Annotated in this window: 118 protein-coding genes (2 of these 118 cut by a window edge); 49 read left to right on the top strand and 69 right to left on the bottom strand. The window is 64.4% G+C overall.

Going from position 1 to position 112356, the window contains the following annotated elements; all coding sequences use genetic code 11:
• Positions 1-1770, top strand: partial view of a SurA N-terminal domain-containing protein gene (locus H6935_04440; GenBank protein MCP5277596.1) — the 3' portion only. The gene continues 96 nt to the left of window position 1, outside the view; the window shows 1770 of its 1866 coding nt (coding positions 97-1866); the start codon falls outside the window, past its left edge; it ends in the stop codon at positions 1768-1770.
• 60 nt (positions 1771-1830) lie between these two features.
• On the opposite strand, the gene H6935_04435 is transcribed toward H6935_04440, so the two are convergent.
• Entirely contained in the window at positions 1831-2622 is a 792-nt protein-coding gene (locus H6935_04435) for an SDR family oxidoreductase (GenBank protein ID MCP5277595.1), read from the bottom strand.
• Between the two features lie 113 nt (positions 2623-2735).
• Between H6935_04435 and H6935_04430 the strand changes: the two genes are divergently transcribed.
• Positions 2736-3359 (top strand): histidine phosphatase family protein, encoded by a 624-nt coding sequence (locus H6935_04430; protein ID MCP5277594.1) that lies wholly within the window; start codon positions 2736-2738, stop codon positions 3357-3359.
• 112 nt (positions 3360-3471) lie between these two features.
• On the top strand, positions 3472-4395 hold the full coding sequence (locus H6935_04425; protein ID MCP5277593.1) for an MBL fold metallo-hydrolase: 924 nt from the start codon (positions 3472-3474) through the stop codon (positions 4393-4395).
• Positions 4396-4417: 22 nt separating this feature from the next.
• Here H6935_04425 and H6935_04420 read toward each other — a convergent pair whose 3' ends face one another.
• From H6935_04420 to H6935_04315, 22 genes are all read right to left on the bottom strand, one after another.
• On the bottom strand, positions 4418-4669 hold the full coding sequence (locus H6935_04420; GenBank protein ID MCP5277592.1) for a hypothetical protein: 252 nt from the start codon (positions 4667-4669) through the stop codon (positions 4418-4420).
• Between the two features lie 60 nt (positions 4670-4729).
• Positions 4730-5419: a hypothetical protein gene (locus H6935_04415; protein ID MCP5277591.1), complete on the bottom strand. Its 690-nt coding sequence runs from the start codon at positions 5417-5419 to the stop codon at positions 4730-4732.
• Positions 5420-5515: 96 nt separating this feature from the next.
• On the bottom strand, positions 5516-7975 hold the full coding sequence (locus tag H6935_04410) for a cob(I)yrinic acid a,c-diamide adenosyltransferase (protein ID MCP5277590.1): 2460 nt from the start codon (positions 7973-7975) through the stop codon (positions 5516-5518).
• Complete coding sequence (locus H6935_04405) at positions 7963-8394, bottom strand: DUF1841 family protein (protein MCP5277589.1); 432 nt, start codon at positions 8392-8394, stop codon at positions 7963-7965. The genes H6935_04410 and H6935_04405 overlap by 13 nt, the downstream gene beginning before the upstream one ends.
• On the bottom strand, positions 8395-9570 hold the full coding sequence (locus H6935_04400; GenBank protein ID MCP5277588.1) for an FIST C-terminal domain-containing protein: 1176 nt from the start codon (positions 9568-9570) through the stop codon (positions 8395-8397).
• Complete coding sequence (nth, locus tag H6935_04395; protein MCP5277587.1) at positions 9567-10199, bottom strand: endonuclease III; 633 nt, start codon at positions 10197-10199, stop codon at positions 9567-9569. The genes H6935_04400 and nth overlap by 4 nt, the downstream gene beginning before the upstream one ends.
• A 91-nt stretch (positions 10200-10290) precedes the next feature.
• Entirely contained in the window at positions 10291-11190 is a 900-nt protein-coding gene (locus tag H6935_04390) for a PEP-CTERM sorting domain-containing protein (protein ID MCP5277586.1), read from the bottom strand.
• Between the two features lie 140 nt (positions 11191-11330).
• On the bottom strand, positions 11331-11978 hold the full coding sequence (locus H6935_04385; GenBank protein ID MCP5277585.1) for an electron transport complex subunit E: 648 nt from the start codon (positions 11976-11978) through the stop codon (positions 11331-11333).
• Positions 11975-12622, bottom strand: coding sequence for an electron transport complex subunit RsxG (rsxG, locus tag H6935_04380; protein ID MCP5277584.1), 648 nt, complete (start codon positions 12620-12622; stop codon positions 11975-11977). Before rsxG ends, H6935_04385 begins: the two co-directional genes overlap by 4 nt.
• Entirely contained in the window at positions 12619-13668 is a 1050-nt protein-coding gene (locus H6935_04375) for an RnfABCDGE type electron transport complex subunit D (protein ID MCP5277583.1), read from the bottom strand. Before H6935_04375 ends, rsxG begins: the two co-directional genes overlap by 4 nt.
• A complete protein-coding gene (gene rsxC, locus H6935_04370; protein ID MCP5277582.1) occupies positions 13665-15362 on the bottom strand; it encodes an electron transport complex subunit RsxC in 1698 nt (565 codons plus the stop codon). Before rsxC ends, H6935_04375 begins: the two co-directional genes overlap by 4 nt.
• Position 15363: 1 nt before the next feature.
• Positions 15364-15912, bottom strand: coding sequence for an electron transport complex subunit RsxB (rsxB, locus tag H6935_04365; protein MCP5277581.1), 549 nt, complete (start codon positions 15910-15912; stop codon positions 15364-15366).
• A 100-nt stretch (positions 15913-16012) separates the two neighbouring features.
• Positions 16013-16588, bottom strand: coding sequence for an electron transport complex subunit RsxA (rsxA, locus tag H6935_04360; GenBank protein ID MCP5277580.1), 576 nt, complete (start codon positions 16586-16588; stop codon positions 16013-16015).
• Between the two features lie 107 nt (positions 16589-16695).
• Positions 16696-16938 (bottom strand): CDGSH iron-sulfur domain-containing protein, encoded by a 243-nt coding sequence (locus tag H6935_04355; protein MCP5277579.1) that lies wholly within the window; start codon positions 16936-16938, stop codon positions 16696-16698.
• Positions 16939-16985: 47 nt separating this feature from the next.
• On the bottom strand, positions 16986-18461 hold the full coding sequence (gene pap, locus H6935_04350; GenBank protein MCP5277578.1) for a polyphosphate:AMP phosphotransferase: 1476 nt from the start codon (positions 18459-18461) through the stop codon (positions 16986-16988).
• A 42-nt stretch (positions 18462-18503) separates the two neighbouring features.
• Positions 18504-18908 (bottom strand): GFA family protein, encoded by a 405-nt coding sequence (locus H6935_04345; protein ID MCP5277577.1) that lies wholly within the window; start codon positions 18906-18908, stop codon positions 18504-18506.
• Between the two features lie 32 nt (positions 18909-18940).
• On the bottom strand, positions 18941-19222 hold the full coding sequence (locus H6935_04340; protein MCP5277576.1) for a DUF3175 domain-containing protein: 282 nt from the start codon (positions 19220-19222) through the stop codon (positions 18941-18943).
• Complete coding sequence (locus H6935_04335; GenBank protein MCP5277575.1) at positions 19212-19631, bottom strand: hypothetical protein; 420 nt, start codon at positions 19629-19631, stop codon at positions 19212-19214. The genes H6935_04340 and H6935_04335 overlap by 11 nt, the downstream gene beginning before the upstream one ends.
• Positions 19632-19807: 176 nt before the next feature.
• Entirely contained in the window at positions 19808-21112 is a 1305-nt protein-coding gene (locus tag H6935_04330; protein ID MCP5277574.1) for a diguanylate cyclase, read from the bottom strand.
• A 114-nt stretch (positions 21113-21226) separates the two neighbouring features.
• Positions 21227-22306, bottom strand: a complete 1080-nt coding sequence (ald, locus tag H6935_04325; protein ID MCP5277573.1) for an alanine dehydrogenase — start codon at positions 22304-22306, stop codon at positions 21227-21229.
• A gap of 20 nt (positions 22307-22326) precedes the next feature.
• Positions 22327-23583 (bottom strand): U32 family peptidase, encoded by a 1257-nt coding sequence (locus tag H6935_04320; GenBank protein ID MCP5277572.1) that lies wholly within the window; start codon positions 23581-23583, stop codon positions 22327-22329.
• A gap of 10 nt (positions 23584-23593) precedes the next feature.
• Positions 23594-24133, bottom strand: a complete 540-nt coding sequence (locus H6935_04315) for an NUDIX hydrolase (protein MCP5277571.1) — start codon at positions 24131-24133, stop codon at positions 23594-23596.
• A gap of 117 nt (positions 24134-24250) precedes the next feature.
• Here H6935_04315 and H6935_04310 point away from each other — a divergent pair, with 117 nt between their 5' ends.
• The 5 genes from H6935_04310 (at position 24251) to soxZ (ending at position 28575) form a co-directional block, all read left to right on the top strand.
• On the top strand, positions 24251-25144 hold the full coding sequence (locus H6935_04310) for a hypothetical protein (GenBank protein ID MCP5277570.1): 894 nt from the start codon (positions 24251-24253) through the stop codon (positions 25142-25144).
• On the top strand, positions 25144-26235 hold the full coding sequence (locus H6935_04305) for a MoxR family ATPase (GenBank protein MCP5277569.1): 1092 nt from the start codon (positions 25144-25146) through the stop codon (positions 26233-26235). The genes H6935_04310 and H6935_04305 overlap by 1 nt, the downstream gene beginning before the upstream one ends.
• The gene (locus H6935_04300; protein MCP5277568.1) at positions 26236-27501 is read left to right on the top strand and encodes a hypothetical protein; all 1266 of its coding nucleotides are present in this window, start codon (positions 26236-26238) and stop codon (positions 27499-27501) included.
• A gap of 239 nt (positions 27502-27740) precedes the next feature.
• The gene (gene soxY, locus H6935_04295; GenBank protein MCP5277567.1) at positions 27741-28208 is read left to right on the top strand and encodes a thiosulfate oxidation carrier protein SoxY; all 468 of its coding nucleotides are present in this window, start codon (positions 27741-27743) and stop codon (positions 28206-28208) included.
• Between the two features lie 52 nt (positions 28209-28260).
• Positions 28261-28575, top strand: coding sequence for a thiosulfate oxidation carrier complex protein SoxZ (gene soxZ, locus H6935_04290; GenBank protein MCP5277566.1), 315 nt, complete (start codon positions 28261-28263; stop codon positions 28573-28575).
• A 49-nt stretch (positions 28576-28624) separates the two neighbouring features.
• Here soxZ and H6935_04285 read toward each other — a convergent pair whose 3' ends face one another.
• On the bottom strand, positions 28625-29266 hold the full coding sequence (locus H6935_04285; GenBank protein ID MCP5277565.1) for an MBL fold metallo-hydrolase: 642 nt from the start codon (positions 29264-29266) through the stop codon (positions 28625-28627).
• A gap of 194 nt (positions 29267-29460) precedes the next feature.
• On the opposite strand from H6935_04285, the gene H6935_04280 reads away from it, so the two are divergent.
• The 3 genes from H6935_04280 to H6935_04270 are packed head-to-tail and all read left to right on the top strand — an operon-like array spanning position 29461 to position 31017.
• Complete coding sequence (locus H6935_04280) at positions 29461-29835, top strand: cytochrome c (GenBank protein ID MCP5277564.1); 375 nt, start codon at positions 29461-29463, stop codon at positions 29833-29835.
• A gap of 8 nt (positions 29836-29843) precedes the next feature.
• On the top strand, positions 29844-30461 hold the full coding sequence (locus H6935_04275) for a cytochrome b/b6 domain-containing protein (protein ID MCP5277563.1): 618 nt from the start codon (positions 29844-29846) through the stop codon (positions 30459-30461).
• 4 nt (positions 30462-30465) lie between these two features.
• Entirely contained in the window at positions 30466-31017 is a 552-nt protein-coding gene (locus H6935_04270) for a diheme cytochrome c (protein MCP5277562.1), read from the top strand.
• Between the two features lie 9 nt (positions 31018-31026).
• Here H6935_04270 and H6935_04265 read toward each other — a convergent pair whose 3' ends face one another.
• Positions 31027-31398, bottom strand: a complete 372-nt coding sequence (locus H6935_04265; GenBank protein ID MCP5277561.1) for a hypothetical protein — start codon at positions 31396-31398, stop codon at positions 31027-31029.
• Between the two features lie 64 nt (positions 31399-31462).
• Positions 31463-31654 (bottom strand): DUF2892 domain-containing protein, encoded by a 192-nt coding sequence (locus H6935_04260; GenBank protein ID MCP5277560.1) that lies wholly within the window; start codon positions 31652-31654, stop codon positions 31463-31465.
• A gap of 301 nt (positions 31655-31955) precedes the next feature.
• Between H6935_04260 and H6935_04255 the strand changes: the two genes are divergently transcribed.
• Positions 31956-32600 (top strand): PAS domain-containing protein, encoded by a 645-nt coding sequence (locus tag H6935_04255; protein ID MCP5277559.1) that lies wholly within the window; start codon positions 31956-31958, stop codon positions 32598-32600.
• Here H6935_04255 and H6935_04250 read toward each other — a convergent pair.
• From H6935_04250 to H6935_04225, 6 genes are all read right to left on the bottom strand, one after another.
• Positions 32597-33259, bottom strand: coding sequence for a Crp/Fnr family transcriptional regulator (locus H6935_04250; GenBank protein MCP5277558.1), 663 nt, complete (start codon positions 33257-33259; stop codon positions 32597-32599). The genes H6935_04255 and H6935_04250 overlap by 4 nt on opposite strands.
• The gene (locus H6935_04245; protein MCP5277557.1) at positions 33252-34484 is read right to left on the bottom strand and encodes a multifunctional CCA addition/repair protein; all 1233 of its coding nucleotides are present in this window, start codon (positions 34482-34484) and stop codon (positions 33252-33254) included. The genes H6935_04250 and H6935_04245 overlap by 8 nt, the downstream gene beginning before the upstream one ends.
• 21 nt (positions 34485-34505) lie before the next feature.
• On the bottom strand, positions 34506-35489 hold the full coding sequence (locus H6935_04240) for a complex I NDUFA9 subunit family protein (protein MCP5277556.1): 984 nt from the start codon (positions 35487-35489) through the stop codon (positions 34506-34508).
• A 78-nt stretch (positions 35490-35567) separates the two neighbouring features.
• On the bottom strand, positions 35568-37397 hold the full coding sequence (locus H6935_04235) for a lytic transglycosylase domain-containing protein (protein MCP5277555.1): 1830 nt from the start codon (positions 37395-37397) through the stop codon (positions 35568-35570).
• A gap of 180 nt (positions 37398-37577) precedes the next feature.
• A complete protein-coding gene (locus tag H6935_04230) occupies positions 37578-38069 on the bottom strand; it encodes a glycine zipper 2TM domain-containing protein (GenBank protein MCP5277554.1) in 492 nt (163 codons plus the stop codon).
• Positions 38070-38144: 75 nt separating this feature from the next.
• Positions 38145-38540, bottom strand: a complete 396-nt coding sequence (locus tag H6935_04225) for a hypothetical protein (protein ID MCP5277553.1) — start codon at positions 38538-38540, stop codon at positions 38145-38147.
• A 180-nt stretch (positions 38541-38720) separates the two neighbouring features.
• On the opposite strand from H6935_04225, the gene H6935_04220 reads away from it, so the two are divergent.
• Entirely contained in the window at positions 38721-39431 is a 711-nt protein-coding gene (locus H6935_04220) for a response regulator (GenBank protein ID MCP5277552.1), read from the top strand.
• Between the two features lie 16 nt (positions 39432-39447).
• Positions 39448-40752, top strand: a complete 1305-nt coding sequence (locus tag H6935_04215; protein ID MCP5277551.1) for a HAMP domain-containing protein — start codon at positions 39448-39450, stop codon at positions 40750-40752.
• Here the strand turns inward: H6935_04215 and H6935_04210 are convergent.
• Positions 40733-40888, bottom strand: coding sequence for a hypothetical protein (locus H6935_04210; protein ID MCP5277550.1), 156 nt, complete (start codon positions 40886-40888; stop codon positions 40733-40735). The two genes, H6935_04215 and H6935_04210, sit on opposite strands and share 20 nt — an antisense overlap.
• 272 nt (positions 40889-41160) lie before the next feature.
• On the opposite strand from H6935_04210, the gene glyQ reads away from it, so the two are divergent.
• The 18 genes from glyQ to H6935_04120 all read left to right on the top strand — a co-directional run bounded on the left by glyQ (position 41161) and on the right by H6935_04120 (position 59110).
• Positions 41161-42075 (top strand): glycine--tRNA ligase subunit alpha, encoded by a 915-nt coding sequence (gene glyQ / locus H6935_04205; GenBank protein MCP5277549.1) that lies wholly within the window; start codon positions 41161-41163, stop codon positions 42073-42075.
• A 2-nt stretch (positions 42076-42077) separates the two neighbouring features.
• Positions 42078-44249 (top strand): glycine--tRNA ligase subunit beta, encoded by a 2172-nt coding sequence (locus H6935_04200; GenBank protein ID MCP5277548.1) that lies wholly within the window; start codon positions 42078-42080, stop codon positions 44247-44249.
• A 19-nt stretch (positions 44250-44268) separates the two neighbouring features.
• Positions 44269-45516, top strand: coding sequence for a GGDEF domain-containing protein (locus H6935_04195; protein MCP5277547.1), 1248 nt, complete (start codon positions 44269-44271; stop codon positions 45514-45516).
• Between the two features lie 41 nt (positions 45517-45557).
• Positions 45558-46100, top strand: coding sequence for a D-glycero-beta-D-manno-heptose 1,7-bisphosphate 7-phosphatase (gmhB, locus tag H6935_04190; GenBank protein ID MCP5277546.1), 543 nt, complete (start codon positions 45558-45560; stop codon positions 46098-46100).
• 12 nt (positions 46101-46112) lie between these two features.
• Positions 46113-46814 (top strand): 1-acyl-sn-glycerol-3-phosphate acyltransferase, encoded by a 702-nt coding sequence (locus H6935_04185; GenBank protein MCP5277545.1) that lies wholly within the window; start codon positions 46113-46115, stop codon positions 46812-46814.
• A gap of 67 nt (positions 46815-46881) precedes the next feature.
• A complete protein-coding gene (locus H6935_04180) occupies positions 46882-47655 on the top strand; it encodes a fumarate reductase cytochrome b subunit (protein ID MCP5277544.1) in 774 nt (257 codons plus the stop codon).
• A complete protein-coding gene (locus H6935_04175) occupies positions 47652-49625 on the top strand; it encodes a fumarate reductase flavoprotein subunit (protein ID MCP5277543.1) in 1974 nt (657 codons plus the stop codon). The genes H6935_04180 and H6935_04175 overlap by 4 nt, the downstream gene beginning before the upstream one ends.
• Entirely contained in the window at positions 49622-50341 is a 720-nt protein-coding gene (locus H6935_04170) for a fumarate reductase iron-sulfur subunit (GenBank protein ID MCP5277542.1), read from the top strand. Before H6935_04175 ends, H6935_04170 begins: the two co-directional genes overlap by 4 nt.
• Positions 50342-50348: 7 nt before the next feature.
• Complete coding sequence (locus tag H6935_04165) at positions 50349-51056, top strand: M48 family metallopeptidase (protein ID MCP5277541.1); 708 nt, start codon at positions 50349-50351, stop codon at positions 51054-51056.
• Between the two features lie 17 nt (positions 51057-51073).
• Entirely contained in the window at positions 51074-51472 is a 399-nt protein-coding gene (gene gloA / locus H6935_04160; protein MCP5277540.1) for a lactoylglutathione lyase, read from the top strand.
• The gene (locus tag H6935_04155) at positions 51469-52182 is read left to right on the top strand and encodes a leucyl/phenylalanyl-tRNA--protein transferase (protein MCP5277539.1); all 714 of its coding nucleotides are present in this window, start codon (positions 51469-51471) and stop codon (positions 52180-52182) included. The genes gloA and H6935_04155 overlap by 4 nt, the downstream gene beginning before the upstream one ends.
• A complete protein-coding gene (locus H6935_04150) occupies positions 52179-52922 on the top strand; it encodes an arginyltransferase (GenBank protein MCP5277538.1) in 744 nt (247 codons plus the stop codon). The genes H6935_04155 and H6935_04150 overlap by 4 nt, the downstream gene beginning before the upstream one ends.
• Positions 52915-53469, top strand: coding sequence for a hypothetical protein (locus H6935_04145; protein MCP5277537.1), 555 nt, complete (start codon positions 52915-52917; stop codon positions 53467-53469). The genes H6935_04150 and H6935_04145 overlap by 8 nt, the downstream gene beginning before the upstream one ends.
• A 127-nt stretch (positions 53470-53596) precedes the next feature.
• On the top strand, positions 53597-54532 hold the full coding sequence (locus H6935_04140; GenBank protein ID MCP5277536.1) for a flagellar brake protein: 936 nt from the start codon (positions 53597-53599) through the stop codon (positions 54530-54532).
• 22 nt (positions 54533-54554) lie between these two features.
• The gene (locus H6935_04135) at positions 54555-55349 is read left to right on the top strand and encodes a thymidylate synthase (protein ID MCP5277535.1); all 795 of its coding nucleotides are present in this window, start codon (positions 54555-54557) and stop codon (positions 55347-55349) included.
• Positions 55350-55390: 41 nt separating this feature from the next.
• The gene (locus H6935_04130) at positions 55391-57103 is read left to right on the top strand and encodes a GGDEF domain-containing protein (GenBank protein MCP5277534.1); all 1713 of its coding nucleotides are present in this window, start codon (positions 55391-55393) and stop codon (positions 57101-57103) included.
• On the top strand, positions 57100-58557 hold the full coding sequence (locus tag H6935_04125; protein ID MCP5277533.1) for an HDOD domain-containing protein: 1458 nt from the start codon (positions 57100-57102) through the stop codon (positions 58555-58557). The genes H6935_04130 and H6935_04125 overlap by 4 nt, the downstream gene beginning before the upstream one ends.
• 178 nt (positions 58558-58735) lie before the next feature.
• Positions 58736-59110, top strand: coding sequence for a pentapeptide repeat-containing protein (locus tag H6935_04120; GenBank protein MCP5277532.1), 375 nt, complete (start codon positions 58736-58738; stop codon positions 59108-59110).
• Between the two features lie 37 nt (positions 59111-59147).
• On the opposite strand, the gene H6935_04115 is transcribed toward H6935_04120, so the two are convergent.
• Positions 59148-60260 carry a polysaccharide pyruvyl transferase family protein gene (locus H6935_04115; GenBank protein ID MCP5277531.1) on the bottom strand — a complete coding sequence of 371 codons (1113 nt, stop codon included), beginning with the start codon at positions 60258-60260 and terminating at the stop codon, positions 59148-59150.
• Positions 60261-60418: 158 nt separating this feature from the next.
• Between H6935_04115 and H6935_04110 the strand changes: the two genes are divergently transcribed.
• Together H6935_04110 and H6935_04105 are read left to right on the top strand one after the other, a co-directional pair.
• On the top strand, positions 60419-61861 hold the full coding sequence (locus H6935_04110) for a phosphomannomutase (protein ID MCP5277530.1): 1443 nt from the start codon (positions 60419-60421) through the stop codon (positions 61859-61861).
• Between the two features lie 17 nt (positions 61862-61878).
• Positions 61879-62124, top strand: a complete 246-nt coding sequence (locus H6935_04105; GenBank protein ID MCP5277529.1) for a GIY-YIG nuclease family protein — start codon at positions 61879-61881, stop codon at positions 62122-62124.
• Positions 62125-62319: 195 nt separating this feature from the next.
• On the opposite strand, the gene H6935_04100 is transcribed toward H6935_04105, so the two are convergent.
• The 13 genes from H6935_04100 to H6935_04040 form a co-directional block, all read right to left on the bottom strand.
• Positions 62320-62655, bottom strand: a complete 336-nt coding sequence (locus H6935_04100; GenBank protein MCP5277528.1) for a M48 family metallopeptidase — start codon at positions 62653-62655, stop codon at positions 62320-62322.
• 158 nt (positions 62656-62813) lie between these two features.
• Positions 62814-65732 (bottom strand): HsdR family type I site-specific deoxyribonuclease, encoded by a 2919-nt coding sequence (locus H6935_04095; GenBank protein ID MCP5277527.1) that lies wholly within the window; start codon positions 65730-65732, stop codon positions 62814-62816.
• A gap of 10 nt (positions 65733-65742) precedes the next feature.
• Entirely contained in the window at positions 65743-67050 is a 1308-nt protein-coding gene (locus tag H6935_04090) for a type II toxin-antitoxin system HipA family toxin (protein ID MCP5277526.1), read from the bottom strand.
• Positions 67047-67397, bottom strand: a complete 351-nt coding sequence (locus tag H6935_04085; protein MCP5277525.1) for a helix-turn-helix domain-containing protein — start codon at positions 67395-67397, stop codon at positions 67047-67049. The genes H6935_04090 and H6935_04085 overlap by 4 nt, the downstream gene beginning before the upstream one ends.
• Before the next feature lie 79 nt (positions 67398-67476).
• The gene (locus tag H6935_04080; protein MCP5277524.1) at positions 67477-67842 is read right to left on the bottom strand and encodes a hypothetical protein; all 366 of its coding nucleotides are present in this window, start codon (positions 67840-67842) and stop codon (positions 67477-67479) included.
• Positions 67843-67852: 10 nt separating this feature from the next.
• Positions 67853-69589, bottom strand: a complete 1737-nt coding sequence (locus H6935_04075; protein MCP5277523.1) for an ATP-dependent helicase — start codon at positions 69587-69589, stop codon at positions 67853-67855.
• A complete protein-coding gene (locus tag H6935_04070) occupies positions 69582-71615 on the bottom strand; it encodes an ATP-dependent endonuclease (protein MCP5277522.1) in 2034 nt (677 codons plus the stop codon). Before H6935_04070 ends, H6935_04075 begins: the two co-directional genes overlap by 8 nt.
• Positions 71612-72889: a restriction endonuclease subunit S gene (locus H6935_04065; GenBank protein MCP5277521.1), complete on the bottom strand. Its 1278-nt coding sequence runs from the start codon at positions 72887-72889 to the stop codon at positions 71612-71614. The genes H6935_04070 and H6935_04065 overlap by 4 nt, the downstream gene beginning before the upstream one ends.
• Entirely contained in the window at positions 72886-73950 is a 1065-nt protein-coding gene (locus H6935_04060; GenBank protein ID MCP5277520.1) for a virulence RhuM family protein, read from the bottom strand. The genes H6935_04065 and H6935_04060 overlap by 4 nt, the downstream gene beginning before the upstream one ends.
• Positions 73947-74789, bottom strand: coding sequence for a KilA-N domain-containing protein (locus tag H6935_04055; GenBank protein ID MCP5277519.1), 843 nt, complete (start codon positions 74787-74789; stop codon positions 73947-73949). Before H6935_04055 ends, H6935_04060 begins: the two co-directional genes overlap by 4 nt.
• Complete coding sequence (locus tag H6935_04050; protein MCP5277518.1) at positions 74786-76348, bottom strand: SAM-dependent DNA methyltransferase; 1563 nt, start codon at positions 76346-76348, stop codon at positions 74786-74788. Before H6935_04050 ends, H6935_04055 begins: the two co-directional genes overlap by 4 nt.
• Before the next feature lie 315 nt (positions 76349-76663).
• A complete protein-coding gene (locus H6935_04045) occupies positions 76664-77428 on the bottom strand; it encodes a competence/damage-inducible protein A (protein ID MCP5277517.1) in 765 nt (254 codons plus the stop codon).
• 27 nt (positions 77429-77455) lie between these two features.
• Positions 77456-78769: an MFS transporter gene (locus H6935_04040; protein ID MCP5277516.1), complete on the bottom strand. Its 1314-nt coding sequence runs from the start codon at positions 78767-78769 to the stop codon at positions 77456-77458.
• Positions 78770-78826: 57 nt separating this feature from the next.
• Between H6935_04040 and H6935_04035 the strand changes: the two genes are divergently transcribed.
• The 6 genes from H6935_04035 (at position 78827) to H6935_04010 (ending at position 85950) form a co-directional block, all read left to right on the top strand.
• Positions 78827-79858, top strand: coding sequence for a serine/threonine protein kinase (locus tag H6935_04035; protein MCP5277515.1), 1032 nt, complete (start codon positions 78827-78829; stop codon positions 79856-79858).
• A 172-nt stretch (positions 79859-80030) separates the two neighbouring features.
• Positions 80031-80747 (top strand): ABC transporter ATP-binding protein, encoded by a 717-nt coding sequence (locus H6935_04030; protein ID MCP5277514.1) that lies wholly within the window; start codon positions 80031-80033, stop codon positions 80745-80747.
• A gap of 17 nt (positions 80748-80764) precedes the next feature.
• Complete coding sequence (locus H6935_04025; protein MCP5277513.1) at positions 80765-83131, top strand: ABC transporter permease; 2367 nt, start codon at positions 80765-80767, stop codon at positions 83129-83131.
• Positions 83132-83137: 6 nt separating this feature from the next.
• Positions 83138-84349, top strand: a complete 1212-nt coding sequence (locus H6935_04020) for an efflux RND transporter periplasmic adaptor subunit (protein ID MCP5277512.1) — start codon at positions 83138-83140, stop codon at positions 84347-84349.
• 152 nt (positions 84350-84501) lie between these two features.
• Positions 84502-84999 (top strand): dihydrofolate reductase, encoded by a 498-nt coding sequence (locus tag H6935_04015; protein ID MCP5277511.1) that lies wholly within the window; start codon positions 84502-84504, stop codon positions 84997-84999.
• A gap of 105 nt (positions 85000-85104) precedes the next feature.
• Positions 85105-85950 carry an HDOD domain-containing protein gene (locus H6935_04010; GenBank protein MCP5277510.1) on the top strand — a complete coding sequence of 282 codons (846 nt, stop codon included), beginning with the start codon at positions 85105-85107 and terminating at the stop codon, positions 85948-85950.
• Positions 85951-86036: 86 nt separating this feature from the next.
• Here the strand turns inward: H6935_04010 and H6935_04005 are convergent, their stop codons facing one another.
• The 22 genes from H6935_04005 to H6935_03900 all read right to left on the bottom strand — a co-directional run bounded on the left by H6935_04005 (position 86037) and on the right by H6935_03900 (position 104265).
• The gene (locus H6935_04005; protein ID MCP5277509.1) at positions 86037-86411 is read right to left on the bottom strand and encodes an HNH nuclease family protein; all 375 of its coding nucleotides are present in this window, start codon (positions 86409-86411) and stop codon (positions 86037-86039) included.
• Between the two features lie 136 nt (positions 86412-86547).
• Entirely contained in the window at positions 86548-86796 is a 249-nt protein-coding gene (locus H6935_04000) for an ArsR family transcriptional regulator (GenBank protein ID MCP5277508.1), read from the bottom strand.
• 202 nt (positions 86797-86998) lie between these two features.
• The gene (locus H6935_03995; protein MCP5277507.1) at positions 86999-88321 is read right to left on the bottom strand and encodes an ArsB/NhaD family transporter; all 1323 of its coding nucleotides are present in this window, start codon (positions 88319-88321) and stop codon (positions 86999-87001) included.
• Positions 88322-88331: 10 nt separating this feature from the next.
• Positions 88332-88787, bottom strand: a complete 456-nt coding sequence (locus tag H6935_03990; GenBank protein ID MCP5277506.1) for a CBS domain-containing protein — start codon at positions 88785-88787, stop codon at positions 88332-88334.
• A gap of 52 nt (positions 88788-88839) precedes the next feature.
• On the bottom strand, positions 88840-89367 hold the full coding sequence (locus H6935_03985) for a ferritin family protein (GenBank protein MCP5277505.1): 528 nt from the start codon (positions 89365-89367) through the stop codon (positions 88840-88842).
• The gene (locus tag H6935_03980) at positions 89364-91175 is read right to left on the bottom strand and encodes an FAD-dependent oxidoreductase (protein MCP5277504.1); all 1812 of its coding nucleotides are present in this window, start codon (positions 91173-91175) and stop codon (positions 89364-89366) included. Before H6935_03980 ends, H6935_03985 begins: the two co-directional genes overlap by 4 nt.
• A gap of 87 nt (positions 91176-91262) precedes the next feature.
• Positions 91263-92438, bottom strand: coding sequence for an NADH-quinone oxidoreductase subunit D (locus tag H6935_03975; protein ID MCP5277503.1), 1176 nt, complete (start codon positions 92436-92438; stop codon positions 91263-91265).
• A gap of 146 nt (positions 92439-92584) precedes the next feature.
• A complete protein-coding gene (locus tag H6935_03970; protein MCP5277502.1) occupies positions 92585-93127 on the bottom strand; it encodes an NADH-quinone oxidoreductase subunit C in 543 nt (180 codons plus the stop codon).
• A 35-nt stretch (positions 93128-93162) separates the two neighbouring features.
• Complete coding sequence (gene nuoB / locus H6935_03965; protein ID MCP5277501.1) at positions 93163-93789, bottom strand: NADH-quinone oxidoreductase subunit NuoB; 627 nt, start codon at positions 93787-93789, stop codon at positions 93163-93165.
• A gap of 135 nt (positions 93790-93924) precedes the next feature.
• Entirely contained in the window at positions 93925-94830 is a 906-nt protein-coding gene (locus H6935_03960) for an NADH-quinone oxidoreductase subunit H (protein MCP5277500.1), read from the bottom strand.
• A 131-nt stretch (positions 94831-94961) separates the two neighbouring features.
• Positions 94962-98129, bottom strand: coding sequence for an NADH-quinone oxidoreductase subunit F (locus H6935_03955; GenBank protein MCP5277499.1), 3168 nt, complete (start codon positions 98127-98129; stop codon positions 94962-94964).
• A 17-nt stretch (positions 98130-98146) separates the two neighbouring features.
• On the bottom strand, positions 98147-98515 hold the full coding sequence (locus H6935_03950) for an NADH-quinone oxidoreductase subunit K (GenBank protein ID MCP5277498.1): 369 nt from the start codon (positions 98513-98515) through the stop codon (positions 98147-98149).
• A complete protein-coding gene (locus H6935_03945) occupies positions 98512-99210 on the bottom strand; it encodes a sodium:proton antiporter (protein MCP5277497.1) in 699 nt (232 codons plus the stop codon). The genes H6935_03950 and H6935_03945 overlap by 4 nt, the downstream gene beginning before the upstream one ends.
• Positions 99203-99562 (bottom strand): DUF4040 domain-containing protein, encoded by a 360-nt coding sequence (locus H6935_03940; protein ID MCP5277496.1) that lies wholly within the window; start codon positions 99560-99562, stop codon positions 99203-99205. Before H6935_03940 ends, H6935_03945 begins: the two co-directional genes overlap by 8 nt.
• On the bottom strand, positions 99562-99885 hold the full coding sequence (locus H6935_03935) for a Na+/H+ antiporter subunit G (protein MCP5277495.1): 324 nt from the start codon (positions 99883-99885) through the stop codon (positions 99562-99564). The genes H6935_03940 and H6935_03935 overlap by 1 nt, the downstream gene beginning before the upstream one ends.
• A gap of 23 nt (positions 99886-99908) precedes the next feature.
• Entirely contained in the window at positions 99909-100169 is a 261-nt protein-coding gene (locus tag H6935_03930; GenBank protein MCP5277494.1) for a cation:proton antiporter, read from the bottom strand.
• Positions 100162-100662, bottom strand: a complete 501-nt coding sequence (locus tag H6935_03925) for a Na+/H+ antiporter subunit E (GenBank protein ID MCP5277493.1) — start codon at positions 100660-100662, stop codon at positions 100162-100164. Before H6935_03925 ends, H6935_03930 begins: the two co-directional genes overlap by 8 nt.
• 371 nt (positions 100663-101033) lie before the next feature.
• Complete coding sequence (locus H6935_03920) at positions 101034-101999, bottom strand: SLAC1 anion channel family protein (GenBank protein MCP5277492.1); 966 nt, start codon at positions 101997-101999, stop codon at positions 101034-101036.
• A 72-nt stretch (positions 102000-102071) separates the two neighbouring features.
• On the bottom strand, positions 102072-102662 hold the full coding sequence (locus H6935_03915) for a DUF3365 domain-containing protein (GenBank protein MCP5277491.1): 591 nt from the start codon (positions 102660-102662) through the stop codon (positions 102072-102074).
• 18 nt (positions 102663-102680) lie between these two features.
• A complete protein-coding gene (locus H6935_03910; GenBank protein MCP5277490.1) occupies positions 102681-103280 on the bottom strand; it encodes a sulfurtransferase in 600 nt (199 codons plus the stop codon).
• A 137-nt stretch (positions 103281-103417) separates the two neighbouring features.
• Complete coding sequence (locus tag H6935_03905; protein MCP5277489.1) at positions 103418-103807, bottom strand: DUF302 domain-containing protein; 390 nt, start codon at positions 103805-103807, stop codon at positions 103418-103420.
• 35 nt (positions 103808-103842) lie between these two features.
• Entirely contained in the window at positions 103843-104265 is a 423-nt protein-coding gene (locus tag H6935_03900; GenBank protein MCP5277488.1) for a group II truncated hemoglobin, read from the bottom strand.
• Between the two features lie 146 nt (positions 104266-104411).
• On the opposite strand from H6935_03900, the gene H6935_03895 reads away from it, so the two are divergent.
• The 9 genes from H6935_03895 to H6935_03855 all read left to right on the top strand — a co-directional run.
• The gene (locus H6935_03895; GenBank protein MCP5277487.1) at positions 104412-105527 is read left to right on the top strand and encodes an anthranilate phosphoribosyltransferase; all 1116 of its coding nucleotides are present in this window, start codon (positions 104412-104414) and stop codon (positions 105525-105527) included.
• The gene (locus tag H6935_03890; GenBank protein MCP5277486.1) at positions 105524-105835 is read left to right on the top strand and encodes a non-heme iron oxygenase ferredoxin subunit; all 312 of its coding nucleotides are present in this window, start codon (positions 105524-105526) and stop codon (positions 105833-105835) included. The genes H6935_03895 and H6935_03890 overlap by 4 nt, the downstream gene beginning before the upstream one ends.
• A 218-nt stretch (positions 105836-106053) precedes the next feature.
• Entirely contained in the window at positions 106054-106662 is a 609-nt protein-coding gene (locus H6935_03885) for a c-type cytochrome (GenBank protein MCP5277485.1), read from the top strand.
• A gap of 46 nt (positions 106663-106708) precedes the next feature.
• The gene (locus H6935_03880) at positions 106709-109390 is read left to right on the top strand and encodes a molybdopterin-dependent oxidoreductase (protein ID MCP5277484.1); all 2682 of its coding nucleotides are present in this window, start codon (positions 106709-106711) and stop codon (positions 109388-109390) included.
• A 36-nt stretch (positions 109391-109426) separates the two neighbouring features.
• Complete coding sequence (locus H6935_03875; GenBank protein MCP5277483.1) at positions 109427-110020, top strand: 4Fe-4S dicluster domain-containing protein; 594 nt, start codon at positions 109427-109429, stop codon at positions 110018-110020.
• Between the two features lie 9 nt (positions 110021-110029).
• Positions 110030-111037 carry a 4Fe-4S binding protein gene (locus H6935_03870; GenBank protein ID MCP5277482.1) on the top strand — a complete coding sequence of 336 codons (1008 nt, stop codon included), beginning with the start codon at positions 110030-110032 and terminating at the stop codon, positions 111035-111037.
• Complete coding sequence (locus H6935_03865) at positions 111037-111675, top strand: 4Fe-4S dicluster domain-containing protein (protein ID MCP5277481.1); 639 nt, start codon at positions 111037-111039, stop codon at positions 111673-111675. The genes H6935_03870 and H6935_03865 overlap by 1 nt, the downstream gene beginning before the upstream one ends.
• A 10-nt stretch (positions 111676-111685) precedes the next feature.
• A complete protein-coding gene (locus tag H6935_03860; protein MCP5277480.1) occupies positions 111686-112276 on the top strand; it encodes a hypothetical protein in 591 nt (196 codons plus the stop codon).
• A 23-nt stretch (positions 112277-112299) separates the two neighbouring features.
• Positions 112300-112356 carry the 5' end (the start) of a 4Fe-4S binding protein gene (locus H6935_03855; GenBank protein ID MCP5277479.1) on the top strand. It continues 1470 nt past the right edge of the window, so 57 of the gene's 1527 nt are visible here — the first part of the coding sequence; it begins with the start codon at positions 112300-112302; its stop codon lies off the right edge, out of view.

Genomic DNA, 112356 nt, shown 5'->3' with positions numbered 1-112356 from the left:
TACTTCTCCGGCGGGGGCAAGGAAAAGCCCGCGGCCACGGTGGAGGGCGAAGACATCTCCCAGCGGGATTTCCTCAAGGCCTTGCGTGACCAGCAGGAAGCCATGGGCGCTCAGGTGGAGGACAAGGCCCTGCGCCAGCTGGTGATGGATCAGTTGGTCCACACCACGTTGTTGACCCAGGCGGCGTTCAAGTCGGGTTTCACCATCCTGGAACCGCAAATCCTGTCCATGCTGTCCAGCCTTGAGGCTTTCCAGGAAAACGGCCAGTTCTCCCAGGCCCGCCTGGATACCTGGCTGCGCAGCCGCGGCATGAGCCAGGGCGAGCTCATGGGCATGCTGCAGCAGGACCAGTTGCTGCGCCAGATCCAGGTGGGGCTGGGGGAGGGTGCATTGGTACCCCGTCCCAGCGTCGTCCAGATGGCGGGACTCATAGGCCAGCAGCGGGAAGTGAACGAGATCGGCTTCGAGGCCCAGGACTATACCGCCCAGATCAAGTTGGACGACAAGGCTGTGCAGGCCGAATACGAGGCCAACAAGGACAAGTACGCCACGCCGCGCCAGGCGAAGTTCCAGTACGCCGTGCTGTCCCAGACCCTCCTGGAACAGGGCATCCAGGTGTCCGACGAGGAAGCGAAGAAGTATTACGAGGCCAACCAGGCCCGCTACCAGGAGCCCGAGCGCCGCCGTGCCAGCCACATCCTCATCCAGGCGCCCGAAGGGGGCGATGCAGCCACCAAGGCTGCCGCCAAGGCCAAGGCGGAGCAGGTCCTGGCCGAGGTGCGCAAGACCCCCGGGAAATTTGCCGACCTGGCCCGCCAGCACTCCCAGGACCCGGGCTCGGGCCAGAACGGTGGCGACCTGGGGGCCTTCACCCGGGACATGATGGTGAAGCCCTTCTCCGACGCCGCCTGGTCCATGAAGCCCGGCGAAATCAGCGGCCTGGTGGAATCCCAGTTCGGCTTCCACATCATCCGCCTGGACGGAGTTCTTCCCGGGGCCAAGATGGGCTTCGACGTGGTCAAGGGTGAGATCCAGCAGGCCCTGCGCCAGCAGGAAGCCCAGCGTCGCTTCGCCGAGGCGGCGGAGCGCTTCAGCAACATGGTGTACGAGCAGCCTGAAAGCCTGGAGCCCGTGGCCAAGGAATTCGGTCTGAAGCTGGAGACCACGGACTGGGTCCACGAGCGCAGCACCAGCCCTGCGTTTCTCGCCAACAAGCGACTGATGGAGTCATTGTTTTCAGAGGACAGCCTGAACAAGCACCACAACGTGGAGGCGGTGGAGGTGGCCCCCAACACCCTGGTGTCCGCCCGGGTGCTGGAGTTCCGGCCCGCGGGCCTTTTGCCCCTGGCCGCCGTGGCCCAGGATATCCGGGCCAGCCTGACCAAGGCCCAGGCCGGAAAATTGGCCACGGAGGCTGGCCAGAAGGCCCTGGCGGCTGCCCAGGCCGGCAAGGACATCAGCGGCTGGTCCGCCCCCATGACCCTTTCCCGTGCCCAGCCCCTCAACGTGCCCAGGGAAGCCCTGAAGGCGGTGTTCCGCGCCAACGTCACCAAGCTGCCTGCCTACGTAGGGACGGAAACGGCCGAGGGCTATCGCCTCTATCGCATCAACAAGGTGGTGAACGTGGATGCCGCCGCCCAGATGGAACGGATGCGCGCCGACATGCGCCGCCTCGTTGCCCAGGAGGAAGTCCGCGCCTATCTGGAAAACCTCAAGGCCAAGGCGGACATCCACATCGAACCTTCCTCCCTGGAGGCCGCCCCCGAATAAAGTGGGATGAGGATAGAAAAAAGGCCGGCGCCAAGCCGGCCTTTATTTTTTGGATTGGACTTACTCGTCCACCGCCAGGCCTGCGGTGCTGTTGAAGCCCGCATCCACGTAGGTTATCTCGCCGGTGATGCCGGAGGCCAGGTCGGAAAGCAGGAAAGCGGCGGCGTTGCCCACTTCCTCGATGGTGACGTTGCGGCGCAGGGGGGAGTGCTGTTCGCCCCAGGCCAGGAGCTTGTTGAAATCGGAGATGCCGGCGGCAGCCAGGGTCTTGATGGGGCCGGCGGAGATGCCGTTTACGCGGATGCCCTTGGGTCCCAGGCTGGCGGCCATGTAGTAGACCCCGGTCTCCAGGCTGGCCTTGGCCAGGCCCATGACGTTGTAGTGGGGCACGTAGCGCACGGCGCCCAGGTAGGACAGGGTCAGCATGGCGGCGGGGCGGCCTTCCATCAGGGGCAGGGCGGCCTTGGCCAGGGCGGTGAAGGAGTAGCTGGAGATCTCGTGGGCGATGCGGAAATTATCCCGGTTCACATGCTCCAGGTAGTTTCCCGCCAGGGCTTCCTTGGGGGAGAAGGCGATGGAATGCACCAAGCCGTCCAGTATGCCCCAGCGCTTGCCGAGTTCCTCGAACAACGCACTGATTTCTTCATCGCTGGCCACGTCGCAGGGCAGGACGGGGCAGGCCTCGCCAAAGTCCCTGGCCAGGCCTTCCACGCGTTCCTTCACCTTGTCGTTCTGGTAGGTGAAGGCCAGTTCGGCACCTTGCCGGTGGCAGGACTTGGCGATGCCGTAGGCGATGGAGCGGTTGCTGATGACCCCGGTGACGAGGATTTTCTTGCCGGCAAGAAAGCCCATGTTGCGGATCCCTGAATTGGAAGATGCAAAATTATACCCATGCGAAAACCTCAGTCGGTCATGTAGGTTGGCGCGAACCCCGATTACTTGTTAATGGACCTGAACCGCTGCACATGAACAACACCACTAGCTACACCCACCTTGATTTCCTGCGTCATGGCGAACCCCTGGGAGGGCGCAAGTACCGGGGCCAGACCGATGATCCCCTGTCGGAAAAGGGCTGGACCGAGATGCGTTCGGCCGTGGGCGAAGCCCGGCCCTGGCAGGCCATCGTCAGTTCGCCCCTTAGCCGTTGCCGCGCCTTCGCCGAGGCCCTGGCGGCGGAGCTAACCGTGCCCCTGGCCATGGAAGACCGGCTCAAGGAAGTGGCCTTCGGCGACTGGGAAGGCCGCACGCCCTCGGAATTGAAGGCGGAGGACCCGGACGTACTCTTCAACTTCAAGCGGGATCCCCTCGGCGCCCGACCGGCTGGTGCCGAGGACCTCCATGCTTTCCAGTCCCGGGTAGCCCAGGCTTTCGACGCCATGGCCGAGGCCTATCGGGGCCGCCAGGTCCTGGTGGTGGCCCACGCGGGCGTGATCCGCATGGCCATCTGCCACGTCCTGGGCATTCCCGTGGGCCACGCCTATCGCCTGCAGGTGGGCTCGGCCGCCATGGCCAGGTTCAGGGTGGAGGAGAAGCCGGCCGGGCGACTGGCGCAACTGCTCTGGCTGACGCCGGGCCAGGGCAGGGATTAGTCCGGGCCCCGGCCCTGGGAACGGGCTGGGGTGGTACGGATATCGGCTTGAGTTCAGCCGGGGGCCATGGTCAAAATGCGACCTCCAACAACAACGATCCTAGAGGAACGACATGAAACGCTTGCTGACGCTCGCCTGGGGCCTGCTGCTGGCCACGCAGGCCATCGCGGCCCCGATCCCCCCCACCAAAGTGGTGAAGGTCAACGACCGTATCTATGCCCTGTTGGGCCCCATGGACCTGCCCAACAAGGAAAACCAGGGCTACATGGTGAACAGCACCCTGATCATCGGAGACAGCGGTGCCATCGTCATCGATACCGGCTTCACCGACGAGATCGGTGCCCACCTGCGCAAGGAAGTGGCCAAGCTCACCCGGAAGCCCGTCAAGGTCGTAATCAACACCCACCATCACGGTGACCATACCTTCGGCAACGTGGCTTTCCCCGAGGCCAGGGTGATCAGTTCCGAGATGTGCCGCAAGCTGCTGCTGGAAGGGGAGGCGGAGTGGCTGGCTCTTGTCGAGGGCGCGGTGGGGCGCAAATTCCCCAATACCAGGGCGGTGCCCGCCACCGAGGTCTACGCCAGGAACTCCAGGACCGATATCGTCATCGACGGCGTGAAGTTGACCCTATGGATACCCGATGCGGCCCACACCCTGGGTGATCTGATGATCTGGCTGCCGCAGGACAAGGTGCTCATCGGCGGGGACATCCTGGTGAACCGGATTACTCCCAACTTCCGCGATGCACTGGTGAAGAAGTGGGTGGAGACCCTGGCCGAGGTGCAGACCCTGCCTGCCCGCACCATCATCCCGGGTCATGGCCCCCTAATGACCCTCAAGGATGCGGCCGCCATGCACGACCGCATGGCCAAGCTCTATGCGGGGGTTGAGGCAGGCTACAAGGCCGGCCTGACCGACTCGGAAATCCGCGCCAAGCTGGACCTGAAGGAATGGAAGGCCCTGAAGGAATTCGATGTGCAGATGGGCGGCAACATCAACAAGACCTACCTGGAGGTGGAAGCCAGCGCTTTCTGATGCGGTGGCTTGGGTCAGCCTCTCAGCTGACCCATTTGATGTCGTCGTGGATTTCGCGCTCGTTCACGGGATCTTCCTCAGTCGGGTAGGCCCGCTTGTGCAGGGCCTCGAGGAAGGACAGTTCCTCCCAGGCTTCTTCGGGCCACCCGGTACGGCCCCCGCGGGTATCGAAGATCAGGGTGAAAAAGAATGCCTTGAAGGCTTGCCGGTTGCCCCAGTGCTCCGTCAACCCTGGAATGAGATGGGGGAACCGATCTTCGAGGTAACTGCGCATGCCACGGTCTCCTGCGTGAACGATGGGTAAAGCTGACCGCCCCAAGGGGGCGGCCGGGCTTCACTTGACCGGCACGATTCCCGGCATCAGCACGGGAGCGGGCACTGTGCCATAGGGCGTTGCCATCCAGCCGCCCCAGGTGGGGCCGTAGGTCTGGGGGCTGGCCATGGTGCCGGCCCAACCCGTTAACCAGTTGGGATTCATGGGCGCCATCATGGTGTTCCACAACTTGGGGTCGAAGCCCGCCGTGCCCCACTGGGCATAGACATTGGGGTTCATGGCATTGAGGGCGGCGCTGGTGACCTTGGGGTCCATGGGCAACATCATCCAGCGCATGAGCTTGCCCGGATCGGTCAGGGTGTAGGTGACCGCATTCATGAACTGTGGGTCCAGCAGGGTCATCATCCAGGTGGTGGCCACGCTGGGGTCCATGAGCCGCGCATAGTTGGAGTAGGCCCGGGGATCCATGGCGCTGGCCAGGGACTGGTTATACAGCTTGGGATCCATCATGGCGTTCATGGCCGCCACCAGGAATCCGGGCTCGCTCACCTGGCTCAGGGCCGCCACGAACTTCTTGGGGTCCACCAGCATGTCGGCGTTGCGGGTGAAGTCAGAAAGGTAGCGCACCCATTCATCGGCATTGGCTGGCACCGCGGCCTGTCCGGTGGCAGGCGCGGCGTCCTCGGCGGCCAGGGTGGTTGAGGCTGAAGCGGCAAGGGCTAGGGCCAGCAGCAAGGGGGTTGACTTCATGGTGGTATCTCCTCTCATTGTGTAGGTTGCCTGCAAATAGGCAACCACCTACATTCTGCCCCGTTTTTTTCCGAAGCTGAAAGCACGACTTGGAAATCACCCCTGACGGTTGCCAGGACCCCGCCACGTGGGCTCGGCCTGCCCTGCCGCCCGGTTGATCTGGCGGGAGAGGACGAACAGCAGGTCGGACAGCCTGTTCAGGTACTGCACCAGCCTGGTGGAAATCAGGTCTGCCTCCCCCAGGCGGATCATGCTGCGCTCTGCCCGGCGGCATACGGTGCGGCATACGTGGGCCTGGGCCGCGGCCCGGGTGCCGCCGGGCAGCACGAATTCGGTCAAGGGCGGCAACTGGGCGTTCATCCGGGCCAGGGCCTGGTCCAGCACCAGCACGTGATCCTGGGTGATCTGGGTCTGGTCTGGCCACGCCAGTTCCGCGCCCACGTTGAACAGGTCGTGCTGGATGTCACCCAGCAGGCCGCGAATCTCGTTGCCCAGGGGCTCGGCCATGAGAGTGCCGATCTGGCTGTTGAGCTCGTCAACCTGGCCGATGGCCTCGATGCGGGGGTCGCTCTTGGGCAGGCGGGTGCCGTCGGCCAGGCCCGTGGTGCCGTCGTCGCCGGTGCGGGTGACGATCTCGGTGAGCCGCTTGAACCCCGAGCCTTCCGGGGCTGCGGCGGACGGGGCGGCGGACGGTGCCGGGGCCTGGATATCCGTGCGGGTTTCGCCGTTGGGCAACTGGACTTGGCACTCCCGGAAGATGCGGGCTGTACAGTTGCGGCAGAGCTCCGAGCTGAGGCGGGGGTAGATGCCGGCAATGGCGTCCGGCTTGTGGGAGAAGACATTGCCTTCGCCGATGTCTACCTGGTAGCCCCCCTTCTTCAGCATGTTGCACGCCGCGTCCCGCACGCCGCAGAGGTAGAGGGCGCCACCCAGCTTGCGCCGGCGCTTGGCCTCCCCCGCCAGCAGTTCCGCGCCGGCCAGGTCGATGGTGTTGATGCCCTTGGAGAACACCAGCAGGTGACGCTGGGTGGGCACGTGCTCGTCCACGGCGGTGAAGGCATGCTGGATATGGTCCACGGCGCCGAAGAAGATGGAACCCTCGATTCGCAGCATCTTCAATTGCGGGCAGGCCGGTTCGGCGCCGGTCTCCACCACGAACTTGCGGCGGGGGTTGTCGGTGTCGCCAGCCTCCGGTACCACCGGGCGGATGGCGGGCCGGGAGGTTTTGGCCAGGTAGAAGATCAGGGACACCAGGATGCCGAAGAAGATGCCCTTCTCCAGGTCGATGACGGTGCCGAAGAAGCTCACCCCCAGCACCACCGCCTCTTCCCGGTGGGCCTTTAGAATGGCGCCGATGTGGTGAAAATCGATGAGGTTCCAGGCTACCAGGAACAACACTGCGGCCATGGCGGGGATAGGCAGGTAGGCGGCCAGGGGGGCCACCAGGAACAGGATCAGCAATAGGAAGCCCGCGGAAAACATGGCCGCCAGGGGCGTGCGGGCTCCGGATTCGTAGTTCACGCCGCTGCGGTTGAAGGAACCGGAGGAGGCGTAGCCCGAGAAGAAGCTGCCGGCGATGTTGGACAGGCCCTGGCCGATGAATTCCTGGTTGCCATTGATGTGCTGTTCCGACTTGACTGCGATGGAGCGGGAGATGGATACCGCTTCGGTCAAAGCCAGGACGGTGACTGCCAGCGCGGAGAAAAGGGTGTTTTTCAACGCCGCCACGGAAAAGTCCGGGGCGGAAAGGGGTGGCAGGCTGGCCACCAGAGCGCCCACGGTCCTGATGCCAGTGACCTCCTGGCCAAAGCTGTTGTTGAGCCAGGTGGCGACGATGCCGCCCACCACCATGGCGACGATCATGTAGGGCACCCTCTTCAGGTACCTGCGCGCCAGGATGCCGGCGATGAGGGACACCACCGCCACGCCGGTGATGTAGGGGTTGAGGTCGTGCAGGTGGGTGAGCAGCATGCCCGCCACCTCGTAGGCCGGCGTGCCCCGGGGGATGTCAAGGCCGAAGAAGTTCTTCACCTGGCTGGCGGCGATGAGCAGGGCCGCACCAGCGGTAAAGCCGATCACCACCGTGTGGGAGATGAAGTTGATGAGGGCCCCCATCTTGGCCAGGCCCATGATGAGTTGGAACAGGCCCGTGAGGAAGGTCAGGGTCAGCACCATCCCCACGTATTGGGTCGTGCCCGGCTCAGCGTAGGGCGAGACGGAGGCGAACACCACAATGGAGATGGCCGTGGTGGGGCCGGACACCAGGTGCCAGGAGGAGCCGAACAGGGCGGCGATGATGGCCGGCACCATGGCGGCGTAGAGGCCGTATTCCGGCGGCAGGCCGGCGATGGTGGCGAAGGCCACGGCCTGGGGCAGGACGATGAGGGCGCCGGTGAAGCCGGCGATGCCGTCCTGCCGCAGGGTGTTGCGGGTGACCATGTGCTGCCACTTCAGGAAGGGCAGGAACTGGTAGACCCAAAGGTTGCAGGCCAGGAACTCGCCGAAGCGGTCCTTGGCCATCAGGTCACTGATACGTGGAATTTTCAACCAGGACATTTCATTTCCAGACATTCTATATAGGCCGCACCATCCGGCGGCTGGCGGTCGCGCTGGGCGCGCCAGATCATTTCCCCCAGGCAGTCCATGACCGCGTGCTGAGCGTCGTGCTCATCCCCCATCCGGAGCACCAGCTTGTCGTAGCGCGCCTTGATTCCGGGCGGCTGGTCGATGGAGAGCTGCTCGCCAATGGAAACGTGCATGGACAGGTGCAGGAAGGGGTTGGTCTCCCCCAGTTCCGGCGGCCATTCCCGGTCGCGGTGGCGCTCGGGCTGGTCCAGGATTACGTGGTATTCCGGGTGGCGGGTGATGTGCTCCACCGCCATTGTCTCAAGATCGGTGAGGGGCTGGCCAGCCTTGAAACGGCTCCAGGCGGAGAAGAAGAAGTCCCGTACCTGGTCGCGGGTGGGATTGAACATTCAGGGATTGCCTTCGTAGCCCAGGGCCAGGACCACGCTGTATTGCAGCAGGCGGTTGGCGCCGTCCAGATGGGCGATTTCGCCGTTGCCGTAGAAACCGATGAGGGGCATGTCGGGGAAACGGCTGGTGAGGGCCTGGATGTCACGGTCCTCGCCGCCGTAGAACCAGGGCCCCCGGCCCAGGCAGGGAAACATCAGGCCGAAGGCAGGCGCAGCGGGTCGTGCCCCCGGTTCGGTACACTGGGCTGAACCTTCCCCCGATGGGGCCAAGTCGGTTTTGGGGTGGTCCGGCAATTGGCTCGGGCAGGTGTCGTCGCTCAGGCGGCGGACCATGGTCCTCATGTCGTGCTCGGCTGCCTGGGGCTGGCGCAGAGCCCAGAACAGGTCCAGGCCCGGGCTGAGTTCCCCCGCCACGGTGACGGACTTGTCGTCCGTGTTCACGCCCACCACGGGCAGCAGGTGGAAGCGGCCTTCCTCCAGGGCATGTTCCGGCTCGCCGTAGGTCACGCCCGCCATGAGCAGGTGGGTGGGGATGCGTTCCGGCGCCCGCACCGACAGGGGCAGTTCCTTGACCAGGGTGGCCAGGGCGGTGTCTCCCCCCACCACGCACACGTCGTGACCGTCCACCCGCTCCAGGACGGCGGGGCGGGAGAGGGGGCGGATGCCTTGGGACACCCCCACCCGCAGGTTGGCGCCCCGAATGTCCATCTCGCAGCGCCCGGCATCCTGCACCCGTCCACCCATCCATACCGAATAGGGTCCCCGGCCCGTGGCGTCGCCGGAAACACCGCCATAACGGGCGCCGCCACCACCCAGCCAGAGCAGGTCCAGAGCGTTGGGGGCGGAGTAGGTGAGGGTCTGCCGTCTCTCGCCGTGGGAGGGATGCAGGCTGACGCCGTCGCCGAATACCATGACCGCAGCGGCGGGAGCGTCCAGCACCCAGTCCTCCTCGGTGAAAACGCCGGCCGCGGCACAGCCTGTCACCTGCAGGCAGCCGGCGGCCCGGGCGGCGGCGGCGATGGCGGCCTGGGGTTCCTGGGCGAAGTCCGAGGTGAGGTAGAGCACCACGGCCTGGGGGTGGTCCAGCCCCGCCCGTTCCATGGCGGCCTTCACCGCCCGGGCGGCCAGGGCGGGGTCTGCGGTGCGGCCCTGGGCCAGGCCCGTGGCCACCCTCATGGGGTCTTCTCCCCGAAGTCACACAGGTCGCGGATGACGCAGGCGCCGCAGTCTGGCTTGCGGGCCTTGCACACGTAGCGACCATGGAGGATGAGCCAGTGGTGGGCGTCCTGCCGGAACTCGGCAGGCACGTGTCTGAGCAGTTTCTTCTCCACCTCCAGCACGGTCTTGCCCGGAGCCAGGCCGGTGCGGTTGGCGACGCGGAAAATGTGGGTGTCCACGGCGATGGTGGGTTCGCCGAAGGCGGTGTTGAGCACCACGTTGGCGGTCTTGCGTCCCACGCCGGGCAGCGCCTCCAGGGCCGTCCGGTCCCGGGGCACCTCGCCGCCGTGCTTGTCCAGCAGGATCTGGCAGGTGGCCATGACGTTCCTGGCCTTTGTCTGGTACAGGCCGATGCGCTTGATATGGGACTTCAGGCCGTTCTCTCCCAGGGACAACATGGCCTCGGGGGTGGGAGCGGCGGGGAACAGCGCGGCCGTGGCCAGGTTCACGCTCTTGTCCGTGGCCTGGGCAGAGAGGATCACCGCTACCAGGAGCTGGAAGGGCGTCCGATATTCCAACTCGGTGGTGGGCTTGGGATTGCTGGCCTTGAGTCGTTCGAAGATGCGGCAGCGGCGGGCGGCGTTCATGGGCCACAATGATAGTGGAAGTGTCCCCTTCTAAGAGACCAAAAGGGGTGCCCGGCGCCCCTTCTTGTAGGGTGGATCAGCGGGGGAGGACTCAGACGCGGCGACTCCTGATGCTCCCGGAAACGAGGGTCAGGCCCGCCAGAAGCATGGCCCAGCTCCCGGGCTCGGGCACGGCGGCTACTTGCCAGCCGATGTCCCGCAGGGCGTTCCAGTCCAGGTCGGTGAATACCTTGCGGGTGCCCAGGAACAGGGTGGGATCCATGGCGGCCTCGAAGCTGCCAACCCCGTTGATGGGGCTGTTCAGCCCTTCATTCCAATGGGCATTGTCGGCATGCAGCAATTGGGGCCCGGTGAAGTTGCCGTTGAAGGTATGGGTGGCGGTGTCCACCAGGCGATACCAGGATGGGGCGGTCCCGATGCCCAGGAGGTGGCCGATCTCATGAAGAGCCACGGAATAGAAGTCGGCCTTGCCGGCGAAGTTCTCCAGGGTGGCGATGTCGCTGTCGAAATACCAGTTGGCATAGGCTTGGTTGAAAGCCAGGGCGCCCCCCCAGGGGGCGAAGTCGGTATCGGTGGCCACACCTGCCTGGCCCCGGTCGATAGTATCGAAGAAGTTGGAGAAGCCGCTGGCGTTGAAGCCGCCTGGGCCGCCGATGCCCAGGGTGCCGCTGCCAAGGTCGTCGGCGCCAACATAGATACGAAGCACGTCAGCGGCAATGGATTGATATTCCAGGGCTATGTCCGTACCGCTGATGTCGCTGGGGTTGAAGAAGATGGTCGTGAAGTTGTTGTGGGTGGTGCTGCTGATCTCGCCCAGGCTGTCTGTGATCCGGGACTCGAACACGCTGGCGGCGGATTCCAGGATGCTTTTATGGGTGGCGCCGAAAAAGCCGTTGGTGTCGTAAGAGTAGTCGAAGACGATATCGATGTTGGCGGAGGCCAGGGCAGGCGCCAGGGCCAGGGCCGCGGCAAGTGAAAGGCGCGAATTCATATGGTTTGTCCCCAATGGTTTGTGCATTGATGCTTCCGGCAAGCAATTGTGAAGCCAAATCATACCCTATTGATTTGGTGGGGTTTTTTTACAGCTTCCCTGATCAGTGTAAAAAAAACCGGCATTTCCGCTACTGGGCATCAGTGGTCGAGGCGCCTATTCTCAATCAAATTGCGTGCGGCGATGAGCAAGCCCAGTCCGATGAAGGCGCCGGGGGGCAGCACGGCCAGGAGGAAGCCCTGGTAGTCCGGGACGACGTGAACCACCCAGGCCTGGGCCTGGGGGCCCAGGACCAGGTCCAGGCCTGAGAGCAGGGTGCCCTTGCCGAAGATTTCCCGCATGCCGCCCAGCACCACCAGCACGGCGGTGAGGCCCAGGCCCATCATGGTGCCGTCCAGCACGGAGTGGGCGGTGGAGCGCTTGGAGGCGAAGGCCTCCACCCGGGCCAGGACGATGCAGTTGGTGGTAATGAGGGGGATGAACACCCCTAGCACCAGGTACAGGGGATGGACCCAGGCATTCATGGCAAGCTGCACCACGGTCACCAGGGCGGCGATGATGAGCACGAACACGGGGATGCGGATCTCGTGGGGGATGAAGTTGCGCACCAGGGCCACGGCCACGTTGGCCACCGCCATCACCAGGGTGGTGGCCAGGCCCAGGGACAGGGCGTTCACCACGTTGTTGCTGATGGCCAGCAGGGGGCACAGGCCCAGCAGCTGGATGATGCCCGGGTTCTGCTTCCACAGGCCGTTGGCGATGATGTCCCGGGTTTCGGCGGAGATCATGGCGTCCCTCCGGGTGGTGATTCAGGCAGGCGCAGCAGCGACTCCCTGTGTTCTTCAAAATAGCGCAGGGCCTTGTGCACCGCCTTCACCACGGCCCGGGGGGTGATGGTGGCGCCGGCCATGTAGTCGAACTGTCCGCCATCCTTGCGCACCTTCCACGCGGCCTCGGGCGGGGTGGACAAGCCCTTGCCTTCGAACTGGTGTGTCCAGTTGCTCTTGGCTGCCTCGATGTAGTCCCCCAGGCCCGGGGTTTCCTTGTGGGCCGTGACACGCACGCCGGCGATGCTTCCGTCGGCGCGGATGCCTATCAGCAGCTTGATCTCACCCGCATAGCCGTCCGGGGCGATGACTTCCAGCACCACGGCCACCGGCGTGCCTGTCCTTGAGGCCACATAGGCCTGGCCGGCATGCTTAAGTCCCAGAAGCGGGTCCACAGGCAAAGGCCGGGCGTCGTGGATGGGGTCGTTGTCGAAGCTTGCCGGGGGCAAGGCCTGGGCCACCAGGCGCATCTTTTCCTCCTGTTCGCTGCGCTCGATGTTGGGCCGGGTGGCGAAGTAGGCCCCCGCCAGCAGGCTGGCGCAGACCACGGAAAATACCAGCAGGGTGAGAGAGGTGGAGAAGGTCTCGCGCAGGGCCGGGGTCATGCCGTGTCCTTCCGACCACCAGCCTGGTCACTGGTCTTATGGCCGAATACCCGGGGCTGGGTGTAGGTGTCGATGAAGGGCGCGGCCACGTTCATGAGCAGGATGGAGAAGGCCACTCCGTCCGGGTAGCCGCCGAAATTGCGGATCAGCACGGTGATGAGGCCTGCCATGCCGGCGTAGATGAGTTTGCCCCGGGGGGTGGAGGCGGCGGTGACCGGGTCCGTGGCGATGAAGAAGGCCCCCAGCATGACTCCTCCGGACAGTAGGTGGAACAGGGGACCGGCATGCTGGCCGGGGTCCAGCAGGTGCAGGCCCCAGGCGGTGAAGGCCACGCCGCCCAGGAAGGCGGCGGGGATATGCCAGGTGATGAGGCGGTTGCCCAGCAGCAGCAGGCCCCCCAGCAGATACATGAGGGACACCAGTTCCTGGCCCCGGCCACCGGCCCAGCCGAAGGCGGGCATGACCAGGATGTCGGCCACGGGTTTGCCCAGGCGGGCCTGGGTCTTCCAGGTGTCCAGGGCGGTGGCGGATGTAAAGGCGTCCACGCTGACCGAGCCCTGGCCGGCGAACACCAGGTCGAAAGCCTCTCCCAGGTTGATGCTCTGCACCGCCACGCCGATGGGCCCGGGCCATTGGGTCATGTACATGGGGAAGCTGACGATGAGGGCCGCGTAGCCCACCATGGCCGGGTTGAACAGGTTCTGGCCCAGTCCGCCGTAGAGGTGCTTGGCCACCACCACGGAGAAGATCATGCCCACGGCATACAGCCACCAGGGGGCCAGGGTGGGCAGGGACAGGGCCAGGAGCCAGGCCGTCACCAGCACGGAACCGTCCTTGAGGAACGGGCCCAGGGGCCGGCCTCGCATGAGCAGCATGAGGGTTTCCAGGCCGATGGCGAACACGCTGCATACCAACAGGCTGACCCAGATGCCAGGGCCGAAGAACCAGGCGTGGGCGATGATGGCGGGGATCAGGGCCGCCATGACCTTGAGCATGACGACGGAGACCGAGTTGCGCTCCAGGAGGGTGAAGGGGGAGCCGTTCATTGGTCCACCTTGGGCATTTCTGCTTCCGTGTCAGCGACGGCCGTGCCCCGGCGGGCTTCTATCTCAGCAATTTCCTGTTCCACCCGTGGCGGCAGGTTTTCCACGTTCCTGGGCTTCAAGCCGGCGGCGGTCATTTCTTCCTTGGCCTTGGCGGCCCGGGCCAGGGCCGCCTCCAGGATGGCCTTCTTCTTCGCGGCCTCCGGGTCGTCGCCGGTTTCGGCGGTACTGGCCTTGGCCTTGGTCTCCGCAGCGGCCTTGGCGAACTTGTCCGCCTTCTCCTGCTTCTCCCGCTCCAGTCGGTAGGTCTTGAATTCGTGCCGGGTCCGCGCCTGGTCGGAGGACTGTTTTTCCCGTTCCCGTTCCCAGATCTCGCTCTTGGCGAAACGGTAGTAGTCCACCAGGGGGATGTGGCTCGGGCAGACGAAGGAACAGCAGCCACACTCGATGCAGTCGAACAGGTTGTAGCCCTGGGCCTTGCCGAAGTCCCGGGCGCGGCTGAACCAGTACATCTCGAAGGGTTGTAGTTCCACGGGGCAGGCCCGGGCGCAGGCGCCGCATCGGATGCAGGGCAGGGCCTCGGGCTTGGGCGGGAACAGGGCAGGGGATTTGACCAGGACGCAGTTCACCGCCTTGGTGACGGGGGCCGCCAGGTCCATGAGGTCGAAGCCCATCATGGGGCCGCCGATAATCTCGCCGCTGGCGCCTTCCAGGCTGCCCCCCGCCGCCGCCAGCAGGTCGCTGATGGGGGTGCCCACCCGCGCTTCGAAGTTGCCGGGCGTGCCCACGTGGCCGGTGACGGTGACCACCCGGCTGATCAGGGGCTCGCCGTGCATCACCGCCTGATAGAGGCTGAAGGCGGTGCCCACGTTGAACACCTGGATGCCCACGTCGGTGGACAGGCCGCCGGTGGGCACCTCCACGCCTGTGAGGGTGTAGGCCAGTTGCTTGCCGCCGCCGCCGGGATAGCAGGTGGGCACGGTCACGATCTCGATGTCGTCGGCCTCGGCCTCTGAGAGGGCCTTGGTGAGGGCGGCGATGGCTTCCGGCTTGTTGTCCTCGACACCCACTATGACGGTGCGGGCCCCCAGCATGTGGCCCATGATGCGTGCCCCCTCCAGCATTTGCGTGGCCCGCTCCCGCATGAGGCGGTCGTCGCAGGTGATCCAGGGCTCGCACTCCGCGCCGTTGAGGATGAGGGTGTGGATGGGGCTGGCTCCGTTCCTGGACGCGCCCGGGTTGAGCTTGATGTAGCTGGGGAATACCGCGCCCCCCAGGCCCGCCAGGCCCATCTCGCGGATGCGGTTGCGCAGGGCGCTGGGGTCCAGGGTGCGCCAGTCCAGCGGCTGCATGCCGATGCTCCGGTCCTCACCGTCCGCCTCGATGACGATGGCCTCGTCGAACAGGCCCGAGGGGTGGGGAACGGCCCGGGGCTCGATGGCTGTTACCTTTCCCGACGTGGGGGCGTGCACGGCAGTGGAGACATAGCCTTCGGCGGCGCCGATCATCTGGCCCTTCAATACCCGGTCACCCACCTGTACCAGGGGCCGGGCCGGCGTGCCGATGTGCTGGCGCAGGGGCACCACGTAGCGGGGCAGCAGGGGCATGGGGCGGATGGGCGAGGCGTTGGATTCCGCCTTGTGGCCCGCCGGATGCACGCCGCCCGGGAAGTTGTGAAGCTTGCGGGGTTGGCTCATTTCAAGCCACCTGCTTCATGCGGAAGATGGGATAGCGCCACTTCCAGGTGCTGAGGTCCTCCGTCACCACTTCCATGCTGATGCAGTCAACGGGACAGGGGGGCAGGCACAGCTCGCATCCGGTGCACTGGTCGGCGACGATGACGTGCATCTGCTTGGCGGCACCGACGATGGCGTCCACCGGGCAGGCCTGGATGCAAAGGGTACAGCCGATACAGGTGTTCTCGTCGATGACGGCCACGGACTTGGGCTTGGGCTCCAGCCCCTCCCCCAGGGGTTTGGGGTCAACGCCCAGCAGTTCCGCCAGGCGCTTGATGCCGTCGTCACCACCGGGCGGGCATTTGTTGATGTCCGCGTCCCCCTTGGCGATGGCCTCGGCGTAGGGCTTGCAGCCCGGGTAGCCGCACTGACCGCACTGGGTCTGGGGCAGGATGGCGTCGATCTTGTCCACCAGGGGATCTTCCTGGACCCGGAACCGGATGGAGGCCCAGCCAAGGACACCGCCCAGCACCAGGCCGATGCCGGCCATGACTAGGATGGCCGCTAGCATGCGGCCATCCTGGGGAGTGGGGAATGGAAAGTGGAAGGCGGGTAAAGCATAAACCCCCGTGGAGTATTCCTACTCCCCCCTTGCCATTTCCTACTCCCCATCATTTGATCAGCCCCGCAAAGCCCATGAAGGCCAGACTCATGAGGCCGGCGGTAATCATGGCGATGCTGGTGCCCTTGAAGGGCAAGGGCACGTCGGCGGCCTCCAGGCGCTCTCGCATGGCGGCGAACAGGATCAGCACCAGGGTGAAGCCCAGGGCACCCCCAAGGCCGAAGAACAGGGATTCCACGAAGTTGTGCTGCTCCTGCACGTTGAGCAGGGGAATGCCCAGCACGGCGCAGTTGGTGGTGATGAGGGGCAGGTAGATGCCCAGCACGCGGAACAGGACCGGGGAGGTCTTCTTGATGAACATTTCGGTGAAGCCGACGATGCCGGCGATCACCACGATGAAGGACAGGGTGCGCAGATAGGCCAGGTCCTGGCCCAGCAGATAGGTGTCGATAAGGTAGGAAAGGCCCGAGGCCAGGGTGAGCACGAAAGTGGTGGCGGCCCCCATGCCGATGGCGGTTTCCAGTTTCCGTGACACGCCCATGAAGGGGCACAGACCCAGGATCTTGGACATCACGATGTTGTTCACGAACACCGTGCCGACGAGGATGAGGAGGTAGTTTTCCATGTAAAGGCGTGCTCAGCGCCCGCAATTATCGCTTTCCATCCCTGGGGGTCACAACCTGTAAAGCGTCCCGGGAGGGGGGTGCTCCCCTCCGGGCGGCGGCGAGAGGTTCAGTCCAGCAATTCGTGGGCGCCGTCGCAGAAGGGGGCGTTGGCCGTGTGCTTGCATGCGCAAAGCCAGTGCTTGCCGGCGCTGGCGACCTGGAATTCATGGGGTTTGAAGTCCGTTCCGGCATGGGAGCCGTCGCACCAGGGCTGGTTCCTGGAGCGGCCGCATGCGCACCACCAGTAGCTCTTGCCTGCCTCCAGTTCCACTTCAATGGGATCTTTTCCTGCAACCACGGGTTCGCTCATCGCCAAGTCCTCTCGTTAATAGCCGACAAAAAACGTCGACTATTATGTCACAGAGCGTCCTCGATGCGATCACACAAGGTTTGTAGCACTTTCAGGCGGGCGTAGTGCTTATCCTCCGCTTCCACCAACACCCAAGGCGCGATCTCTGTGCTGGTGCGGTCCACCATATCGCAGATGGCCTGCTCGTACTGGTCCCACTTCTCCCGGTTGCGCCAGTCCTCCTCGGTGATCTTGAAGTGCTTGAAGGCGATCTTCTCCCGGGCCTGGAAGCGCTTCAGTTGTTCCTCCTGGCTGATGGACAGCCAGAATTTGGCGACGATGAAACCATGTTGCTGAAGCTGGGCCTCGAAGTCGTTGATCTCGTTGTAGGCCCGCATCCAGTCGTATTCAGTGCAGTAGCCCTCCACCCGTTCCACCAGCACCCGGCCGTACCAGGAACGGTCGAAGATGGCCAGGCGGCCCCGGCGGGGAATCTGGCGCCAGAAGCGCCACAAGTAGGGCTGGGCCCGGGCTTCTTCCGTGGGGGCGGCAATGGGAATGACCTGGTAATGGCGGGCATCCAGAGCACCGGTGACGCGGCGGATGGCGCCGCCTTTTCCGGCGGCATCATGTCCCTCGAACACGGCCACCATGCCATGTTTCTGAAAGCGGGGTTCCCGCACCAGGGTAGCCAGACGGCCCTGGAGGGCCTCCAGCTTCTTGTTGTATTCCTGCTTGCTTACCGTGAGGCCCAGGTCCAGGGAACGCAGGATATTGGTCTCGTCCACCCGGGGCAGGGAAGGAAGACCCGGGATGGAATGCACCGGGGGCGGGTTATCCAGGCGTTGGCGCAGGGCTTCCAGGACGATCTTGCCCATGGTCAGGCCGCGGTAGCGTTCGTCCGTGCCGTCGATGATGTACCAGGGGGCCTGGGCGGTGCTGGTCATGCGCAGGACCTTGTCCGCGGTCGTCTGGAACTTGTCGTAGAGCTTGAAGTGGCGCCAGTCCCGCTCCGTCACCCGCCAGCGGGTGCTGGGGTCCTTTTCCAGGGCCTTCAGGCGCTTTTCCTGGCGGTCCTTTGAGAGATGAAACCAGAACTTGAGGATGAGGGCGCCTTCGTCGGACAGCATTTTCTCGAAGCGCACGTTGCGATCCATGGCCTCCTCCAGGGCGGCGTTCTTGATCTCGCCGTAGACCTTGCGGATGAAGGGGTCGCTGTACCAGGAGCCCTGGAAGATGCCGATCTTGCCTTTGGAGGGCAGGGCGCGCCAGAAACGCCACATGTGGGGCCGGTCCCGTTCTTCGTCAGAGGGGGCGCCCATGCCGTGGGTCTCGATGTGGCGGGGGTCCAGCCACTCGTTCAGCTTGTGTACGGTTTCCCGCCGTCCGCCGCCGTCCACGCCGCTGACGATAAGGATGACCTGGAAGCCCCGCTTCTCCACCAGCTCGTATTGGGCGTCCAGCAGGGCGGCGCGCAGGCCGGGCAGTTCCTTGTCGAAGGACTTCTTGTCCAGGGTGTGGCCGAGTTCGGCGGATTCGAACATGGTGGACTCCGTGCAGGGATTGATGTGGTGGGATGGAAGGAATCAGCGACCGGGTTCGTAGGCCTCGTATTGGGGCAGGTCGCCGCGGATGTCATCCCAGTTGGCCTTGGAGGTGACGAAGATGTGGGCCATGGGTCGTTCCCCGATGTCGGATTCGATGGTGCCCAGGCGTATCCGCACCTGGTTGGGCCTGGCCGTGTTGCGGCTCATGATGGGGGAGCCGCAATGCCTGCAGAAATATTTGCTCTGGCCCGGGGAGGATTCGTAGCCGGTCAGTTCCCCCTCACCAGCCATGATCTGGAAGTGCACCGTCGCGACGAAGCCATTGGTGGCGAATGCACTGCCCTGGGCCTTGCGGCAACGGGAACAGTGGCAGTGGACGATGTTGCGTATGGGGCCGGTGATGCGAAAGCGCACGCGGCCGCAGAGACATCCCCCTTCATACATGGCCATTCCCCTTCATGCCCAATGCCGCCCTTTCACAGTCTTCCATATGCGCGGCGCAGTTCTTTCTTGGCCTGCTCCAGAATGCGGCGCCGTTCCTCGTCCAGGTTCCGCCCGGCCCGGTTGATATAGAACACAAGCATGTACATGGCGGAGCGGAAGGGCTCTGCCTTGCGCCGGCCGCTGGTGTCGGCGGAATGCTTCAAGGATAGGGCAATCCGCCGGGGATCGTCCCAGGTGAATACACCCTGCTCCAGGTCCAGGGCATTGCTCTCCCGGGTAACCCGGTCAGACCATTTGCCGGGGTCAGTCGGCAATGTCGTTCAGCAGGTCAAGCACCACCCGGGTCCGGACTTCCAAGATGCCGACGGAGGTGCCTACCACGACCCGCACATAGCCTTCGGGCAGTCGCGACAGCCGACCTTCCAGATCCCTGGGCAGGGGGCGCCACATGTAGCCGTCGGGGACCGGGTCGCCCCGGCGCAGTTTCATGGCGTGGCCGGGGGGCACCTTGCCTTTCTTCGCCAGGCCCGGAGGCAGGCCTCGATGGTGTGGGCCGTAGTAGTCACGGATGATGGCCCGGTCCCGGTCGCTGAACACGACCCGGACCTTGTAGTCCCGGCTGTGAGCGCCTGCCTCGCCGTACCTGGGGTAGGTTTCGCATCCGGCAAGAGTGGTGGTCAGGGTCACGCACAAGGCCAGCAGCAGCTTGGTGGCAGGGGACATGGCTTTCCTTTCGCTGGGAATGAAAGAATGCACTGATCCCAGTCTAGACCGGATAGCCCAATGACGTGGGATGCCCCTGTTCATGCACATTCCCATCGAACTCAGGGCTGGCCTGGTGGAATGCCCGGGCTCGGCCACTGCTTGCGGGAGCCGTCTTGGGCTGGTGCCCGTTCCAGTCAGTTCGGGGCGAGGGTGTCAGCAGGCTTGGCAGCGGTGCACGGGCCAGGGGCTGGACCTGCCTGGCCGGTTTTGCCCGTGAAACGTCGCACCTGGTTCTTGCCCGCCTGCTTGGCGGCGTACATGGCGAAATCGGCGCATTTCAGCAGGCTCTTGGCGTCCAGTCCGTCGTCGGGAAAGACGCACATGCCCACGCTGGCAGAGAGGGCCAGTTCCCGGCCAGCCAGCTGGCAAGGCTGGGCGATGGCACTCAGCAGCTTATGCGAGACGTGCTCGATGTGTTCCCGATGGGTTGCGTCCAGCAGGCCCACAATGAATTCGTCGCCCCCCAGGCGGGCGACGATGTCGCCCGCCCGGATCTCCTGCTGGAGCCGCTGGGCGATGATCTTCAGCAATTCGTCGCCCGCACCGTGGCCCAGGGTGTCGTTCACCGCCTTGAAACCATCCAGATCTATGAACAGCAGGCCCACGTGGGTATGCTGGCGCCGGGCCCGCAGGATGGCCTGCTCGAAGCGGTCCAGAAGTAGCGTGCGGTTGGGCAGGCCCGTGAGGGGATCGTGGGAGGCCAGGCGCTCCCGCTCCAGGTTCGCCCGGTGGATGTTGCGCACCACCACGCTGGCGATGAGCATGCCCAGCAACAGGGCGGAGCCGGAGAGCAGCAACATCCAGCGGCGTGCCTCCTGGTGGGCATGGGTGGCTTCCTGGAGGGCTGCATGGGCCCCGTCCCTGATCACGTCATCCAGCTGGGAAAGCGTCTTCATCACCGCGTCCTGGGCGGGAATGGCCTCCCTGGCCAGGACCTGTTGCGCTTCCTGGTAACGTCCTTCCAGGCTAAGGTCGATGACCCGGTTATGCAGGGGCAAGGCCCGGAGGGTCAGCTGCCATTGAAGGTCCAGCAGGGCACGTTCCTCCTGGGATAGGGGCAGGTTCAGGAGTTGCCGGCGGGCGGTGATGAAGTGTTCCGCCTGGCGCCAGAAACGCTGCTGTTCCTCGTCCTGGGCGAAAAGGTCGGGGAGCGTGATCATGCGCGCCAAACTTACGGTGCGTTCTCGCACCGCCACCTGCATGGCCTTGGTCAGCCGCAGGCTCGTCATGTGCTGATCCACCAGGGTACGCAGGCGGGCGTCTGTGGCCGCCAGTTCGCCCAGGCCCTCGCTGGTGACAAAGAAGATCAGCATCAGTTGGGCGATGAACCCGGCCACCAGGGCCCAGGGCCAGGATGAGCCAGTCCGCCTGAGGGATGTCAGGCGGTCCAGGCTCCAACGTCCGGTGGGGTGATGGGGATGGGCGGCGGCGGATTCCACGTCTGGAGTGGGCTGTGAGGAAACTCACTACCCCTTATACGCGCCCCTGCCTCAGGGGGGCCATATTTCAAATGGTATAGGGCACGGATGATTGCTTATGAATCAATGGGTTGCTCATTCATGGGCCAGGTCATTGGCCAGCCCTGGGTGGGCGATGCGGCCCTCTGCCACGTTCAGGCCGGCGGCAAAGCCCGGGTCTTCTTCCAGGGCCAGCTGGGGGTCATAGGCCAGGCGCAGGATGTAGGGCAGGGAGACCTCCGCCAGGGCCAGGGTGCTGGTGCGGGCCACGGCGCCGGGCATGTTGGCCACGCAGTAATGCACCACGCCCTCTTCCACGAAGAAGGGGGCGGAATGGGTGGTGGGGCGGGAGGTCTCGGCGATGCCGCCCTGGTCGATGGCCACGTCCACCAGGGCGGAGCCCTTGGGCATGGCGCGGAGCAGTTCCCGTGAAATCAGGCGGGGCGCACGCCGGCCGTGGACGTAGGCGGCACCCACCACCAGGTCGGCATGGCGCACCAGTTCCTCGATGCTTCCGGTATTCGAGTAGCGGGTCTTCAGGCGGCCGCCATACTGGTCGTCGAAGGCCCGCAGGCGATCCGGATCTCGGTCCAGCAAGGTCACGTCCGTGCCCAGGCCCACGGCGATGCGGGCCGCGTTGGCCCCCACCACCCCGCCGCCGATGATCACCACCCGGGCAGGGGGTACCCCGGGCACGCCGGAGAGCAGCACCCCCCGGCCGCCGTTCTTCATCTCCAGGGCCTGCATGCCCATCTGCAGGGCCAGCCGTCCTGCGATCTGGGACATGGGGGCCAGCAGGGGGGTGTGGCCTCCCTGGTCCAGGACGGTTTCGAAGGCGATGGCGGTGACGCCCTTGTCCATCAGCGCTTGCGCCAGTTCCGGCGCGGCCGCCAGGTGCAGGTAGCAGAACAGGATCTGCCCGGCCCCCAGGCGGGCCAGTTCCAACGGCTGGGGTTCCTTCACCTTGAAGACGATGTCGGCCGCATAAACGCCGCTGGCGTCGGTCATTTCCGCGCCGGCGGCCTGGTAGTCACCATCCTCCAGGCCCACGGCCAGGCCGGCATTGTGTTCCACCAGCACTTTGTGGCCCGCCTGGACCAGGGCCTGCACACCGGCGGGGGTGATGGCCACACGGTATTCGTGGTCCTTGATTTCCTTGGGAATACCGATGCGCATGGGAGCTCCAGTCGTTCTGATCAATTCACGAAGCGGGCGATGAAGGCGCCATCGCAGCCGGCAGGCAGGGGGACTCGTACCCGATGGCCGCTGCCGGGGGCCACTTCCATGCTGTGGCCGTCCAGGTTGCGCATGGATTCCACCTGTACTTCCCGATTGCCGCTGGGATGGATGACCTCGATGCGGTCCCCCACTGCGAACCGGTTCTTCACCTCGACCTCCGCCAGGCCATCCGGGGCGTATCCCGTCAGGTCGCCCACATACAGGCTACGTCCGGATTCCGAATGGCCCCGTAGGTAGTTCTGGTACTCCCGGTCCGGGTGGCGCTCGAAGAAACCTCCCGTGTAGCCCCGGTTGGCCAGACCGTCCAGCTCGCCCACCAGTCGGGCATCCAGTGGGCGGCCGGCCAGGGCGTCGTCGGTGGCCTGGCGATAGGTCTGGCAGGTGCGGGCCACGTAGTAGGGGGACTTGGTGCGGCCTTCGATCTTGAGGGAGTCCACGCCCATTTCCACCAGGCGCTGCACGTGCTCGATGGCGCGCAGGTCCTTGGCGTTGAGGATGTAGGTGCCGTGCTCGTCCTCCTCCACGGGCATATAGCTGCCCTGGCGTTTCTCCCGCTCCTCCAGCAGGTAGATGTCGCCGCCGGGTTCCACCTGGGCGTTCTTCACGTTGAAGTCCCAGCGGCAGGAGTTGGTGCAGGTACCCTGGTTGCCATCCCGGTGGTTGAAGTAGCCGGACAGCAGGCAACGGCCGGAATAGGCGATGCACAGGGCGCCGTGGACGAAGACCTCCAGTTCCATGTCCGGGCATGCCTGGCGTATCTCCGCCACCTGGTCCAGGGAGAGCTCCCGGGACAGGATCACCCGGGAGATACCCAGTTTTTGCCAGAAGCGCACGGCGGCGTAGTTGACGGTGTTGGCCTGGACCGAAAGATGGATGGGCATGTGCGGCCAGGTCTCCCGGACCAGGTCGATGAGGCCCGGGTCCGCCATGATGAGGGCATCCGGCTTCTGGGCGATGACCGGGGCCATGTCCGCCAGGTAGGTGTTCACCTTGGCGTTGTGGGGGTAGATGTTGCTCACCACGTAGAACTGCTTGCCCCGGGCATGGGCGTAGTCGATGCCCGCGCCCAGGGCGTGCTCATCCCGGAAGCTGTTGTTGCGCACCCGCAGGCTGTAGCGGGGCTGGCCGGCATAGACCGCGTCGGCGCCAAAGGCCAGGGCTGTTTCCAGCATGGCCTGGGAGCCGGCGGGGGCCAGGAGTTCGGGGGGGGTCATGGCATTGAAGTCAGCGGGGCCTGTGGTAGATATTGCCCTCGAAAAGGGCAAAGGTACCGGCCCTGCGGTCAGCGAAGTAGCGCTCCAGGGTGTGCTGGACGGTGCGGAAGGCCATCTGTTCCCATGGAATGTCCTGTTCCGAGAACAATCGTGCTTCAAGACTTTCCTCGCCGTGGACGAAATCCAGGTGCAGCAGCCTGGCGCGGAACACCAGGTAGACCTGGTTGATATCCGGCAGGCTGATCATGGAATACAGGCCCAGCACGTCCACCCGGGCGCCTGCCTCCTCCAGGGTTTCCCGGGCGGCACCTTCCGCCGTGGTCTCGCCGTTCTCCATGAAACCCGCCGGCAGGGTCCAGAGGCCGTACTTGGGTTCGATGGCCCGGCGGCAGAGCAGAATCTTGTCTTCCCATTCCGGGATGCAGCCCACCACCATCTTGGGGTTCTGGTAGTGGATGGCGCCGCAGGACGGGCACACGTGGCGGAGTCGGTTATCGCCGGAGGGAACTTCAATGCTTAGCGGGCTGCCGCATTGGGAACAGAATTTCATGTTTGACGGCCAAGGCAGTTTGGGCGAAGTTTGCAGCAACTCCACTTTGCGGCATAGAAAAAGTGGTGAGTACCGGCCTGGCCGGTATTTCCTCTCTCTTAGTCAAGGCTTACGACGATGTATCCACGCTATTACGCCCTGCGCCGGGTCAACCCCTATCGGGGCGTGGTGGCAGTGGTGGACACGGGCGAAGCCACCGCCCACAGCTTCGATGGTGTGAGGTGGCAGCTGCGGGCAGACGACGGCTTCGGCCTGATGCGCCCCGTGGGGGTGTGGGAGGAAGGCGTCGGCCTCAGGGCCGGCCAGCCCGGCGCGGCGCCGGACCTCATGGCCGCCCTGGAGACCCACCCGCCACTTCCTTTTCCCATCTTCGACACCTGGGAACTCTGGCTGCTGCACCGGGAGACGGGTCAGCCCCTGGCCCTGGTGGGAACCGCGCGGGAGGCGGAGCCACGTCCGGAAAGCCGGGAGGTGCAGTGGTTGCCCTTCGTGCCCACCTATACCGGGTTTCATTCCCCTGCCTTGGCCGAGCGCGAAAGACGGGCCACCACGGCTGCGGGCGACCATGCTTCCCATCGCGAAATGCTGGCTCGCATTGTCAACCATGCCGCACGGCCACATGCCATGACGCAATGGTTCAAGCGGGATCAGGCGGGCGTGGGGCAGGGGACAGGAGGGGCACGGCTGCCCCACGAATGGCGCGGCCGGCAATTGCCGGCCCGGGACTTTCCCGAACTGCTGGTGCAGGAATCCTGGAATAGTCGACTGGAACAGTCGGTTATTGCCGATTATCATGCATGGCTGGCGCCCTTGCTCCTGCTCTGGCCCCGGCTGACCATGGAAAGCCGGGACCGGCTGGAAGCGCTGGCCTGTGAAAGACCCCGATGGCTCTTCCGCGTGCACCGCCTGCTGCCCCGGGTGGCGGACCCGGCCCGGCTCAACGCCGCCCTGGTGGCGGCCAGGCTGGAACTTGCCCAGGGTGAAATTGATGACAACTGGATAGAAAACTGATGCGTCCCTCCCATATCGAAACCATCCTCGACCGCGAGTTCCTGAGTTGCACCGAAGGCCACCATACGCCCGTCATGCTCTGGGGCCCTCCCGGGGTAGGCAAATCCCAGATCATCGCAGGCATCGCCAGGAAGCATGGCGTTCGCCTCATAGACATCCGCCTGTCCCAGATGGAACCCACGGATTTGCGCGGCATTCCATTCCGCACGACGGGTGAAAACGGCAAGGAGGTCGTGAAATGGTCGGTGCCGGACATGCTGCCAGATCCCGACAGCAAGGTGCCAGGCATCCTGTTCCTGGACGAGATCAATGCCGCTCCACCCACCGTGTCCGCCGCCGCCTACCAGCTCATCCTGGATCGCAAGCTGGGCGAGTACGAGATTCCCAAGGGCTGGGCTATCTTCGCCGCCGGCAACCGCCAGGGGGACCGGGGCGTCACCTACGCCATGCCCGCGCCCCTGGCCAACCGCTTCACACACTACGACGTGGAGGCCCATCTGGACGACTGGATAGGCTGGGCCCTGAACCACGGCATCGACGAGCGGGTGCTGGGCTTCCTGCGCTTCCGTCCCGACCTGCTGTTCAACTACGACGCCGCCCACAACCCCGTGGCCTTCCCCAGCCCCCGTTCCTGGGAATACGCCCACCGCGCCCTGCAGAAGTTCGGCGACCGCACGGACCTGCTGGGCGACGCGCTCCAGGCCTGCGTGGGCCAGGCCTGCGGCGTGGAACTGAAGGCCTTCATAGACAACCTGGAGAACCTGCCCGACATCGACGGCATCCTGGCGGGCACGGTGATGGACGTGCCCCGGGGCATCGACCTGCAATACGGCGTGGCCGCCGCCCTGGTGCGCCGGGCCCGGGAAAGCGCCGGCGACCCCGGCAAGCTGTCCAACATCCTGCGCTACGCCCGACACTACCCCCAGCGGGAGATGGGCGTGATGCTGGTCACTGACCTGCACCGGGCGGTGGGGCAGCCCCTGTTCAAGGTGCCGGAATTCGTGGAGTGGGCCAACAGCGTGGCGGAGTTGATGCTGTACGACTTCAAGCCACAAACGGGAGAAGGGGGAAGGGGGAAGGGGAAAGGGTAAATGGTGCCGGACATCGCCCAACTGGAAACCAAGCTGGCGGCCGCCCGTACCCGGCTGATCCTGGAAAAGCCTTTTCTCGGCGCCCTGGTGATGCACCTGCCTCTCAAGGCCGCGGACCCCAAGTGGTGCGAGACCACGGCCACGGACGCCAAGGCCTTCTACTACAACCCGGGTTACATCGCCCGCCTGTCCCTGGAGCAGACCCAGTTCGCCCTGGCCCACGAGGCCATGCACTGCGCCCTGTCCCATTTCAATCGGCGGTGCCATCGCGTTCGGCACCGCTGGGACGTGGCCTGCGACTACGCCGTGAACATGATCCTGGACGAGGAGCGCATGCAGCCTCCGGACGAGGCCCTAATGAACGCCTCCTACCGGGGCCTCACCGCCGAGGAGATCTACCCGCTCCTGCACGAGGATCCGCTGGAGAAGACCCAGGACATGCATCTGTTCGACAACGACACTTCCGACGGACAGGAGGGAGAGCCCCAGGAACAGGACATGGGCCAGGGCCAGGGGGAACAGCAGAGCGAGGACTCCGCGGACGGCGGCGGGGGCAAGCCCGAGGAACAGCAGGACACAGGCAATGACCCCCAGCAGGCCGGCGAAGCCCAGGATGCGCCGCCCCCGCCCCCCACGGACCCTGACAAGCTGGACGAACAATGGAAGAGTCGCCTGGCCGCCGCCGCCCAGGCCGCCCGCCAGGCCGGCAAGCTGTCCCAGTCCATGATGCGCCTGGTGGATGACCTGCTTTCGCCCCAGTTGCCCTGGCGCGCACTGCTGGCCCGCTACATGATGAATGCCGCCCGGGACGACTACAGCTTCCAGCGCACCTCCCGGCGGGAGGGGGAAGCCCTCATGCCCCGCCTATACAGCCAGAGCGTCAAGGCCGTGGTGGTCCTGGACACCAGCGGCTCCGTGACCCAGGAAGAATTGCAGGAGTTTCTCACGGAGATCGACGTGCTCAAGGCCCAGGTGCGGGCCGATGTCACCCTCCACGCCTGCGACGACAAGCTGGACCCCAGCGGCCCCTGGCGTTATGCCATGTGGGAGGCCATGACCCTGCCCGGGGAGATTTCCGGCGGCGGCGGTACCGATTTCCGGCCCGTGTTCGACTGGCTGGCGGCGGAACAGCTGAGTCCGGACCTGCTGGTCTATTTCACCGACGCCCAGGGCCGGTTCCCGGAAGCGGAGCCCCACTATCCCGTGATCTGGCTGGTGAAGGGCAAGTCCTCGGTGCCTTTCGGCACACGAATCCAGCTGAATTGACGATACGCAACTCCCGTTTTTTTTCATGGAAAATCGGCATGTTTCGTGTCAATGTTGCGTCCGCTCGTTCAGGTTCATTTGTACGGCAGCACGATAGGCTGAATATTCCAGGCTCTTTGTGCACCGGCGGATCCGTAACGGCGTTCTAGGGATTGCTCGTTGGCAGTTCCCGTCGCCATTCGGTGCAAGCCGAGGCGGGCATTTATGTAGATGGACCATTCATTATATGGAGAGAGTGCATGAACAACCTGCGTAGGAACGTACTGAAGGGCGCTGGCTCTGCTGGTGTGGTGGGCGTTGCCGTGATGGCTGGCCTGCTGAAGCCCGGCATGGCCTTCGCTGCCTGGAACAAGGCTGGGTTTGAAGCCAAGGACATGGGCGGAGCCATGGGCGCCATTGGTGGAGGCGGAGCTGCTGCCAGCGGCGACATCCAGGTGAAGGCCCCTGACATTGCCGAGAACGGTGCGGTGGTGCCGGTGGAGATCACCAGCAAGATTGCCGGGACCGATGGCATTGCCATTCTGGCGGAGAAGAACGGCTTCCCCCTGATTGCCGACTTCAAGCTGATGAACGGTGCGGAAGGGTACGTCTCCACCCGCGTCAAGATGGGTGCCACGTCCAACGTGGTGGCGGTGGTCACTGCGGGCGGCAAGACCTACAAGGCCCACAAGGAAGTCAAGGTCACCATTGGCGGCTGCGGCGGCTAAAAGCCCTGAACCCCTGAGACCTAGACCTTGAACTGAACACAGGAGAAACAACATGGCAGAACCCATGAAGATCCGCGCCTCCCTGAAGGGCGATGTAGCCGAAGTGAAGTGCCTGATGAACCACGTGATGGAGACCGGCCTGCGCAAGGACGCGAAGACGGGCCAGATGGTGCCTGCGCACCACATCACCAACGTGACGTGCACGGTGGGCGGCAAGCAGGTGATGGACGCCCAGTGGGGCGGCGGCATCAGCAAGAACCCCTACCTGGCGATCCGCGTGAAGGGTGCCAAGGCGGGTGACAAGGTGGTGGTGTCCTGGACCGACAACAAGGGCGACTCCAACACCGCCGACGCCACTATCGGCTAAGCATTGTCGTCACCTCGAAAAAGCCGGGCCTTGGTCCGGCTTTTTTATTTCATGGCGAGTGGTCACCCACGAAGGGATTGGTCCTGCGTTCCTGGCCGAAACTGCTCATGGGCCCGTGGCCGGGCACGAACCGCACATCATCCCCCAGGGGGAACAATTTGCCGCGTATGGCCTGGATCAGGGCACCATGGTTGCCCCGGGGGAAGTCGGTGCGGCCGATGCTGCCCTGGAACAAAACGTCCCCGACAAAGGCGAGCCGATCTGGATCGCTGAAGAACACCACGTGGCCGGGGGTATGGCCGGGGCAGTGGAGCACGTCCAGCATGAGGTCGCCCACCCTGACCCGGTCGCCATCATGGAGCCATTGGCTGGGCTGGAACGGGGCAATGGAGGGGAAACCGAACATCTGGGCCTGGCTGGAGAGCCCTTCGAACAGGAAGGCGTCTTCGATCTGGGGGCCCAGCACCGGCACCCCGGTCAGGGTGGAAATGGCGCCAGCGCCCCCCACGTGGTCAAGGTGGCCATGGGTGAGAAGGATCCTTTCCAGTCTGACGCCCTCTCGATCCACGGCCCGGAGCAGTATTTCCACGTCTCCACCGGGGTCGATGAGGGCTGCCTGGCCGGTGTTTTCGCACCAGATGAGGGAGCAGTTCTGCTGGTAGGGCGTGACTGGGACGATGAGGTGTTTCACGGTTGAACGACCTGGAGGCAGGATGGGACGCGGACGGTGGGGGGCTATGGCAGGCCCGCCAAATTATGTCTGCAACTTCGTCGGAATACGCGCCACAAATTGACAACGGCACGCGAGTGATGAGAGTCTGATGACCGAATAAGCGATAGTTATCAATGAGTTGTATTCGATTGAATTTTTCTCTGGAGACTGCCATGAAAGTCCTGATACCTGCCCTTGTAACCATCCTCACAGCCCTTTCCCTGCCGGCCCTGGCAGGCGATGCCACTGCCGGAAAGCAGAAGGCGGTTGGGTGCGTGGCCTGCCATGGCAACGATACCTTCGGGGGCGTTTTCTTCACCCTGCAACTGGCCGGCCGTGACGCGGACAAACTGCTGGTCAAGAGCAACAAATACAAGACTGGAAAGATCCTCCACCCCGTGATGAACCTAGCCACTGCCTTCTACACCGAGAAGGACCTGGAAGACATTTCCGCCTACTACCAATCCCTGGGCAAACCCGCCCTGAACCTGCCTTACATGCAGATCAAGGGGGATGACGAGGCCGCCCCCGCCGGCGCGGCAAAGTAACTCACCCCATGGCGCGGCTGAGCCTCATCCGGGAAAAGATCTATGACCCCGTGCTCAGGCTCATCCATCTCTGGATCGGCCTGTCGATCCTGCTGCTGCTGCTTGGCAGCCAGATCGCAAAGTGGATTGCCTTCACGCCGGAGGCGGTCATGCTCTGGCGTTTCCACGTCTGGTTGGGCTATGGCCTTTTGTTGGGATTGGTTGCGCGCATCGTATGGGCCGTCTACGGACCCAAGCATGCCAACTGGCGGCAGTTGTGGACATGGCGGGCCTGGCTGGCGGCTCTGCGCAACCGTACCTTCTTCACCGCGCCGTCCCGCTTCGGCCACCACCCCCTGGCCACGGCGGCCTATCTGGCTTTTTATGTCATGGCCATGGCCATGGTCGTTTCGGGACTTGCCCTGGCCGCGATAGATCAGGGCCAGGGGCCCTTGGTTACCTGGCTCGGACACCAGGTGTTGCTGAAGCCCTGGTTCCGTCTGCCCCACGATGTCCTGGAGGACTTGATCCTGGCCTTCGTACTGGTCCACGTTGCCGCCCTGATATTGCATGAGGCACGCCATCGCGTGCCGCTGGCCCAGGCCATGGTGAGCGGCTACCAGTATCGGGAAGACGATCAGCCATGACTGCATGGCTGGCAATGCCTCATCCCTGGAGGGCGACGTGGGTATGACGTGGCGGCACCTGTTCGTCCTCGTACTGGTACTGGTCGCCGCGGGCTTATGGATCAGCCACTCGCCCCAGGGGGATGAGGCCAGATTTCCCATGCCCGCCGGCAAGACTTACCTGGCGGAGTGCGGTAGCTGTCACACGGCCTTCGCGCCGGGGCTGTTGCCGGTGCGCTCCTGGCACAGGATGATGGACGAACTGGAGGAGCATTTCGGGGAGGACGCCACCCTGGATGAGCCCCAGCACCTCGCCATCCTCAAGGAATTGGAAACCCTGGCCGCCGATGGCAGCTACGCAGACCAGCGCATGCGCCGCATCAGCGAGGCCATCAAACCAGCCGCCCAGCCCCAGCGCATTTCCGAAACGCCTTATTTCAAGTACACCCACGACGAGGTGCCCCAGGGATTCTGGAAGCGCAAGCGGGTCGGGACGCCTTCCAATTGCCTGGCCTGCCACCCCCGCGCCAACGAGGGGCGTTACGACGAACGGGAAGTGCGGATACCGAAGGAATAGGTCAGTGGGTTAGTCGCCAAAAAGACGATCCAGGTCCGAGCGTGGATTGCCTTTATCTGTGCCTGAGTTCGAATCCATGCCGGCACCCCCCCCAAACAGGGCGTCCAGGGCGTGGCGGGAGTCCTTCTTGGGCGGGCTGGCGGGCGAGCACTTGGCAGCCAGGGCCTGGAACCATTCGCAGAAATTGGCCCGGGACTTGTCCTTCACTTCCTCGGCCATGGTTTCCCGGCACTGCTTCGCCTTGCCAGGGTCGTAATGACGGCACATGCGGCAGACATGCAATTCGGCATGGCAGGCATCGCACTCTGCGCGCCTTCCCAGGGGCTGGGGCAGGCGGCTGACATCGGCTCCGCATTTCCAGCACACCAACTGGCCTGTCATGGCATCTCCCGGTGGAAATCTTCCTTTCCTGGCGGACCTGGGGTCCGCCCAGGAAAAGGGGAACTCAGTTCTTGGTGCCGCAAGTGTTCATGCCCAGGATGGGATAGACGGGACAGAACTTGACCAGGCCCGTGGCCAGGGGCACCACGCCGATCCACGCCCAGACCGGACCGCCCAACAGCGCCGCCCATAGGATCAGGGCCGCGCCCACCAAGATGCGTAGCACACGATCGATACCGCCAACATTTGCTTTCATGCCATTCCTCCTACGATCCGTTGCGAAATTGCTCCCAGGGAAGCGAGGCAAAGTTACTGGTATTTAGACCGTGATTATGTGACTTAGGTTACATGACTAAAAAAATCGGGTTTTATGGCTTACAACTAAGAAAACCAGCTAGAAAAATAGGGATTTCCCTGATGATGCGAGTCATTCATTACGGATAACCTTATCTATGTAGCTGATTACATGGAAGAAGGAGAACAGGTCGATGTCTCACGGCGCCTCTAGCGCGTTTCTCTCCCCGGAAATGGTCCAGGCCCTGGATTGGGTACCGGCCATGATTTGGGTGTCAGACCTGTCCGGCGCATGCTGCCATGTCAATCTGGCGTGGCAGGAATTCACTGCGCGGGGCATCGAGGAAAGCCAGGGGGACGGTTGGCTGTCGGCCATGCATCCGGAGGATGCGGAAGCCTGGCCGAAGATGATCCGCCAGGCCATCCAGGCCCGGGAGCCCTTCGTGCTGGAATGTCGCCTGCGGCGCCGTGACGGGCGCTATCGCTGGTTGATGAAGTCTGGCCAGCCCATTTATGGCGACAAGGGCAAGATGCTGGGGTTCATCGGCTGCTGCAGTGACGTCACGGGCCAGAAGCAGGCGCTTGATGCACTGCGCCAGGCTACGGACAAACACCGATCCGTGCTGACCAACCTGCGGGACGCGGTGGGCATCATCGAGAATTTCCTGCGCACGGAAGAGCCAGTCACGCCGGTCAAGCAGGATGACCGCCTTACACCCAGGCAGCGGGAGATCCTGCATCTCATCGCCCGGGGCTTTGCCACGCGGGAGATCGCCACCCAGCTGCATGTCAGCACGAAGACCGTTGAGAGCCACCGGGCCCAACTCATGCAGCGGTTGAATATCCACGACGTGGCGGGCCTGACCCGCTACGCGATCCGCACCGGCCTGGTTCAGCCTGACTTTTAAGCCGGGCCAGCCAGGCTTCTCAGCCTGGCCGCATCCAGGACCTCGATACGTTCCCGTCCCAGGGCGACCATGCCCTGGTCCTCGAACTGCCGCAGCAGGCGGGAGATGATCTCGCGCACGCTGCCCAGTTCGTCCGCGATGGCCTGGTGGGAGGCCCCCGCACGGGGTGCGTGGTCCACTAGCCAGGCTGCCAGGCGCTGGTCCAGCTTGTGGAAGGCCACTTCTTCCACCAGTTGCATGAGTCCGGCGATGCGCTCCGTGAACAGTTGGAAGACCCATTCCCGGAAGGGAGGATGTTCGTTCAACAGGCGCATGAACAGGGGCCTGGGCAGGGCCAGGGCCTGGAGGTCGCTTTCCGCGACCCCCGTGGCGGAATAGGCGGCGCCCCCCAGCAGGCAGCCCACGGTGACGATGCAAAGCTCGCCGGGATGCACATGGTAGAGGCGGATTTCCCTGCCGTTCTCCGCCCGCTTGATGACCTTGACGCGGCCATCCAGGACCAGGGGCAGGGCCTGACAGGCGCTGCCGATGTCGAAAAGGGTGGTGCCGTTGGCGATGGACAGGGGCAACAGCTGCGCTTCCACCTCCTGTGCCAGGGTCGGAGGCAGGTCAGCCAGGGCGGGAAAGCGGCTCAGTAGCAGGGTCTCGACTTCAGCCATGGCCGGACAGGGATCCTTCCCGGGCGGGTTTCAGGGCGGCCAGGCGGGCGGCCCGCACGGCCGCGGGCACTTCTGCCTTGTCGCCGGCCCGCGCCGCCACGGCGCCGGCATCCACGGACCGCACCACCTCCAGGGCATGGAGCAGGAAGTCCGCCTGGGGGAAAGGCTGGTTTTCATGGCCAGGCCTGCCATGGAAGTCCGCTGCGCAGGCCTGCAGCATCTGGCCAAAACGAGCCGGGCGGCGCAAGGCATCGGTCCTTTCCAGTAATTCAAGAAGCTCCTCCGGCGCCAGTTGCCGGGCTTGATGGATGGGACCGTGCCATTCCGCCACGCCCCGGGCAAGTTCGGTGCATTCCCTGGGCACCCGCAGCCGCTGGCCGATGGCATCCACCGGCGCTACACCCAGGGGCCCATGGCCCGGGTGGTCGGGCCATCTAGCCTGCGGAGTCAGTCCCTTGCCCAGATCGTGCAGCAGGGCGGCCCAGCGCACGGGGAGTTCATGACCGGCAACCGCCGACTGGTCGATGGCCCGCAGCACATGCGCTCCTGTATCCACTTCCGGATGGACGGCAGGGTCCTGGGGAATGCCGAAAAGGCGGTCCAGCTCCGGCAGGATGCGGGCCAGGGCACCACAGTCCCGCAGTACGCCGATCATCCTGGAAGGGTGTCCTTCCATGAGGCCCCGGGCGAGTTCCTGCCAGGTGCGCTCGGGTACCAGGGCATCCACTTCCCCTTCCGCCACCATGCGTCGCATCAGTGCCAGGGTTTCCGGGGCCAGCCTGAAATCGGGAAAGCGGGCGGCGAATCGGGCCACCCGCAGGATGCGCACCGGGTCCTCCACGAAGGCCTCGCTGACGTGGCGGAGCACCTTGGCCGCCAGGTCGGCTTGGCCGCCGTGGGGGTCGACGATTTGGCCCTGGCCGTCTTCCGCCAGGGCATTGATGGTGAGATCCCGCCGCCGCAGGTCATCTTCCAGGCTGACATCCGGCGCGGCGCGGACGGCGAAGCCCTTGTAGCCCCTGGCCGTTTTCCGTTCCGTGCGGGCCAGGGCATATTCCTCCTGGGTGTCCGGATGCAGGAATACCGGAAAGTCCTTGCCCACGGGCCGGAATCCCAGGCGAGTCATGTCCTCCGGCGTGGCGCCCACCACCACGAAATCCCGGTCCTGTACAGGCAGGCCCAGCAAACGGTCGCGTACTGCACCACCCACTGCATAGACGCTGATGTGGGGTGGGAACTCCACGCCCTAGCGCCCCGCGCGGGCCCGGTGGTGCTGGTAGGCCCGCCTGGGACCATGTTCGCTGAGGTAGCCGATGACGCTTTCCAGGTCAGTGTTGCAGGGGAAGGGCGAGGAATGTCCCGGCAGGCAGACATTGTCCTTGAGCATGGCGTAGTGGTTGTCCCGGGTCATGATCTTGCGTCCGGGTTTCAGTTCCATCATGCGCGCAAACCAGTAAGAAGCGGTGGCGCCCAGGGGCAGCACCCAGCGCCGCATGCCCAGCTGCCGGGCAGTCAGGCGCACCAGCTCGGCCAGGGCATAGACCTTGGGACCGCACAGGCTGTAGGTCTGGCCCTCGCTTGCGGGCATGTCCAGTGCATCGGCGAAGGCGCGGACCACGTCGCCCACGTAGACCGGCTGGAAACGGGACCCGCCCCCGGCCAGGGGCACCATGGGGCTGAAGCGCAACAACCTGGAGAACAGGGTCAGGAAGCTGTCGCCCGGGCCGTAGATCACGGAGGGGCGGAAGATGGTGAACCGCAGCCGTCCCCCCGCTTCCCGCACCACCGCCTCGCCGGCGGCCTTGCTGCGCTGGTAGGCGCTGGGGGAAGCGGCATCGGCCCCCAGGGCGCTCATGTGGACCAGACGGGGCACCCCGGCGGCCAGGCAGGCCTGGACGATCTTGCGTGGCAGTTCCACGTGGGCGTAATGGAAGCTGCCCCGTTCCTGCCGCTGGATGTCATGGCCGGACGCGGCGGTTTCGTGCAGCAGGCCCACAAGGTTGATCACCGCGTCGACGCCCTCCAGAAGGGCCTTCATCACGTCCACGTCGTGAGCGTTGGCCTGAACCACCTCCACGGAGGGCATCACCGCCAGATCCTTGGCCCACTCCCGCCGCCGCGCCGGGACCACCACCCGGTAGCCCCGGGAGACTAAATGGGCGACGAGGTGATGGCCGACGAAGCCGCTGCCTCCCACCACGCAGATGGTCTTGCTGGATTTCTGTGTCATATCCGTTGGATGGACGTTTGAATGCCGCAATTTTATTGAAGGCACCCGCCGCTGTCTCACTCCCGGTGACAGGCCCCGTCAGCCCGGGTCGGCCTCGACCTCGCTGGCGACCGGAGGCGGTTCCCGAATGCGGGCGGGGATGACGCCCAGCCTGTCCTTCAGGGGGCGGGTCTCGCCACCGAAGCGGCTGCGGTAGAACATGGCGTTGGCCATCACCCGCTTCACATAGTCCCGGGTTTCCTGGAAGGGGATGCTTTCCACGTAGATGGCCCCCTCCAGTGGAACCTCCGCCTGCCAGCGCCGGGCCCGGTTCGGTCCAGCGTTGTAGCCAGCGGTGGCCAGGACCGGGGACTGGTCCAGGGATTCGTAGATGCGCTTGAGGTAGTAGGTGCCGAAACGGATATTGGTGTCCGGCTTGCCCACGTTGTTGTGGGCGTTGCGGTCCAGGCCCATCTGCCTGGCGATCCACTTGGCCGTGGCGGGCATGATCTGCATGAGGCCCTGGGCCCCCACCCGGGACTTGGCATAGGCCACGAAGCGGGATTCCTGGCGGATGAGGCCGAACACCCAGGCCTCGTCCAGGCCGTTTTCCTGTGCGTAGGCGGAAGCCAGGTCCCGGTAGGGCGAGATGTAGCGCAGGTCGAAGTTGTGTTCCTGCCTGGTGAGGTTGGCGGCGGCGATGGCCCGGTCGTGCCACTCGTTGCGCAGGGCCAGTTCCGCCGCCGCCAGCAACTGGCGGTCGCTCATGCCACGCAGGGCCCGGTTCCACTCATCCAGGGCATCCGCCGGCAGGTCCATCTTGCGCAGGAGCAGGGCCCTTTGCAGGGCCGGATGGGTTTCGGCCTCCAGCAGGTCCTCGGGCGTCACGCGGTAGAAGGGCGGCCGTGCCTCCAGCCGGGGTGGGAGTTCCTCCAGGGCCAGCAGGCCGTAGTAGTCGTACTCCTGGGAAAGGTGGGCGAACAGGGTGTTGGCCGGGAACATGGCATCCATGGCCTTCAGGGCGCGGGCTTTCCAGTAACGCCACCCGGCCTCCTCCTGCATTGGGGACGGCATGGCCTGGATCACCCGGTAGACCTCCTGCCACATGCCTGCCCGCAGGGCGGCCCTGGCCCGCCAGGTGGCCTGCAGTTCGCTGTGGGCCGGTACATCGGGCGGACCGGAACGGGCAAACCATTCCAGGGCCCGGGGATCGTGCTTGCGGGCCCCATGCATGCCGATCTGGCCCCAGCCGTAGCGCTGCTCGGCCTCGGGGTACCTGGCGGCTTGGGACTCCCAAATCCGGGCCGCACCGGGCGGGTCCAGCCTGGCGAATAGGGTCAGGGCATAGAGGGCAGCCTCCCGCTGGGCGCGACGATCCGAGCCTTTCTGGATGAGTTCGTCGCCATGGCGCTGGGCCATGGCCAGGGCATTGGCATCCATGCGCTCGTCCGCCGGCAACTGACTGTCCAGGTGGCGCGCCAGGCCGACGCTGTTGTTGGCCAGGGCCAGGCGAAGGCGCTGATATCGGTCTTCCTGGGTGAGGAGCCCCTGGGCAAACAGGCTCGAGAACAGAGGATCGCAGCCCGAGGGCATGTCCTTGTCAGTCTGCCAAAGGGAGCGGCCTTCCTGGGCGGCCCGGGGGTCTCCCTCCCTCAGGCGCAGGTGTATCTCGTAGCAGGCCAGTTCCTGGGGCGGGCGAGGAATCGCGCGGTACTGGGCACGAAAGGCCGGCCAGTTCTCCGCCAGGGCATAGAGGCCGGCCATCTCGACGCGGAGCCGGTCTGCCAGGGGGCTGTCGGGGTAGGCGTCGATGAAGGCCTGCAATTCATCCGGCGTGGCGTTGTCCGCCTTCAGTTGCCAGTAGCGGATGTAGGGCCTCAGAAGATGGTCCTGAGGGATGCTCCGGGCGAACCGTTCGAACCGATCCATGCGCCCTTTCTGGTAATGCTCCCGGGCATTCATGAAGTCCGATTCCACCGAAGCCGGCGCGGTGGTTGCCAAAGTGAACAACAGCAGAAAACAGAAAGCCCGGCGAAAGTGCACGCTTTTGAACTTGGTTGAGAAAAGCGTGCACTCTACCGGCTGGAAGGGGCCGGTTCAAACCGGCGTCTAGAATTTCTCCGCCAGGCTCACGTTCACCCGCACCTTGACCCTGGGGCCCGGGTCATAGGGCATGAAGGCGTGGTATTCGCGGCCGTTGTAGCGGTACGCCACGTTGTAGCCCGTGAGCCGCTGGCTCCAGTTGTCCGTGACGCTGCAACGCTCTTCGTAGATGGGCCGGCGGCTGGTGCGGACCTCGTTTCCGTCGTTGTCGATGCGGTCGCCGGTGATGGCGCCCGTGGCGGCACCCACGGCCGTGGCCACGCTGCGGCCGTTGCCCTTGCCGATGGTATTCCCGAGCAGGCCGCCGACGATTCCCCCCAGGATGGCGCCGCCATACTCCCGTTCGCCGGAACGGACGTGCTCGTAGCCCACCCGCTCGCTCCAGCACTCGCGCCGAGGTTCGTTGACGCGTTCATAGACAGGGGTGCTGGAGACGACCCAGGCGGTGTCCCGGAAACCTTCCGCCATGCCGGGCATGGCCTGCAGCAGGCCGAGCATCAGGGTGGGGATAAGAAGTTTTTTCGTGGTGGTCATGGTGTGCTCCTGTTTACCTCGATTCGTCCAATGCTTGATTCAGCGCCGGCCCCGACCGCGCCGTTCGTTGCCGAAACCGCCCCGATTGGCGTCATACTGCTCATCCTCGTAGCGGCGTTGTTCGTAGCCCGTGCCGAAGCCGTGTTCCTGCCAGCGTTCATACATCCGCTCGCCCATCCGCTCGCCCATCTCCATGCCCCGGGGGTCGAACTGCTCGGGAGGCATGCGGCGCAGGCGCTCCTGGAATTTGCGGCGCAGATCGGCACGCTCCTCGGGGCTTGCCTGTTCCCAACGCTCCCGCATGGCCCGGCGCTCTTCCTGGCTCATCTGGGCCACCAGGGGCAGGGGCTGGCCGAACACACCGCCAAGATCCTTGGCGGCGGCCGGCAAGGCCAGCAGGGCCAACAGAAAGGGCATCAGGGTTCTGCTTTTCATGGTGAATCTCCTTTTCACGTTTCCCATGCTAGGGGATGGCGGTAACACCTGGGTTTCCGGATGGGATAAATTTGTTTCAAAGTGTTTCGGGAACTGTACCGTCCCGCCTTGGCTCCCTGGCCTGGGCCGCCAAGGGCGTCCTGGAACAGGGGCGTGACCCGAAAGGATGTTCGAGTGGCAATGGAAGAAAACCCAAGAGTGCTGGTGGTGGATGACGACGCGGGCATCCGCGACCTGCTGGCCGATTACCTGGCCAAGCAGGGCATGACCGTGAAGACGGCCCGGGACGGCAAGGAGATGGACGAACGCCTCGGCGGGTTCGTGCCGGACCTGGTGGTCATGGACCTGATGATGCCAGGCGAGGACGGCCTGTCCCTCACTCGTCGCCTCAAGGCGGACCGCAACGTGCCGGTGATCATGCTCTCCGCCCGGGGGGAAGACATCGATCGCATCGTGGGCCTGGAGGTGGGGGCGGACGACTACCTGCCCAAGCCCTTCAATCCCCGGGAACTGCTGGCCCGAATACGCGCCGTATTGCGCCGCGGCGGGGGCGGGCAGGGGGGCCAGGAGCAGGGCGAAGTGGTCCGCTTCGGCGTCTTCTCCCTGGACCTGGCTTCCCAGGCCCTGTCCCGGGAAGGCGTGGACATTCCCCTTACCCAGGCGGAATTCACCCTGCTCAAGATTTTTGTGGAACACCCCAACCGGGCCCTGTCCCGGGACCAGATCATGGACTGGCTCAAGGGCTTCGAGCGTGACCCATTCGACCGCTCCATCGACGTGCGGGTGACCCGCCTGCGCAAGAAGATCGAGGAGGATCCTGCCAACCCGGCCTACATCCGCACCGTGTGGGGCCAGGGTTATCTCTTCGCGCCCAAGGGCAAGGCCGGGTGAACTCCGCTTGAACCCGATCCGCCGCCTGCTGCCCCGCAGCCTGTTCGGCCGCACCGCGGCGGGCCTGCTCCTGGCCTTCCTGGTGTTCGAGGCCATCGCCTTCGCCGTGGTGTGGCACATGGTGGTGCGGCCCCTGGCGGAGCGCTCCGCCGACGACCTGGCGGCAAAGATCGTGCTGGCGGCCAAGACCTGGGTGGAACTGCCCCCGGAAACCCGGGCTGACTACGAAATGGAACTCTCCTTCCGCCACAACCTGGAACTGGGAGAAGTCAGGGAACGGCTGCCAAAGCCCGCCCCCACGGGGTTCTTCCAGGACCTGCTCCAGACCGCGTTGAGCCAACGGTCCGGCCAGTCCATCCAGCTGAAGCAGGGGCCGGACGCGGACTGGGACTGGCTGGAGATCCAGGTGGCGGACAAGCTGCTGCGGGTGGGCTTCGACCGGGAGCGCTATGTCCTGGCTGCTCCCCTGGCGGCGGTGGGCATCTTCATCCTGGGGGCGGCCCTCACGGTGCTCACCGCCTTGCTCATGGCGCGCCAGGTGAGCCGCCGCCTGGGACGATTGGCGGACCTGGCCCATGAAGTGGGCCAGGGGCGCTCCCCCCTGCGCCTGCCTGAAACGGGGTCCAGGGAACTGGTGGAACTCACTGCCGCCTTCAACCGTATGGTGGGGGAGGTCCAGGCCCTGCTGGAAAACCGTACCGTGCTGCTGTCCGGCATCTCCCATGACTTGCGCACCCCCATCACCCGCCTCAGGTTGGCCTTGTCCATGCTGGACGATGCCGATCCGGATATGGTGGCACGCATGGAGCGGGACCTGGCGGAGATGAACCAGCTCATCGGCGACATGCTCACCTTTGCCCGTGCCCTCCAGGCCGACGAACGCCTGGGCTGGGACCTGAACCAGATGCTGACCGGCCTGGCGGAACAGGCGTCGCGCCTGGGACCGGTGGAATGGACCCCGGGTGATGCGTGCGTGGTCAAGGGGGGAGAGGCAGCCGCGCGCCGTGTTCTGGGCAATTTCCTCGACAATGCAAGGCGCTATGGCGGGGATCTGCCCGTGACCCTGGAACTGTCCTGCACGGACGAGGAGGCGGTGGTGCGGGTATCTGACCGGGGACCCGGCATTCCACCGGACCAGCGTGAGGCGGTCTTCCGCCCCTTCTTCCGGCTGGAGAGTTCCCGGGGCAAGGAAGGTGGCGGCAGCGGCCTGGGTCTTGCCATCGCCCGCCAGCTGGCGGATGCCCATGGCTGGGGCATCCAGCTGGCGGAACGGGAAGGGGGCGGGCTGCAGGCTTCCCTGGTTATTTCCCGTGGTACCTGAACACCATCACTTCCAGGCTCAGGAAGGAGAGACTGGTGATGGACAGATGTCGGGTATGGGTACGGATGACGTGGCGAGCATTGTCTGCCGCGCGTCGGATACGAATGGTGAGGCTGGGTGTGATGGTGAGTGTCATGCTGTCCTCCGTCTGTTCTCGATATGTCTCTTGCAAAGGACATGCCCGGGCTCATAACGGAGCAAAGCGCACAACCATCGGGCTTGCGGGGGTGCCACTGCCCACGGGCCAGGCAAATTCCTGGCGAAACATCAAACGCCCTGACAGGTTTTCGACAGGGCGCCCGGTGCATTTAACCACCCCGGCCCGGCAGGGCCAGGGCCGCCTGGAAATGGCGGCGGGGTGACCTGAACGGGTAAAATCATTCACCTTTAGCCCAGCCCTTCGATCCCATGCCCGCGTTCCAGGACATCATCCTCACCCTCCAGAAGTTCTGGGGGGAGCAAGGCTGCGTCATCCTCCAGCCCTACGATCTCGAAGTGGGTGCCGGCACCAGCCACACCGCCACGTTCCTGCGCTCCCTGGGGCCGGAACCCTGGAAGGCCGCCTATGTGCAGCCCAGCCGCCGGCCCAAGGACGGCCGCTACGGCGAGAACCCCAACCGCCTGCAGCACTATTACCAGTTCCAGGTGGTGCTGAAGCCCGCCCCGGAGAACATCCTGGAGCTCTACCTTGGCTCCCTGGAGGCCCTTGGCTTCGACCTGAAGCAGAACGACATCCGCTTCGTGGAGGACGACTGGGAAAACCCCACCCTGGGGGCCTGGGGTCTGGGCTGGGAAGTCTGGCTAAACGGCATGGAGGTCACCCAGTTCACCTATTTCCAGCAGGTGGGCGGCATCGACTGCAAGCCCATCACCGGCGAGATCACCTACGGCCTGGAGCGCCTGGCCATGTACCTGCAGGGGGTGGAGAACGTGTTTGACCTGGAATACGCCCCCGGCGTCAGCTACGGCGACGTGTTCCACCAGAACGAGGTGGAGCAGTCCACCTACAACTTCGAACACAGCGACGTGGAATTCCTCCTCACCGCCTTCAACGCCCACGAAAAACAGGCCAAACATCTCATGGACAGCCAGCTGGCCCTGCCCGCCTATGAACAGGTGCTGAAAGCCGCCCACACCTTCAACCTGCTGGATGCCCGGGGCGCCATCTCCGTCACCGAGCGGGCCGCGTATATCGGCCGCATCCGCAACCTGGCCCGGGCCGTGGCCCAGAGCTACATGGATTCCCGGGCCCGCCTGGGCTTCCCCATGGCCCCCAGGGCCTGGGCCGACGAGGTCCTGGCCAGGATGGAGAAGGTGGCCTGATCATGACGACCAAGAACCTGCTGGTGGAACTATTCACCGAGGAACTGCCGCCCAAGGCCCTGAAGAAGCTGGGGGAGTCCTTCTCATCCACACTGTTCGAATCCCTCCGGGCCCAGGGCCTGACGGGGGCCGACAGCGCATCCACGCCTTTTGCCTCGCCCCGCCGCCTGGCTGTGCATGTGAGCCAGGTGGCCGGTCGGGCTGCCGACAGGCCGGTGTCCCATAAGCTAATGCCTGTCAGCGTGGGCCTCACGTCCGACGGCCTGGCCTCCCCGGCCCTGCTGAAGAAGCTGGGCGCCCTGGGTCTGGACGCCGCCGTGGTGCCCCAGCTCAAGCGCGCCCCGGACGGCAAGGCGGAGGCCCTGTTCTTCGATACCGTGGTGGCCGGCGCCGCCCTGGCCGACGGTCTGCAGAAGGCCCTGGAAGAGGCCCTGGCCAAGCTGCCCATTCCCAAGGTCATGACCTACCAGTTGGGTGAGGGTAGCGAGCAGCCGGGCTGGAGCACGGTGAACTTCGTGCGCCCCGCCCACGGCCTGGTGGCCCTGCACGGCACCGACGTGGTGCCCATTTCCGTGTTGGGCCTCTCGGCCGGGCGGCAGACCCAGGGCCACCGCTTCGAGGCCGCCAGCCCTACGGTGACCATCAATGACGCGGACAGCTACGCGGCCCAGATGGAGGCCGAAGGGGCGGTCATCCCCGGTTTCGACCGGCGCCGCGCAGAGATCGTCAGGCAGCTTCAGGCCGCGGCGGAAATGATCGGCGGCGGGGAGGCGGGCAAATTCAGGCCCATCGAGGACGATGCCCTGCTGGACGAGGTCACAGCCCTGGTGGAGCGGCCCAACGTGCTGGCCTGCCAGTTCGAGCCCGAGTTTCTGGCGGTTCCCCAGGAATGCCTCATCCTCACCATGAAGGCCAACCAGAAGTATTTCCCCCTGCTGGATGCCGAAGGCCGCCTCACCAACCGGTTCCTCATCGTCTCCAACATCCGACCCGCTGATCCCTCCCAGGTCATCGGCGGCAACGAGCGGGTGGTGCGACCCCGCCTGGCGGACGCCAAGTTCTTCTTCGACCAGGACCGCAAGCGGCCCCTGGCAAGCCGGGTGGAGAAGCTGGACCACGTGGTCTACCACAACAAGCTGGGCAGCCAGGGGGCACGCATCAAGCGCCTGATGAAGCTTGCCGGTGCCATTGCCCAGGGACTGGGGGCCGACGCGGCCCTGGCCGCCCGGGCGGCGCAACTGGCCAAGGCCGACCTGGTGACCGACATGGTGGGGGAGTTCCCCGAGCTGCAGGGCATCATGGGCCGCTACTACGCCCTCCACGACGGCGAGGACGTGCGGGTGGCGGAGGCCATCGCTGACCACTACAGGCCCCGCTTCGCCGGCGACGGGCTGGCCGCCGACAACGTCGGCCTCGCCGTGGCCCTGGCGGAGCGTCTGGACAGCCTGGTGGGCATCTTCGGCATCGGTCTCATTCCCACCGGCGACAAGGATCCCTTTGCCCTGCGCCGGGCCGCCCTGGGCGTGCTGCGCATGCTCATGGAAAAGGTGCTGCCCCTGGACCTGATGCACCTGCTGGAGAAGACCAAGTCCGGATTCGACCCGGAGCAGCTTTCAGCCAGCGTGGTGGTGGATGTGTTCCGCTTCATGCAGGACCGCCTGCGGGTCTACCTGCGGGAGCAGGGCGGGGCCGTGGACCAGGTGGAAGCGGTGGTGGCCCAGGCCCCCACCCGCATCGACCGGGTGCCCCTCCGCCTGGAGGCCGTGGCCCAGTTCCGCCAGTTGCCCGAGGCGGAGGCCCTGGCCGCCGCCAACAAGCGCATCCAGAACATCCTGCGCAAGGCGGAGCAGGCCGGCGAAGGCATCAGGCCGGAGCCCGACGCCGCCCTGCTGACGGAGGACGCCGAAAGGGTGCTGTTCCAGGCGGTGGATGCGGTGTCCCTGCCGGTGGAGACGGCGCTGGAGAGCCTGGACTACACCGGGGCCCTGAAGCAGCTGGCCACCCTGAAGGCTCCCGTGGACCGCTTCTTCGACGAGGTCATGGTCATGGCCGAGGAGCCCCTGGTACGGGCCAACCGTCTGGCACTCCTGGCCCGCCTGGGCGGCCTGATGAACTGCGTGGCAGACATAAGCCAACTGAGCAGTCAACTCGGCAGCCAGGCGGGCAGCAAGTAATCCTTGCACCGGGACCGGCATGCCAGGCCAGATCCAGGACCCGACCCGGTACGAGTTATCCCCAGTCACCGGGGAATTCCGCGACCTGGCCACGGAGGTGGCGTTCCGCGAATACATCCATCCCAGTTGGGTGCGGGACACTCGTCGGGCCTTCGTCATGGCGGCGTTGTTTTACCTGGCCTTCGCCTTTACCGACTACCTCCTGCTGGGGGCCAGCACCGAGTATGAGATCCTGCTGCTTACCCGCCTGGTGGTGGCCGGCTTTGGCCTGCTCGTCGCCTTCACCGCGGAACGCTACTGGCGACTGTTGGTGGACGGCATCACCCCTACCCTGGTGCTGGGTCTGGCCATGGCGGGCTACCTTTCCATCACCTTGCTGCGGCCCCTCGAGGCGGGCTGGCACGCCATGGGCATGATGGTCATGCTGCTGGGCACCTACGCCTTCATCCCCAACCGTTTCCTGCCCATCATGACCATCGCCCTCTCCAGTACGGTGGCGTTCTTCATCCTGCTGGCAGACCACTTCGAGCTCCCGTTCAATCAGATGCTTGTGATGGGGTTGCTGTTCCTTGGCATGAATGTCTTCGGCGCCTATTCTGCCTACCGCATCAGCCGCCTTATCCGGGAGAACTTCCGGGATGCCCAGATCCTGCGCCAGGCCAACCAGCGCCTGACTGAGGAGGTGGCGGCTCGCAAGCAGCTGGAACTGGAACTGTTGGCCCAGGTGCACCATGACGATCTGACGGGGGTGACCAACCGGCGACGTTTCCATGAGGTGATGCGGCAGCGGATGCGCCAGGCGGAAACCACGGGCCGACCCATGAGCCTGATGCTGCTGGACGTGGACTACTTCAAGCAGATCAACGACACCTACGGCCACCAGCGCGGAGACGAGGTGTTGAAGGCCCTGGTGCGTGTCTGCCAGGACCACATGGGGGAAGGGGAAATACTGGCCAGGGTAGGGGGAGAAGAGTTTGCACTGCTGATGCCGGACCTGGATCTGGAGACGGCCTGCCAGCTGGCGGAGCAGATCCGCAGCGCTGTGTGGCGATCCCCCGTATCCATGGCCGACCTGGCTATCCATGTCGCCGTCAGCATCGGGGTGGTGCAGTGGGACGCCGCGGAGGGCCAGGCCGCTTTTCTCGGTCGCGCCGACCAGGCACTCCAGGCCGCCAAGTACAACGGCCGCAACCGGGTTGAAACCCATCCGCCCGCAGCGCCCCAGTCACCCCTTTCCACGGCCGCTCCCAGGCGCGAAAATGCATGAGCATTCGGAATGAATCACGGTCCTGAAATGAGGGGACGACCATGAAATGCGTCATCCTGGATCGGGACGGGGTCATCAACTTCGACTCCGACCAGTTCATCAAGAACCCGGACGAATGGAAACCCATCCCCGGCAGCCTGGAAGCTATTGCCCGCCTGAACCAGGCAGGTTTCCGGGTGGTGGTGGCTTCGAACCAGTCCGGCGTGGGCCGGGGCCTGTTCGACATGGCCACCCTCAACGCCATCCATGCCAAGATGCACAAGTTGGCAGTGTTGGCCGGAGGCCGCATAGATGCCATCTTCTTCTGTCCCCACGCGGCCGATGCCAAATGCGCCTGCCGTAAGCCCAGGACGGGCTTGTTCCTGGAAATTGGCAGCCGCCTGCATATCGACCTGAAGGGCGTGTTCGCGGTGGGTGATGCGCTGCGGGACGTGGAGGTGGCCCTGGCAGTGGGGGCCAGGCCCATCCTGGTGCGCACCGGCAAGGGCGTGCGAACCCTGGAAGGGGGGCAACTGCCGGAGGAAGTGCCGGTGTACGACAATCTCCTGCAGGCCGCCCAGGCCATCATAGAAGCCGCCATCTGACCTTTTCCGACGATGCACCTGATCCGTTCCGTACTGTTCCTGCTGCTGCAGATACTCATCACGGTCCCTTTCGGCCTGGTGGCGGTATTTCTGTTGCCCCTGCCCAGGTTGCCCCGCTACCGCTTCATCACCCTCTGGGGCCGCATCGTCATTTTCCTTGCCAGGTGGGTGCTGGGCATCCGCCACCGCGTCATCGGCCTGGAGCACCTGCCCAAGGAGCCGGCCGTGGTGCTGGCCAAGCACCAGTCCGCCTGGGAGACCATCGCCTTCCAGCAGATATTCCCGCCCATTTCCTTCGTGCTGAAGAAGTCCCTCCTGCACATTCCATTCTTCGGCTGGGGTTTGGCGGCCTTCAGCCCCATCGCCATCGACCGGGCCGCAGGCCGGGAGGCCCTGAAGCAGATCGAGGCCCAGGGCAAGGAGCGCCTGGGACAGGGCTTCTGGGTACTGGTGTTTCCCGAGGGCACCCGGGTGTCGCCGGGAGATGTGGGCAATTACCAGATCGGCGGTGCCTGGGTGGCGGCCAAGGCCGGCGCCCCGGTGGTGCCCGTGGCCCACAATGCTGGGCGCCTGTGGCCCAAGAACGCCTTCATCAAGCATCCGGGGGAAATCACCGTGGTGATCGGACCAACCATTCCCACGGCCGGCCGCAAGGCCTCGGAGGTGCTGGCGGAAACCCGGCAATGGATCGAAACCACCATGGCGGGCCTCTGAGCCCGGGAGACGACCAGGATCCCCCTTCCTCCTGTTTTTCCACGGCGTAACCTCCAACAAGAACATCATGTCCAGCACGCCCCCCCTCATCGCCAGTGCAGCCGCCTCCGGCCCTCGACCCATCGGCCCCTGGCCCGCCCGCCTGGATATGCTCCAGAGCGCCACCGGTCTGGTGCTGGCCCTGTTCATGTGGCTGCACATGTTCTTCGTGTCCTCCATCCTCCTGGGCAAGGACGCCATGTGGGCCGTGGCCCGCTTCTTCGAAGGCTACTTCTTCTTCGGCCAGCCGCTGCCCTGGCTGGTGTCCCTGTTCGTGGCCGCGATATTCGCCCTGTTCGTGGCCCATGCCTGGCTGGCCCTGCGCAAGTTCCCCACCCACTGGCGCCAGCACGCGGCCTACTGGAGCCACATGGGGGCCATGCGGCATGAGGACACCACCCTCTGGTTCTTCCAGGTCATCACCGGTTTCGCCATGTTCTTCCTGGCGCCGGTGCACCTGTATCTCATGCTCACCCACCCGGAGCTGATCGGCCCCTACGCCTCCGCCGATCGGGTCTGGAGCGGGCGCATGTGGCCCCTGTACCTGGTGTTGCTGTTCATGGTGGAACTCCACGGCGGCATCGGCCTGTATCGCCTGGCGGTGAAGTGGGGCTGGCCCGCTCACGCCGATCCCCGCCGGGCCCGGCGCCGGCTGAAGACCCTGAAATGGAGTCTCACTGCCTTCTTCCTGGCCCTGGGCCTGCTGACCCTGGCCGCCTACATCAAGCTGGGCATGGAACATGCGCCCCATGCGGGGGAACGCTACACGCCCGCCTGGGCCCAGCCGGAGGCCACGCCATGAAGCTGATCCATACCGACGTGCTGGTGATCGGCGGCGGCCTGGCGGGCCTGCGCACCGCCGTGGCGGCGAAGCGCCGGGGCCTGGAGCCCCTCATCCTCTCCCTGGTGCCCGCCAAGCGCTCCCACTCCGTGGCGGCCCAGGGTGGCATGCAGGCCAGCCTGGCCAACTGCATCAAGGGGGAGGGGGACAACGAGGACGTCCACTTCGAGGACACGGTGCGGGGCTCCGACTGGGGCTGCGACCAGGTGGTGGCGCGCATGTTCGCCCACATGGCCCCCAAGGCCATCCGCGAGCTGGCGGCCTGGGGCGTGGCCTGGAACCGGGTGCGCAAGGGAGACCACGAAGCGGTCATCAACGGCCAGCGGGTGACCCTGACGGAACGGGAGGCGGCCCATGGCCTCATCACCGCCCGGGACTTCGGCGGCACCAAGAAATGGCGCACCTGCCACACTTCCGACGGCACCGGCCACGCCATGCTCTACACCCTGTCGGACCGGGCCATCGCCGAGGCCATCCCGGTGCACGAGCGCATGGAGGCCCTGCGCCTCATCCATGACGGCCAGCGCTGCCACGGCGCCGTGGCGCGGGACCTGGTCACGGGCGAGCTGACGGCCTACCTGGCCAGCGCCACCGTGGTCGCCACCGGCGGCTACGGGCGCATCTACGGCGTTTCCACCAACGCCCTGATCAACGAAGGCATGGGCGCGGCCCTGGCCCTGGAAACCGGCGTGGCCCGCCTGGGCAACATGGAGGCGGTGCAGTTCCACCCCACCGCCATCGTCCCCGCCGGCATCCTGGTGACCGAGGGCTGCCGGGGCGACGGCGGCCTGCTCAAGGACGCCAATGGCCATCGCTTCATGCCCGACTACGAGCCGGAGAAGAAGGAACTGGCCTCCCGGGACGTGGTGTCCCGGCGCATGGCGGAGCACATGCGCCAGGGCAAGGGCGTCCAGTCGCCCTACGGCGACCACCTGTGGCTGGACATCACCGGCCTGGGCCGGGCCCATATCGACAAGAACCTGCGGGAGGTCCAGGACATCTGCCGTTACTTCCTGGGCATCGACCCGGCCAAGGACCTCATCCCCGTGCGACCCACCCAGCACTATTCCATGGGCGGCATCCGCACCGACCACCGGGGCGAATCCCCCTGGCTCCACGGCCTGTTCGCCTGCGGCGAGGCGGCCTGCTGGGACATGCACGGCTTCAACCGGCTGGGGGGCAACTCCGTGGCGGAGACCGTGGTGGCGGGCATGCTGGTGGGGGAGTACGTGGCCGACTACTGCCAGTCCCCGGCCGGCGGCCAGGAACTGTCCACCACCCTGGCCCGGGACTGCCTCCGCCGTGAGCAGGCCGGGCTCCAGGCCCTGCTGGACCGCCCCGGCCAGGAAGACGCCGTGGCCATCCGCCGGCGCATGGAGGCCATCATGACGGACAAGGTGGGACTGTTCCGCAATGGTCCTGACCTGGAGGCCGCCGTGGCGGAACTGGCGGAACTGCTGGTCCGCAGCCAGGGGGTGGGGGTACGTAGCGGGGGCCTGGACGCCAACCCGGAACTGGTGCTGGCCTACCGCCTGCCGCGCATGCTCAAGGTGGCCCTCACCGTGGCCCTGGGGGCCCGAAACCGCACCGAAAGCCGGGGCGCCCACTTCCGGGAGGACTTCCCAGCCCGGGACGACCGGGACTGGCTCAAGCGCACCCTGGCTTGCTGGCCGGAGGGGGAGGCCCAGCCCAGCCTGGATTACGAGGCCCTGGACGTGCAGTTGATGGAACTCCCTCCCGGTTTCCGCGGCTATGGTGTGAAGAACATCATCGAGCATCCCGCCACTGCCCACCGTCAGGCCCAGGTGGATGAACTGCGGGAGGCCACCCTGGACCGGCACAAGCTCCAGTCCGCCCTGCTGCCTTTCAAGCAATTGCTGCCCGAACGCTACCGGGGTCGTAATGCCCGCCTGGATGAGCCTCTGCCATGACCCGACATATCCAATTCGACATCTTCCGGCACAACCCCCGGGACCCGGCCAGCCAACCCCGCATGCAGCGCTATGAGGTGGAAGAGACGCCGGGCATGACCCTGTTCATCGCCCTCACCCGCATCCGGGAGGAGATGGACCCTTCACTGAACTTTGATTTCGTCTGCCGGGCGGGGGTATGCGGCTCCTGTGCCATGGTCATCAATGGCAGGCCTGGCCTGGCCTGCCGTACCCTGACCAGCGCCTACGCAGACACCATCAAGCTCCATCCGCTGCCGGGCTTCGAGTTGATCGGCGATCTGTCGGTGAACACGGGCAAATGGATGCGGGACATGAGCGAACGGCTGAAGGCCTGGGTCCACCTCCAGGGCGAACCAAACCTGGACGCCCTCGAAGCGCCCATGGAGCCGGAGCTGGCGGAGGCCATCTACGAACTGGACCGCTGCGTCGAATGCGGCTGCTGCGTGGCCGGCTGCGGTACCGCCCGGATGCGGCCCGAGTTCGTGGGAGCCGTGGGCCTCAACAAGATCGCCCGGTTCCGCCTGGACCCCCGGGACGGCCGGACCGACGAGGCGTTCTACGAGGTGGTGGGGGACGAGAACGGCGTGTTCGGCTGCATGAGCCTGCTGGGCTGCCACGACGTCTGTCCCAAGGAATTGCCCCTGCAGACCCAGATCGCCTACCTGCGCCGGGCCATGGCCCGGCTGGGACTGTAAGCCCGCCGTGGCCCGCCTGCGGGACAGCCAGGAGAGCTTGCCCCTGGAAGGCGAGGAAGTGGCGTTCCTGCTGCGCCGGAGTCGGCGCCGCCGCACCCTGGGCCTGCGCGTGAGCGACACAGGCCAGGTGGTGGTGAACGCCCCCCACTACGTTGCCCTGGCCGACATCCACCGTTTCCTGCATAAGCACGGGGACTGGCTGCGTCGCCAGCGCTGCGAAGCCCGGGCCAGGACTTTCGCCTGGGAAGAGGGCGCCTGCCTGCCCTGGCTGGGGGAGAGTCTCACCCTGGTGCTGGTGCCCCGGCCTGGCCGGCCGGCCCTGCGCCGGGTGGAATCCCAGCTCGTCTGTGCCGCACCCCCGGACCAGGTTCCGGCCGCCCTGGTGGGCTGGTACCAGCGCCAGGCCCGGTCCCTGCTGGTTGAGCGCCTGGCCACGCACGCCGCCCGGGCAGGGCTGACCCCGCCGCTCCTGCGCCTGTCCAATGCCCGTACCCGCTGGGGCAGCCTGTCGCCCAAGGGGGTGGTGAGCCTCAACTGGCGCCTGATCAAGGCCTCCCCGGAGGAAATCGACTACGTCATTTGCCATGAACTGGCCCATTTCCGCCAACGCAACCATTCCCCCGCCTTCTGGCGGGAGGTGGAGGCCCTGTTTCCGGCATGGAAGACGGTGCGTCGCAGATTGCGGGAAAATGGACGTCAGTATTTCCAATTTTGAGACTAGGAGACGCACCCATGCGCATGCTGCACACCATGCTGCGGGTCGGTGACCTGGAGCGGTCCATCGATTTCTACACCCAGGTACTGGGCATGCGGCTGCTGCGCCGCAAGGACTACCCCGATGGCAAGTTCACCCTGGCCTTCGTGGGCTACGGCGGCGAGGTGGACCACTCCGTGCTTGAACTCACCTACAACTGGGGCGTGGACAGGTACGATCTGGGCACCGGCTTCGGCCACATCGCCATCGAGGTGGACGATGCCTACCGGGCCTGCGACGCGGTGACGGCCAGAGGCGGCAAGGTGACCCGGCCGGCGGGGCCCATGAAGCACGGCACCACGGTCATCGCCTTCGTGGAGGACCCGGACGGCTACAAGATCGAGTTCATCCAGAAGGGCACCCAGGGGCGCGCGTGATCCCATGGTTGCGGCGCGACGATCCCTTCCCGCCGGTGGAGACCGCCCTGGCGGACCCCAGCGGCCTGCTGGCGGCGGGGGCGGACCTCTCCCTGCCCAGGCTGCTGGCCGCCTACCGGCGCGGCATCTTTCCCTGGTTCAACCCGGGGGAACCTATCCTCTGGTGGTCCCCCGACCCCCGCATGGTCCTGTTCCCGGCGGAATTCAAGTGCGCCCGCTCCCTCAAGAAAAGGCTGGTTCGTGCCGATTACGAGGTGAGGGTGGACACGGTCTTCACCCGGGTCATGCAGGCCTGCGCCGCGCCCCGCGAGGGGCAGCGGGGCACCTGGATCAACCCCGGCATGGTGGCGGCCTACACCGCGTTGCATGAGGCGGGCTATGCGCATTCCTTCGAGACATGGATGGCGGGCGAGGCGGGCCCGGAACTGGTCGGCGGGCTCTACGGCGTGGCCCTGGGCTCGGTGTTCTTCGGAGAATCCATGTTCACCCGTCGCACCGACGCCTCCAAGATCGCCCTGGCCCACCTGGTGGCGGAACTGGTCGCCCGGGACTTCCGACTCATCGATTGCCAGATGAGCACCTCCCATCTGGCCTCCCTGGGGGCCCGGGAAATTCCCCGCCGGGAATTCGCCGCCCTGCTGGACCGCTACGCCGTGCTGGACGACCGGCCGGGCAGGTGGACGCCCATGGTCAGGAAGGGGCTGGCGTGAGCACCCTCAGGGAACTTCCCATCTTCCGCCTGCAGTTCTACCTGACGGCACCCTATCCCTGCAGCTACCTTCCGGAACGTCTGGCGCGTTCCCAGGTGGCGGCCCCCGGCAGCCTGGTGGACACCACGGTCTACAGCGAACTGGTGCGCCTGGGCTTTCGCCGCAGCGGCCAGCATGTGTATCGCCCCCGCTGCGACAGTTGCTCGGCCTGCACGCCGGTGCGCATATCCGTGCAGGATTTCATCCCCAACCGTTCCCAGCGACGTTGCCTTCAGCGCAATGCCGACGTGGTCCTGCGCCTGCGCCCCCTGGTATTCGAGGAGGCCCATTACCGCCTCTACCGGCGCTACCAGCAGGACCGCCACGCCGGCGGCGGCATGGACCAGGACGATCGGGAGCAGTACCGCGGCTTCCTGCTGCAAAGTCGTGTGGACAGCGCCCTGGCGGAGTTCACCCTGGATGGGGAGGTGATCATGGTGTCCCTGGTGGACCGGTTGCTGGACGGCCTTTCCGCCGTGTACACGTTCTTCGATCCCGCCCTGGCGCACCGGGGCCTGGGCGTTTACGGCATATTGAGCCAGGTGAAGATGACCCGGGAAATGGGGCTGGCCAACCTCTACCTGGGCTACTGGATCGAAGGCTGCCGCAAGATGGCCTACAAGCAGGCCTACCGGCCCCTGGAAATGCTGGTGGAAGGCCGCTGGCGGCCCATGGATTCGAAAGCGGAGAAAAATGGCTGAACTGCCCGACGCCGTGCAGCAGGTGCTCAGCATGCATGCACCCTTCATCCACGCCGTGGTGAACGCCCTGCGGGACAGGAGCCAGGTGCCCCAACTCATGGAGACCCTGGACACGGCGGAAAAGCAGGGCTGGCCCCGGCTGGTGGCCGCCCTGCGCCTGGTCATCGGTGGCAAGCGGGACGAGAGCGTCAAGCTGGGCCTGGATGAAGAGGACCGCATCATAGTGGATGCCGTGCTGCGTGGCATCGACAACCCGGCCACCCTGCCAGACCTGAACAGGAAGCCCGATGGCGCTGCCGCCGCACCGGGCCTTGCCGCCCTCATCGCAGCCGCCCGCCGGGGAGATGCCCAGGCCCTGGCGGCCCTGGCCAACATGGCGGAGCAGATGCTGAGGGCCGGGGGCGACATGGCCCGCCTGGGCGGCATCATGCGCCGCCTGGTGAACGGCGAGAGTGACGCCGATGTACTGACCCGGGGCATGGGTGCCCTGGGGCGGCAACTGGTGCTGGGGATACTCGACGAGCTGGGCAGGACCAGCCTCCAGTGACTGGCCTTGGACATGCCCAAGGCACAGCCAAGGGATGCGGGACGCTACGCTAGGGGCCCATGGCGCCTACAATGCGGGCCTGGGCAAGGCAGGGTGAAGGACAAGACAAGGCGCTCAGCAAGGAGACATGGAAGTGGATGAAGACGGTTTTTTGTTGCCCGTGCGCAAGACCGACATCGAAGTCGGCAAGCCCTTGCCCTTCGCAATCTACGATGGGGAGCGCAACCTGCTCCTGAACCGGGGCGTGGTGGTGGCCAGCGAGCACCAGCTGGAGGTGTTGCTGGAGAAGGGGCTTTTCCGCGAACGGGTCCGGGCCAGGCCCACGGCCCTGCGCACGGATAGCCTTTCCTCGGAGTCCGGTGGACCGGGGGATGGGGCGGCCAGTGCCAAGCCCACGGAAGAGACCCTGGATTTCGAGGCCCTCAAGCTCATGCCCGGGGATACCCTGCAGCTTCAGCCCCTGCTGGAGGGCCAGGTAGAACGATGGTCAGTGCGGGTCATCGGCCAGATGAAGCCCAAGAGCCTGCTGGTGAGCGCCCCCATGGTGGACGGCAAGCTCATCTTCATCAAGGACGGCCAGACCTACCTGGTACGCGCCTTCTCCGGCCTCAACGTCTGCGCCTTCAAGGCCAAGGTGCTCAAGTCCCAGCTGCAGCCTTACCCCTACCTGCACCTTTCCTGGCCTGACAGCGTCCAGGCCATGCGCATTCGCAAGGCCATGCGGGCCCCCGCCGCCATCATCGTCGCCGTCCACGACAGCGAGGAAGGACGCCAGACCGGCGCCGGCAAGTTCGTGGACATCAGTGTGGGTGGGGGCAAGCTGATGTCCATGGCCCAGCTGGGACACAAGGAGGACACCCTGTGGCTGTCCTTCAAGGTGAAGCTGGGGGACATGGAGGAATACGTGAAGACCTCCGCCGTCATCCGGACCGTGGGCGAGGAGACGGACGACCAGGGCAAGACCATGAAGGCCTTCGGCGTCCAGTTCGGCGAACTGAGCCAGTCCCAGCGGCTCATCATCATGAACCTGGTGTATCAGTTCGTGCTGAAAGAACCCGCGTAACAACGATCCAGAGAAACCTCCCATGCAGCAATACCTGAACCTACTGCGCCATGTGCTGGACCACGGAACCCGCAAGGCAGACCGCACGGGTACCGGCACCCTCTCCGTGTTCGGCCACCAGATGCGCTTCGACCTTGGCCAGGGCTTTCCCCTGCTCACCACCAAGAAGGTCCATCTCAAGTCCATCATCCATGAACTGCTGTGGTTCCTGCAGGGGGACACCAACACCAGGTACCTGAAGGACAACGGCGTCTCCATCTGGGACGAGTGGGCCGACGAGAACGGCGACCTGGGCCCCATCTATGGCTACCAGTGGCGCAGCTGGCCCGCCCGGGACGGTCGCCACATCGACCAGGTCAGCGAGGTGCTGCACACCATCCGGAACAACCCGGACTCCCGCCGCATCATCGTCTCCGCCTGGAACGTGGGCGAGCTGGAGTACATGAAGCTGCCGCCCTGCCATGCCTTCTTCCAGTTCTACGTGGCGGACGGCAAATTGAGCTGCCAGCTCTACCAGCGCAGCGCCGACATCTTCCTCGGGGTGCCCTTCAACATCGCCAGCTACGCATTGCTCACCATGATGATGGCCCAGGTCACCGGCCTGAAGCCCGGAGACTTCGTGCATACCCTGGGGGATGCCCACATCTACCTGAACCACCTGGACCAGGTGAACCTGCAGTTGAGCCGGGAGCCGCGCTCATTGCCCACCATGGTGCTCAATCCGGAGGTCCGTGACCTGTTCGCCTTCCGCTATGAGGATTTCACCCTGGAGAACTATGACCCCCATCCCGGCATCAAGGCGCCGGTGGCGGTCTAGCCGTGCGTTGAGCGCGGACCCATACCAGCCGGACCCGAACCTTGAACACACTCCCAGTGCCTCCTGATGCGCACAAGGCGCCCACGGGCCACGAGCGCCTGGCGGACCGCCTCGCGGACTTTCTGGCCCGGGTCTCCCCCGAGGGGAGGATCCTGTTCGTGTCCAGGCAGGGCGCGGAGTGGCTAGGCTACGGGGAGCACTTCTTCAACAAGGGCGACGACCTGGCCTCGGTGGTGTTGCCGGAGGACCGGCCACTCCTGGGCCAGGTTCTGGCCCAGCCTCCCGGCGGGGAGCGCCAGGCCCTGACCCTCCGCCTCATTCGCCAGGATGGAAACCGGGTCACCGCCACTTGCCGCGTCCTCACCCTGGTGGCCGCGGGCAAGCACACGGAATTGCTGTTCGCGGCCTGGGACGTGGGTGACGCGCTGGCTGCCAGGTCGGGCGAACCAGAGACACTCCCTTCCGATCCCCTCACCGGCCTGCCCACCCGCGGCCAGCTCCTGCACAGGCTCGCCGAGTTGACGCGGCCAGACCTGCCCCAGCGAAGCGGCTTCGCCCTCATGCACCTGGACCTGGACGGCTTCCAGAAGGTCAACGACGCCCTGGGCCATGGCATGGGTGACCAGTTGCTGGTGGAGACCGCGTCCCGGCTCACCGCCCAGTTGCGCGCTTCCGACCTGGTGGCCAGGTCGGGCAGCGACGATTTCGTCCTTATCCTGGCCGGGCCCCATGACCAGGAGGCCGTGTCCCAGGTGGCCCGCAAGGTCCTCGCCAGCATCCAGCGCCCGTACCACCTGGGGGAGAGGCACCTGCACCTCACCGCCAGCATCGGCATCGCCCTGTACCCGGAACATGCGGGCGATGGGGAACAACTGCTCAAGTACGCGGACATCGCCCTGGCCTCGGCAAAGGCGGGGGGACGCAACCGTTGGCAGTTCTACCGTTCCGGCGGCGGGGAGCGGGCCAGCAGGGAGATTTCCCTGGAGGAGCGGATGTACACGGCCGTCCAAAATGGCGAGTTCGAGATGTACTACCAGCCCATCTGCCGGGCCGCCAGCCGTGAAATGGTCTATGCAGAAGCCCTCATGCGCTGGCATCGCCCGGGCGAGGGGTTCGTTTCTCCCGCGGAATTCATTCCCCTGGCGGAACGCAACGGCCTGATCGGTTTTCTCGGCGCCTGGTCGTTGCGGGCCAGCTGCCACCAGGCCGCGGCCTGGACCAAGGCCTGGGGTCGCCCCATGCACATGTCCGTGAACCTTTCTCCCGTCCAGTTCGGCCACGGCGATGTGGTCACCATGGTGCGTAGTGCCCTGTCGGAATCCGGCCTGCCCGCGAATTGCCTGACCCTGGAAATCACGGAAGGCACCCTGATGCGGGATGCGGAAGAAAGCAAGGTCCTGCTGGAGCGGTTGCGGGAACTGGGTGTGGGCATTTCGGTGGACGACTTTGGCACGGGCTACTCCTCCCTGGCCTATCTCAAGCGTTTCCCCCTATCCACGCTGAAGATCGACCGTTCCTTCGTCGCCGAACTGGACCGGGACGGCAACGACCTGGCCATCGTTTCCGTGATCCTGGGCCTGGCCAGGGAACTGGACCTGGCCGTGGTGGCCGAAGGCGTAGAGACAGAGTCCCAGTTGCAACTGCTGGTGGACAAGGGGTGCAAGCTTGTCCAGGGGTATCTGCTGGGTCGCCCCGTCGCGGCCCAGGAATTGGGCGGCAAGGTGGAGTCAGGAGAGTGGAAGGTATGCACATGACCCGGGACACGGCCGACGTTGCCCAAACGCCGCCGGGCGGTGATGCGGCAGCTGTGACGGCGCGCATCATGCAGCGCATGGGGGAGGGCGGGGGCTTTCCGGCCCTGGACCAGTCCGTGGCCACCATCATGGACGCCCTTGAGCGCAGCGTGGATGACACCACGCCCCTGGTGGACGCCGTCCTGGCCGACGTGTCCCTGACCCAGAAGGTGCTGCGCCTGGCCAACTCCGCCATGTACGCCCCCATTGGCCAGGGCGTGGCCACCGTGTCCCACGCGGTCCAGGTGCTGGGGTATGAAGCCGTGGGCCACCTGGCCCTGGGCGTCAAGCTCATCGGCGCCATGGGGCAGGTGGCCTCCGAGTCCCGGTCCGCGGAAAGGGAATTGGCACATAGCCTGCTGGCGGGTTCGGTGGCCGGCTCGGTGGTTGCCATGGCGGGCATCCGCAACGGCGAGATGGGCATCGTCTGCGCCCTGCTGCACCGCATGGGACGATTGCTGGCGAGTTTTTACATGCCCGATGAGTGGCAGCGCATCCGCCAGGCTGTGGCAAGCGGCGAGGACGAGGATGTGGCGGCTGCACGGATACTGGGCATGACGCTGCAGGACGTGGGCGTCAACGTGGCCCGTCAGTGGCGTCTGCCGGCCAGGATCGTCAACACCATGGCGACGGAAGATGTCGCGGCCGCGGCTCAGGGCGAGGAATGGCTGTTGGCCGTGACCCTGTTCTCTGACCGATCAGCGGATCTGGTCGTTTCCAGCCAGCAGGAAATCTCCGAGGAGCGGCTGACCGTGCTGGCGGCCGAGTTCGGGCCCGCCCTTGGACTGGAAACCGACGAGATGGTCAAGGCGGCCAGGGCCGCCACGGACGAAGCCACGTCGGAACCCATGCTGGCCGCCATTCTGGTGGAGCCCCGACACCCGCCCGTCGCCGCCCAGGCAGCTAAAACCGATCCCCTGGCCAGGCTGAAGGCCGGCGTACAGGATTTGCGCCAGGCCCTGGCCGAGGGGGAGTCCAGCCTGGAGGCCCAGCGCATCGCACTGGAAGTGGCCCTCACCGCTCTGGACCTGGGGCGGGCGGCGGTGTTCGTCCTGGACGCAGGCAAGCAGATCTACCGGGTGACGGCCACCCGCTCCTCCCGCAAGCCCAACCGGCTCGAGGACTTCACCCTGGCGGCCAAGGCCGGCAGCGACCTGGCCCACATCGCCCTGGCCAGGAAGCTGGACATCTACATCGACAATCCCCGGGATCCCAAGATCGCTCCCCACTTCCCCGACTGGGTCCTGGCCTATGGCCTGCACCCATTCTTTCTCCTGCCCATGACCGGAACCGAGGGAAATCCCCTGGGACTGTTCTACGGACAGCAACAGAACGACTCCAAGCTCAGCAAGGAGGCACTCGGACAACTGGCCGTCTTGCGGGACCTGGTGCAGCAGCGCTTGCGAAGCGGTTAGCCGTCTGTACTGTTTTTCCAATCCACCAACCCTTGCCGCCCGAAGGATCAGGCCACGGTTTGTGGGCTGAAATACGCAAGGTAAATTACCTAATTCATAAGTAATAGGAAGCTGGGATCGGGGGAATACACTGCTATACATAAGCCTCGGAATAAACAAACAGAACCGGGGTGGCCACATGCTCAATTCGCGACATTCCCTTGTTTCACCGCTGTTGCTTGGTTTCGCCTGCCACGCCAATGCGGGTTGTTTTGATCCCCCGGAGCCCTTCGTGGACTGGTCCGGCTGCGACAAGCGGGGCCTGGACCTGGCCGGCGCCAACCTGCTGCGGGCAAACCTGGAGCACACCAACCTCCAAGGCACCGACTTGTCCGGGGCCAATCTCCGGGGCGCCTACATGTACAGCACCTATCTCTGGGACGCCAACCTGCGGGGCGCCGACCTGACGGACGCCGAGCTCCAGGGCGCCTACCTGAAGGCGGCCAACTTCGAGGGCGCGGTGTGGGGGGACGGGCGAACCTGCGCCCAGGAAAGCCAGGACGGTTGCAATTAGGGCGTGCACCGGTAGCGCGTCAGCGCAGGCATTAGCCTTATCCGATGAAGGGGTTCAAGGCAGCCATCAGGTTTGCCACGCCCACGCATCGTTCCTCCTGCCGGTCACCCCAGGTAAGGCAGTAGGCCCTCGCCTTGTCCATGGCTCCTGTGGGCTGGCGCACCAGGCTCACGCCGGGCACCCCGAAGGCCCGGGCCACGATGCGACCGTGGAGGCTGGAGCCGCAATAGGCCCGGGCCCGGGAGAGAAGGGCGCAGATGTCCCAAAGGTGCAGTGAGCCGAACATCCGGACCTGGCCGGTTACCATGTGGCCCATGAGGCGACGGTAGACGGCCTCGTCGTCATGCCAGGGGGCCGCCCCCGCCCGGAACAGGCAGATCCCCATGCCGGATGCCCGGACAAGGGCGTCCAGCTGCCCCGCCAGGATGGCCAGGGTGGCATCGTCGCCGAAGTCGGCGCTGAACTGGACGGCGACATATCCATCCGGAAAACGGGCCCTGACGTCTGCGGGCTCGCCCTGATCGGCATGGTGCCCAATGGTGTTCCCAAACCGCTCGGCCACCTGTTCGCCCGGGTCGGGCTCCAGATCGGCGGGGATGCCCCAGCCGGCCAGGTGATGAAGGGTGGCCCGGTCCCTCACGGTGAGCACATCGGCCTCCTTCAAGCGTGCGCGAACTTCCGCCTGGGCGTCCGGGGATAGATCGGGCAGGTTTACCCCGCCCACGGCGCGGTAGCTGAAGCGGCGCGGATTCCGGAACAGGCGCCTGGCAACCATGTAGGCGATGCGCTGGGACAGGCCAAGCCTGGATTCCGCCCAGGACTGGCGAGCTGGAAGGTTCCGGTCGTAACGGGCGATGGCCTCACTGGCCTCCTCCGGGGGCAGCACCATGACGGCGGCTTCATACAGGGAGCAGGTAAGAATTTCTCCCCCCACGTGGCAGAGGTCCGCCGGGCGGTCTCCCCATTCCCGGGCCAAATCCGCGATGGCCTGCACGGCATGGCCGCCCCAGGGCCTCAGGTCCCGCGCTGCCACGCCGGCAAACACCAGCGGACTGTCCTGGTGCGTGGACGCAGCCACGTGGGCCAGGAGCAGATCGCCGAAGTTGTGCCGGTCGAAGGCGCCGAACAGGATGAGGGGCGTATCCGTCATGGGGTTGAACGCTGACCTGTCATGCCGCAGATGTCAGTTCCGCACGGCCGTTCCGAAGGAACTGACCTCCCCCCTCGGGGGGAAGCGAGCAGCGCGAGTCAGGGGGTCGTTTCATCCTAGAATCCACACCCTACGTTTATGCAATCCGGGAGACAAGCATGACCACAACCAAGGATGTGATGGCCGCCGGCGGCGTGGGCTTCGGTACCAGCGGCGCCCGGGGCCTGGTGGCCGACATGACTGATGCAGTGTGCTTCGCCTATGCCCTGGCCTTCCTCCATGCCATCGAAGCAAAGCCCGGCAGCCGGGTGGCCCTGGGCATGGACCTGCGCCCCAGCAGCCCCCGCATCGCCGGGGCCTGCGCCGCCGCCGTCCGCCACGCGGGCCTCACGCCGGACTTCTGCGGCGCCATCCCCACCCCGGCCCTGGCCTTCTACGCCCAGGAACAGGGCATCCCCGCCATCATGGTCACCGGCAGCCACATCCCCTTCGACCGCAACGGCATCAAGTTCTACCGTGCCGAAGGCGAGATCACCAAGGCTGACGAGGCGGCCATCAACGGCGCCGCCCTGCCCATGCCGGACGCGGTCAAAGCCGAGGTCCTGCCGACCGCCAACCCCGCCGCCGCCCGGCTCTACGCAGACCGCTATCTGGCTTTCTTCCCCGACCAGCCCCTGAAGGGCCTGCGCCTGGGTTTCTACCAGCATTCCAGCCTGGCCCGGGACCTCCTCACGGATATCGCCCAGGGCCTGGGCGCCCAGGTGATCCCCCTGGGCCGCACGGACGAGTTCGTGCCCATCGACACCGAGGCGGTGAGCGAGACGGATGCCGCCATGGCGCGCAGCTGGGCGGAGGAGCACAGGTTCGACGCCATCCTCTCCACGGACGGCGACGCTGACCGGCCCCTGCTGGGGGACGAGCAGGGCCACTGGCTGCGGGGCGACATCGTCGGCATCCTCTGCGCCCAATACCTGGGCGCCGGGGCCGTGGCCACCCCCGTGAGCAGCAATACCGCCCTGGAGAAATGCAGCAGCTTCGCCAAGGTCGCCCGCACCCGCATCGGCTCCCCCTACGTCATCGCCGCCATGGAGGCCCTGATGGCCGAGGGTCAAACCGGCGGGGTGGGAGGGGTTGTAGGTTATGAGGCCAACGGCGGCTTCCTGGTGGGCAGCAGGCTCGAAAAGGCGGGGAGGGCGCTGGCGCCCCTGCCCACCCGGGACGCGGTGCTGCCCATCCTGGCCCTGCTGGCCATGGCAAGGGAGCGGGGCGTACCCCTCTCCGCCCTGGCGAAAGACCTGCCGCCCCGCTTCACCGCCAGCGACCGCATCAAGGACTTCGCCACCGAGAAGAGTCGCCAGCTCATCCAGCGTTTGTCCACCTCCCCCGAGGCCATCCAGCAACTCCTGGGCGACCTTTGTGGCGAGCCTGCCAGCCTGGACCAGACGGACGGCCTGCGCATCACCTTCGCCAACGGTGAGATTGTCCACCTGCGCCCCTCGGGCAACGCCCCGGAACTGCGCTGCTATGCCGAGGCCGATAGCCAGGACCGGGCCGCTGTCCTGGCCCAGGCATGCCTTGAGCGGGTGCGGACCGCCCCTTGAGCGCCTGGTTCGTTTACATCCTGCGTTGCGCCGACGGCAGCTTCTATACCGGCATCACCACCGACGTGGAGCGACGCCTGGAGGAACACAACGCCAGCGATCGTCTGGGCGCCCGCTATACCCGCAGCCGCAGGCCCGTCAGCCTGGCCTACTTCGAAGAGGCCCCTAGCCGGGGCGAGGCGACGAAGCGGGAGGCGGCGATACGCAGGCTGGGCAGGGCAGGGAAGGGGGTTCTGTGTGGTGGTGGCCGCTGTGATAAATGACGACCGAAAGGCGGCCTTGATTGAACCCTGGCTGTCCGCGTCTTACGGGTTAACGGCAGCTATAAGGCGTATTCAGATTCGGCAGGATCGAACCTACTGCTGTTCTTCGCTGATCACCCTGAGTTGTCATACGACTGGCTGCTCTGCAATCAGATTCCTGCCTGATGGCCTACGCCAGCGCTCGGCAACAATAATTCAGCACTTACGCTGCGGCGCCCTGGTACCCGCGATCCGCTTCAACTCGCCTTCATGGGCTTCATAGTCGCCCAGGTGCGAGCGCATCAGGCTTTTCCAGAGCTTTCCGTGGTTGGGAACAGAGAAGTGGAGCAGTTCGTGGACGATCACGTAGTCCCATAGCTCGGGCTTCAGGGCAGGCAATTCGTCGCTGAAATTCAAATGGCCGGCAGTGGAACACGAGGCCCATTTGTTGCGCATCGGCCGTACCCCCAGCCAGACGATCTTGACGTCCAGCTTGTCGGCCCAGTGGCGGACGCGCTGTTTGAACTGGCCTTTGTGATCGAGTGCCTTCATCGCGCCAACTTTAATGCAGTCATTTACGTTCAGTCTGCTCCCCTGATGATGAAATCTACCGCCAACCTTCCCTCTCCCCCAGCCCCTCCCCCCGGGGGGGAGGGGTGCGCGGCAGCGCGGGAGAGGGTTAGCCATCTGAGCTTCTGTGGTATTTCACGTTAAATCCGGTCCGCCTTTTCCAGCAGCGTAAACAGTTCTTCCACCAGCGCCGTCACTCGCTCCAGGTCGTCCGTTTCGGCATTGATGGCAAAGGTGACTTTCTTCCGGAGTTCCCGAATTTCCTTTTCGCTGCGCTTCCAGTTCGGAAACTCGGTGAAGGCGTGGCGAATCTTGCGGCTGACCGCCTCGGCGTTCTCAATCTTCGCGTCGAGCAGGCTGCGGTAGACAAAATAGGTCAGGCCATCGAAGGACTTTTCGGCCTGCTCCTTCTTCCGCGTTTCATTGCCTTCTACCTCGCGCAGCAATTCGGCCAGGGCCTCGGCCGTGCTGGTCTGGCGCTGCTCGAAGCTCTCCTGCACCGCCCGCGCGCGCTCCACCATGGCGATGAGGTAAGGATCGTCGCTGTTTTCCTGCGCCAGCTTTTCAATGCTCTTGATCAGGTTGATGACTTTGGTGCCATCCCCGCCGGGCTTGTTCTTGATCAGCTCGATGGTGTTGCCGTCGATCGCGACCATCTCGCCCAACCCGCCCACGCCATAACTGCCGACCTTCTGCTGCACCAGATGGTTGGTCTTGGCCTGAAACTCGCGGTCCACCAACACGGTCCGGGTGTAGGCCTTGCGGACGACCTGATAGATCGCCGTCAAGGTGCCATAGTCGTCAATGAACGGGCGCAGGAAGGCATCGGGCGAGATGATCTCGTAGAGCATCTCGATCTCCTTGTACTCCTTGAAGAACGCCTTGCGCCGCTCGGGGTCGCGGAAATGCTCGATGAGGGTGTCCACATCCTTGTCGTCGAAGTTGCGCTCGATCAGGCCCAGGTAGTCCGGCGCCCTGGACTCCACCTTGTTCTTGAACAGCACCTTCAAGAGCTTCAGGTCCTTGACGATGGCGTTGATCTCGTCGCTGTCGAAGGCCAGCGCCTTTTCCAGCTTGTCGAAGATGCCAACGAAATCCAGCACGAAGCCATGCGGCTTCACCATCTCCTGCGCCTCGTTCTCGTAGGGGCGATTCACCCGGGCGATGGCCTGTAGCAGGGTGTGGTCGCGCATCGGCTTGTCGAGATACATGGCATAGAGCACCGGCGCGTCAAAGCCGGTGAGTAGCTTCTCGGTGACGATGAGGATCTTCGGCATCTGGTCGAGCTTGCCGAAGCTCTTGCGAATCTGCCGCTCCCGCTTCGGATCGAGATGGAATTCCTTCAGCAGCTTGGAATCGTTGTTGCTGCCGGTGTAGACCACTTCGGAATACTCGGGCGGCAAAAACTGATCGAGGGCGTGTTTGTAATGGGCGCAGGCTTCGCGGTCGACGCCGACCAGGAAAGCCTTGTAGCCCAGCGGCTCGACGTTCTGGCGATAGTGTTCCGCGACGAATTGCGCCACTTGCTGAATCCGCTCCTTGCCCTTGAGGAAATTCTTCAGGTTCACCGCCCGTTCGAGAATCTTGTTCAGCTCCTCGATGTCGGCCACGCCTTCGGCTTCGGCCAGCGACAGGAACTCCTTGTCCAGGGTCTCGTGGGGCACCAGCATTTCGTTGGGCGCGAGCTGGTAGTAGAGCGGCAGCGTGGTGCCGTCCTCGATGCTGTCGGCGATGGAATACTTGTGCAGGTAGCCCTGGTCATCCTCGCAGCCGAAGGTCTTGAAGGTGCCCTTGCCGTAGACGGTCTTGTCCACCGGCGTGCCGGTGAAGCCGAGGAAGCTCGCGTTCGGCAGGCCGGCCATGAGGAAGTTGCCGAGGTCGCCGCCGGTGGTGCGGTGGGCTTCGTCGATCAGGACGTAGATGTTCGCGCGCGTGTTCAGGTTCGCCGGCATGTCGCGGAACTTGTGGATCATCGTCACGATGATGCCCCGGTAGTCGTCGCGCAGGAGCTGGTTGAGCCGGGCGATGCTGCTGGCGTGCTCCAGGTTGCCCAGCCCCAGCGCGGCGAGGTTCTTGAGCATCTGATCTTCCAGCTCGTTGCGGTCGATCATCAGCAGCACGGTGGGCTTGTCCGCCCCGGGCGCGCGGAACAGCCGCTCCGCCGCCTTGATCATGGTGAAGGTCTTGCCGCTGCCCTGGGTGTGCCAGACCAGGCCGCGCGTGCGTTTGGGATCGAGGGCGCGGCCGACGGCCGCCTCCACCGCGCCGGTCTGGTGCTGGCGCAGGATGTATTTGTTGAGTTCCTCGTCCTTCTCGGCAAAGACGATGTAGTCCTTCAGAAAGCCGAGCACCTGCGGAATGGCGCAGAAGCCCTTCACCTTGGCTTCTAATTTCCCGACTTCCCCGTCCTTCCAGTTGAAGATGTTCCGCCGCACCGTGTTCCAGCTCACCCCGTAAGAAAAGCCGATGGCATCGGTGGCGGTGAACAACTGTTGCGACACGAACAGCTCGGGCGTCTCGCGGTGATAACGGCGGATCTGGTCCACCCCCAGGGCAATCGCCTCGTCCTTGTTGGCGTTCTTGCACTCGATCACCAGCACGGGGATGCCGTTGATTAGAAAGACCACATCCTCCCGCGTGCCATAGTGGCCGTTGTGAAAGGCCCACTCCTCGGTGACTTCATAAACATTGCGCGCCGGATCGTCGTAATCGATCAGCATCAGGTCGCGCTCGCGCTTCTCCTCGTGGTCGAAGAACTTGCCCCGGTTGCGCAGATGCTCGACGAATTCCCGGTTGCCGTAGATGTCGGCGTGCAGATGGCGGAAAGCCCCAAGCAAGGCGCCCTCGGCCTCGGCGTAGCGCGGATTGAATTCCCGCAGCCTGGCGTCGAGCAGGTCGTCGAAAAAAAGCGAGCGGTTCTTGGCGCGCTCGGCCGGCGGCACGTCCGGATCAAATCCGCGCCGCCGCTCGGCTTCCTCACGGGGCACAAGCGTCCAGCCGATGGCCTCGGCGTAGCCGAGGATGCGGGCCTGGACGGTTTTGTGTTCGCCCGGTTTCATGGATGGGGCTTCATGAGTAGGGTTGCAGATTCAGCGTGCGCTTAATTCTCTCGCGCACGCTTTCAGGCACGCCGGCCGTTTCTGCAAACGAAGGCCATTGCGCCACCGTCGCCTGCACCTCGGCCAAGATCTTCGCGGCGCGCCCCCGTTTCATCGACGCCGCTCTGGCGCAGGCGTTGAAATCCTCCAGGGTGAAATGGTCGCGTTTTCCGTTCATCGTCATCTGATGGCTCGCCGTCCACGCCCCCGAAGGATTGAAGCTGTAGGTCATATCAAAGGCCGGCGACAGCGACCACTCCCCGGCCTTGTTCATCAGGAAGGCGATGTTCTTCACGTGGTCATCCTGATTGCGGGCCACGATGTTGAACGCCATACGCCGGAACAGTTGCTCGATGGACTGCATGGGCAACTGCAATTGCCGCATCGCCAGCAAGGCCTGCTCGTAGCTGTACGCGCCCGCCATGTTGAAATCGTAGTGCGCCAGGGCGCAGAGCGACTGCATATGAAGTTTCTCGCCGCTCGCCAGCCGATCGAAGCGGCGTGTCATGAAATGCGAGCGACCGTTCTCCTGGAACAGCCGGCATTCACTCATCTCGATGCCGCAGTCGAGCGCCATCAGGTAATACGCATACTCGATCAACCCGTAGCCCTTCGGGTCATCCAGTTCCTTGTCCTTGTTGCCGCTGACGCCATCGAATTTCAGCAACCAGTATTCAAAGCCCTTGTCGGCCTGGACCTGGCCCGAGCGCACCTCGTTGGTCTCCGGGTTCCATGCGATCACCGCCTTCGCCCGCGCCCCCCCGGCGGAGGTGCCCACGCGCAGAATGTCCCTCAGCGCCTCTTCCCGGCCTTCCGCCGCGAATGACGCCTGCAAATCATTCCGGTGGGTCAACACCTCCGACGCCAGCTCAACCAGCTTGCTCACTTCGATGTGTGTGGTCTGCTTCGCCCGGGGACCCATGGCGGGGGCAAATTCCAGCGCCCCCATGCCGCGTTCGCCGGTATAGCAAAGCCGCTCGACCGCGTTGAAGGAACCCGGTTGCCGCCCCTGCGTAGCCAGCCAGGCATCGATCAGCGCATTGCCGAATTTGTCCGGCAACGAGTCGGCCAGCAGGCCGGGCAGGCCGTGAAAAGTCGGGCGGGCAAGTGCGGGGAAACGGTACACGCGCTGGGAAAGCGGCATCACCAGCGGCGCGACCTGAATGCCGCTCTGCGCGAAGGCCGCATCGTATTCAAAGCGGGCGACCTCCTCCCCATCCAGCAGCGAGACCGCGCCGATGGTCCTGCCCCACAGCCTGACTTCAGCCAGCGTGCTCATGGCTTCTCATCCCACTGCCAGGGTTTGCCGGTGGCCAGTGCGGCACGTTTACCCGAAGCCCGCTGCCGGACCTTGCCCTTTTGCTTCAACAAATCCATGGGGCTGGGCCCGGACTCCGGGATCAGGCCATCCAGCCCGGAGGCGGCGCCCAGAACCCGCAGCACCCGCACCAGGGTGGACAACTGCGACGTCTGCCCGGCCTCCATCCGCTCCAGGGTGCGCTTGGCGATCCCCGCCTGCTCGGCCACCGCCGCCTGAGTGAGCTGCAACTCCACCCGACGCCCGGCAATCCGCGCGCCCAGTTCGGCGAGCACGGCATCATCGGTGAGCAGGTCGGTGATCTTCATGGTCGTAATTTATTGCGAGTACACGCGAATATCAGCCATATATCGTCAGATACTGCGACATGTAGCCCAATAATCAAGTTTAGTCAAGTCGCCACTTATAGCGAGTTTTTGAGCTTAGTCTTGCTTTGTCGCAATTAATTGCGAAATGTGCGGTCCGATTTATAGGCCTGCCCCGGTTGCTGTAGATGTCGGTGTGCAGATGGCGGAAAGCCCCAAGCAAGGCGCCCTCGGCCACGGCGTAGCGCGGGTTGAATTCACGCAGCTTGGCGTCGAGCAGGTCGTCGAAGAACAGCGAACGGTTTTTGGCGCGGTCGGCGGGCGGCACGCCCGGATCAAACCCGCGCCGCTGCTTGGCTTCCTCGCGGGACACAAACGACCAGCCGATGGCCTCGGCGTAGCCGAGGATGCGGGATTGGACGGTTTGGTGTTCGGAGGGGGTGGGCATGGCTCCCTGATCACTCTGGGTTAAAAGGGGAAATGTTCTCTGCCCCAAACCACGCCTCAAGCGTGCCTAGAGCCGCCTGCGAAAGCTCTTGAGTGAAAAGCAAGGCGAGGTTCTTCTTTGGCCGAGAGCAAGCGACGTAAAAGAGATTTCTGTTCCGAACATAACTATCTTCTTTGTTGCCTGGGAAACGATTGGGAAACCACTCAAGTAATTGAGACCAGTTGTATTGATTCCAGCCTCGCCCAAGAACTACTAAAACATTTTCGAATTCCGCACCTTTTACGCCGTGCTTCGTCGAGAATGGCGTGTGATCATTAATGAACGCGGCCAAGGCGATCAGCTCCGAATATGGGAGCATTCGAATCCTTTCGATTTGCAGGAGCGTTCGTGAAGCGTCGATCTCTTCGCGCGAAGAGTCTTTCAGTCGCCGCTCTGTCCGGATTACTGCGTCGGGAAGCCGTGGTTTGCGAGTTTCCTTTAATAGATCAATGACATCTCCGATCGTCCCGTTCCCTCGAAGCTCAACTAATCGTTGCATGTCTCTAGTCCATTCGCGCTTATCCGCGAGGTTCGAGGGGTTGCCTGCATTTCGACCAATTACTGAAAACATCTCTCCAAACTTTCCAGTTGAGAAAGCTGCACATGCCGGCTCTACCGTGTCCACCAAAAAAGCGATGTGGGGATCCTCCTTCTTGAGAAGCGAATCACTGTATTCAAATGCCCCAAGAAGTTGGCTGTAGTTCTGCTCTGCTGCGAGGACGTTATGCGTAAGCATCAGGATTTTGGTCTTTTGCGGCGAGAAGTCCCAACCCGCATTGGATAAATTCTCACGAAGCCGCGACAGATATCTGTGTGCCATATCAGCGGGCAGATCACCACCCCAATGCCCACCGGTTTGGCGTTGCCCCGTAAATCCATTGGTATGAAACACTTTGGCTGACCCAGCAGCATGAGGATCACTGATCTGCTGAGGAAGCTCCGGGCGGATACGGTTTAGGACATTTACAACGGCAGAGACAGACCGGAAATTCGCCTCTTTACCAATCGGCTTCAGGTTTACGTGCTCGATAAGCCCCGCACCAGTTCGATAGATTTTCTGCCAACTATCCCCGAAAAGCCCGATGAGTGGCCCGTCCCCAGTTTGAACAAAATTCCGAACAAGACTATTTGCAAAATCGGAATCTGTATCTTGGTATTCATCGATAAATAGCACCGGAAACCGCGCAGCGATAATTCTGCGGAACTTAGGGCTCTCCATCATGGCCACCATGATCTTCAAGACATCGTCATGATGCAGAAGTATTTCCGTGTCTGTCACGCGACGGTGCCCTAAATCGTAACCGACTCGCCTCGTTCCGATTTCGCCGACTTCGTTAATCTTTTCGGCCAACTGCGGAATGTTCATGACCTCCGAGCGAAGTACACCTTGAAAACTTTTACATAGATCCCAACAGAACGAATGGATGGTCGAAGCTTGGACGGCAGGATGGCCGTCTGTCCGTTTCGTCACTTCGTCAGTCGCAACGTTGGTATATGTGATGCAAGCAACCCTTTGATGACCACGCAACAATTGAGCCCCATGCTCCTCAATAATCAGCTGAAGTGCTTTGACAAGAGAATAGGTCTTACCTGCACCAGCTCCCGCTTCTAGTCGGAAGCTTTTCCTCTCCCGAATACAACGGAACACCTCGTCAAGGGCGCGTTGTGCTGCAACCTCGGCTGGGTTTGCTGCCAAGACTTCAGGCATTGGCACCATCCTCGGCAGGAAGTTCGAATGCGGCAGGCGCTAGAGCAGCATTGTCAATCTGTCCTAGCCAACGCAACCCTTGGTCGATATAGCGTGGAATTGACCATTCCGTGTCGTTGATTGCAAACCGTAGCGCAAACTCACTCTTTTTGATGTCTTGCGCTAAATCCCACGCTTGGCTCTCCTTCTCTATCGTATTCGGACCAGCAAGACCAAATTTGTTCGGATTCGCCAAAATGAATGCATCTTCAAAGCTTCGCCCGCATGCGTCTCCATCAGTGTGGGGGATTTGATATGCAATACGCCGACAGCCTATTGATTTCTCCACGTCAGTTTTTGCCAGTAGCGACTCTAGGGTAGGGCTATTACCGCCAACCGGGGCAAACCACCTGTTCACTGACGCATTACTAGAGTGAGTTCCTCCAGATACCTTGCACTTCTTCCTATTATCTGCGGCATCAATGGAATCCAAGTCCGTGATAATCAGCGTTCGGAGATCAAGAAAATCGACAAGGTTGTAGAACAGATGGGCATAAGCTCCACCCACCTCCATAATGGAAAGGTATTTCCCCCCAATGTTGCTACCGTGCTGTTCGTCGAACTTCTCAATCGCCGCTGGGAGAATGAGTCGTTCTGTCGTGCCCTCGACCAAGATGGCGCCGTCGGCAAATAAGAGGTCGCACCGTGTCAAAGTCATATACTGGTGAAGGAACACACGGTTCTCTGGCTCTTCTCCACCCAGCCCGGTGCGAAGGTCTTTCGATTGTGTTCTCAAAATCGAGGACCCAGGCTCCCGAGGCCTCGCCAAGAAATACCGCATCGCGTCAAACGACGCCTCATTGGCGATGTGCGACGAATGAGTCGTTACAATGAATTGCACCGGCCAAGCGTTACCTCCGTTGTACGTAGCCTCAAACATCACGCGTATGCGATTGAGCTGACGGATGAAAACAGATTGCATTTGCGGATGCAGGTGCGCTTCGGGCTCCTCAATAAAGATGAGATGAACTCCTGATTCTGGCTGCCTAGTCGTGAATTCTCGAAAAAGCTCAAACAGCTTGAGCAAAATGAAAATCAGGTTTCTGGATCCGAGGCCGTTGTAGGACTCCGGTAGGTTAATTCCTTCAGGGTCGGGCCCCGAGTAAGTCACCGTTGTATGATTAGAAAGTAACTGCTGAACATCGAGCTGTGTCTCTGTTCGAAGTTGAGGATCCGAAAGGCCCGGGTAGCCGAAAAGCGCAAACGTTGGTGCTAAAGCTCCCAATTGATCGTTAAAGTCGGTGTCGATCTGGGTCTGAATACCTTCAACCGCATTTTTTAGAGTTTCGGCTATCGCTTGATCACCTGGTCCGGCCCCAACCGCAGAAGCAGACGTAAACAAGCGTTCAAACACCTTCCCTAATACAGCCTTTTCTTTGTTGGTTGCATCGTCCAACGCTCGCTGTGCATTGATGAATCCGAATTGAAGTACTGCCCGCAAATTAGCGCTTTCTAGAATCTTTGTGTTTGTGGGGTCGTTGGGGTCCTTCGCTTCAATCTGGGCCTCGAATAGTTTAGGGACACGGTCTCGTAGCGCCCGAAATAACCCACGCCGATCGTCACCAAGGTCTGCGAACAGATCACCAATTTTCCCCGCACCAACTGCGTAAGTGACAACGATCTTTGCGGTCGTGCAAGCTTCGTTGAGATCGACGATAAAGTCGGAGAGTGTGCCGAGGTCCTCGTCAGCCGAGTATTCAATTCTCAGGGCAATCGAAATAGTGGGCAGTCTTTCCCGAATCACGTTCTCTTCTACGTCATTTCTGAAAAGCTCAAACGCTTTCCAAAACCTGTCGTGCGTTCCTAGTGAAAAATCTTCGAGTCGAAATCTTGGGGAGTTCTCAGCCAGCAGACGGCGGAACAGCTCCGTTAGAGAAGTCTTGCCACTGTTATTTCGTCCCACAATCAGTGTGGTGTCGTTCTCGAGGCATAGAGAAACGTCCTCGAGTAGCCGAAAGTTCTGAATGGTGATGTCTCTGATTTTCATGTGATGGCAACTTTATGAACTCGGGTCTTCGCGGTCATTAGTTCGTGAAGAAGGGTGCGGAAGATGTCTTGGAGTTGCTTTCGCTTCTCATCGTGAAGCTCCTTTTTCCGTTCGAGGTTCTGAATCGCTGAAGCAATCTCTTCCTGTTCCGCTAAATCGGGAAGTGGGATTTTGAATGCAGCCACCTCGTGGCCCATCAAGGTGCACGTACCGTGACCCGAGCGCCCGACCTTCTTGAAGAGGTTTTCCCGCAGTGCCTCCAAGGCGTAGAGAAGAAAGCCTGACCGAAGCTTGGGCCCGGGGACGATGGCCTTCATGTCTTGATTGATGGCCATGGGGACTTCTGCGAGCGCGACTGGAACAGTCTTTGCCAGGATCATTCCTCGCACAACGACAAAAACCGAACCAGCGGGGGCAAGCTTGCTTCCGCTTTCGAGCGCCTCTTGTGAAATGTGGTCTTCAACGTCAGCGAGTCGTGGGCGCTTCATATCCTTTGGGGATACCCAAGGAATCGTTCCCTCCCAGAACTCTGGATTCTTCTTCGAAGGCGTTCCGCCACTCTGGAAGCGGCAGACATCGGAAAGCGGCACCACCTCCCAGCTTTCGGGGACGGGGCCGATTTCGGTTTGTTTTTGGGGTTCGTTGCGGAGGCTTTCGGTGAAGAGTTTGTGCATGAGGGCCTTTTTCAGCTCGGTGGTGGTCTGAATGATCCGCTCTTGCGCTTCGATCGACCGCTGCACCGTCGAAAGGATGTGCGCGATCTTCTTCTGCTCGGGGAGTGGCGGAAGCGCCATGGGCAACTCCGCCAGCTTTGACTGCGAAAGGTTCGGGATCGTCGTGACGTTGCCACGGCCAAAGTAAAGATTGGCCACGTCGAAGGCATACCAAAGCCAATACACGCCAAATTGCGGATGAGCCTTGTCGCCCTTCGCACGGAGGCGATGGAGATGGTTCTGGTATAGGCAGCCATCGACCTCATTGTTCCAAAGTGCTGTTCTTCCAATTGAGCCGCCTTCGCAGACAAGCAGATCGTTTGCCTGAAGTTCGAGACGTGTCTGCTCGGCCTCGCTGAAATGCATTTCATCGAGATCATTCAGTTCGAGGCGATTCCAGAAGACGTTTTTGGTTCGGAGAAAGGGGCGCTGGTGTTCGCCACCGCGGTTCTTTTTCGAGACCTGCTTTCCTTGCTGAATGTCGAACGCCGAATCAACGCGGCCAATCGACCAGGCGGCCGGAAGCTCGCCAATTTCGGTTTGCTGGAGTTCGGCGCTCATTCCGCACCCCCTTCTTCGTTCCCGCGTTCCACATCATTCCTTGCGATCCGCATGACTTCGGCATCGAAGTCCGAGACAAACAAGCGATCCTGGACGATGCGGTATTTCTCGAACTCGGATTCGGCGTGGGCCTTGGCGATTTCGGCGGTGACTTTGCCGGCGTCCTGCAGGATTTCCCGGTCGGTGGCTGCGATGAAGCGGTTGAGGCGTGTTTCCCAGTCCTGCATGGTCATGGGGATGTGCCGCTGGGCCATGTCTTCGGCGACATCGAGGTAGGCGTTGACGAGGCGGGAGAGCTGCGCCATCTCCGGTTCGGTCAGGTAGTTTTTGGCGACGCTGACATCGAACTTCTGGATCTTTCCATGGGGCGCGTCTTTCCATGTGGTCAGGCCCATGTGCTGTTTCCCGGCATCGGCCCGGTCCACGATGACTTCGGCGGCGGTACGGCCGTGGATGGCCCAGTGGAGCTTGTTCTGCACGGTGGCGAAGAAGCGCTGGGTGGCGGTGGCGCTGCGGTCGTAGTCGATGGCGGTGGCGTAGATGTCGGTGATCTTCTGGTAGAACTTGCGCTCGCTGAGGCGGATTTCGCGGACGCGCTGGAGCTGTTCTTCGAAGTACTGTTTGGTCAGGACGGTGCCGCCCGCCTTGAGGCGTTCGTCGTCCATCGCGAAGCCCTTGATGGTGTATTCCTTGACCACGGTGGTGGCCCATTTGCGGAATTGGACGGCCCGCTCGGAGTTGACCTTGTAGCCGACGGCGATGATGGCGGAGAGGTTGTAGTGGCCGGTGTCGTAGTTTTTGCCATCGGCGGCAGTTATCCGAAATTTTCGGATAACTGATTCTTCCGCCAACTCACTGTCTTTGAATACTTTCCGCAGGTGGTAGTTGATCGTGCGGACGTCAACGTCATAGAGAACCGCCATCATTTTCTGGCTGAGCCAGACGTCTTCATCCGCGTAGATCGCCTCGACGCCGCCTTCGCCCTTGGCGGTGATGAAGGTGAGGTATTCCGCCGCGGAGGAGCGCGTGATGGACGTCCCCTTGGGGCCGAGGCCGCTCATGGGGAGCCACCTTCCAACTGCTTTGCCGTCCGTGCGGCAAGCGTCTGCATCTGGCGAATGGCGATGGCGTTGAGGCGTTTCAGGCGCTCGCCTTGGGGGAGTTCCATGTGGATGAACTCGGCGTTCATGTTCTCGATATTGGCGAGGACGAGGAGTTGTTCCAGGGTGGCGTGGTCGCGCATGTTGCCTTCCTTGTCGGGGTTGGCATCGCGCCATTCGCGGGCGGTCTGGCCGAAGAGGGCGACATTGAGCAGGTCGGCTTCGTTGGCGTAGGTGATGGAGGCTTGCTTGGGGGTCACTTCCGCCGGGATGAGGTGCGCCTGAATGGCGTCGGTGTGGAGGCGGTAGTTGATTTTGGCGAGAGTGCGGTTGAGGTTCCAGGCGAGGGAGAGACGGCGGTTCTCGTCTTCCTTGAGCCGCTGGAATTCCTTGATGAGGTAGAGCTTGAATTCGACCGATATCCAGGAGGCGAACTCAAAGGCGATGTCCCGATGGGCGAAAGTGCCGCCGTAGCGACCAGATTTGGAAACGATGCCTACGGCTGAGGTGGTCTCGATCCATTGGCGCGGGGTCAGCACAAAGCTGTTGAGACCCGCCCGATTTCTAAACCCCTCGAATTCGAGGGGTTTGAAATTCGCGTTATTCAGGCTCTCCCACACGCCAAGGAATTCCACGGTGTTCCGGTTTCTCATCCAATTTTGGATGACGTGATCGGCGCGTGTCGGTTCTCTGTGCTTCGCAATGTCCGTGAGCGAAATGTAGTCATCGTCCTGACTACGGGTCACCGTGATCTCGCTGCCACGGACGATGATCGTGGCGTTGGTGGTTTTCTTCTTCATGAACTGACCCCCAGTTGTTTCAGGATGCCCCGCAAGGCCTTGTCCGTCTCCCGCGCCTCGGCCTCGATGACCTCCAGTTCCTCGACGATTTCCGCGATGGGCCGGTAGGTTTCGGCGTCCGATGTGTGGATGTAGCGGCTGGGGGAGATGTTGTAGTCGTTTTTCTTCAGCTCGGCGTGGTCGACGATGCGGCTGAGTTTTTCCGCTTCGGTCCAGCCGATGAGGGTGTCGGCGATGCGCTGGATGCCGGCTTCGGGGATGAAGTTCTTGGGGTCGCCCTTTTCGAAGACCTGGGAGGCATTGACGAGGAAGACCTTGCCCTTGCGCTCCGGCGCCTTGGCCTTGTTCAGGAACAGTACGATGCCGGGGGCGGTGGTGTTGTAGAAGAGGTTTTCGGGCAGGTAGAGGACGCTCTCGATGAGGTCGTGGTCGACGAACCACTGGCGGACGATTTTTTCCTTGTTGGTGCCGGCATTGCCCGATCCGCGCGAGGCGGCGCCGGTGTCGAGGACGACGGCGGCGCGGCCGGTGGCGTTCATGCTGGCGTGGATGTGCTGCACCCAGCCCCAGTCGGCGGAGGATTTGCCGGGAAAGCCGGCCCCGGCGGGGAAGCGGTCGAGTTCGTCGTTGTCGTAGTCGGCCTCGGTGAACCAGTCCTGGTTCCACATGGGATTGGCGACGACGCGGTCGAAGGTGCGCAGCCTGCCTTTGCTGCGGAATTTGGGGTTCTTGAAGGTGTCGCCGATCTCGATCTGGCCTTCCATGTCATGGATGATCATGTTCATGTTGGCCATGGCCCAGGTTTCGGGGGTGAATTCCTGGCCGAACAGTTTTAGCGGGGCGACGGTGCGTTTCTTGCCCTGAGCGGCTTCCTCCATGGCGATCTCGCATTTCACGAGCAGGCCGCCGGAGCCGCAGGTGGGGTCGTAGATTTCCATGCCGGGCTCGGGCTGGAGCACGCGGGACATGATGGTGCCGACCTCGGGCGGGGTGTAGAACTCGCCGGCGCTCTGGCCGCTGCCCTCGGCGAACTTGCGGATGAGGTATTCGTAGCTCTTGCCGATGATGTCGGCCTCGACGTCGTCGAGCCCGAGGCGCTTGGTGCTGATGGCCTCGATGAGGTTGGAGAGGCGGTCATCGTCCAGGTCGCGCTGGCCGTGGGTGGTGGCGTTGAAATCGACGCGGTCGATGATGCCTTGTAGCAGTGGGTTTGCCCGGGCGATGGCGCGCATGTGGGTGGTGACGCCTTCGCCGATCCAGTCGGAGAGCTTGCGGATGACGGACCAGACCGGCTGCTCGGGATCGTCCGGCACGAGGGGGAGGTAGAACCGGACCAGCTTGTGGTCGGCCCTGGCGAGTTGGAAGGCCTTCTGGCGCGAACCGACTTCCTGGGCGATGCGGTTCAGCTCATCGTCGAACACGTCGCACAGGCGCTTGGTGAAGATGAGGGGGAGGATGTAGTCCTTGTATTTCGGCGCGTCCTTGGCGCCACGGATGGAACAGGCCGCATCCCAGATCCAGGATTCGAGGGATTTGTCCTTACCGTTATTGCTTGCCATCAGCCCTTAGCCCTGTTTTGTCTGTTGATCTTTTTTTGGAAAGTGTGAGAACGGAGCACCCCGCGAATTCCCAACTGAAAGGTCACTCTGAAGTACAGCTTTAAGCTGGTTTGCGGACTATATCAAAGCAAGCAGCCTTAACCCTGCTATGGCCGAGAATTGGCCGGTGAGCGGCTGGCTGGAACGGCGGGTGTTCATCAGATGCTGCCTAATTGAAGACCAATAAGCTGCCGTTCAGGGGTGCCCCCTTGCCGGACAAGTTCATGTTCTCACTGGCAACAAACCAGACAAACATCTGCGCGTGGTTATACGGCATCAAACAAGTCCTTCGATCTTGCCGCCCAGTTTCGACGTGCCATGGCGCAGAAACTCGAAGGCCGCCTCCACATGCTCAGGCGGGCCCTTAACCCCCAGTTCGATCTCGTAAATCCTGGGGTTGAGCCGGGGCAGGCTGAAGACCTTGATGCCGGGCCAGCGCTGTTCCACCTCCTCCATCAGCGGCGTCAGGGTGGCCTCGGCCAGTCCATACACCATCATGGCCTGTTCCGCCATGGGGTGTTGGTGGAACAGATGGGCGTAGTGGGTGTCCAGGGCCCATTCGATCATGGGCCAGGCCATGTCCGGGAAGCCGGGCACGAACCAGTGGCGCCTGATGGAAAAACCGGGGATGCGGTTGACCGGGTTGGGGATGATGTCTGCGCCGATGGGGAACTCCCCCATGCGCAGGCGGCCGGGGGTGACCTCCTGGCCCACTTCCAGGGTGCGTTCCGTGATCAGGTGCAGGGCCTCCGGGTGGGGCTCCAGGGGCAGGCCCAGGGCCTGGGCGGCGGCCTGGCGGGTGTGGTCGTCCGGGGTGGCGCCGATGCCGCCGCAGCTGAACACCACGTCATGGCTGGCGAAGGTGCGGCTGAGGGTTTCCGTCAGCCGCGCCCGGTCGTCCCCCAGGTAGGCGACCCAGGAAAGGCCCAGGCCCCGGGCCGCCAGGATGTCGCGCACGGCGGCGAAGTGCTTGTCCGTCCGCTTTCCGGAGAGAATCTCGTCGCCGATGATGATGAGTCCGAATGCCGTGGTCGTCTCCATGGGTCTGCCTCCTGATCGTTGGGCGCCTCAGCGGGATGCTGCCAGGGTCTGGTTACGGCAATGGGTTTCACGAAGCGTCCACGCGCCTCCAACAGCCAGGGCGGCGAAGCCGGCGGACACCAGCAGGCCGTTGCGATAGCCTTCCCACGGGTAACGCCGCACGCCCTCTGTCAGGATACCGTCCCAGGCCAGGTCCGCCACCCAGCCGAACAGGGGCTGCATGATGGCCGCCCCCAGGAACAGGCCCGTGTTCACCAGGGCGATGGCCATGCCCGCGTTGGCGGGAGGTGCCCATTCCTTGGCGGCGGCGTAGGTGACCACGAAGCCCCCGGCGGCCAGGCCCAGCACCGCGTACAGGATGAAGCCGGAGAGACCCGCCCCCCAGGGCAGCAAGGCCATGGCCAGCCAGCTCAGGCAGGAAAGCAGGGCGGCCCCCAGGATCACCGGCCTGCGCCGGGCCAGGTGGTCCGAAAGTCCGCCCGCGAAGAAGGCCCCCACGGCGAAACCCGCCAGGGCGAGGGTGGTGTAGAGGGAGGCCTGGCCCCGGTCGAGGCCGTGCACGTCGCGCAGGAGCGGCACGCCCCAAAGCCCTGCGAAGGACAGGAAGCTGCCCGTGACGCCGAAATCCACCCAGAAGCCGGGCCATACACGCCTGTTGGCCAGGATGGCCTTCAGGTCCGGCCACCAGTGGCGCTGGCTGGGCGAGTGCTCCGGCTCTCCCGCCTGGGCTCGCACCGAGGGGAAGCCGGATTCCTCCGGCCGGTTGCGCACCCAAAGGAAGGTGAGGAGGGCGAGGGCGATGGAAAGGGCCCCCGCCGCCACGAACACGTTGCGCCAGGTAAACCACAGCAGCACCACCGCCAGGGGGCCGGCGGCCAGGATGGAGCCCACGTTGCCCAGGAACAGGGTGAGGCCGCTGACCAGGCCGTAGCGGCGCTCGCTGAACCAGACGGTGTTGGAGCGCATGAGGCCCACGAACACCACGGATACACCCAGGCCCACCAGGAAGCGGCCCGCGGAAGCCGTGGCGAAGTCCGGCGCCAGGCCGAAGAGGATGGAACCCATGCCCGCCACCAGGGAGCCCACGCCGGCGCTGACGCGGGGTCCCAGGGTGTCCGCCAGCACGCCGGAGGGCAACTGCATGGCGGTGTAGATGTAGAAGTACATGGCCGCCAGGGAGCCCAGTTCCGCTCCCGTGGTGTGGAAGGCGGCCATCAGGTCCGACGCCACCACGCCCGGCGCCATGCGATGGAAGAAGGCCATCATGTAGGACGCCACCAGGATGGCGAAGATGGTCCAGCGGGTGCGCTGGAAGCGGCGGTATTCGTCGGGTGGGAGCATGGGGCGGGCCTGGGGTGGATAAGGGATTCTAGACTGCCGGCGTTCTACAATGCCGCCATGACTACCGCTACAGATGAACTTCAGCCCGGCACTCACCCCTACAGCGCCCTGACCCCAGACGTGGTGCTGGACTCCCTGGAGGGCATCGGCCTGCGGGGCGACGGCCGCCTCATCGCCCTGAACAGCTACGAGAACCGGGTCTACCAGATATGGCTGGAGGAAGGCGAGGCTCACGGTCCCGTCGTGGTGGCCAAGTTCTACCGCCCCGGGCGCTGGTCCGATGCCGCCATCCTGGAGGAGCACGCCTACACCCGGGACCTGGCGGAGCGGGAGATTCCCGTGGTGGCGCCCCTGGCGGTGAACGACAGGACCCTGCACGCCCATGCGGGTTTCCGCTTTGCCCTGTTCCCCCGCCGGGGTGGTCGCACGCCGGAGTTCGACCACGGTGACATCCTGGAATGGATGGGGCGCTTTCTCGGCCGCATCCACGCGGTGGGGGCGCTGGTGCCTTACGCCCATCGTCCCGCCCTGGACATCGCCAGTTTCGGCGAGGATTCCCGGGACTACCTGCTGGCCCACGACTGGCTGCCGCCGGACCTGCGGGACGTGTGGCAGGGCGTTTCGCGGCAGGCCCTGGACGAGGCCCGGCGCTGCTACGACCGGGCCGGGCCGGTGGCCAGCCTGCGGCTCCACGGCGACTGCCACGCCGGCAACGTGCTGTGGACCGAGGGCACGCAACAGAGTGGTCCCCACTTCGTGGACTTTGACGACAGCCGCATGGGCCCGGCGGTGCAGGACCTGTGGATGCTGCTCTCCGGCGACCGGGCCGCCATGACCCGGCAACTGGCGGACGTGCTGGCGGGCTACGAGGACTTCATGGAGTTCGACACCCGGGAGCTGCATCTGGTGGAGGCCCTGCGTACCCTGCGCCTGCTGCACTACTCCGCCTGGATCGCCCGGCGCTGGGACGACCCGGCCTTTCCCGCCGCCTTTCCCTGGTTCAACACCCAGCGCTATTGGGAAGAGCGCATCCTCGAGTTGCGGGAACAGATCGCCCTGATGCAGGAGGCGCCGTTGTGGTCCAACTGATGGAAATGGGCTTCATAAAACCTATACCCCCTTTTCGCAAAGGGGGGCAGGGGGGATTTGACGTTGTGTCCCATGGTGATGCCGCGGAAATCCCCCTCCATCTCCCTTTACAAAAGGGGGAAGCACGTTCCATGACAGTTTCTGGCCAGCCAAGCCGGGCCTAAGCTGAAGCATGGCTGAACAACAAGACCGGGTCTTCCTGGCCCAGGGCCTCACAAAGGTCTACCGCATGGGTGAAGTGGAGGTGCAGGCCCTGCGGGGCATCGACCTGGAACTGCACGCGGGGGAACTGGTGGTGCTCCTGGGGCCCTCGGGCAGCGGCAAGTCCACCCTGCTGAACATCCTGGGCGGGCTGGATACGCCTTCCTCGGGTGAAGTGTTCTACCTGGACCGCAACCTCTCCGCCGCCAGCGAACACGAGCTCACCCTGTTCCGACGGGATCACGTGGGCTTCGTGTTCCAGTTCTACAACCTCATCCCCAGCCTCACCGCCAGGGAAAACGTGGCGGCGGTGACGGAGATCGCCAGGAGCCCCATGCGGCCGGAGGAGGCCCTGGCCCTGGTGGGCCTGGGCCAGCGCCTGGACCATTTTCCCGCCCAGCTCTCCGGCGGCGAGCAGCAGCGGGTGGCCATTGCCCGGGCCATCGCCAAGAACCCGGCGGTGCTGCTGTGCGACGAGCCCACGGGGGCCCTGGATTCCACCACCGGGGTCATCGTCCTGGAGGCCCTGGAAAAGGTGAACCGGGAACTGGGCACCCTGACCGTGCTCATCACCCACAACGCCGGCATCGCCGACATGGCGGACCGGGTGATCCGCCTCTCGGACGGCCACATCGTGGAAGAGCGTCGCAACACGGAGAAGAAGGCAGCCCAAGAATTGAGCTGGTGACGGGCTAGAGTTAGATCATGACGGCCCTGAACCTCAAGCTCCTGCGGGACCTCTGGCACATGCGGGGCCAGGCCCTGGCCATCGCCGCGGTCATCGCGGGCGGCCTGGCCACCATGGTCATGTCCCTGTCCACCTACGATTCCCTGCTCACCACCCGGGACCATTTTTACCGGGAATACCGTTTCGCCCAGGTGTTCACCAGCCTGATGCGGGCGCCTGAGGCGGTGGCCCAGCGCCTGGGGGAAATACCCGGCGTGGAGCGCCTGGACACCCGGGTGGTGGCGGTGGTGAAACTGGAGGTGGAAGGCTTCGGCGACCCGGTCACCGGGGTATTGTCTTCGGTGCCCGACGTGGGCAGGCCCCTGCTCAACACCCTGCACCTGAAGCGGGGCCGCTGGATAGGGCCCTACAGCGGCGACGAGGTCATCGTCAGCGACACCTTCGCCGACGCCCACGGCCTGCATCCCGGCGACCGCATCCACGCGGTCATCAACGGCAAGCGCAAGGCCCTCACCCTGGTGGGCGTGGCCTTGTCGCCGGAATACGTCTACCAGATCGCCCCCGGCGCCATGTTCCCGGACTTCAAGCGCTACGGCGTGCTGTGGATGGGGCGCAAGGCTCTGGAGGCGGCCTACGACATGGACGGTGCCTTCAACAGCGTGTCCCTCACTCTCACACCGTTTGGCAAGGAGCAGATGGCCATCGACCGCCTGGACACCCTGCTGGCCCCCTACGGCGGCATCGGCGCCTACGGCCGCAAGGATCAGTTCTCCAACCGCTTCCTGTCCGAGGAGCTGAAGCAGCTGCAGACCACGGCCACGGTGTTCCCCGCCATCTTCCTGGGGGTGGCGGCCTTCCTGCTGAACGTGGTGGTGACACGGCTCATCGCCACCCAGCGGGAGCAGATTGCCATCCTCAAGGCCTTCGGTTATCCCTACCTGTCCATCGGCTGGCATTACGTGAAGCTGGTCCTGGGCATCGCCCTGGTGGGGGTGGCCGGCGGCGTGGCCCTGGGGGTGTGGTTCGGCACCGGCCTGTCCAATGTGTACATGGACTTCTACCGCTTCCCCTACCTGGAATATGTGCTGGAGCCCCGGGTGATCCTCATTGCCCTGGCCGTCACCGGCCTTGCGGCCCTCTCGGGCACCCTGCTGTCCGTGAGCCGGGCCATGGGCCTGCCGCCGGCGGAGGGCATGCGCTCGGAGATTCCCGTGGCCTACCGCGCCACCCTCATCGAACGCCTGGGCCTGCAGCGCCTGTTCAACCAGCCTACCCGCATGATCCTGCGCCACATCGAGCGGCGGCCACTGAAGTCCCTGCTCACGGTTTTCGGCATCGCCTGCGCCGGCGGGCTCATGATGGTGGGCAACTACCAGCGGGGTGCCATCGACTTCATGGTGGACGTGCAGTTCCGCCAGGCGGCCCGGGAGGACCTGGCCGTCACCTTCGTCGAACCCACCAGCGGCAAGGCCCTGCACGAGCTGGCCCAATTGCCCGGCGTGCGCCACGTGGAGGGCTTCCGGGACGTGGCCGCCAACTTGCGCTTCGGCCATTACCACTATCGTTCCGCCATCTACGGCATCCAGCCTGACGGGACCTTGCATCGTTCCCTGGACCGCGATCTGCGGCCCATCGAGGTGCCTGCCGGCGGCGTGGTGCTCACCGACCACCTGGCCCAAAACATTCTGCATGTGAGGCCTGGCGACATGCTCACGGTGGAAGTGCTGGAAGGCCGGCGCCAGGTGCTCCAGGTCCCCGTCCTGGGCCTGACCAAGCAATACCTGGGCGTTTCCGCCTACATGCGCCAGGATTCCCTCAACGCCGCGCTGCGGGAGGGCAACGTGGTCACCGGCGCCTACCTTTCCCACGACCCCGGCGCGGAACAGATGCTCTACGACCGCCTCCATGGCCGGCCCCGGGTACTGGGCATCGTCGCCCACGCCTCCGCCATCAGAAGCTTCTACGCCACCCTGGGAGAATTCGTGCTGTTCTTCAACATGGTGGCCACCCTGCTGGCCGGCACCATCGCCTTCGGCGTGGTCTACAACAGCGCCCGCATCGCCCTTTCCGAGCGGGGCCGGGAACTGGCCAGCCTGAGGGTGCTGGGTTTCACCCATGGGGAGATCGCCTATATCCTGCTGGGGGAACTGGGGGCCCTGACCCTGGCCGCCATCCCCCTGGGCTTCCTGGTGGGGGCGGGGCTGTGCGGCATCCTGGTGGTGGTGTTCGAATCCGATCTGTACCGCCTCCCCCTGGTGCTGGAGCCTTACAATTTCGCGCTGGGGGCCACGGTGGTGCTGGTCTCGGCCCTGATATCGGGCCTCCTGGTGTGGCACCGCCTGGGCCGGCTGGATCTGGTGGGCGTGTTGAAGACGAGAGAATAAATAGCGATGTCAGTAACCAAATCCTGGCGTGGTCGCATCGGCTACCTGTTCCTGGCCCTGGTAGTGGCGGGGGGGCTCTTGTACGGGTTCATGCCCCGTCCCGTGGCGGTGGAGCTGATACCGGCCCGCACGGGCCACCTGGCCGTCAGCGTGGACGAGGAGGGCAAGACCCGGGTGCGGGAGCGATACGTGGTGGCCGCCCCCGTGGCCGGACAGGTCCGGCGCATCACGCTCAAGGTGGGCAACGCCGTGGCCGCCGGCCAGGTGGTGGCCCTCATCGACCCCGCGCCCTCCGCCAGCCTGGACCCCCGCACCCGGGCCCAGGCCCTGGCCCGGGTGGATGGGGCCCAGGCCGCCCTGAAGGTGGCCGGCGAGAATGTCCGCAGCGCCCAGGCAGAAGCTGTGCTGGCCCAGCAGGAGCTGTCCCGCACGGAATCCCTGGCAAAGGAAAAGTTCGTGTCCCAGGCGGCCGTGGACCAGGCCCGGGCAAGGCTGCAGGCCGGCCAGGCCACGCGCCAGGCGGCGGCGTATTCCGTGCAGGTGGCCCGCCATGAAGTGGAGGCCGCCCGCGCCGCGCTGATCCAGGCCACGTCCCTGGCCAGGGGCGGGCCGGCGGAGACCATCAAGGTCACCGCCCCCGTTGCAGGCCACGTGCTGGCCGTGCCCCACGAGAGCGAGGGCGTGGTGCAGCCCGGCCAGGCCCTGGTGGAAATCGGCAATCCCCAGACCCTGGAAGTGGTGGTGGAAGTGCTGTCCACCGCCGCCGTGAAGATCAAGGAAGGTGCCACCCTACTGCTTGACCGCTGGGGTGGCGAGCAGACCCTGGAGGGCCGGGTGCGGGTGGTGGAGCCCGCCGGCTTCACCAAGGTGTCCGCCCTGGGGGTGGAGGAACAGCGGGTAAGGGTCATCGCCGACATCACCACCGCGCCGGAGGTCTGGCAGTCCTTGGGCGACGGTTACCGGGTGGAGGCCAGCTTCATCCTCTGGCAGGGGGACGACCTGCTCCTGGTGCCCACCAGCGCCCTGTTCCGACATCAGGACGGCTGGGCCTTGTTCACGGCCCGGGCAGGCCGGGCCCATGTCACGCCGGTTAAGATCGGCCAGCGCAACGGTCTCGACGCCCAGGTGCTGGAAGGCCTTAAGGCCGGCGACCAGGTCATCGCCCACCCGGACGACAAGATCGCCGACGGCGTGCGAGTGAAGGCCCGGGGCCAATGATCACAGCGCATGCTTTCCATTTGCCCCCCTTTGGAAAGGGGGGCAGGGGGGCTTCCAGACGCCTGCCAGGGCCCGGACACTCGAATCCCCCTCAATCCCCCTTTTCCAAAGGGGGAGGACAATCAGTCAGTTGCTCCCGTAACCCATAAGACATGAGCCCATACAACAAGCCCACCCTCAACGTCATCGCCGCCATGGCAAAAAACCGCGTCATCGGCATCAACAACACCCTGCCCTGGCGTCTGCCCGAGGACCTGAAGCACTTCAAGGCCCTCACCATGGGCCATCACATCATCATGGGGCGCAAGACCTACGAATCCATCGGCAAGCCCCTGCCGGGCCGCACCACAGTCATCGTCACCCGGGATGCAAGCTACGGGATGGAAGGCTGTCTCACCGCCACCTCCATCGACGCCGCCATCGACGCCTGCGGCGACGACCCGGAAATCTTCTTCGTGGGCGGGGCTGAGATGTACGCCCAGGTGCTGCCCCGGGCGGATCGCCTTTACCTCACGGAAATCCAGGCCGAGTACGAAGGGGATGCCTGGTTCCCGGAGTTCGACCGTTCAGCCTGGCAGGAAGTGGATCGCCATGCCCACGTCAACGACGCTGGCCTGGGGTATCACTTCGTGATTTACCAACGGGGCTGACTTTTCAGGGTCATCCTGATCGATTATGTTGGCATCCAGCCTGGGCTGGCCTTCTGAAATGAAAGCCGGCCCGGTCAACCAACAATAAGAGGATCAGGGAGCACCATGAGCGATTCGCAACAACTCGATATTGATGACATGAACGAGGCGCTGGCCTCCATCGAGATTCCCGCCTGTCCGGCCGTGCTGACCCGCGTGATGGCGGAAGCCCAGAAGGACGACCCCGATATCAACGCCCTGTCCCATATCATTGCCTCGGACGTGGGGATGTCGGCCTTTGCCATCAAGCTGGCGAATTCGGCCCTGTTCCGCGGCAGCGGCCCCGTGAACAGCGTGCCCAAGGCGGTGGCCCGGCTTGGCATACGCAATATCCTGTGTACCGTGGTGGCGGTTTCATTGCGGAGCAACGTGATTCCCGGCGTGCCGCCGGAGATGCTGGAACAATTCTGGGACCGGGCCGGAGCCCTGGCCCTGGCAGCCAGCCTGGCGGCACGCAAGGTGCATGGCGTGGCACCGGACCTGGCCTATACCTACGCGCTGTTCCACGACGCGGCCATCCCCATCCTGATGCGACGATTCCCCACCTATGCCAAGGTCATGGACTCGGGCAGCGAAGGGGACAGGGTGGCCATCGAAAACCAGCATTTCCAATGCAACCATGCCGTGGCGGGTGCCATGCTGGCGCGCAACTGGGGCCTGTCCGATGTGATTGCCCGGGCGATCAGATTCCATCATGACCGAGAGATCTATGTCCCCGGCCAGAACTTCCTGCCCGGCGAGGCGATGGCCCTCGTGGCCATCGTTCACGTGGCGGAATACCTCATGGCGGAACAGGGTTCGGAAGGCTACGAAGGGATGGTCGAACAATACGAAGCTGCCGCCGCCTATCTGGGCCTGGACGAGGACGACATCCAGGACATCCGCGAGGCCATCGGCGCTTCCTTGCAATGAAGGCTGACCCGGCCAGGGGGTGGTCAATCCTCAGCAGACCGTGTCCACGAATGAAACATTTTCTTGCACCGCCCCGCACCTGAACGCTAGGGCTTCTTGCCCTTCCTGGATTCCATCATGGCCTTCAGTTCCGCGAAGGGGTTGAAGGTGGCCGATTCCACAGCGTCGCCGCCCGCCCCTTCGCGCCCCGCCATGTCCTTGAGCTTGGAGTGCTCATGCTCGTGGCAATAGGTGCAAAGCAGCTCCCAGTTGCTGCCGTCGGGCGGGTTGTCGTTGTGGTTGCCGTTCCTGTGGTGGACTTCCAGCAGCTGCAGGTTGGCATGGGTGAATTCCCGGGCACAGCGGCCGCACACCCAGGGGTATAGCTTGAGGGCCCGGGCGCGGTAGCCCGCATCCCGTTGTTCCGCGTTGCGCCGGGCTTCCAGGACGATGCGGTCCAGACGGTCCTTGTTGTCGCTCATGGCTTCGCTTGCAAGTGGCAAAGTGCCAGCTTAAGGCGAAACTCCCCGGGCGGGAAACGGCCTTGCGCCGGGACCGGGCGGGTGCCGGCCATGGGGCGAGCAAGAAGCGGACGTCGGACCCGCTTCTCTCAAAACACTACTTGCTGACGGCCTTGGGTTTGCGGCCGGGGCTGGCCATGGGCACGTAGCCGGACACACGGTAAAGCATGCCTTCTACGGGCTCGTCATCCACGTAGCGCGTGGTGTGGCACATGATGACGTCGCCCTTGGCGGCCAGGCTGGAAAGATATTCGCTCACTGCTTCCAGGGACACGCCGGTTTCCTGGGCGATTTCCGCATCCAGGCTTTCGCCATGGTCCTTCAGGTACTGCATGATTGCTTGCAAGACTGGGACTCCTCTTACTTGGGTTGATAAGGGGGTGCCGCGGGTGCTTGATGGCACGGCCCGTTGTTGTCCTTGTTGTGTTCGGGCTTGAAAGTTGGACATTTTACGCCCTAAGCCGCGTATCACCTAATCAGAGGACGGGTGCGGATTTCCGTGGGGCACCAAGCATGTAAGTGCCCGATGCCGCGAACCTTTCAGCCCCTCAGGAAAAAGCCGGGAAGAACAGGGCGAGGGCGCAACTGGCCACCCCCAGGCTGCCGAGCATCACGGGCAGGCCTGCCCGCAGCCAGCGGCCGGGCGTGATGCGGGCCTCGGGCATCTGGGCCCGCTCCGCCTCGGCGATGCAGATGACGTTGGCCGTGGCGCCGATGTGGGTGCCGTTGCCCCCCAGGCCTACGCCCAGGGCCAGGGCCCACCAAAGGGGGGTCACGTTCACCCCCTGCTGTTCCAGGGCGGCGACGATGGGGATCATGGTCACCGTGAAGGGGATGTTGTCGATGATGGCGCTCAAGAGGGCCGCCACCCACATGAGCAGCAGGGCGGTGGCCAGCAGATGGCCCGGTTCCCGGGCATGCTCGGCGAGCTGGGCGCCCACCAGGTGCAGCAGGCCCGATGCGTCCACGCCCCCCACCAGCACGAACAGGGCGGCGAAGAAGAGGAGTACGGACCATTCCACCTTGGTCATCAGCTTTTCCGGGTCGGGCCGCAGCCATGTCAGGGCCAGGGCCAGGCCGATGAGACTGACGAAGGCGGGGTACCAATGCAGGGTGTGGTGCAGGAAGAACAGCACCACCACGCCCACAAGGACGGTGACGATTCTTCTCAGGGCATGGTGATCGGTGATGGCCTTGTTTTCGTCCAGGTCCACGACTGCGGTCATGTCCGCCTGCCGCAGTTCACTGCGGAACAGGAACATGAGGATGAACAGGGTGACCAGCCAGACGGGTGCGATGAGGGGGCCCATGTGGACCAGAAACCTGAGGAAGTCGATGCCGGCGGCACTGCCGATCATGATGTTGGGCGGATCACCCACCAGGGTGGCTGCGCCGCCGATGTTGGACATCATGGCTTCGGCGATTAGGAAAGGGCCCGGGTTCAGGTTGAGGAGCCGGGTAACCAGCACGGTGAGGGGCGCGAAGATGATCACCGTGGTCACGTTGTCCAGCACCATGCTCAGCACGCTGACGGCGGCACACAGGTAGACCAGCAGCAGGCGTGGACTGCCTCCCGCCAGCTTGGCCAGGCGGATGCCCAGGTATTCGAAGGCGCCGGTAGGCCGCAGCATGGCCACCAGCATCATCATGGCCATGAGCAGCAGCATGGTGTTGCCGTCCACGGCGGAGAGGGCTTCCTCCTGGCTGTAGAAGCCGGACCAGCCCCCCACCATGACCATGGCCACGGCCCCCAGCAGGGCCGCGTAGGCCCGGTGCACCACCTCTGTGAAAATCATGCCATAGGCCACCACCAGGATGCCCAGGGCGATGGCCATGTCGGCATTGAAGCCGGTTGCCTCGATTACGGGCATGCTGCTTCCATCAGGTTCGGGCGGCCTGGTGCAGCAGGTGCTGGGCCAGGCTCATGATGCTGACGGCGCCGTGGTACTCGTCTCCGTCCACGACAAAGATGTAGGTGGTGTCATCCTGTTCCATGATGGCCAGGGCCTTGGTCACGGAGGAGTTGGAGGTGACGATGGAGTGATCGGGCAGGATGAAGTCGTCCACGGTGCGGTGCAGCACTTCCTTGCTGTGGATCTCCGGCAGGCGAAGGTTCTCGATGCCGTCTCCCAGCACGTGGGAATGCTTTATGAGGTAGTCCGGCAGGCAGGTCATCTTCAGGATGTGGCGGATGGAAGCCTTGCCATTGATTTTCCCCGAGCGGTCACGGAAGGGAATGCCGGGCATCTGCACCCGCACGCATTCGGCGAACAGGTCGGCCACGGACATGCCGGGCTCCGCCACGGCGGTGGGAATGGCCAGATCGCGCAAGCTCATGATGGGTGCTCCCTAGTGCATGACGGGGGCATTCTAGATGCGCCCGGGAAAGCTAGACACCGCCGCTGTGGACCGTGGCGTAATAGATCTTCTCCAGCTCCAGCTTGTGCTTGGTCTCTTCGCTGGCCAGGTATTCGAACAGGTCGCGGATGGGGCCCGCCGGGGCGGTCTGGGCAAGCTCGCCGTAGTGGGTCATGGCGGCGTGTTCCCGACCCATGGCGTATTGCAGCACGGCCTGGTCGTCCGGGTTGTCCCCCAGGTCCGGCACGTGCAGGCAGTCGGAGAACTTGCTGTCGCTGGCGGTGCGCTGGATCTCCTCTTTCACCTGGTCGGCGATGTCGGCACGCTGGGCCAGGGCGCCGAACAGGTCGTAATGGTTCTGCTCTTCCGCGGCCAGTTCCTCCACCAGGTAGCGGATGCGCTTGCTCACCTTGGGGATCAGGGCGGTGTAGAAGTCCCGGGCGACTTCCTCGAAATGGGTGGCGACTTCGAGGATTTCCTTTAGTGAGGTCTTGCCGCGCAGGCGTTCGATGCCATGGGTGCCCTCGGCACCCTTTGTCCCTTCTCTGCCTTCGGTCATTTGCTTATCTCCTGAGGAACCAGCACGGAATGGATGCTGGCGGCGACGCGATGGCCGTCCGCCACGGCGTGCACCACGTCGGGGCCGGCGACGCAGTCCCCCGCCGACCACAGCCAGGGCTCGGACGTGCGGCCGTCGGCGTCGATGCGGATGCGGCCCCGGTTCCATTCCAGCTGCTCCGTCAGCGCGTCGCCCAGCAGGGAGGTGTCGGCGAACTGGCCGATGGCCTCGATCACCGTGTCGCAGGCGTGGATGGTTTCTCCCGCCTCGTCGTAGCGGGGCGCGAACCGCTTGTTTTCGTCGAAGATGGACAGCACCTTCCAGGTCTTCAGGCCGATCAACTTGCCATGGGTATCGATCTCGCAGCCCTGGGGACCGCAACTGTCGCGGATGACGATGCCTTCCTCCAGGGCTTCCTTGATCTCGTCCGGGTCCGCCATGAAGTGCTGTTGCTCCTCCAGGGCGGTGACCACCACGTCCACATGGCCGTACTGCTGCTTCTGCATGCGGGCGATGGAGCGGGCGATGTCCATGGCCACGTTGCCTCCGCCGATGACCACGGCGCAGTGGGGCAGCTCGAAGGGCTCGCCGGCGGTGATCTTGTGCAGCAGGTCCACGGCCCGGTGGACCTTCTCGTGTTCCGAATTGGGGATGCGGGTCTGGCGGCCCTGCTGCAGGCCGATGGCCAACACCACGGCGTCGTGGTCCCGCCGCAGATCATCCATGGTCTTGTCCACGCCGATGCGGCAGTTGTATTCGATCTTCACGCCCATGGACACGATGACCGCCACGTCCCGGTCCAGGGCCTCGTAGGGCAGGCGGTATTCGGGAATGCCGTAGCGGGTCATGCCCCCCGCCGCCGCCTTGGCCTCGAACACGTTGACCGCGTGGCCCAGGCGCGCCAGGTCGAAGGCGGCGGTAAGGCCCGCCGGGCCGGCGCCGATGATGGCCACCCGCTTGCCGGTGCTGGGGCCGGGGCCGCCGATGATGTCCGGGTAGCGGTCGCGGGGTACCTGTTCGGCCACCTGGTCGATGATGTGGCGCTTCAGCCAGCGGATGGCGATGGGGTCGCCCTCGTGGCGGGCGGCGCAGGCGTCCTCGCACTTGTGGGTGCAGACCCGGCCGCACACCTGGGAGAAGGGATTGGTCTCGTAGAGCAGCTTCAGGCCCCGCTCATAGTCGCCATCCCGCACGGCGGCGATGTACTGGGGCACCGCCATGTGGGTGGGGCAGGTGGCCACGCACAGGCCGCAGGCCACGCAGCGGTCCGCTTCCAGGACCGCCTGCTCCTTCGTGTAGCCGTGCACGATCTCCTGGAAGTTGTCGATGCGATCCGCCGGGTGCATCTCGCCCATGGGGATGCGGTACTGGCCGGTGAGGCGATGGCCGTCGGGCCGGCGGTAGCCCAGCTCGGCGTTGTCCCATGCCTTCTTGTCGATACCCGGGGTGAAGCGGAAGGCATCCGGGTCACTTTCCACCCACATGTAGGCGTTGGACATGGTGAGGGACTGGGTCATGCACACGTCCACGCACAGGGCGCACCAGCAGCAGCGGCCGTAGTCGATACGGGGGCGCAGGCCCGAGTCGCCCTGCTTGGTCTCGACGCCTGGAACCGGCAGCATGTCGATGGCGCCGTTCTGGCAGATGGTCTCGCAGGTGCCGCAGCCGATGCACTTCTGGATGTCGTTCTGGTGGAAGCCGCGATAACGCGGGGCGGCCTCCCGGTGCAGGGGGTCCTCGATGGACACCGGGTCCCGGAACAGGTGTTTCCAGGCGGTGAAGGGGGAGAGGAGGTCCTTGACGCTCATGTCAGTACGTGCCGGGCCGCCCCAAGCGTACTGACCCCCTCGGGGGGCAGTGAGCGGAGCGAATGTGGGGGCTGTTTCATTTCTCGCTCACCTTTCTATTTCCGGCGGATAGGTATGCAAAGACACCATCAACGAGGCTACATCCGAGATGTTGAGCCCCACGATCATGCGTTCCAGCAGGGCCATGGCATGGGTGTAGGACGGCCCCCGCACGTTGACCCGACGCGGATAGCCGGAGCCGTCGGTGACCAGGTAGTAGCCGTACTCGCCCCGGGAGCATTCACCCCGCACGTAGGTCTCGCCCCGGGGAATCTTCCAATGCAGCATGCTGGGCATGGGGGCCATGACCGGGCCATCCTTGGGCATCTTGCTCAAAATCTGGCGGATCAGGTCCACGGACACCAGCACGTCCCGGCGGCGTACGTCGGCCCGGGTGTAGATGTCCGAGTCCCGGCCGATGACCGGCTCGAAATCCAGCTCCGGATAGACCAGGTAGGGGGCGTCCTTGCGCACGTCCTTGGCCACGCCGGCGGCCCGGGCGTTGGGGCCGGTGACGCCGTACTCGTCCAGCCAGGCGGGGTCGATGACCCCCATGCCCACGGTGCGCTTCTTGAACACGGCGTTGCGGAACATCACGTCCCACACGTCCTTCAGGGTGCGCTCCACTTCCAGCAGGGTCTCTTCCATGCGGCCCGCGAAGCCCTCCGGCAACTGGTCCCGCACGCCGCCGGGCATGATGAACATGTGGTAGATGCGGGCGCCGGTCATTTCCTCGAAGCGGTCCAGCATCAGGTCCCGGGCGTAGGTGGTCCACTGGCCGATGACCCCCTGGCCGATGGCGCCGGCCTGGCCCCCCAGGTACATGAGGTAGCTGTTGATGCGGCCCATCTCCAGGATCAGGGCGCGGATCCAGTGGGCCTTCTCCGGCACCTCCACGCCGGCCAGTTCCTCCACGGCGGCGGCGTAGCAGTACTCGTTGAAGTCCGGCTCCGGCACGCAGATGCGGCAGACGATGGGGAAGCACTGGATGAAGGTGCGCCGCTCCATGAGCTTTTCGAAGCCCCGGTGCAGGTAGCCCACGTGGGTCTTGCCTTCCACCACCTCGTCGCCGCACACGGTGAGTTCCACCGACATGTTGCCGGTGATGCCCGGGTGGTTGGGGCCCTGCCACAGCTTCAGGTACTTGCCGGACGTGAGGTCGATATCCAGGCTGCCGTCGGGCTTCGTCGCCGGGTATTGGGAGCGGTCGGGGGTGTAGCTCATGTCAATTGATCCACAACGCGGCGCCTAACCCACGACGCATGAAACGGGCGCGCGGGTAGGAGGCCCGCTCGCGGGCCGAACCATCGCGGGCCGAACCATTCGCGCCGCAAGCAGCGCTCCTACGGGTGTTGGGAGGCTGTTTCATTTCAGTCCTTGCCCGGATAGAGCTGCTGCTTCATGTGGGTCTCCGGGTCCCGGGTCTCCCGGCCGGGCCGCTGGGCGTAGCTGTCGTGGGCGTATTTCAGGGTGTCGAACTCGCGCCGGTAGGGGGGGATGTCGTTCCAGCCTTCCAGGATGAACTCCTCGTTCACCCGGGGGCTGTCGGGAAAGTCGATGCCGAACATCTCCCGCAATTCCCGTTGATAGGTGGCCGCCGTGGGCCAGATGTCGTGGATGCTGGCCATGGTGGTGCCCACCCGGGGCAGCATGACCCGCAGGCCCATGTCCGTATTTTCAGCGCGGTTGGAGAGCAGGTAGGTGAGTTGGAATTCACAGTTTTCCTGCCCCTCCTCGTACCAGTCCACCGCCGTCAGCAGCACGAGATGGGTAAATCCCTCCAGGTCCCGCAGGTGCAACAGGGCCGGGCGCAGGTATTCCGCGGGCAGGGTGACGAAGGCGAGATTCGTCCGTTGCTCCGTGAGCTCGCCCACGGGGAAGAGGGCCTTCAGCCGGTCGTATAGCGCGCGCATCTTTTTTTCAACATTCGTTTGCCATTAATCGGTCATCACCAGTTGTAGTCCGGCATGTCCCAGTCGTGGATCACCTGCTTCTGGTTGGCCTTGTACCAGGCGAACTTCTCCGCGTACTGGTTGGCACCCTCCGCCTTGCCGGCCCGGATCAGTTTCTTCAAATCCTCGAAGCCCAGCAGCAGTGCCTCGGGCCGGGGCATGCAGCCGGTGATGTAGAGGTCCACGGGCATGTACTGGTCCAGGCACTTGATGGTGTTGTAGGAATCCCAGTACATGCCGCCGTTGATGGTGCAGGAGCCCAGGCCCACCACGTATTTCGGGCTCTGCATCTGCTCGTAGGCGCGGATGGCCCGCTTCAGGGTCTTGGTGGAAAGGTAGCCGGAGATCACCAGTAGATTGGCCTGGCGCGCCGTGGGCCGCCACTGGATGCCGTAGCGGTAGGCGTCGAAGCGGGGGGTCATGAGGGGGCGCATCTCGATGGCGCCGCAGCCGGTGCCGAAGCCCAGGATCCACAGTGAGTTCGCACGGGCCCAGTTGAAGAAGTCCTCGACGATCTTGATGTAGGCGCCGTGCTGCACCGTGGGCGGGGCGTCGCAGAAGTAGTCCTTCAGGGGCTCCACCTCGAACTCCACCCCGTCCGGCCCCTTGACCTTGCGGGGCATCAGCTCCGGTTTCACGAAATGCAGGGGATCACGTTTCATGTTGTTGCCTTTCAAGAAACTCGCCGGGCCGCCCCAAGCGTTTCTTGGCCCCCGTGGGGGGCGATTCGACCCGAAGGGGAGAAGCGGGGGCAGTACTCATACCAACAGGATGGCCAGCACGCCCAGGGGCACGGCCCAGACCAGGAACCAGCGGATGGACTGCTCCACGCGGAAGCGGGGGAACACCACGCCCACGAAGGCCGAGAACAGATAGATCAGGAAAACCTTGAGGAAGAACACGGGCCAGCTGGCCGCGCCGCCGAAGAACAGGTTCATGTAGACCACGATTTTTGCAATCGGAAAAATGGCCCGGTTGGTCTGCATCAGGGCCAGGTAGGAGGAGTGGTACTCGGTGGGCGGGCCGATGGGGATCTCCTGGGGCGCCAGCACCACGTCGAAGGGCGGCCGCATCATGGAACCCAGGAAGCCCAGCATGGCCGCCGTCACGGCGATGGGGTTGGTGAACAGGGTCCAGTTCTGGATGCCGCCCTGCTGGGCCGCGACGATGTCGGTGATGGACAGGGTCTGGTATTGCAGGGCCACGGCGAACACCGCCAGGGCGAAGGGCAGTTCGGCGGCAGTGACCTGGGACAGGCCCCGGGTGATGCCGATGGCCGCATGGGGATGGCCACTCTCCGCCGCCCCCAGGGCCATGCCCAGGGTGCCGAAGAACACGAAGTACAGGGCCAGGATCAGGTCGCCGGCGAAGGACAGGTTGGAGAACATCTCCGAACCGTGGATGGTGGGTACGAACAGCAGCAGGCCCACGCCGCCGGAGAGGCGGAACACCGGCCCCAGGTAGAACATGACACCGTGGGTGATGGAGGTGCGCAGGCCGTAGTTCTTGATCAGGTCGGCGTAGTTCTGCCAGATGGGGATGCCGTGGCGGCGGCCCACCCGGGCGCCCAGCTTCTGGATGAAGGCCCCCAGCAGCATGCCGTAGTTGACGACGATGAACAGGGTCAGCAGGGAGTAGGGAATCTTGATCCACTCGAATTCCATGTCAGTTGCTCCACCGCGCATCGCGCGAATCACGACGCATGAAACGGGAGAACCGGTAGGAGGCCCGCTTGCGGGACGATCCGTTCGCGCCGCGAGCGGCGCTCCTACAAGCGGTGTTGGGCTGTTTCATGTCAGCGCCCCATTCCCAGAATGAACACGATGACCACGAAGGCCAGGAAGTGGAAGGCATAGGTCTGACCGTTGCCGGTGTACAGGCGCCGCCCGATGTCTCCCGCCGTGTGCAGCAGGTCGGTGATGGCGCCCCAGAATTGGGTGACGAAGGGCTGGGTCATGAAGCCCAGGGCCTTGCGGTAGGGGGCGAAGAAGTTCCAGGCGAAGTGGGTGGTCTCCGGGCGGAAGGGGCGTTCGGCGGAGAACACGATGTTGAACTGCTTCACCAGCTGGGCCTTGCGGTTCACGAACAGCAGCCAGGCGAACAGGGTGGTGAAGATCACGCCGACCACGACCATGATGGCGACCGGGTTCCAGTAGCCGTACTGGCTGGTGATGCGCAGGCCTTCCCAGTGCAGGGCGCCGTTGGGGAAGAAGGTGCTGATGTAGCCATCCACCTGGCGCAGGGCCAGGCCCGGGGCCACGGCGAACACCATGAGCAGGCCCACGTAGATCATCTGGGGCAGGACGATCCAGAAGGGCGCTTCCTTCACCCGCCGCAGCTCGTCCTTCAACTGGCCCAGGAAGATGGTGTGGATGAGCCGGAACAGGTAGAGGAAGGCGATGGGCCCGGCCATGAACAGGATGGCCATGGGCAGGCGGTACTCGCTGTCCATGATGGCGTTGTAGAAGATCCAGCGGCCGCCGAAGCCGGACAGGGGCGGCACCCCGGACATGGCGATGATGCCGATGAGCACGGCGATGAAGGACAGGGGCATCAGCTTGATCAGGCCCCCCATGCGGTACATCTCCCGGGTGCCCGTGCGCTTGGCCACTCCGCCCACGGAGAGGAACAGCATGGACTTGTAGATGTAGTGGTTGATGACGAACATCAGCGCCATGAGCCAGCCCATGTGGTTCATCAAGGCCAGGCCGAACAGGGCGTAGCCCATCTGGCCGATGGAGGAATAGGCCAATAACCGCTTTGCATCCTCCTGGAAGATGGCCAGCAGGTTGCCGAAGAAGGCCGTCAACGCCGCCACCCAGATCAGCACGTGGGTCAGTTCCACGCCGTAAAGCTGCTGCTTGCCCATGGTCATGAGCAGCAGGAACAGGCCGAACAGGCCCGCCTTGAGCAGGATGCCCGACACCATGGGGGACACGTCGGTCTCCGCCTCGGCGTGGGCGCCGGGTAGCCAGATGTGCACGCCGATGGCGGCGGTCTTGGTCATGAAGCCGATGGCCAGCAGCAGGAAGACCCAGGGGGCGATGGGGTCCAGGCGCGCGGCCAGCTCGCCCAGGTCCGCCAGGGGCAGGCCCGGCGCGCCGCCGGCGGCCAGGGCGAAACCCGCCAGGATCAGGAAGGCGCCCCCCAGGGAGAACACCATGTAGGACAGGGCGTGGGGTTCGGATTCCTTGCCCCGCAGGATGAGGAAGTAGGAACCCAGGGTGAGGATCTCCCAGGCGGCGAAGAAGGTGAAGGCGTCGCTGGCGCGGATGAGCATCACCAGGCCCGCGAACATCAGCATCGTGGACGGATAGAAGCCGATGCGCCGGCCGTGGGCGTGGTAGCTGGACAGCAGGGTGACGGCGCCGCCCAGGGTGAAGATGAGGGCGAAGATCAGGCGCAGGGGGTCGTATTCGGTGTAGGTCAGGGCGAAGAAGCCCACCAGGCCGGCGATGGCCAGGCTGTTCTTCACCCAGGCGGGCAGCCAGTCCAGCACCAGGAAGGCCAGGGCAAACAGCAGGGGCAGGGCCAGCAGCAGGTTGTTCCGGGCGAACAGGCCGCTGGCCAAGTCGCCCCAAAGCCAGGCCAGTACCCAGCCGGCTACCACGGCGGCGAGCACGGGGATGAGCTTGTGGGCCGTGCAGGCCACGGCCTCATCCGGGGCCTCCCGCTTCAGAATGTAGCCGAACCAGCGGAACAGGTAGCCCGCCTCGACCAGGGCACCCAGCAGCACCAGGGCCAGCAGGGCCAGGCGGCCTTCGCCGGCCAGGTGGTGTACCAGCTCCCACTTGGCATAGAAGCCGGGGAAGGGAGGCAGGCCCGTGAGCATGGCGATGAAGGTGACGAAGGCGAAGACCAGCAGGGGGCGCTTGGCCAGGACAGCCCAATCCACCAGTTGTCGCTTCGCCACCAGGCCGGAGAGCCAGAACAGGCCCGCCTTGGCCACGGCATGGGAGATGAGCAGGCCGAAGGCGATGAAGGGAGTGCTGTCCCCCAGGATGTCCCGCTGGCCCAGCACCACCAGCACCAGGCCCGTCTGGGCGATGGAGGAATAGCCCAGCAGGCGGCGGTCGTGGGTCTGGGGCAGGGCGAAGAGGTTGGCGGCGATGAAGGTGACGATGCCGATGCCCGTGGCCATGGGCAGCCAGGCCTCGCCGCCGATCAGCAGCAGCTTGTCCACGGCGTAGAGGGCCGCGGCGCCGGTGGCGGCGGAGAAGAGGGCGGAGAAGGCGGGGTGGGCCGATTCATAGATGTCCAGGGCCCAGCCGTTGGCGGGAAAGGGCTTCAGTTCGGAGACGATGGCGATGAACATCAGGAAGAAGGCCAGGGCCCCGCCGTTCAGCAGGCCCAGCTCCGCATCGGCCATGCCGTCGATGTTGAGGGTGCCGGTGGCGTGGTAGGCGAAGATGATGCCGATGAGCAGGAACACCGAGATGAGCTGGGACACCACTAGGTACTTGAAGCCGGCGCTGAGCGACAACTGCTCGGACAGGCCGGCGCGGGCGTTGCGGGACAGCAGCACCAGGCCGGCGGTGGAGATGACCGCCAGTTCGAAGAACACGAACAGGTTGAACATGTCCCGGGTGAGGATGATGCCCCCCAGGGCCATGACGGCCACCAGCAGCACCGCCATGGCGCGGCGGCCCTGTTGCAGCAGCACGTCCTTGAGGTGGATGGCCGACAGCAGGCCCGTCAGGTTCACCAGCAGGGTCAGGGCGGCTTCCGCCAGGCCGAAGCGCAGGTTGATGGCGAAGGGCGGTGGCGTGCCGGCGGTGAGGATTTCCGCCGGGGCGGCGCCTTCCAGGGTGAAGGCCCACAGCCAGCGGGCGGGAATCCAGGCCATCCAGGCCAGGGCGGCCAGGGTCAGGCCGTAGGACGCGGCGCGCCGCTGGTCGCCCAGCAGGCCCAGCAGGAAGGCAGCGCCCAGGCCGATGGCCAGGATGAGGAGGGGATTCAGCAACAGGTTCTCCATGCCGCTCATCCCTTCAGCTCCGTGAATTGGGCAATGTCCAGGCTGCGCTTCTGGCCGAAGAGGCGCAGGGCGTAGGCCAGCATCAGGGCCGTGACGCCCACGCCGATGACGATGGCGGTGAGCACCAGGGCCTGGGGCACCGGGTCGATGATGCGGGCGGCGGCGTCAGCGGCGGCCAGAGTCGAATCCAGGATGGGCGCCGTGCGGCCGTGCATATAGCCGATGGAGACGATGACGATGTTGACCCCCGTGTCGGCGATGGTGAAGGCCACGATCATGCGCAGCAGGTTGCGGCGGGTGAGGGCGCCGTAGAAGCCGATGAGGATCAGCAGGAAGCCGGTGGCCATGGCCAGTTGGGCGATGCCGGGCATCATGGCTCCTCGGTCTCGGACAGGCTGGCGAGCATGGAGGACACCTCGGCCCCCACCTTGAGGCCGATGAGGGAATAGATCAGCGGGATGGCCCCGGCGGAGAACAGTGCCCCCAGGGTGCCTGTGGGCAGGAAGCGGTTGTCCAGGAAGCCGCCGGCCAGCACCAGGCCCAGCAGGCCGATGATGACGTAGAAGACGCCGGCCACGGATTCGATGGCGGCGATGAGGCCGTGGCTGAAGTGTTTCAGGGGATCGGCCAGCAGGAGCAGCAAGGTGCCCGAGGCGATGATGGCGCCGCCCTGGAAGCCGCCGCCGGGGGTCAGGTGGCCGTTCACGAAGACGTAGACGCCCAGCAGCATGATCAGGGGCGCGAGGTAGCGGCTGCCCGTGGTGAGCAGTTCGCCTACCGGGACGAGGGCATGGCCAGGTCTGCCGGCGTTCCCCCCCAGGGCCAGCACCAGTCCCACGACGGTGGCGGCCAGGAACAGCACCGTGACCTCGCCCAGGGTGTCCAGGCCGCGGTAGGTGACGATGATGGCGGTGACGATGTTGGCCGCGCCGATGTCCCGGGCGGTGTTGTCGGCGTAGTAGCGGGCGGTCTGGTTCAGGTCCGCGTCGGGGGTGTAGCCCGCCAGCAGCAGGGCGAACAGGCCGCCGATGGACAGCACCAGCAGGAGGGCGATGAAGCGCTTAACCATGATTGTTTCCTACCCCGCCGCTGTGCGGATGCAATCCAGCCCCCTCGGGGGGCGGCTCGGGTGGATTCACCGAGCCGGGGGTCGTTCTTATCCGACCCAGCACGAAGAAGAACAGGAAAGTGGTGAGGCCGCTGCCGATGGCGGCCTCGGTCATGGCCACGTCGGGGGCCGCCAGCACCAGGAACAGCACCGAGGCAATGAGACTCACCAGGCCGGCGGCCAGGATGGCGATGGGGAGTCCGCCGGTCTCCGTCTTGTCCTCCTCGGCGCTGGGCTCGCGGATGGCCATCAGGGCGGCGCCGATCATGGCGACGCACAGCACCCCGGTCATGACGGTCATCAGATCACCCATCATGCCTCTCCCCGGTCTTCCGACAGCCGGTCCACGCTGGTGAGGGACGACTTGACCGCGCCCACCCGGTGGGCCGCCCGGGCCAGCACCTGGGAGGAGATGGGATTGGTGAAGAGGATGAACAAGCCGATCAGCAGCAGCTTCAAGCCCCATTCCGGATGCAGGCAGGCGGCTCCGGACAGGCTCAGCAGGGTGCCCAGGGTGGTGGCCTTGGTGCCGGCCTGGATGCGGTTGAACAGGTCGGGCATGCGCACCAGGCCCAGCCCCCCCAGCAGCAGGAAGGCCGCGCCGGCCACCAGCAGCAGGCCGCCGAGAATGTTCATGGGCGTGTCGATGAGGGGCGCCATCACAGGCCCCGCTCCAGATAGCGGGCTATGACGATTACCCCCAGGAAGGACAGCAGGGCGTAGACCAGGGCCACGTCCAGGTAGATGCCGCGCCCCTCGGCCAGGGTAATCAGGACGATGCCGGTGATGCTGACGATGGTGAGCACGTCGAAGGCCACCACCCGGTCGCCGGCGGCCGGCCCCTTGAGGAAGCGGTACAGGGCCAGCAGCAGGGCCGCGCCCGTCAGCGTCGCGGCGAGATGGATCAGCGTTTCAACCATACATGACTTCCAGATAGCGCTCGAAACCGGAAACGATGCTGGCCGTGGCCGCCTCGGTCTCTTCCGCTTCCACGGCGACCCAGTGGATGTAGAGCCATTCGCCCTCCATTTCCACGGTGAGGGTGCCGGGGGTGAGGGTGATGGAGTTGGCCAGCAGCAGCCGCCCCATGGGGCTTTTCAGTTTGGTGCGCACCTTGACGATGCCCGGGTGGAGGGGCAGGGCGGGGGAGAGCACGATGCCCGCCAGGCGCAGGTTGGATTTGACCAGCTCCTTGAGGAAGTAGAGCACGTAGGCCGGCGCCGCCAGCAGGGACTGGGGGGTGAAACGGAATTCCGAGACCACCGACAGGCCATTGCGGAAGATCAGGGTGATGACCAGGGCCGCGAGCACACCCACCAGGAGGACGTCCGTAGCCAGGGAGCCGTTCAGCAGCAGCCAGAAGCCCAGCAGGGTGAAGAACATCAGGGACAGGTCCCGGACCTTGGCCGTCATGACGTCGCGCCTTCCGGGGCGACGAGAGCGGGCCGCGTCCGAGCGGACAATGGCCGCTGTGGCAGGCATGAGAATACGCCCTCCCGGCTGGCCTTGGCGGATGCGGATTTTAAAACAGTCAGAAAACTCACCTGTACGTTCTCATTGTGAATGGGTGCTACGAAGCACGAATCGGGCCATCGGAGGCGCGGGGAAGGCGGGTTTCCCCTCAAATGGCCTCTATAGCTGGGCTGAACGTGGCTTGTATATTGGAGACCCAGGATGACAGCGGCGTGAAACGGGAGAGACCCGGGAGGGATCCGCACAAGCCTGGATCATGCGTGCCCCAAGATCAGGCTTCATCCGCCGCCTCCGGACAGTCTACTGACCCCTCAGTCCTCCAGGCAAATCTCCCTTTTGGCCACGGCCAGCGCGGTACGCAGGAACAGGCCTGCGATAACTACCGTGGCAACACCCAGAAGGATGCTGGCCAGGCGGGCGAAAAGCAGGTTGCCGCCTAGCTCGTACATGACGAAGGTGGCCACGGTGACGGCCGCCAGGGGGAAGGAATAGGCCCACCAGGAGAGGAAAAACTTCAGGCGTGCGAACCAGGCCAGCTGGGCGAACAACAACAAGGTGAAGAACAGGGCGCTGTAGTAGAACAGCAGGGCCAGCATGTCCAGACCGCCAGTCAGCTTCACGTAGGACAGAAAGCCCACCGCCGGCGGCGCGATGAGAATGAACAGGGTGGGCATGAGGCGCTCTGGCAGGCTGCCGTGGAAGATCACCCGGTAGAAGATGATGGTGAGGAGCACGGGCCAGAAAAGCAGGCCGATGCTGAAGAAGAACCAGGAGATTTCGGCGGGCGCATGGTTGACGCCGGCAATGGGCACCAGGATGTTGCCCACCACGGGAATGAACCAGGCGGGGTTGAGGTGCACGATCTCGAACTTGCTGTGGTGCATCCACTGGGTCATCACGTGGAGGGTGAGGACCAGGTGAAGGGCCGATCCCGCAAGCCACAGCAGTTTGGAATAGGGGGCCGAGAGGGGCAGCCAACCGATGGACAACAGGATCAGGGCGATGCTGACCGTGGGCACGAAGTTCATCTTCACAGGATGGGCCCACTCCCTGGCCGCGGCATCCCTGTACTTCAGCATCTTCACGCCATAGGCCCCGGCCAGGGCCACGAACAGCAGGGTAGTCAGCCCCAGCAGCCAGGGGCTGATGGCCACGCCCAGGCCCATGAGTTCCTCGGCCCGGCGCCAGGCGATGGTCAGGCCCCCCAGGCCCATGATCATGGAGAACCAGGCAATGGGGAAATGCTGCAGTCGGGAGTGGGTGGCGGCGTCGTTCATGGCATGGGTCAGGACAGGATAGAAAAAAAGCCCTACCCCGGGGTCGGGGAGGGCTGCGAGTCACAGCGGCGGTTACAGCGGCTTGCGCATGGTGATGATGCCCCGCACCATGCCGGCGGCGTAGCCCACGGCCTTGTCGTTGGGGTATTCCGTGGCCAGCTTGGACTTCACCCCCTCCTTCATGGCCTCGGGTACGCCGTGGCATTCCAGGCACACGGCCTGGGTCACCAGGGCCTTGGCGTAGCGGAAGGTCCTGGCTTTGCCGTCATCCACCACTTCATAGGTATCCAGGGTCTCGGCCTTGGCACCCGCCGCCAGGTCTTTCTCGAACTTGGCGATGGCGGCGGCTTCCCAGGCATCGGGTACCCCCTTTGGATTGCGGTTCTTCGTGCTCACCCGCTTGATGCTCATGCCGGTGCGGGCGGAGGCCTCCCTGGCGATGGCGGGGGCCTTCTCCTTGCAGACGCCGATGGCGTTTTCCGGTCCGCCTGCCTTCATGGCGGCCTTCAGCTCGCCGCCCAGGGTCTTGATCAGGCCGCCAGCGGTGGCCCGGGCCTCGCCGGCCATCTCGGCCTGCTTCTCGGCGCTGGGCATGCCGGCGCAACCGGCCAGGAGCGAGGCAATTGAAAGGGAAATCAGGGTGAGTTTGACTGCGTGTTTCATGGCATCTCCTTCGGTTGGTTATTTGCCCATGGTGACCTTGTCGCGGTCGACGTTGTAGCTCCAGGGCAGGCCGGCGTTCTTCCAGCCGTTCACCACCCTCTTGCCCTTGTTGGGGCCGTCCTTGGCCATGTCGCCTTCGAAGCCATCCACCACGGACCACACGTTGGTGTAGCCATATCGGCCCAGCAGATCGGCGCTCATGGCGCTGCGGTCGCCGGAACGGCAGATGAGGACGACGGGATCCGACTTCTCGATGCCCTTCTCCAGGGCGAAGACCTCGAACTGGGACAGGAAGTCCGGGTTTGGATTGCGCTGGAAGGTCTTCTTCGCGCTGTCCCACTTGTCGTAATGCATGATGCCGAAGGAGGCCTGGCCGTCCAGGCCATCGGGAGATCCCACGAACAGGACTTCCTCGATGGTGCGAACGTCCACGAACAGCACCTTGGGCCCGTGTCTTTTCAGGAACTCGGGTACGTCCCTGGCTTCCAGGTAGAGCCCCATCTTGCTGACCTTGATCTTGGGCAGGCTGGCGGGGTCCACCGCCAGGGCAGGCTGGGACATCAAGGGCAGGGACAGGGCGATGCCCACCAGGGCACGGAAAAACTGACGCTTCAACATGGCGGTCTCCTCCAAATGTAATGCGTCTTGCCGGTCGGCCCCTGGGCCGACCGGCACGGGCTTCGATAACACACCTGGTTGCTGCCGGCGGCGAGTTGGACGATGCAGGGGCGCCGCCACCCCGATAAAGCGAGTGATTATTTTCCGAGATTATCCTTCACCCGCAGCAGCATGGTCTTGGCTTCCTTGGCTACCTCGTGCATCACCGGGTTGGTGGTGACGCCCGCCATGGTTTCCGGGTCCTGGAATGAGAAACGGGTGGTGTTGGCATCCAGGGCCATGGCGGCCACGCCGCAGGGCAGCAGGGCGCCGGCGTTGGGGTCGGAATCGATGACCCGCTTGGCCAGGCCGGGGGCGCAGGCGCCCAGGATGGCATAGGGGGGCATGTCTGTGTTCAGCTTGGCCTTCATGATATGGGAGACGTTAATCTCGGAAACCACGCCCATCTTCTCGTCGGCCAGGGCCTGCTTGAATTTCTCCACGGCCTGGTCGAAGGGCAGGGCTACGTCACAGGTGAATGCGTACATGTCGGTTCCTCTCACGTTGATTGTCGGTTGCCTGTTCAGTCGCTGACATGGTGCAGGCCGCCCGCCTGGGCCATCTGGCTCTGGGCCTGGTTTCTCATGTGGTCGGCCACCTTCAGAAAGGCCTGGTACAGCTCCTGGCGCAGGCGCGGGTCCTCCACCACTTCGTCCAGGGCCAGCCGCATGCAGTGCATCCACTGATCCCGGGCGGCGCTGTCGATGGGGAAGGGCAGGTGCCTGCGGCGCAGCATGGGGTGGCCGTGTTTCTCCACGTAAAGCTGGGGTCCGCCCATCCAGCCGGACAGGAAGTCGAACAGCTTCTGCCGGGAATTGTCCAGGGATTCGCCATGCAGCTTGCGAATGTCCCATACCTCCGGAAGTTCGTCCATGTGGTCGTAGAAACGGCCCACCAGTTGCCGGACCTTCTCTTCGCCACCGATGCGTTCATAGTGGTTTTGCATGGCTGGTGAATATATTAGAAAACACTAATTTTAATCTCTGGCTTATGACATCATAAGTAAATATGTGAGCGCCCGGTGACCAAGAAATAGTTGATCAAAATTATCGGGTTTTTTATTCTCGCCCCGTCCCGTATCGGTATTTGACCATGCACAGCAGCCATTCCCCCGACTATCAGAAGGTGATGCATTCCATCATCCAGCGCATCGCCACCGGCCCCGACTTGTCCAAGGACATTGCCCAGGACGAAGCCTACCTGGGCATGAAGGGCATCCTGGAAGACCGGGTGGACCCCGTGCAGGCGGGCATCTTTTTCATCGCCCTGCGCATGAAGCGGGAGACGGAAGCGGAGAACAAGGGCATCCTGGACGCCATCCTGGAAACCACCCAGCGGGTCACGGCGGACGTGGACGAGGTGGTGGACATCGCCGACCCCTACGACGGCTACAACCGCTGCCTGCCCGCCGCCCCCTTCCTGCCGGCCCTGCTGGCGGAACTGGGCGTGCCCGCCGTCAACCACAGCGTGGAGGCCGTGGGGCCCAAGTATGGCGTCACGGCCCGCCACGTGCTGCTGGCCGCCGGCGTGAACGTGGACCTGGACACCGCTGACGCCGCGCGGCGCTTGGCGGATCCTGCCATCGGCTGGAGCTACGTGGATCAGGCCCGGTACAACCCCGGTCTCCACGATCTCGTAAAACTGCGTACCCGCATCATCAAGCGCCAGGCCGTCACCACCGTGGAAGTGCTGGCCAAGCCCATCCAGGGCCGCAGGCGGACCCACTTCGTCACCGGCTACGTGCACAAACCCTATCCCCCCATCTATGCCATGCTGGCCCGTCACGCGGGATTCGATACAGGCATCATCATCCGCGGCGTGGAAGGGGGCGTGATTCCCTCACTGCGCCAGGCGGGCAAGGTCTGGGTCTACCAGGACCGGGGCGAGGAACTGGAGACGGACATCGATCCCCTGGCCCTGGGCATCGAGCAGTCCGTGCGTTCCGTGCCCCTGCCGGAAGACCTGCCCAAGTCCGAGCGGGCCGGGGACGAGGTGGCCATCATGGTGGACGTGAACGCCACCGCCGCCGCGGCCGCCAGGGCTGGCCTGGCCGCACTGAAGGGTGATAAGGGCGCCACCTACGACTCCCTGGTGCTGGGCGCCGCCACCATCCTGCACCATATCGGCAAGGCCCCCAGCCTGCATGCGGCCGCCGAACTGGCCCGTGCCGCCCTGGACAGCGGCAGGGCCGCGGCCCGGGTGTGCTGATGGCCTGGGTCAGCGTGGCCGGGGCCCACGAACTGGCCCCCACCCAGATGAAGCGAGTGGAGGCGGCGGGCAAGCGCCTGCTGCTCGCCAATGCCGAGGGTAAGTACTATTGCGTGGACGAGATGTGCACCCACGAGGACTATTCCCTCTGGTTCGGCTGCATCAAGGGCCGGTCCATAAAGTGCAGCCTCCATGGCAGTTATTTCGACCTGGAGAACGGCAAGCCACTGAACGATCCCGCCGACTGTCCCCTGGCCACCTATCCCACCAAGGTGGAAGACGGGCAGGTTTGGGTTGACGTGGCTTGATGGGGGCAGGCCTTTTCCCAAAGCCCGGCTTCTGGCCAAGGTGCGTCGGGAAGCGGAGCTGGTAATACCCACTACCCCCTTGTGGGTAGTGCATCCAGTCGATTGCCCAAGCTGGGAATCAGGCACTTAATTCCTCCCCTGCAAGCAAGGAGGATTCCATGAAGCGATCAATCAGATTTGCGTTTTCCGGTGTGGGCAGGGCCATCCTCCTGGTGCCGATGTGTTTGTTTGCCCTGTCGGCAAACGCCGCGGACCAGGCGCTCATCAAGAAAGGCCGGCAGGTTTACGAAGAAAACTGCTCGGCCTGCCACCAGGCCGATGCCATCGGCAAGGCGGGCTTTGCGCCTTCGCTCACCAACCCGGAATTCCTTAGCCTGAGTTCGGATGGTTTTCTGCGCGCCAACATCGTTGGCGGGCGCGAGGGCACCGGCATGCCGCCCTTCGCGCATCTGGGCGAGCGTGATGTGAACGCCATCATTGCCTACCTGCGTTCCTTCGCCACTCTGCCGGATCGCAGCGCGGAAGTGGATGCGCAGCCGGAAGCGCGGGGTGATCCGCGTCTGGGCAGCCAGTGGTACGAGTACATCTGCTCCACCTGCCACGGCGGCGTGGGTGAAGGCTACGAGACCGGCGGGCCGGGCACGGCGATTGGCCGCTCCGGCTTCCTGGACCGTGTCTCGGATGGCTACATCCGCACCACCATCAAGGAAGGCCGTTCGAATACCCGCATGCTCGGTTTCAAAGGGCCGGCTTCCATGGCCAATCTTTCCGACCAGGAAATCGACGACATCATCGTGTACATGCGCGCCATGAGCGCGAAGCAATAAGAAGGAACATCGCCATGACCATGCACACCCCTGGAGGGCTGGACCAATGAAACGAATCAAAATGCACCGCCGCGACTTCCTCAAGGGAAGCGCCTTCATCACCGGTTCCGCCGTGGGCGCAAGCCTGATGGTGGGCAGCAATCCGGAGCTAGAAGCGGCTCCGCTGCCGCCCGGGGCAGCCTCCACCAAGCGCACCACGGCCCTTGCCCAGTGCCCCTACTGCGGCGTGGGCTGCGGCACGGTCATCATTTCGGAGAACGGCAAGATCGTCTCCATGCAGCCGGACAAGGATCACCCCACCAACTTTGGCCTGCAGTGCATCAAGGGCCTGACCGCCGCCGAGCCAATCTATGTGGACCGCATGCAGGGGGACCCCTATGTGCGCCGTGACGTGTGGGCCGAATGGAACAAGCCGGGCCATGGCGACATGGATTTCATCAGCAAGACCAAGGGCTCCTTTGACGAGGAACATTTCGTGCGCGTGCCCTACGAGAAGGCGTCCGACATGACGGCGCACAAGATCGCCCACTTCGCCAAGAAGTACGGCGGCAACAGCATCGCGCTGTACGGTTCCGGCCAGCTCACCATGGAAGGCCAGTACCTGGAAAACGTGTTCATGAAGGGGGTGCTGGGCTCCAACACCATCGAGGCCAATGCCCGCATGTGCATGACCTCGGCGGTGACCGGCTATTACGCGACCCTGGGTTCGGACACGCCCCCGCTGGCCTACGAGGACATCGAGCTGTCGGACATGATCATGCACTTCGGGCACAACGCCCGAGAGGCGCACCCCATCATTTTCTGGCGCTGCGCCGACCACAAGAAAAAGAAAAACATCTCAACCGTGGTCGCTGACCCGCGTTACACCGGCACCAGCAAGGGCTATGCGGACATCAACCCGAAAAACCATGTGGATGTGCCCGTACTCAACGGCGACATCAGCTTCCTCAATGCCATTGCCCACGTGCTGCTCAAGGATCACAAGGACGTGATTGACTGGAAGTTCCTGAAAGCCCACACCACCGGCTGGAAGGAATATGTGGATGGCGTGCTGGCCCACTACAGCCCGGAGCAGGTGCAGGACCGCATGGGCACCGACGAAGTGCCGCCCGCTAAGATTCGCCTGGTGGCGAAGATGTTTGCCGACGCCACGCGCAAGCGCCTGGCGCGGGGCAGGGACGGCCACGGTGGCGTGATCATCATGTGGGGCATCGGCTACAACCAGCACATCCACGGTCAGAACAACATCATTTCCATCATCAACCTGTGCACCTTGACCGGCAACCTGGCCAAGCCCGGCTGCGGCCCCTTCTCCATGACCGGCCAGCCCAATGCCATGGGCGAGCGCTTCACCGGCGGCCTCACCGGCCGGCTGCCGTTCAACGAGCCGCTGGATAACCCCCTGCACCGCCTGAAAATGGCCAAGGCCTGGCGCGTGCCCGAGAAAAACCTGGAGCGTGCGCTCAACTCGCAGAACCCCGGCTTTGCCGTGGGCATGCTGGAACGCGCGCTGAAAGGCGACCTCAAGGCGATGTTCTGGGTTTATGCCACCCACATCGACCTGCCTGACCAGAACAACCTGGTGCGCCCGGCGCTCCTGAAAACCTTCAACGTGGTGCAGGAAATCTACCGCCATGCGCCCAACAATCTCTACGCCGACGTGATCTTCCCCGCCGCCACCTGGGGCGAGGTGGAAGGCACCTACATCAGCTCCGAGCGGCGCATCAACATCAACCAGAAGGCCGCCGAACCGCCGCCCGGCTGCCGTCCAGACATGGACATGGTGATCGACAAGGGCAAGGAAATCGCCCACCTGCTGGGCCTGGATGCGGATGCCATCTTCCCCTACAAGAAGCTCAAGGACGGCACCTACGACTCGCAGGAAGTCTTCCGCGACGTGTGCCGGGCCAGTGCCGGCACGGACGTCGATCTCACCGGCATTCTGGAGGTGGAGAAGGCGGACAAGGTGGCGCCCTATGACCAGATCGCCGAACTGCGCGGCATCATGTGGCCGGCACCCACCTACCAGATCGCCAAGGACGGCGGCACCAAGCGCCGCTACATGAACCAGGAAAACCAGTGGACCAACCGGCCCTACGGTTACTTCCGCACCAAGGACGGCAAGGTGCACATGCAGCTTTGCCAGCAGGACTACTCCGACCGCGAGGCGGTCACCGCCAAGCTGATGGAATTCGGCGTCAAGAAGGGCAAGTACACCATCGACAACCTGGCCTTGCTCAAGGAAGCGCGCGACAAGGGTCTGACCCCCGACCTGCCGGACATGAAGTTCCGTGGCAAGTCCTGGGACGCCGTACCCAAGGACAAATACCCCTACTGGCTGGGCCTGGGCGTGGTGTACGAACATTTCCACACCGCCAAATCCAATCGCAGCCCCACTACGCGGCGTCTGGTGCCGGAGATGTACGTGGAGATGCACGAGCAGGATGCGAAGGAACTCGGCATCAAGGACGGTGACAAGGTGCGTCTGGTGACGCGCCGGGGTTCCTTCGAGGCGCGCGCCCAGGTCGGCACCCACAGCCTGGTCAAACCGGCGCGCAACAGCGTGCCGCGCGGCTACTTGTTCAGCCCCTGGAACCTGTCGGTGGCCGATAGCGCCGATCCCAAAAAGAACAAGTGGCTGGTCAACAAGACCTCCAGCCGCGTCTGGGATCCGGTCTCCGGCCAGGTGGACTTCAAGAAGCTGGCGGCGCGGGTGGAGAAGGTATGACGTGGGGTTTGCCGCGGAACCTCTGCGCCGACATCCATGCAGCGCAGAAGCTTTCTTGACGCACTGCTCAGTGCCGCCGCCGCGACGGCGCTGAGCCCGCTGCTGGCCGAGGCGCGGCCAGCCGCATCGACACGTCAACCCACACGTTCAATCCGTTACTTGAGGCCGCCGGGCGCGCGTCCGGAAGCAGAATTCCTGGCGCATTGCATCCACTGCGGGCAATGCGGCGAGGTCTGCCCCAACCGCTGCATCCAGTATTTCGGCCACGAGAACGGGCTGCGCTCGCTCGATACGCCCTACATCGTGCCGCGCGAGCAGTCCTGCATCCTGTGCATGAAATGCGGCGAGGTCTGCCCCACCGATGCCATCCAGCCGGTGGCGCGCGAGCTGGCGCCCATCCTCGGCAAGGTGCGCATGGGCCGGGCGCGGGTGGATGAACGGCTGTGCCTGTCGTTTCAAGGCAAGACCTGCGGTGTCTGTTACCGCGCCTGCCCCTTGCAGGATGTGGCGATCCGCGTGGGCCGCCTGGAACAGCCCCAGGTACTGGAAGCCTGCGTCGGCTGCGGGCTGTGCGAGCGTTCCTGCATCCAGATTCCCCAGGCCATCCGCATCATTCCGGATTACGGCTAACCCTTTTTTATGAGCCTCACGATGGGCACTCCCAAACCGTTTGCCCTCTGGCGACACCTCAACAAGCTGCGCTGGCTGAGCCTTTCCATCGTGTTTGCGATGCTGGTGGCCTTGCCCTTCATTCATGTCTACCAGACCTACACCGCTGCGCATGCCTACGATCTGCTCGCCCCCGCGGAAAAACAGCTCTACGACGTGATGGAAACCCTCACCGCCGCCTTCACGGACGACCCCGCCGAAGACCTGGACGCGATCAAGGGCAACACCTGGTCGGGCAGTTTCTTCGGCTTGCAGTTGAGCGACCCGCTCGCCGTGGCCGGGCAGATGGCGGCGGGGCTCAAGCTGTATGCGCCGTTTTTGCTGACGGCCCTCATCCCCGTGTTGTTCACGCTCGTGCTGGGGCGGTTTTTCTGTGGCTGGATCTGCCCCGCCACTTTTTTGTATGAGCTCAACACCAACGTCTCCACCTGGCTTGCCCGCCTGGGCTTCAAGGTGGGCAACCGCCGTTTTGACCTGCGCCTGAAATACGCGGTGCTGGGTGTGGGGCTGCTGCTCTCCGCCGCTACCGGCTCGGTGTTGATGGCGGCGATCTATCCGCCGGCCATCGTCGGGCGCGAGCTGTACTACGCCATTGCCCTGGGCGGGTTCGGGGCCGGCGCGGCGTTCTTCGTCGGCACCCTGTTGTTCGACACCCTGGTCGCGCGCCGGGGCTTCTGCCGCTACCTCTGCCCCGGCGGCGCGCTCTATTCACTGCTGGGCCGTTATCGCCTGCTGCGCATCCGCCGCATCGTCGAAAACTGCAACGACTGCGCCAAGTGCAATGCAGTGTGCGAATTCGGCCTCGACCCGTTGCGCGACCATTTCGGCCAGGAATGCAACAACTGCACGGCCTGCATCGCGGTCTGCCCCACCCAGGCCATGACCTTCGTGCTGCGCCCCACGGACTTTCCGAAGCAAGGCCCCGGCCACCTGGGCAAACAGTACCGCCGCGCCCATCCCGACCAGGGAGCGCATTGATGCAGCGCCGTAGCGCCCTGCAACGCCTGATCCGGGGCGCGGCCCTGCTCGCCGCCGCCAGCCTGCCCTATGGCGTGGCCCGCCTGCTGGCACCGGAAGCCCGCGCGCAAAACCACAACCGCGAACACAACCGCGAACACAAACGCAACCACATCCGCCCGCCGGGGGCATTGAAGGACGATGCCGCCTTTGTCGCCGCCTGCATCGGCTGCGGCCTGTGCGGGGAAGTCTGCCCGCCGCGCTGCATCCGCTTTCATGACCGCGACGGCGGCGGCAAGGTGAACACGCCCTTCATCAACCCCGAGGACAAGGGCTGCACCCTGTGCAACAAGTGCATGGCGGTCTGCCCCACCGAGGCGCTGATTGAAACCCCGCTGGACGAGATCGATATGGGCATCGCCCAGATCGACCGCGCCGCCTGCTACCCCTGGGTGGATCGCGGCATCTGCGGTGCCTGCGTGAGCGTCTGCCCCCTGGGTGAGCGGGCCATCGGCTTCGAGATGTGGAACCAGTACCGGCCCATCATCAAGGATGGATGCGTGGGCTGCGGCCTGTGCGTGGAAGTCTGCCCCGAACCCAGCCTGCCAATCTGGATCGTCGATCGCGCCGAGGGCACGGTCGCCAGGCACACGGTATGAGTTTCTGGCTATGAAGCGGCTGCTTTTCATCGTTCCGATTTTCAGCGTCCTCCTCGCGCTGCTGCCCTGTCAATACGCCGGCGCGCACCATGTGCTGGGCCGCCCCACCTACAGCCTCAACGAAGATTCCAACACCCCGCCCAGCATGCAGGTGGAAACGCAGATCGGCGCGTATTTCGTGAGTTACATGGCCTTTCCCGCCTTCCCCAAGCCCAACGAAGCGGGCCGCGTCAGCGTCTATGCCACGAGGCTCGACGACGGCACGCCCTTCGCCGGGGAAATCACCTTCAGTGTGCGCGACGACGCCTGGCTGGACGCCTGGTTTCCCAGCCGCAAGGAAGCCCTGGGCGTGCAGCGTTCCCAGGACTACACCTACCGCCAGGGCTTCATCTTCAAGGAAGCGGGCGACTACATCATCACCGCGGAATTCGAATCCGGCGGCGAGCCCTACCTGATCGACTTTCCCCTGCGCATCGGCGAGCCTCGGTCGGTCGGCCCCCTCGGCATCGCCGTGGGGGTGATTGCCGCCCTGCTGATCGGCGTCAACCTGATACAGAAGAAGCGCCTGCCGCGCGCGGAGCGTAGGCGGGCCGACGCATGATCTATTGCAGCGCGAACGGCACCCTGATGATGACCCATCCGGGGCTACCGGAAACCTGGGCGCTCGCCATCCTCGCCCTC

This window comes from Thiobacillus sp., assembly GCA_024235835.1.
Taxonomy (GTDB): domain Bacteria; phylum Pseudomonadota; class Gammaproteobacteria; order Burkholderiales; family Thiobacillaceae; genus PFJX01.
Note: the sequence above shows the minus strand (reverse complement) of the source record. Positions and strands in the feature narration are given on the sequence as shown.

Coding starts and splice junctions, on each gene's coding strand:
- H6935_04435 (MCP5277595.1), bottom strand. CDS start 2,622: ATGGGCTTTCTTGCCGGCAAGAAAATCCTCGTCACCGGGGTCATCAGC.
- H6935_04430 (MCP5277594.1), top strand. CDS start 2,736: ATGAACAACACCACTAGCTACACCCACCTTGATTTCCTGCGTCATGGC.
- H6935_04425 (MCP5277593.1), top strand. CDS start 3,472: ATGAAACGCTTGCTGACGCTCGCCTGGGGCCTGCTGCTGGCCACGCAG.
- H6935_04420 (MCP5277592.1), bottom strand. CDS start 4,669: ATGCGCAGTTACCTCGAAGATCGGTTCCCCCATCTCATTCCAGGGTTG.
- H6935_04415 (MCP5277591.1), bottom strand. CDS start 5,419: ATGAAGTCAACCCCCTTGCTGCTGGCCCTAGCCCTTGCCGCTTCAGCC.
- H6935_04410 (MCP5277590.1), bottom strand. CDS start 7,975: ATGTCCTGGTTGAAAATTCCACGTATCAGTGACCTGATGGCCAAGGAC.
- H6935_04405 (MCP5277589.1), bottom strand. CDS start 8,394: ATGTTCAATCCCACCCGCGACCAGGTACGGGACTTCTTCTTCTCCGCC.
- H6935_04400 (MCP5277588.1), bottom strand. CDS start 9,570: ATGAGGGTGGCCACGGGCCTGGCCCAGGGCCGCACCGCAGACCCCGCC.
- nth (MCP5277587.1), bottom strand. CDS start 10,199: ATGAACGCCGCCCGCCGCTGCCGCATCTTCGAACGACTCAAGGCCAGC.
- H6935_04390 (MCP5277586.1), bottom strand. CDS start 11,190: ATGAATTCGCGCCTTTCACTTGCCGCGGCCCTGGCCCTGGCGCCTGCC.
- H6935_04385 (MCP5277585.1), bottom strand. CDS start 11,978: ATGATCTCCGCCGAAACCCGGGACATCATCGCCAACGGCCTGTGGAAG.
- rsxG (MCP5277584.1), bottom strand. CDS start 12,622: ATGACCCCGGCCCTGCGCGAGACCTTCTCCACCTCTCTCACCCTGCTG.
- H6935_04375 (MCP5277583.1), bottom strand. CDS start 13,668: ATGAACGGCTCCCCCTTCACCCTCCTGGAGCGCAACTCGGTCTCCGTC.
- rsxC (MCP5277582.1), bottom strand. CDS start 15,362: ATGAGCCAACCCCGCAAGCTTCACAACTTCCCGGGCGGCGTGCATCCG.
- rsxB (MCP5277581.1), bottom strand. CDS start 15,912: ATGCTAGCGGCCATCCTAGTCATGGCCGGCATCGGCCTGGTGCTGGGC.
- rsxA (MCP5277580.1), bottom strand. CDS start 16,588: ATGGAAAACTACCTCCTCATCCTCGTCGGCACGGTGTTCGTGAACAAC.
- H6935_04355 (MCP5277579.1), bottom strand. CDS start 16,938: ATGAGCGAACCCGTGGTTGCAGGAAAAGATCCCATTGAAGTGGAACTG.
- pap (MCP5277578.1), bottom strand. CDS start 18,461: ATGTTCGAATCCGCCGAACTCGGCCACACCCTGGACAAGAAGTCCTTC.
- H6935_04345 (MCP5277577.1), bottom strand. CDS start 18,908: ATGTATGAAGGGGGATGTCTCTGCGGCCGCGTGCGCTTTCGCATCACC.
- H6935_04335 (MCP5277575.1), bottom strand. CDS start 19,631: ATGTCCCCTGCCACCAAGCTGCTGCTGGCCTTGTGCGTGACCCTGACC.
- ald (MCP5277573.1), bottom strand. CDS start 22,306: ATGCGCATCGGTATTCCCAAGGAAATCAAGGACCACGAATACCGTGTG.
- H6935_04320 (MCP5277572.1), bottom strand. CDS start 23,583: ATGACCCCCCCCGAACTCCTGGCCCCCGCCGGCTCCCAGGCCATGCTG.
- H6935_04315 (MCP5277571.1), bottom strand. CDS start 24,133: ATGAAATTCTGTTCCCAATGCGGCAGCCCGCTAAGCATTGAAGTTCCC.
- H6935_04310 (MCP5277570.1), top strand. CDS start 24,251: ATGTATCCACGCTATTACGCCCTGCGCCGGGTCAACCCCTATCGGGGC.
- H6935_04305 (MCP5277569.1), top strand. CDS start 25,144: ATGCGTCCCTCCCATATCGAAACCATCCTCGACCGCGAGTTCCTGAGT.
- H6935_04300 (MCP5277568.1), top strand. CDS start 26,236: ATGGTGCCGGACATCGCCCAACTGGAAACCAAGCTGGCGGCCGCCCGT.
- soxY (MCP5277567.1), top strand. CDS start 27,741: ATGAACAACCTGCGTAGGAACGTACTGAAGGGCGCTGGCTCTGCTGGT.
- soxZ (MCP5277566.1), top strand. CDS start 28,261: ATGGCAGAACCCATGAAGATCCGCGCCTCCCTGAAGGGCGATGTAGCC.
- H6935_04280 (MCP5277564.1), top strand. CDS start 29,461: ATGAAAGTCCTGATACCTGCCCTTGTAACCATCCTCACAGCCCTTTCC.
- H6935_04275 (MCP5277563.1), top strand. CDS start 29,844: ATGGCGCGGCTGAGCCTCATCCGGGAAAAGATCTATGACCCCGTGCTC.
- H6935_04270 (MCP5277562.1), top strand. CDS start 30,466: ATGGCTGGCAATGCCTCATCCCTGGAGGGCGACGTGGGTATGACGTGG.
- H6935_04265 (MCP5277561.1), bottom strand. CDS start 31,398: ATGACAGGCCAGTTGGTGTGCTGGAAATGCGGAGCCGATGTCAGCCGC.
- H6935_04260 (MCP5277560.1), bottom strand. CDS start 31,654: ATGAAAGCAAATGTTGGCGGTATCGATCGTGTGCTACGCATCTTGGTG.
- H6935_04255 (MCP5277559.1), top strand. CDS start 31,956: ATGATTTGGGTGTCAGACCTGTCCGGCGCATGCTGCCATGTCAATCTG.
- H6935_04250 (MCP5277558.1), bottom strand. CDS start 33,259: ATGGCTGAAGTCGAGACCCTGCTACTGAGCCGCTTTCCCGCCCTGGCT.
- H6935_04240 (MCP5277556.1), bottom strand. CDS start 35,489: ATGACACAGAAATCCAGCAAGACCATCTGCGTGGTGGGAGGCAGCGGC.
- H6935_04235 (MCP5277555.1), bottom strand. CDS start 37,397: ATGGATCGGTTCGAACGGTTCGCCCGGAGCATCCCTCAGGACCATCTT.
- H6935_04230 (MCP5277554.1), bottom strand. CDS start 38,069: ATGCTCGGCCTGCTGCAGGCCATGCCCGGCATGGCGGAAGGTTTCCGG.
- H6935_04225 (MCP5277553.1), bottom strand. CDS start 38,540: ATGAAAAGCAGAACCCTGATGCCCTTTCTGTTGGCCCTGCTGGCCTTG.
- H6935_04220 (MCP5277552.1), top strand. CDS start 38,721: ATGGAAGAAAACCCAAGAGTGCTGGTGGTGGATGACGACGCGGGCATC.
- H6935_04210 (MCP5277550.1), bottom strand. CDS start 40,888: ATGACACTCACCATCACACCCAGCCTCACCATTCGTATCCGACGCGCG.
- glyQ (MCP5277549.1), top strand. CDS start 41,161: ATGCCCGCGTTCCAGGACATCATCCTCACCCTCCAGAAGTTCTGGGGG.
- H6935_04200 (MCP5277548.1), top strand. CDS start 42,078: ATGACGACCAAGAACCTGCTGGTGGAACTATTCACCGAGGAACTGCCG.
- H6935_04195 (MCP5277547.1), top strand. CDS start 44,269: ATGCCAGGCCAGATCCAGGACCCGACCCGGTACGAGTTATCCCCAGTC.
- gmhB (MCP5277546.1), top strand. CDS start 45,558: ATGAAATGCGTCATCCTGGATCGGGACGGGGTCATCAACTTCGACTCC.
- H6935_04185 (MCP5277545.1), top strand. CDS start 46,113: ATGCACCTGATCCGTTCCGTACTGTTCCTGCTGCTGCAGATACTCATC.
- H6935_04180 (MCP5277544.1), top strand. CDS start 46,882: ATGTCCAGCACGCCCCCCCTCATCGCCAGTGCAGCCGCCTCCGGCCCT.
- H6935_04175 (MCP5277543.1), top strand. CDS start 47,652: ATGAAGCTGATCCATACCGACGTGCTGGTGATCGGCGGCGGCCTGGCG.
- H6935_04170 (MCP5277542.1), top strand. CDS start 49,622: ATGACCCGACATATCCAATTCGACATCTTCCGGCACAACCCCCGGGAC.
- gloA (MCP5277540.1), top strand. CDS start 51,074: ATGCGCATGCTGCACACCATGCTGCGGGTCGGTGACCTGGAGCGGTCC.
- H6935_04145 (MCP5277537.1), top strand. CDS start 52,915: ATGGCTGAACTGCCCGACGCCGTGCAGCAGGTGCTCAGCATGCATGCA.
- H6935_04140 (MCP5277536.1), top strand. CDS start 53,597: ATGGAAGTGGATGAAGACGGTTTTTTGTTGCCCGTGCGCAAGACCGAC.
- H6935_04135 (MCP5277535.1), top strand. CDS start 54,555: ATGCAGCAATACCTGAACCTACTGCGCCATGTGCTGGACCACGGAACC.
- H6935_04125 (MCP5277533.1), top strand. CDS start 57,100: ATGACCCGGGACACGGCCGACGTTGCCCAAACGCCGCCGGGCGGTGAT.
- H6935_04120 (MCP5277532.1), top strand. CDS start 58,736: ATGCTCAATTCGCGACATTCCCTTGTTTCACCGCTGTTGCTTGGTTTC.
- H6935_04115 (MCP5277531.1), bottom strand. CDS start 60,260: ATGACGGATACGCCCCTCATCCTGTTCGGCGCCTTCGACCGGCACAAC.
- H6935_04110 (MCP5277530.1), top strand. CDS start 60,419: ATGACCACAACCAAGGATGTGATGGCCGCCGGCGGCGTGGGCTTCGGT.
- H6935_04100 (MCP5277528.1), bottom strand. CDS start 62,655: ATGAAGGCACTCGATCACAAAGGCCAGTTCAAACAGCGCGTCCGCCAC.
- H6935_04095 (MCP5277527.1), bottom strand. CDS start 65,732: ATGAAACCGGGCGAACACAAAACCGTCCAGGCCCGCATCCTCGGCTAC.
- H6935_04090 (MCP5277526.1), bottom strand. CDS start 67,050: ATGAGCACGCTGGCTGAAGTCAGGCTGTGGGGCAGGACCATCGGCGCG.
- H6935_04085 (MCP5277525.1), bottom strand. CDS start 67,397: ATGAAGATCACCGACCTGCTCACCGATGATGCCGTGCTCGCCGAACTG.
- H6935_04080 (MCP5277524.1), bottom strand. CDS start 67,842: ATGCCCACCCCCTCCGAACACCAAACCGTCCAATCCCGCATCCTCGGC.
- H6935_04075 (MCP5277523.1), bottom strand. CDS start 69,589: ATGCCTGAAGTCTTGGCAGCAAACCCAGCCGAGGTTGCAGCACAACGC.
- H6935_04070 (MCP5277522.1), bottom strand. CDS start 71,615: ATGAAAATCAGAGACATCACCATTCAGAACTTTCGGCTACTCGAGGAC.
- H6935_04065 (MCP5277521.1), bottom strand. CDS start 72,889: ATGAGCGCCGAACTCCAGCAAACCGAAATTGGCGAGCTTCCGGCCGCC.
- H6935_04060 (MCP5277520.1), bottom strand. CDS start 73,950: ATGAGCGGCCTCGGCCCCAAGGGGACGTCCATCACGCGCTCCTCCGCG.
- H6935_04055 (MCP5277519.1), bottom strand. CDS start 74,789: ATGAAGAAGAAAACCACCAACGCCACGATCATCGTCCGTGGCAGCGAG.
- H6935_04050 (MCP5277518.1), bottom strand. CDS start 76,348: ATGGCAAGCAATAACGGTAAGGACAAATCCCTCGAATCCTGGATCTGG.
- H6935_04045 (MCP5277517.1), bottom strand. CDS start 77,428: ATGGAGACGACCACGGCATTCGGACTCATCATCATCGGCGACGAGATT.
- H6935_04040 (MCP5277516.1), bottom strand. CDS start 78,769: ATGCTCCCACCCGACGAATACCGCCGCTTCCAGCGCACCCGCTGGACC.
- H6935_04035 (MCP5277515.1), top strand. CDS start 78,827: ATGACTACCGCTACAGATGAACTTCAGCCCGGCACTCACCCCTACAGC.
- H6935_04030 (MCP5277514.1), top strand. CDS start 80,031: ATGGCTGAACAACAAGACCGGGTCTTCCTGGCCCAGGGCCTCACAAAG.
- H6935_04025 (MCP5277513.1), top strand. CDS start 80,765: ATGACGGCCCTGAACCTCAAGCTCCTGCGGGACCTCTGGCACATGCGG.
- H6935_04020 (MCP5277512.1), top strand. CDS start 83,138: ATGTCAGTAACCAAATCCTGGCGTGGTCGCATCGGCTACCTGTTCCTG.
- H6935_04015 (MCP5277511.1), top strand. CDS start 84,502: ATGAGCCCATACAACAAGCCCACCCTCAACGTCATCGCCGCCATGGCA.
- H6935_04010 (MCP5277510.1), top strand. CDS start 85,105: ATGAGCGATTCGCAACAACTCGATATTGATGACATGAACGAGGCGCTG.
- H6935_04005 (MCP5277509.1), bottom strand. CDS start 86,411: ATGAGCGACAACAAGGACCGTCTGGACCGCATCGTCCTGGAAGCCCGG.
- H6935_03995 (MCP5277507.1), bottom strand. CDS start 88,321: ATGCCCGTAATCGAGGCAACCGGCTTCAATGCCGACATGGCCATCGCC.
- H6935_03990 (MCP5277506.1), bottom strand. CDS start 88,787: ATGAGCTTGCGCGATCTGGCCATTCCCACCGCCGTGGCGGAGCCCGGC.
- H6935_03985 (MCP5277505.1), bottom strand. CDS start 89,367: ATGACCGAAGGCAGAGAAGGGACAAAGGGTGCCGAGGGCACCCATGGC.
- H6935_03980 (MCP5277504.1), bottom strand. CDS start 91,175: ATGAGCGTCAAGGACCTCCTCTCCCCCTTCACCGCCTGGAAACACCTG.
- H6935_03975 (MCP5277503.1), bottom strand. CDS start 92,438: ATGAGCTACACCCCCGACCGCTCCCAATACCCGGCGACGAAGCCCGAC.
- H6935_03970 (MCP5277502.1), bottom strand. CDS start 93,127: ATGCGCGCGCTATACGACCGGCTGAAGGCCCTCTTCCCCGTGGGCGAG.
- nuoB (MCP5277501.1), bottom strand. CDS start 93,789: ATGCCCCGCAAGGTCAAGGGGCCGGACGGGGTGGAGTTCGAGGTGGAG.
- H6935_03960 (MCP5277500.1), bottom strand. CDS start 94,830: ATGGAATTCGAGTGGATCAAGATTCCCTACTCCCTGCTGACCCTGTTC.
- H6935_03950 (MCP5277498.1), bottom strand. CDS start 98,515: ATGATGCCCGGCATCGCCCAACTGGCCATGGCCACCGGCTTCCTGCTG.
- H6935_03945 (MCP5277497.1), bottom strand. CDS start 99,210: ATGGTTAAGCGCTTCATCGCCCTCCTGCTGGTGCTGTCCATCGGCGGC.
- H6935_03940 (MCP5277496.1), bottom strand. CDS start 99,562: ATGGGTGATCTGATGACCGTCATGACCGGGGTGCTGTGCGTCGCCATG.
- H6935_03935 (MCP5277495.1), bottom strand. CDS start 99,885: ATGAACATTCTCGGCGGCCTGCTGCTGGTGGCCGGCGCGGCCTTCCTG.
- H6935_03930 (MCP5277494.1), bottom strand. CDS start 100,169: ATGGTTGAAACGCTGATCCATCTCGCCGCGACGCTGACGGGCGCGGCC.
- H6935_03925 (MCP5277493.1), bottom strand. CDS start 100,662: ATGACGGCCAAGGTCCGGGACCTGTCCCTGATGTTCTTCACCCTGCTG.
- H6935_03920 (MCP5277492.1), bottom strand. CDS start 101,999: ATGAACGACGCCGCCACCCACTCCCGACTGCAGCATTTCCCCATTGCC.
- H6935_03915 (MCP5277491.1), bottom strand. CDS start 102,662: ATGAAACACGCAGTCAAACTCACCCTGATTTCCCTTTCAATTGCCTCG.
- H6935_03910 (MCP5277490.1), bottom strand. CDS start 103,280: ATGTTGAAGCGTCAGTTTTTCCGTGCCCTGGTGGGCATCGCCCTGTCC.
- H6935_03905 (MCP5277489.1), bottom strand. CDS start 103,807: ATGTACGCATTCACCTGTGACGTAGCCCTGCCCTTCGACCAGGCCGTG.
- H6935_03900 (MCP5277488.1), bottom strand. CDS start 104,265: ATGCAAAACCACTATGAACGCATCGGTGGCGAAGAGAAGGTCCGGCAA.
- H6935_03895 (MCP5277487.1), top strand. CDS start 104,412: ATGCACAGCAGCCATTCCCCCGACTATCAGAAGGTGATGCATTCCATC.
- H6935_03885 (MCP5277485.1), top strand. CDS start 106,054: ATGTGTTTGTTTGCCCTGTCGGCAAACGCCGCGGACCAGGCGCTCATC.
- H6935_03880 (MCP5277484.1), top strand. CDS start 106,709: ATGAAACGAATCAAAATGCACCGCCGCGACTTCCTCAAGGGAAGCGCC.
- H6935_03875 (MCP5277483.1), top strand. CDS start 109,427: ATGCAGCGCAGAAGCTTTCTTGACGCACTGCTCAGTGCCGCCGCCGCG.
- H6935_03870 (MCP5277482.1), top strand. CDS start 110,030: ATGAGCCTCACGATGGGCACTCCCAAACCGTTTGCCCTCTGGCGACAC.
- H6935_03865 (MCP5277481.1), top strand. CDS start 111,037: ATGCAGCGCCGTAGCGCCCTGCAACGCCTGATCCGGGGCGCGGCCCTG.
- H6935_03860 (MCP5277480.1), top strand. CDS start 111,686: ATGAAGCGGCTGCTTTTCATCGTTCCGATTTTCAGCGTCCTCCTCGCG.